We start from the raw sequence: 112716 nt of genomic DNA on the forward strand, positions 1-112716 counted from the left end.
GTAGTCGGTGCGCGAGTCGCCCACGGTGCGCCAGGCCTGGGGCGTGATGCCCTGCGCAGCCAGGAGTTCCACGGCCCGGCTCGCACCCAGATCCTTGCCCAGCCGCACGGATTCGATGTCGGTGGAGATGATGGTCGGGTCGACGCGGAAGTCAACCTGGTCATCCGAATTTGGGACATGGTGGTCAAGGCGCACCACGCCGAGGCCGTGGCGCGCCATGAGGTCCATGGCGTCGGCGTCGAAGAGCTCCTGCTCGGCCCGGTAGTCCGGGTTGGCGACGGCGATGTGCTGCTCCACGGAGACCATGGCCCGCTTGGTTTCGTCGTAGAACATGTGGGCGGAATAGTCCTCCGCGACCAGGCGGCGGACGTCGTCGCCGAACGCCCGGGGAATGGCGAGACCGTGATCGACATGGACCGGGCCGGGGCCTTGCGCGGTGTAGCTGAACCAGACGGCGCCCTTCTCGCAGATGGCGTGGATAACGGTACCGGCGGGCATGCCGGCCGCGATCATCGGTTCCATAACCTGTTCGCGGATGAACGCGTCGGATCGGCCGGTGTTGAAGATCACCGGCACGCCGGCGGCGGCAAGGGCCAGGAGGTCCGCGATGATTCCGGGCTGCACATCGCGGGTGACCGGGCTCGCCACCGGACCGTCGACGTCGAGCAGCAGCGCCAGCGCCGGGGCCGGCGACGGCGGAACGGGGGAATTCTCGGGTGAAGTCATACCGCTATTCTGTCAGCCGCACGGGCGCTATGCGCGAACTGTCGAGGAGATCAACGGCCGGACGCCGGATGTGACAGGCGGCAGGGCAGCGAGTGACAAATGGTTACCGTTTGGCCACAACCTCACGCCGCCCGCGGACTTCGATTCCTTTGGGCGGCCAAGTTCCCTAGGCTGGCAAGGTGATATTCAAAGCTGTGGGCGAGGGACGCCCGTACCCCGACCATGGTTACAACACGCCCAAGGACTGGGCGGCCCTGCCGCCACGACCGGTCCGGCTCGATGAGCTGGTGACCACGAAGCGCACCTTGGACCTTGAGGCCCTGCTGGCCGAGGACTCCACGTTCTTCGGCGACTTGTTTCCGCACGTCGTGGAATACCGCGGCGTTCTCTATCTCGAAGACGGCCTGCACCGGGCTGTCCGCACCGCTTTGCACCAGCGCACCGCGATCCACGCGCGGGTCCTCGTGATAAATGGCTAGGAAGCCGCCGGACGTCAAGGTCCTGCACGGGCACCGCGTCATCAGTGGCTCCGAGCTACGGGCCACCTTCGTGGAGCAGGACGACGGGGACGACAACCCGGTTCGGCTGCGCCGCAGGATTCTGCATGGCGTTGTCCTGGTGCTGCTTGTTGGCATGCTCGTGGCGGCGATCGTGGTGGCCCTCGCCATCATGAACGGCCAGATCAAGCTTCCCGCGGCGGCGGAGCGGAGCAAGGCGGCGGTGTCGGCGTGCCCGGCGGCCACCTACGACTACACGCCGCCCAAGAAGATCACCCTTAATGTCTACAATTCCACGGGCCGGCCCGGCCTGGCGCGCACGGTCGCCGACGCGCTTGCCGCCCGGAAGTTTGCCGTGAGCGCCGTGGGGAACAAAGCGTTGACCTACCGCGGCGCGGTCCTGATAGTCTCCGGCGCCGCAGGCCAGTCGGCCGCCTTCAGCGTCCAGCGCAACGTTCCCGGCTCGAACTACATCCAGGACACCCGCACTGATGCCAGCGTGGATGTCATCCTGACAGACGATTTTAAGGGACTGGCCCGGCCGGAACTTGTGGACCAGACGCCGGGCCGGCTTACCTGCCCCCGCGAGTCCACGCCAACCCCCAAGCCCACGGCGCCCCACACGGGAGGTTAGGCACCGGACGTCCGCCTGGCTGCTGTCGCCCCACCCGGGGGTTAGGCGCCGACGCCGGGACGCCGCCGCTGCCCCGACGCTAGCTGCTGACGCGGACCGGCCTGCCGGCGTCGTCGAACCGGGCGCCGGCCCCCAACTGGATGAACCGTACCGTCCTGGCGAGCCGGGCTTCCGCCTCCGCGTCCTGGCCGGCGCCGTCACCCCGCGCCGCACTCGAGGACAGCGTGCCGTGGATGAGCTGGGCAAGCTGGGCGACGTCCGACTCGGGCAGGTAGCCCTGGGCCATGCCGTCGCGCAGGATTCCCTGCAGGAGGACGCTGAGCTCGCCCACGTGGTCCGCGAGCTTGGCGAACGACGACGGCGAGAGCACCGCGGCCATGGCCGGCCCCGGCGGCAGGTGGCGCCGGCTCAGGTCCTCCACCTGGGCCCGGACGTAAACGGCCAGGCGCTCCACCGGGTTCTCCAGCGAGTCCAGCGATTCACGCAGATCGAGCAGGAACCGCTCCGTCTCGTCCAGGGCATAGGCGATGAGGAGCTCTTCGATGTCCGCGTAGTAGTTGTAGACGGCGGTCCGGCCGATCCTGGCGTGCCGCGCGACGTCGGTCATGGTCAGGCCGGGCAGGCCGTGGGTGAAGAGGAGCTCCCCGAACGCGGTCAGGATGCGGCGCTGGGTCTCGGCACGTTGGGCGGCGTTGCTCGCGGCCGAAATCCTAGGCATACGGACACTTTAGCGCGATCTGTCACCAAATCGTCGGGGGAAGCCCGTGACACGGCCGGCGTCAGCTCCGGCGGCGTCCGGCGGGTTCGGCGCCGCGGGCCGGATACGGGGCGTGAAGAATGAACTTTTCCCGGGACCTCTCACTCATAGATGGTCGGGATGGCCGGCTCGCCGGGCTGGAGACGGTCCACAATCCGGGGCAGCTCCGCCATGGAAGCCGTGTGCCGGTCCCGCGCCCTCGCAACGGCGTCCGGTCCGGTCCAGCCGGCCAGGACTTCGCCGTCCTTCATGAACTGCTGCAGCAGGGGACGCCCGTTTCCGCCGCCCGCGGGCGGGTGGCCCACGCCGAGGACCTCGTGGGTGGCGGTGCCGCGGTCATCCAGGCGGCGCACCGCGAACTTGCGGCCGCCGACGTTGATCTTGTCCTTAGAGGTCTTCGCCACGGCAATGAGCCCACCCGAATCACCGGCCCGGCTCACCAGCTTGTAGACCATGCCGGCCGTCGGCGCCCCGGATCCGGTCACCAGCGATGTGCCGATCCCGTAGGAATCGGCCGGAGCGGACCGGAGGGCCGCGACGGAGAACTCGTCCAGGTCCGAGGTCACGACGATCCTGGTGTGCACATTGCCCAGGCTGTCCAGGAGTTCACGGACCCACCGCGCCTGGGCCACCAGGTCTCCGGAGTCCAGCCGGACCGCCCCGAGCCTGTCCCCGGCGAGGTCGACGGCGGTGCGGACGGCCGCCTCGACGTCGTACGTGTCTACGAGCAGCGTGGTGCCGGGCCCCAGCGAGGCGAGCTGGGCGGCGAAGGCGTCGCGCTCGGAGTCGTGGAGCAGCGTGAAGGAGTGGGCCGCGGTACCGATGGTCCGGAGCCCGTACCGGCGCCCGGCGGCTAGGTTGGACGTGCCGGAGAAGCCGGCGATCACGGCCGCGCGCGCAGCCGCGGCCGCAGCTTCCTCGTGGGTGCGGCGGGATCCCATCTCGATGCAGGGCCTGCCGCCGGCGGCGCTGGTCATCCGGGACGCGGCCGAGGCGATGGCGCTGTCATGGTTGAGCACCGACAGGACATAGGTCTCCAGGACACAGGCCTCGGCAAACGTGGATTCGACAATCAGGACGGGGGAGTGCGGGAAGAACGCTTCACCCTCCGGATAGCCCCAGATGTCGCCGGAGAACCGGAAGGCGGCCAGATGCTCCAGCGTGTCCTCATGGACCACCCCGGTTCCGGCCAGGAAATCGAGGTCCTCCTGGTTGAATCGGAAGTTCGCGATGCCCTCAAGGAGCCGTCCGGTGCCGGCCACGATGCCGTAGCGGCGGCCGGCGGGCAGCCCCCGGGCAAAGGCCTGGAACACGGACCTGCGGTGTGCGGCGCCGGAGTGCAAGGCAGCCTGGAACATCGTTAGCTCGTAGTGGTCGGTAAACAGGGAGGTCCGGGGCCCGTCCGGCCCGGCCGAAGTGTCCATGGTTCACTCTAGGCCGTGGACCGCCGTGACGGCCTCGAGTTCGCCGGAATCGTGCGGGCTCGCCGGAAACTTCCCGCGAACTCGCACGTTTCCGGCGAATTCGACGGCGTCGGGCTCAGGTGGTGCGGCTTAGACGGCGCAGCCGTCGGGGCCGCAGGCGGCGGCATCCGCAGCGTCGTCGGCGCCGACCATGGCCAGCGGATGGCTGTCCTGCCACGCCTGCTCGAGGGCGGCGCTGAAGGTTTCCGCAGGCTGGGCGCCGGAGAGGCCGAACTTCCGGTCGATCACGAAGAAGGGGACGCCGCTGATGCCGAGGGCACGGGCCTCCGCGAAGTCGTTCCGGACGTCGTCGGCGTAGGCGTCCGTGCTGAACAGCTCCGCGAGGTCGCCGGCGTCGAGCCCAAGGTCCTGGCCCAGGGCGGTCAGGTACTCCCGGCTGCCGATGTCCTTGCCGTGCTCAAAGTGGTCGCTGAGCAGGCGCTCCTTCGCTGCGTCCTGCACGCCCCGGGCTGCGGCGAGGTGGATCAGCCGGTGGGCCGTGAAGCTGTTGGCCACCACGACGGCGTCGAAGCGGTAGTTCAGCCCCTCGCCCTTGGCCTGGGCCGCGACGTGCTCGAACATCTGGGACACCTGCTCCGGAGCCATGCCCTTGCGGGTGCTCAGGTAGTCCAGTTCGGTGCCGTCATAGTGCTCCGGGAGCGTGGGGTCCAGCTGGTAGCTGCGCCACTGCACCTCCACCGAATCGCGGTGCGGGAACGCCGCGAGGGCGGTTTCGAAACGGCGTTTGCCGATGTAGCACCAGGGGCAGGCGACGTCGGACCAGATCTCAATCTTCATGCCGGTGACAACCTCCGCCGGGGCCCGCTCATTCCCAGGCGGCCTGTCGGCTTCGTCACGGCGTGACCGGGCGTTCCATGACGAAGTCGTGCTCCACCGTGTCGCCCAGCTGGAAGGACTTGGTGCCGACCTTGCGGAAGCCGGACTTCTCGTAGAACCGGATGGCCCGGGCGTTCTGGCTGTTCACGCCGAGCCACAGTCCGCGGGCGCCGGCACCCGCGGCCGAGGCGATGCTGGCGTGCATCAATTCGGCGGCGGCACCGAGCCCGTGATGGTCCGGATGGACGTAGCATTTGCTGAGTTCGGTGCACGGCAGCTCGGCCAGGACCGCGGCCACCTCCGGGTCCCGGGCGGGGCGGGCCACCAGCAGGCTGTAGCCGCGGAGCTCGCCGTCGGCGTCGATCACCAGCACCGTGACCGCAGGATCTGCCAGATAGGCCCGGAAATGGGCCTCGCTCAGGGAGTTGGCCAGGTGGGCCGCGATGTCCTCCGGCCGGGATTCCGGCGGGCACGCGAGCGGGAAGGTGACGGCTGCAAGCGCCGCCAGCTTCCCGGCGTCGTCCGCGGTTGCTGTCCGGATCTGGTGCGTCATAGCTAAAACCCTAGTCCGAAGCGGAGCCCGGGCATCAATGACGACCGGCCTGGTTTGCCGGGCAGGACTACATATCAGATGGCGTAGCGAAGGATTCCGACGGCCTCCACATTTCCCGGCAGATCGGAGCGGCGCAGGGCCAGGACCCGGGCGCCCGCGCCGAGGGCCCGGCGAGCGATTTCCTCGACCACGTCCTGCCCGGCGTCCCCGTCGAGGGTGAGCGCGCCGTCGTCTCCGACAGCACCGTTGACTTGTGCATCCATGTCCACGGCGAGTGTCGCAATGGCGCCGAAGGCGGCGGCCCGCGCCAGGTCGCTGAGGTCGCTCGTGCCACGGCCGTTGGAACGACGCTCCTCAAACGTCGATTGGAGAGCAACAAGATCGGCCGCGTAGATCCGGTCGAGCACACCACGCGTTGCTTCCGCCAGTTGGGCCGGTGTCAGTTCGTCGGGGTTTCCCTCGATGACTTCGGGCGCGAGGTGTGCATAGCCCGTGAGGTTGCGGTAGATGCTGGTGAGTGGTTCCGTCGCAGCGATCACCAGCGGGAGGGAATGCCCGTTTAGAAGTGGGCGAAGCGCGTGGTCGACGGAACGGGCATATTGGGTCAGCCGCACCTTTCGTCCCTCGTCGCCCTGCAGCCGGCCAGATGGGGAGCGGCCGCCGATCGATTCGAGCCCGACGGCACTCGCTGCATCCCGGGGCATGCCCGGCACCGTGATCTCCTCTGCCGGCCGGTCCGCCGTGACCTCAATGAGCCGCGCCCCGTTCTGTGAGATTGCGAGCACGAGCGCCGCGTTCGGGAAGGTGAGGGCGCGAAGCAGCGGGGTGATGGCGAATCGGTCGGACACGCTCACGTGGTCCTCGAGATCGTTGGGCAAACGGAACTCAAGAATTGATGTCGGGGTCACGAAGATGGCCACGCTTCGCCCCATGTCAAACCAGAATTCCGGGGAACCCAGCAGCTCGTCGAGGAACATTTCCATTGCGGCCACTGCGTCGTTGTTTCCCCCTTGGCGGAGCTGTTCGACGGCGGAACTGAACAAGGACCGGGCTCTGGACTGGTTGTCCTCCGAATGGGCCGGGACGCTGCTCGTCGAAAGATACACGGTGACGCTGTGTGGATCGCGCGCGGCGGCCAGCCGTTCCACGTCGTCCCGGGTCGGCATATCGATGTGCATGGGGGTGCTCCTTTTTGCTATCTCTCCGCTGGGTCCCACGAGGAGGGGATTTTCCTGCACCTGCACCTGCTCGATGCGCAGAGCCGGACCGAGGGTCAGCGATACCGGATCAGCTCAGCATCGGACCCCGCGGAGTCCCGTGTCAACAGTCGGCGGAACTTGCAGTACGGAGGAGTTCGGCGCCGGTAGCCAGTTCGGCCAGCCCCCTAGTGGACCGCAGCGGTGCGGATTGTCCCGGTCACGTGGCACTCCGGGAGTGCGTGCAGGTGGTGGCTGGGGCACATATCTCAGGCCAACACATGGACAGCATTTCTTAGCCGGCGGTCGCCTGGAGATGATGCCTGATGGCCTCGACCACCAGCCGGTGGTCGTCGTCGGAGGACAGCCCGGATGCCGTCACGGCGGCGACGACGCCGGCGTTCCGAACCCGCACGGGGAAGGATCCGCCTGCCAGCGTGTAGTCCGCCGGGGCCAGCCATCCGCCCTGCGTGGGGTCGTAGTCCTTGGACGCGAACTCCTCGGCGAGCAGGGCTGTGCTGCGTTCAAAGCGGAGCGTCGTGGCCGCCTTGCGGCGGATCCATTCCTCTTGGTCGGCGGTGGCTCCGGGCAGGACACAGCGAAAGAGGACCAGGTTGTGCCGCCGTATATCGATGGCTACGGAATGGCCCGCGACGATGGCGCGGTTGGCGATGAGCGAGCCGAGGCGCCAGGCATCGTGGTGATCAAAGCCCGGGAAGACGAGTTCTTCCTCGTGCCGGCGCAGTTCGGCGATCCGCGGTGAGCCGGTCTCAGCCATGGAAAGTCTCGTCCGGTGTGGAGTCGGCGTCGTAGCTGAGACCGATCTGGCGTCGGATTTCGTCCATTGCTGCCATGACGGCTACTGATTCGCGGGGCGGAAGGATGGTGCCGGCGGTTACGCCTTCCCTGACCAGTCGTTCCAGTTCGGCGGCCTGGTACTGCATACCGCGGCTGTTGACAGGCTGCTCATAGCGTTCAACAACGCTGCCATCCATGGCATGAACTGTGAAGGGCGTGGGGTTGTACCAAGTGGATTCGATATCGATCCACCCTTCGGTCCCGATGACCATAGCCCGGTTGGCGCTGGCGGCGTCCAGTTCGCAGTCCACAATGGCCTGCTGACCGCCAACATAGTCAAAGATGGCTGCGGTCTGCCGGTCTACCCCGGTAGCGGTCATGGACGCACTGGCGCGAATGGTCTCCGGCGTGCCTAGGATGTCGAACGCAAAGGAGACCGGGTAGATGCCAAGGTCCAGCAGCGCTCCGCCGCCGAGCGCAGGATCGTTCAGCCGGTGGGCAGGGTCCTTGGGCAGGCTCTGGTTGTGGCTGGCGACCACCTTCCGGACCTCGCCGATGGTGCCTTCCTCGATGACTTCGCGGATGCGGATCATGTGCGGGAGGAATCGCGACCACATGGCTTCCAGCGCCACGAGCCCTTTGGATTCCGCGAGGTCGACAATGTCCTGGGCTTCGCGGGCGTTCATGGTGAACGACTTCTCCACCAGCACATGCTTGCCGGCATTCAAGGCCAACAAGGCATTGGCGCGGTGGAACGGGTGCGGCGTGGCGATGTAGACCACGTCAACCAGCGGGTCTGCCACCAAGTCCTCATAGCTGCCATGCGCGGTTGCCACACCGTACTCTTCAGCGAACGCCTGGCTCGAATCCAGGGTCCGGGAGCCGACGGCCTGGACGGTGAAGCCGTTCTGGATCAGGTCCCGCGTTTGCAGCCCCGCGATGAATCCGGTGCCGAGGATTCCCCAGCGGATGCGGCCGTCGGAGGTGCCGGTGGGTTGATTAGTCACGTGCTTGGTCCTTTGGTGAGTCGGTGGTGGCCAGCGGGTAAGCCACAAACGCAAAGTGCTTGGAATCCGGAGACCAACTATTAACGTTGAGGGTTCCTTGGCCGCCGAATAGGGGCCAGGTGTGAAGCGGTGTGGTCCAGTCGCTGGTGGAGACAAGCACGACGGCGACCGGCAGGTCCGCGGGGTGGCCCTCCGTGCCTGCGGGGAAACGGATGTAGCCGGCCAGTTGGCCATCGGGGGAGAGATGGGGGAACCAGTCGACGGTGCCGCTCTCGAGGAGGCGCTCGAAATCCCTTCCGTCAACCTGCACTCGGGCAAGCTGGGCGTGGCCGGGGAGAGAGCTGAAGGACTCCGTGTTGAGGTAGAGCCACTTTCCGTCGGGAGAGTATTCCGGTCCGTCGCAATGGCGGGGGCCCACATCGACGCCGGCGGTAGCGCCGCCGTCGGACGGTATGGTCCTGAGCCGGCCCGGCTGCGTAAAGTCTCCGGCTTCGATGCCGACGTATGCCAGCTGGGATCCATCCGGGCTGACGCCGTGCAGGAAGTGGAAGGAGCCATCGGCGTCGGTGATCCGCTCCGCCGGACCTCCACTCAAAGCTGCCCGGTAGATGTGGCCGTCGTTCGCCGAGAGGAATATGCCGGTGCCGTCGGGCGCCAGGACGTGGTCGTTGTTGAGTTCGGGAATGCCGGTCAGTGGGACCTGGCTGATGGTCCGGCCGGGCAACTCAAACCGCCACAGCTTCCCGTCCCCGTTCAGAATGAGGGCGGAGCCGTCAAGGGTCCAGTTGGGCGCTTCGAGGAGGAGCTCGTCGGTGCTGTAGACAAGTTCGGATTCGCCTGTGACGGACGCTATCCAGACCTCGCAGCGCTGGCCGGGCTGAAGGGTACGCAGCATGCTCAGAGTTCCTTGATCCGGATGTTCCGCCACCGGCACTGCGCGCCCTTGCCCCAGCGGGCCTCGCCGAACACGGAGTCGTTGTCGTGGACTTCCAAGGCGATGTGCCCGCGCTCTCCGAGAACACCCAGGACATCCGCCGGGTTGTAGTTCGGTGAGTCCAGCGTAGCGGTGTCCAGTTCGGCGATCTTGAGGCCGTTGACCCAGGTGGTGATGACCGGCAGGGCGCCGACGCAGCGGATGCGGAGTTCGTTCCAGTCGTCCCAGCGCCAGACGTTGAGGAAGTCCTCGACGTCGGCGGCGTGCTTCAGGCGGGCACGCTTTTCTTCCGTGACGGGTTCCACCGACGTGGCCGGGTTGTCCGCAATCAAACCCGTGGGTCGCCCGTCAGGGTCCAGGGCCACGTTGACGGCGAAGGGTACGGCGGAGAAGCTTGCCAGCCCGTTGCCGAAGAACCCGCCGATACCGCCGGAGGGACGGTGGTCCACCAAGACCTGGAAGCCTTCCCAGGTATCCGGCCGGCGCCGGATCATTACGCCGGTGTCTGCCGGCCAGTCGGGACGCATTTCCAGCACGAGTTCGAAGTCGCCGAATGCCTGCTCGCTCACCAGGTAGCCGCCGTAACCGCTGCCGGGGGAGTCCTGCTCGCCGACCAGGATGCCGTCTTCCACAAACCACCGGGCCGGGTGCTTTTCGGGTTCCACGGGCGGGGTTAAACCCAGGGCGGCAAAGCGTTCCGAGAGGGCCGGACCGCCCGGATACTCGGTGCCATAGACGCGGGGTACCGATCGCCAGCCAGCCAATGTGGTGCCGTCGAACAGCGGGACAAAACGGTCGCCGCCGTCGGGCGTTTCAATGCCTGACATGAACTTTCCCTTACTGCTTGAAGGCTGCGTCGAAGGAGGTGTTCGAGGCCGGGAAGTCGAACTTCTTGAGCGCGGCGAGGGCCTCGGGGGCGCCGTGGAGCCGGTCCATGCCCGCGTCCTCCCATTCGACGGAGATGGGGCCGTCGTAGCCGATCGCGGTGAGCGCCCGGAAGGATGATTCCCAGGGCACGTCGCCGCGGCCGGCGGAGACGAAGTCCCAGCCGCGGCGCGGGTCGCCCCAGGGCAGGTGCGAGCCCATGACGGTGTTCCGGCCGGTGGGGCGGAGCTTGGTGTCCTTGCAGTCCACGTGGTAGATCCGGTCCTTGAAGTCCCAGATGAACGAGACGGGGTCGATGCCCTGCCACATGAAGTGCGACGGGTCCCAGTTAAGGCCGAACGCCTCGCGGTGCCCGATCGCCTCGAGGGTGCGGACGGTGGTCCAGTAGTCGTAGGCGATCTCGGAGGGGTGGACCTCGTGGGCGAAGCGGACGCCGCATTCGTCGAAGACGTCCAGGATGGGGTTCCAGCGGTCGGCGAAGTCCTGGTAGCCGGCCTCGATGACCTTCTCCGGGACGGGCGGGAACATCGCGACGTACTGCCAGATGGAGGATCCGGTGAACCCGACGACGGTGTCCACGCCGAGGGCTTTGGCGAGCCGGGCGGTGTGTTTCATTTCCTCGGCGGCGCGCTGACGGACGCCCTCAGGCTCGCCGTCGCCCCACACGCGCGCCCCGACGATCGCCTCGTGCCGGAAGTCGATCGGGTCATCGCACACGGCCTGGCCCTTGAGGTGGTTGGAGATGGCCCAGACCTTGAGGTTGTATTTTTCCAGCACTGCGAGCTTGGACTCGACGTAGCCGGGCTCGTCCCAGCGCCAGGCGTCCAGGTGGTCGCCGGAGACAGCGATTTCCAGGCCGTCGTAGCCCCAGCCGGAGGCCAGGCGGGCGACTTCCTCGAAGGGCAGGTCGGCCCACTGGCCGGTGAACAGGGTGTACGGGCGGGGCATGTCAGGATCCTTCGGTATTCGTGTGGGTGGTCCGGGGGGACGGGGTGAGCTGGATGAGTGAGCTTTTGGCCGCGGCGCTTTCTTCCACGGCGGCCAGGATCCGCTGGACGGTCAGTCCGTCCTCGAACGACGGCGAGGGCTGGGTGCCGTTGCCCACCGCGACGAGGAAGTCGCGGATCTCGTGCGTGAACGAATGCTCCCAGCCGATCACGTGCCCCTGCGGCCACCAGGCAGCCATGTAGGGGTGCTCGGGTTCGTTGACCAGGATCCGGCGGAAGCCCTGTTCCCGGACGGGCAGGGTGGTGTCGAGGAAGCCGAGCTCGTTGAGGTCCTCGAGATCGAACAGCAGGGCTCCTTTGTCGCCGTAAATCTCCAGCTTGAGCGAGTTCTTCTGGCCCGTGGCCACCCGGGAAACCTCCACGGAGGCGATGGCCCCGGAGGCGAGGGTGAGCGTGGCCCAGGCGGCGTCGTCGACCGTCACGTCCTCCAGCCCGGCAGCGCCGGGGCGCTGCGGGGTGAAGGTGTGCAGCCGGCCGGAGACCTCGGTGACCTGGTCGCCGAGGAGGAACAGCACCTGGTCGATCGCGTGGGAGGCGATGTCGCCCAGCGCCCCGGACCCGGCGGTTTCCTTGTTCAGCCGCCAGGTCATGGGCGAGTCCGGGTCCACGAGCCAGTCCTGCAGGTAGGCGGCGCGGACGTGCCGGACGGTGCCGAGGCGGCCCTCCGCGATCAGTTCCTTCGCCAGCGCCAGGGCCGGCACCCGGCGGTAGTTGAAGCCGATCATGGACTGCACGCCCTGGGTACGGGCGGAGCGGGCGGCCTCGGCCATGGCTTCTGCCTCGGCCAGGGTGTTCGCCAACGGCTTTTCGACGAGGACGTGCTTGCCCGCGGCCAGCGCCGCGATGGCGATTTCCGCGTGCATCCAGCCCGGCGCGCAGATGTCGACGATCTGGATGTCATCGCGGGCGATCACTTCGCGCCAGTCGGTGGAGGACTCGGCCCAGCCATATTTCGCGGCCGCCTCGGCGACCCCGGCGGGGTCGCGGCCGACCAGGACGCGCCGTTCAAAGGCCGGGACGTCGAAGTAGCCGGCCACGTTCCGCCAGGCATTCGAGTGGGCCTTGCCCATGAACGCGTACCCGATCATGGCCACGCCCAACGGGGACTGGCCGGGGGTGGTTTCGTGGGGGTTCATTGCTGGTTCCTAGAGGGTGGAAGCGGTGGGGTCCCAGTCCTCGGGGAGGGCTGCGGAGGCGGGGGCGGAGCTGTCGACGTCCACGAAGGTTCCCGATTCCACGGACTCGGAGATCGAGACCATGGTGTCCAGGACGTGGTAGGCGAGGTTGCCGGTGGCGCGGTGCGGGACCCCGGCGCGGATGGAGCGTGCCATGTCCAGCACGCCCATGCCGCGGCCCTGGCTGGGGCCGGTGGCGGGGATGACCGTCCATTCCTCGTCGCCGGCGTGCCAGAGCTTGATGTCCCCGTCGAAGTAGTTCGGATCCGGCAGGGAGATGGTGGCCTCGGTGCCGGTGATCTCCAGGAAGCCCATCCGCTGTCGCGGTGACTCGAAGGAAAAGACGCTGTGGGAGGACGCGCCGGACTCGAACTGGGCCATCGCGGAGACGTGGGTGGGGACCTCGACGTCGAACTTCTCGCCGGCCCTGGGCCCGGAGCCGATCACCCGGACTTCCTTGGCCTTGGACCCGGTGGCGGCGACGCGGCGCACGGACCCGAAGGTCTGGACCAGGGCGGTTAGGTAGTAGGGGCCGATGTCGAACAGGGGTCCGGCGCCGTACTGGAACAGGAATGCGGGGTTGGGGTGCCAGGATTCCGGCCCGGGGGTCTGGAACGTGGTCATGGCGGTCAGCGGGGTGCCGATGTCGCCGCGTTCGATCAGGCGCCGCGCGGTCTGCAGCCCGGCCCCCAGGAACGTGTCCGGGGCGGTGCCCAGCCGCAGCCCCGCGGCGTCGGCGGCCTTGAGCAGGCCCAGGCCCGATTCGCGGTCCAGCGAGAACGGCTTCTCCGTCCAGACGTGCTTGCCGGCGTTGACGGCGGCCGTGGCCACCTCCACGTGCGCGGCCGGGATGGTCAGGTTCACGATGATCTCGACGTCGGGGTGGTTCAGGGCGGCGTCCACGCCGCCCCATTCGGGGATGCCGTATTCCTTGGCGCGCGCCTCGGCGGCGTCCTCGAAGAGGTCGGCGATGACATGGACCTTGAGGTCGGGGAAGACGGTCAGGTTGTCCAGGTACTGCTTGCTGATGTTGCCGGCGCCGATGACGGCGACGCCCACCGGGCCGCGCCCCGAGGCCTGGTTTGCGGAGGCCTGGTTTGCTGCGGCGCTCATGCGTTCACGCCCTGTGCGCTGGCGGAACCGCGCTGCAGGAAGCCGAGGCTCTGGGCGATGCCGTCGAAGATGTCGCCGGAGTAGTCGTCGAATTCCACGACGCCGACTTCGAGGGACTGCGCCGCGTTGATGACGTCCCACACGGGAATCTTGCCCTGTCCGGCCGGCTGCTGGGCCTTAGTGTCCGTGGAGACGGGGCCGTCCTTGATGTGGATGAACTTCACCCGCTCGCCGAGGCGCTCAAGCAGGGCCACCGGGTCCTGGCCGCCCACGGCGGCCCAGTAGGTGTCCACTTCCAGGACGAGTTCCGGGTCCAGCAGTCCTGCGAAGTACTCCAGCGCTGTCTGGCCCTCGATGCTGGACTCCAGCTCCCAGGCGTGGTTGTGGTAGCCGACGCGGATCCCGTACCCGGCGCCCTTCTTGGCGGCGGCATTGAGCGTCGCTGCAGTGGCCCGGATGTCCTCGGCGGACTGCCAGTGCTCGGCCGGGAGGTAGGGGTCGATCACGGTGCTGATGCCCAGTTCCTTGGCCGCGGCGAAGATCTCGTCCTGGTCCTGGCTCAGCAGCGGGGCGTGGCCGGACGGGGCGGTCAGGCCGTTTTCCTTCAGGGCCGCGCCCAGCTCGGCGGCCGTGGCGACGAAGTTGTAGGGCTCCACCTGGGTGAAGCCGAGCTCGGCGACCTTCTTGATGGTGCCGGGCAGGTCGTCCTGCAGGGCGTTGCGGAGCGTGTACAGCTGGATTGAGTAGGACATTGCGTTCCTTTGCGGGGAGTCGGTTGTTCTCAAGGAGGTGGGCGGGCCGGCGGTCAGCCGGCCGGCGTCGGGGTTGGGGCGTTAGCGGCCGGCGAGGGATCCGCCGATGCCGCCGACGCTGAAGTATTTGTTCAAGCTGGCGAAGACGATGATGGGCGGGAGCATCATGATCACGGCCAGGGCCATGACCCCGGACCAGTCGGTCTGGTTCTGCTGGAAGAAGGACTGGACGCCCATGGGCAGGGTGAAGATTTCGTTGGAGCGTAGGAACACGATAGCCACGAGGTAGTCGTTCCAGGCAAGCAGGAAGGCGAAGATCGCGGTGGAGAGCACCCCCGGGAGGGAGTTGCGCAGCACCACCTTGGTGAAGCTGCCAAAAACGGAGCAGCCGTCGATCCAGGAGGCTTCTTCCAGGCTGATCGGGATGGAGTCGAAGTAGGCGGCCATCATCCAGGTGGCCACGGTCATGGTGGAGCCGACGTAGATGATGGTCAGGCCCATCAGGTTGTCAACGAGGCCCATGCCGGCGAACAGGATGAACAGCGGCACCACCGAGGTGATGATGGGCAGGGACTGCATGACGAAGAGGAGCAGCGAATAGCCGGAGACTGCTTTGGACCGGCCGCGGGAGAGGACGTAGCCGGCGGGGGCGGCAACGGCCACCGATACCACCACGGTGGAAAGGGTGGTGACGAGGCTGTTCTGCAACCAGGTCGCGGCGAGGGTTTTGGAGAACACGTTGCTGATGTTCTCGAAAGTCAGGCCGGTGGCGGTGCTGTTCGGTCCGGGCGTGAACGCGAGGAGGACGGTCACCACGATCGGGACGAGCATGATCGCGGTGATGGCCAGGATGGCGGTGAACCGCCACCAGCGGCCGCGCAGGCCGGCCTCGGAGAGGGCACGGTTGGGCTTGCCGGTGCCAGCTACTCCGATGGCGGGACCGGATTCGGGGTGGGCGTGGAGGACTGCGCTCATTATTCGACGCTCGACTTTCGGATCTGACGGTACAGGATGACCGAGATGACCACGAGGGTGATGGTCATGAGGAAGGCGATCGCGACGCCGGGTCCGGTCTGGAAGTCCTGGAAGACGGTCCGGTAGGCCAGGACCACCAGGGAGGTGGTGGCGTCCACGGGGCCGCCGCCGGTGAGCAGGTAGATGGTGGGGAAGTCGTTGACGCAGAAGATCGTCATGAGGATCCAGCTGATGTAGGTGGACCGGGCGATCAGCGGCAGGGTGATCTGGCTGAACTGCTGCCAGCGGGTGGCGCCGTCCATGCTGGCCGCTTCGTAGACGGTGGTGTCCACGGAGGCCAGGGCCGCCGAGGTCATCATCATCATGAAGGGGAAGCTGACCCAGACCTTGAAGATGCAGACGGTGATGGCGGCGAGGGTCGGGTCGGCGAGGAAGAGCGGCGTGCCCAGACCCAGGTTCCGGAAGATGCTCGGGATGAGGCTGTCCGGTGTGCCTACCAGCCAGTTCCAGGCGGTGGAGGACACCACGATCGGGACCACCCACGGCAGCAGGAGCAGGACCTTGAAGGTGCCGCCGGCGGGGATTTTGGTGCGCAGCAGCAGGGCCAGGCCAAGGCCCAGGAGCCAGGAGCCGAAGACGCCGACGATCGTGAAGACCAGCGTGAAGCGGGCAGCTTTCCAGAACGCCTCGGAGGCCAGGACCGTGGCGAAGTTATCCAGGCCGACGAACTCGCCGGTGTCCAGGAGGGAGCCGTTGTGCGTGGCCTGGATGCTGGCGTAGACGAGGGGGTAGCCGTTGATCAGGATCACCAGGGCGATGGAGGGCAGCAGCAGCCAGAAGAACGTCTTGCGGGTCTGCGAACTGAGCTTGCTCTTGCGGTTGGCGGGCTTGCCGGGCCCGCCGGGGGCGACGCCCCGGCGGGCCCGGTTCAGGCCGGTCTGGGCTGTGGTCAATGCCATTGCGGTGCCGCTTACTTCTTCAGAACCGATTGCAGCCCGGACTGGAACGTCTGCAGCGCGGACTTCGCATCGGTCTTGCCGGTCAGGATGGTCTGGGTGAACTGATTCAGGGCCTGGCCGCCGTCGAGGACGGCAAGATTGGCATTGAGCTGTGTGCCCTGGGCGGCGAACGTCTTGGCGATCGGCACGTACTCCTTGACGATCTTGACGTTGTTGGGATCGGACGTGAACTCGGGAAGCTCGGTGATGGACTTGAAGACCGGCAGCGCGTTCATGAGCTTCTGCTGCCAGAGCTGCTTAAGCTGGCCCATGTAGGCGACCAGGAAGGCCTCGGACGACGCCTGGGAGGGGGTGTTGGTGTACATCATGATGTTGTTCGGGAAAATCAGGGCGGCTTTGTCTCCGTGCGGGCCGGCGATGGGGCTGGCGACCACAAGGTCGCCGGAGGTGTCACCGACACGCTCGGGAACCCCCAGCGTCAACATGCCGTATGCGGCCTTCTTGTTCTTCCACTGGGCGTTGAGGTTGTCCGAGGTGTAGCTGACCGCGGCGGGGTCGATGATGCCGTTCGAGACCAGTTCCAGCAGGAATTCGACGGCCTCGACGTTGCGGTCGTTCATGACATCGAGCTCACCGGTGGGGGTGAACACGCCGCCGCCGTTGTTGAGCATCATCATGATCATCAGGTGGTTGCCGATGTTGTTGCCGGCGCCGGAGCCCGTGGCAAAGCCGACGGCGCCCATGCTCTTGAACTTCTTGCCGGCCTCAAGCAGGGATGCCCAGTCGGTGGGGACCGCGACGCCAGCCTGGTCGAACAGCGACTTGCGGTACCAGAGCGGACGGATGTCCAACTGCCACGGGACGGCAACATAGCCCTTGTCCGTCTTGAACGGCTCCAGGACGCCGGGCAGGAAATCGTTGAACTGGCCGTTCTTCTTCAGCTCGTCGACGACCTTGTCCGCGTAGGCGATCTGGCCCTGCTGCTCGAACTGGAAGGCCTGGAAGCCGCCGCCGGTGGACACTGCCGGTCCGGTCTTGGAGGCGATGGCCGAGGAGAACGTCTGGTAGAAGTTCGCCCACTGGATGGTCTGGTAGCTGGCCTTGAGGTTGCCCGAGGCGGGCGCGTAGCCCTCTGCGATCTTCTTGGCGGCGTCGTTGTAGGCCGGAGTGGCCCACGGCATGTCCCAGAACTTGATGACGCCGCTGCCGCCTCCGGACTGGGAGGCGGAGCCGCCGCCGCAAGCGGCGAGGAGCGGGGCGCTGGCCGCAGCTGCGGCAAAGCCCAGGAATCCCCGGCGGGAGAATGCGGTGGAGGCTACAGAGGACTTGATCGTCACGATGTTTTCCTTTCATGGCCGGCCTGCAGTGGCGCGGCCGGTCTTCTCGACAGTGAGGTGATGCGGAAGGTCTTGCGGGCTGTGCTGTTAGTGCGGTGAGTCGTGGAGCTGCCCGAGAAGGGCGGTCAGGGCGGCGAACCGTTCCAGGTCGGCTGCCGGCGTTCCGGAGTCGACGGCGGCGCGGAGCCGCCTCCAGCTGTGCCGGTGGGCGGATTCGTAGATGGTGGGAAATGCAGTGGCTCCGGCCGACGTGACGGACCGGATCTCTGCCGGCCAGCCTGCAGAGGAATCGGGGAGGGTGATGTCCGCCCGGCCCGTGAAGGTGAGGACGGAAACGGTGGCCGTCGCCGGGACTGAGGAGCTGGTGATGCCCTGCAGGGCTGCCGGCGCCCCGCCGGGGAGGCTGCCGATCACGGTGTAGCCGTTGGCGTTGCGCTGGATGACGCGCAGGCCGGCCAGTTCCACGCCGCAGGCCAGGACGGCTGCAAGATGCCGCGTGAGCAGTACCTCCGGGTCCGTCCCGGGCCGGCCCCACGCCACGGAGTCCAGCAGCACGGCGTCGGCCAGGGCCTCGGCGACGGCGGTCCGTGCCGCGCCCACGGAATCCTCGAGGACGGGGTTGCCGGCCCAGGCCTGGTCAAGGACCACCGCGGTGCCGGCCTCGGCTGCTGCCGCGGCCAGGGCCGAGGGGTCTTCGGCGACGGGGTCAATGACGACGACGCCCCGGACACCTCTGCTGACCGCGTCGGTAGCGGCGTCGGTCCAGCCGGCAGTGCCGGCGAGTGCGACGACGTCGGGCCGGCTGCCCGCCGGGGCGAACGAGACGGGCAGGGAAGCGACGACGGCGCCGACGGCTCCCGTCTGTTCGGCGACCGGGGCGGCCTGGACCCCGAGTGGCCTGGTCCTGAGCGGCGTTGTCATGCGCGGGCCTCCTCGTAGGCTGCGGCGCCGGCATCGACGCAAGCGGCGGCGGCGTCGGCGATCGCGAGGGCGAATTCCAGATCGTGGATCAGGGTGTCCGGGTCCGGGGCCGCTCCGGTGCCGCGGGCGAGTTCGGCGAGTTTGCGCCACTCGCCCTCGTAGCCGTTGTGCCCGTAGGGGCCGAGGACGGTTGTGCTGCCGGCGGTCCGGATCCTGGCCGTGGCCGATCCCGCCTGGACGTAAGACGGCGTGAAGTCGATGGACAGCGTCGCGTCGTCGCCGATGGCCTCGAAGGTCCATGACGGCTCCCAGGTTCCGTTCATGGCGGCGCGGAGTTCGATCGCCACGGCGCCCGCCCGCAGGGAGATGACATAGCCGAACGGCTGGACGGTCTGGGCGTGCAGGACCTCGACGGCCCGGAAATCCGGGGCAAACCGGCGGACCAGGGGGAGGTCGTGAATGGCCAAGCCCATGATCCCGCCGGTCAGTGTGGCCTTCGCCGCGGCAATGTCAGCGGCGGCATCGTCCGCGGGCGTGCCGGCAGCCGCGGCGGCAGGCGGGGGAGTGCGGCCCACGATCTCGGTGGCAAAGTCCTCGAAGCGGGGGTTGGGCGGCAGGACGATCGAGGACCGGATGGTGTGGACCTGGTCCGGCAGGGTGCCCCAGGCGGATTCGGCGGCCAGCCAGCCGGGATCGAAGGTGTGCATGGCGCCGACGACGATCGGCACCCCGGTTTCGGCTGAGACTGCGGCGATGGCCGCGGCTTCCTCGCCGTTCATGGCGAAGGGCTTTTCGCACAGAACGGCCTTCTTGCCGGCGCGGCAGGCGGCAATCACCTGGGTGGCGTGGAACTGGTGCGGGCTGCAGATTGCGACGATCTCGACGGCGGGGTCGGCCAGCAGCTCTTCCATGCTGCTGCTGAAGCGTGCCCCGACCCGTGCGGCCACGGATTCGGCGACGGCCGGGTCGACGTCCATGATGTGACGGACTTCCAGGATGTCCCGCAGCCTGGCCAGGGACGGCAGGTGGATCGCCTGTGTGACGGGGCCGGCCCCCAGGATCCCCACTCCTAGCGGCGCCGGTGCCGCGTGGTCTTGGCTGGACAAGTTCGTTCAAACCCCTTCGTAGTTCCCGAACCGTCCAGAGCAGTCAGGCTGTCCGGGCCGGTGATCTGGCTCACACCCCAAGCTAGAGATACTTTTGCCGAACGTCAAGCAAAAGTTGAAAACTTCGTTCCAATCTTTTTGGAGCGTGACAGGCAGAAGCAGTTCGTGCTATCACTTACTCATGAGTACGCCCACCGGTACAGAGCCCGCAGCCGCAGAGTCCGGCGGCAGCCTGTCCCGGGCCGGCGACCTCTTCCAGCTCCTGCGCGACGGCAAGGCCCGGACCAGGGCCGAACTCGCCCTGACCACCGGGCTCGCCCGCTCCACCGTCGCCTCCCGCATCGACGCGCTGATGGGCTCCGGGCTCGTTGGCCCCGCCGGGGAGGCAAGCTCCAGCGGCGGCAGGCCGCCGTCCCGCTTTGCGTTCAACCCGGCCGCCCGCGTGGTCCTGGCGGTGGACGTCGGTGCCACGCACGTGATGATCGCCGTCACGGACCTCAACGGGAAAGTGCTGGCGGAGCGCCGGCAGGTGCAAGATGTCGCCGCCGGTCCGGTGGTTGTCCTGGACCGCGTGATCGAGGAAGGGCTGAAGCTGCTGGCCGAGGCCGGCCGCGGCACGGCCGACCTAGCCGGCGCCGGGATCGGCCTCCCCGGACCTGTGGAACACTCCACGGGCATGCCGGTGAAGCCGCCGATCATGCCCGGCTGGGACGGGTTCGACGTCGTCCGCCACGTCCAGCGTTCCCTCCCGGTTCCGGTCCTGGTGGACAACGACGTGAACATCATGGCGCTGGGCGAGCGCACGGCGCACTGGCCTGAAGACGAGAATTTCCTGTTCATCAAGGTGGCCACCGGCATCGGTGCGGGCATCATCAGCAGCGGCCAGCTCCAGCGCGGGGCCAACGGAACGGCCGGCGACCTCGGCCACGTCCGGGTTCCGCGCGGGGACGACGTGCTGTGCCGCTGCGGCAACTACGGGTGCCTGGAAGCCCTGGCGTCCGGGCCCGCCGTCGCCAAGGCGCTGACGGACCAAGGCCTGCCGGCGCGCGACGGCGGCGATGTCCTGCGCCTGGTCGCAGACGGTAACCGGCTGGCCATCCAGGCGCTGCGGCAGGCCGGCAGGGACCTCGGCGACGTCCTCTCCACCGTTGTGAACCTCCTGAACCCGTCGGTGATTGTGATCGGCGGAAGCCTCGGCCAGGCCGGGGAGCACCTCATGGCCGGGGTCCGTGAAGTGGTCTACCGGCGCTCGCTGCCCCTGGCCACGACGCACCTGCGGATCGGCCTGTCCAAGGCCGGAGAGGAGGCGGCCATCCTCGGCGCCAGCCAGATGGTCACCCAGCACGTGCTCTCGCCCGCCGTGATCGAGGCAACCCTGCAGGCCACGGGCTAGGGCGTGCCACCGGAAGCGTCAACTCATGCGGTGTCGGCGGAAGCGGAGTCCAGCGAAGCGTCACATTCCGCGGCTGCCGCACGGGCCCGTGATAGCAATGGGACTGATGAAACCATATTTCTTCCCGGCCGCCGGGCATCGGCCCGCTCCATGAGCGACCTGGCCCGGGCGCCGCGCGGCTGGCTCCTCATGCTCTCGATCGGCCTCATCGCGCTGAACATGCGCGGCCCCCTGGTGGCCGTGGCCCCGGTGGTTGCGCAGATGCAGCACGATCTCGGGTTCACCCCGGTAGAACTGGGGTTCCTGACCGGGATCCCGGTACTGTGCTTCGCCCTGGCCGCCCCGCTGGCGTCCCTGGCCGGCCGCAGGCTGGGGCCCGAGTTCGCCATTACCCTGACCCTGCTCGGCGTGCTCCTCGGCGTCGTGGTCCGCTCGGCGGGCGGCGGATCCCTCGTGATGCTGGGTACCGTGATCCTGGGCGTGTCCATCACGATCGGCAACATCGTGGTTCCGTTGATCATCCGGCGGGACTTCACCCCGGCCCGGCAGGGCGCGGCGATGGGCACCTACACCGCGGCTCTCAACATCGGCTCGTTCCTCACCTCCATGGTGTCCGCGCCGCTGGCCGGGCTGCTGGGCTGGCGGCCCGCGATTGCCGCGAGCGGTCTGTTCGCGGTGGCGGCGGGCGCGGTATGGGTGATCGCCGTCGGCCGCCGGGCCTTCATTCCTGAGGCCATCCCAGCGGCGCACCCCGGCCGCCCGGCCGGCAAGCTCACGTCCCGGTGGATCACGGCGGCTCTGACCCTCGGGTTCGCCGGCCAGGCGTTCTCCTACTACGGGGTCACCGCCTGGCTGCCCAGCCTGCTCGCCGACGAGCTCGGCATGGCGCCGTCGGCCGCCGGCGCCGGGTCCTCGCTCTTCCAGATCCTCGCCATTGTGGGCGGACTGGGCGTCCCGCTGGCGGCCCGCTTCGCCAGCACGACGGCGGTGGGCCTCACCCTGGGACTGCTGTGGCTCACGGTTCCCGTGGGCCTGCTGCTGGCACCGGAGCTGTGGTGGCTGTGGTGTTCCCTCGGCGGGGTGGCCCAGGGCGGCGGGATCACGCTGATCTTTCTCGCCATCATCCGGCTGGCCCGGGACCAGGCTTCGGCGGCCCGGATGTCCGCCATCGTCCAGGGGACCGGGTACTCCTTCGGGGCCGTGGCGCCGACGCTGCTGGGTTACGTCCACGGGGTCTCCGGCGCCTGGACCGGCCCGCTGCTCCTGATCCTCTGCTCCGTGGCTGCGTTCATCCTGGGCACCGCGCTGTCCCTGCGCCGCGTGCCGAAACCGCACTAGACCACTCTCCCGCTCCGGACGCCTCCGCCCCCGCCAGGGTGGTGCGGGAACACAGTTAGGGCCCATGTTTTATTGAAAACATGGGCCCTAACTGTCAGTTCGACGCCTTTGTCGGCTGCAGGGTGTTCCGTTGCTGGGCCGCCACCCGGATTTCGGGCTGCCTGTTGCGAAGGGCGGGCAGCCCAGCTGACGGAATTTTGGGGGCTACGCCGGGATGAGCGTGGCCGTCTCGCTGAGCTCGGCGCCGTCGCGCGCTTCGTGCAGGAAGCGGTCGTAGGCCGGCAGCGTCAGGAAGGCCGGGAACTCGTTGCCGAGCGCGACCTCCTCGAAGATGTCCCGCGCGTCGGCGAATCGGTCCCCTTCGAACCGCTCCAGCTTGGCGAATTCCTCGTCCAGCATGTCCTCCACCCACTCGCGGGTCACCACGTCGCCGTGGTCCGTGATGGCGCGGGAGAAGATCCACTGCCACAGCTGCGATCGGGAGATCTCCGCGGTGGCGGCGTCCTCCATCAGGTTGTGGATGGCCACGGCGCCGTTGCCGCGCAGCCAGGACTCGATGTAGCGGATTCCCACTTCGATGTTGTTCCGGATGCCCTGTTCGGTGATGGTCCCCGTGGTGGAGGCAATGTCGATCAGCGCGCGGTCGTCCGGCGTGACGTCCTCGCGGAGGCGCTCCAGCTGGTTCGGGCGGCCGGCGAGGACGCCGTCGAACACCTCGCGGCAGACCGGCACCAGGTCCGGGTGCGCCACCCACGAGCCGTCAAAGCCGTCGGCGGCCTCCCGGGTCTTGTCGGCGCGGACCTTCTCGATGGCGATTGCGTTGGCCTCGGCATCCTTGCGGTTGGGGACGGCCGCGGCCATCCCGCCGATGGCCATGGCGCCGCGCTTGTGGCAGGCCCGGACCAGCTGTTCGGTGTAGGCGCGCATGAACGGCTGGGTCATGGTGACCTGGCCGCGGTCCGGGAGCACGAAGCGCGGGCCGCGGGTGCGGAAGTTCTTGATCAGGGAGAAGATGTAGTCCCAGCGGCCGGCGTTCAGGCCCGCGGCGTGGTCGCGCAGTTCGTAAAGGATCTCCTCCATCTCGAAGGCCGCGGTGATGGTCTCGATCAGCACAGTGGCGCGGATGGTGCCCTGCGGGATGTCCAGCAGGTCCTGGGCCAGGATGAAGATGTCGTTCCACAGCCGGGCCTCGAGGTGGTTCTCGATCTTGGGCAGGTAGAAGTACGGCCCCTTGCCCTGGGCGATCAGGCGGCGGGCGTTGTGGAAGAAGTACAGTCCGAAGTCCACGATCCCGCCGGCGATCGGCGTGCCGTCGATGAGCATGTGCTTTTCCGGCAGGTGCCAGCCGCGGGGACGGACCACGATCGTGGGCAGCTCCCCGGCCGGGCGCAGCTTGTACTCTTTGCCCTCGGGCGAGGTGAAGTCGATCCTGCGCTCCAGCGCGTCCGTGAGGTTCAGCTGGCCCTGGATCACGTTGCGCCAGGACGGGGTGGAGGAGTCCTCCATGTCCGCGAGCCACACCTTGGCGCCGGAGTTCAGCGCGTTGATGGTCATCTTCTTATCCACCGGCCCGGTGATTTCCACCCTGCGGTCCTCCAGGCCCGGGGCCGGGGGAGCGACGCGCCAGTTCGGATCGTTGCGGACGGACTCGGTCTCACGCAGGAACCGCGGATCCTGGCCCTTGGAGATCTGCTGGCGGCGGTCCTGCCGTGCCTGCAGCAGCTCCTGCCGACGCCCGGCCGTTGCCCGGTGCAGCTTGGCAACAAAAGCAAGTGCGTCCGGCGTCAGGACCTCGCTCTGCCGGCAAATCGGCTGAGCAGTCAACGTGATCCCGTTGATAGTGAAGTTGTCAGTGAAGCTGTTCATGGGAGTTGCTCCTTGAAAGTCCGCCGTTGCCCTATCACTTTTGGTCCCCAAAGACGGCCGATGAGGACCATAAGTGATAGGGCAACGGGCGGGGAAGGCTGGGATTAGTGGAACTGGCCTTCTTCGGTGGATCCCACCAGGGCCAGGGTGGATGCGTTCGGGTTGAGCGCGGTCGCGATGTCGTCGAAGTAGCCGGTGCCGACTTCGCGCTGGTGCTTGGTCGCGGTGTAGCCGCGGGACTCGGAGGCGAATTCCTTCTCCTGCAGCTCGACGTAGGCGCTCATGCCTTCCCGGGCGTAGCCGTGGGCGAGGTCGAACATCGAGTAGTTCAGGGCGTGGAAGCCGGCCAGGGTGATGAACTGGAACGTGAAGCCCATGGCGCCGAGTTCGCGCTGGAACTTCGCGATCGTGGCGTCGTCGAGGTGCTTGCGCCAGTTGAACGACGGCGAGCAGTTGTAGGAGAGCATCTGGTCCGGGAACTCGGCCTTGACGGATTCGGCGAACTTGCGGGCCAGCTCCAGGTCCGGGGTGCCGGTCTCCATCCAGATGAGGTCCGAGTACGGGGCATAGGCCTTGGCGCGGGCGATGCAGGGTTCGATCCCGTTGCGGACCTTGTAGAAGCCCTCGGGGGTGCGGACCGGCTGTCCGCCTTCGCGGAGGATGAATTCCTGGTCGCGCTCGTCGACGTCGGAGGTGATCAGGGTGGCGGCCTCCGCGTCGGTGCGGGCGATGATGACCGACGGCGTGCCGGCCACGTCGGCGGCCAGGCGGGCCGCGTTCAGCGTCCGGACGTGCTGCTGGGTGGGGATCAGGACCTTGCCGCCGAGGTGGCCGCACTTCTTCTCCGAGGCGAGCTGGTCTTCCCAGTGCACGCCCGCGGCGCCGGCCTGGATCATGGACTTCATGAGCTCGTAGGCGTTCAGGGGGCCGCCGAAGCCGGCCTCGGCGTCGGCCACGATCGGGACCATCCAGTCTTCGACCGTCTGAATGCCCTCGGAGAACTCAATCTGGTCCGCGCGGAGCAGGGCGTTGTTGATGCGGCGGACGACGGTGGGCACCGAGTTGGCGGGGTACAGCGACTGGTCCGGGTAGGTGTGGCCGGAGTTGTTGGCGTCCGCGGCGACCTGCCAGCCGGAGAGGTAGATGGCCCGGAGCCCGGCCTTGACCTGCTGCACGGCCTGGTTTCCGGTCAGGGCGCCCAGGGCATTGGTGTACTCGCCGGTGCTGTGCTCTTCGGTGAGCTGCTTCCAGAGCTTTTCGGAACCGCGGCGGGCCAGCGTGTGTTCTTCGGAGACGCGGCCGCGGAGGCGGACGACGTCGGAGGCCTTGTAGTCACGGGTCACACCTTCCCAGCGCGGGTTGGCGGCCCACTCGAGCTCCAGTGCGGCGGCCTGCTGTTCGGGCGTCTGCTGGGTGGGCTCAAATGCTGCAGTCATCTTTGTCTCCTTGGTGGGTCCGGGCCGGCCGGCCTGCGTCACTGCAGATCCTGGCTGGTGGTTCCCGGATATGAATCTTTCCGTGAGAACTACTTTTCTGCACTTTCCAAGGGGTTTCTAGACCAAAGCTATGGAAAGAAATGCACTTCTTCGCATATTCTCAATAAATGCATCCCGCCAGCTGGAACCGCCAAGCTTCGTCCCTGCCCTCGCCCGCCGTGCCCGAGGTGGACGTGATCAGCATGGGCCGCCGCGTCCGCCACCTGCGCAAGGCGGCGGGCCTTACGCTCGACGCCCTGAGCGCCGCCGTCGGGACCGCCCCCAGCCAGCTGAGCCTGATCGAAAACGGCAAGCGCGAACCCAAGCTCGGACTGCTCCAGCAGCTTGCCGCGGCCCTCGGGGTCAGCATCGACGAGCTCCTCGGCGCGGAGCCGCCCAACCGCCGCGCCGCGCTGGAAATCGAGCTGGAACGCTACCAGCGCAGCCCCATTTACGAGTCCCTCAACCTGCCGAAAATCCGCATCAGCTCACGGCTTCCCATGGATGTGCTGGAGTCCATGGTGGGCCTGCAGCACGAGCTTGAGCGCCGGCTCAACGAGCAGGTTGCGACGCCGGAGGAGGCCCGCCGCGCCAACGGGGGCCTCCGGGCCATGATGCGGGAGCGGAACAACTACTTCCCGGAGTACGAGGCCGAGGCGCAGAAGGTCCTGGCCTCGGTGGGCCACACGAGCGGACCTCTCTCCCACCACGTCATCGCGGACATCGCCGGGCACCTCGGGTTCAGCCTCCATCACGTGGGGGACCTGCCGCATTCCACCCGCTCGGTGACGGATCTTAAGAACCGCAGAATTTACCTCACGCAGAACGCCCGCAGCGACCACGACCCCAGATCCGTGCTGCTGCAGGCCCTGGGCCACTACGTGCTGTGCCACCAGACGCCGTCGAACTACCGGGACTTCCTAATGCAGCGCGTGGCCACGAATTACTTCGCCGCCGCCCTCCTGCTGCCCGAGCAGGCCACGGTGGAGTTCCTGCAGCGGGCCAAGCAGGCCAAGGAGATCGCCGTCGAGGACATCCGGGACGCCTTCGCCGTCTCCTACGAGACCGCGGCGCACCGGTTCACCAACCTCGCCACCCAGCACCTGGACATCCGCACGCACTTTCAGAAGACCCACAAGAGCGGCATCATCTACAAGGCCTACGAGAACGACGGCGTCACGTTCCCGCAGGACCACACCGGCGCGATCGAGGGCCAGCCGTCCTGCAAAAACTGGACCTCGCGGGTGGTCTTCGACGTCCCGGACAAGTTCAGCGCCTACAACCAGTACACCGACACCCCGGCCGGGACGTACTGGTGCACGGCCCGGACGGAGCGCTCCGCCAACGGCGAGTTCTCGCTCTCGGTCGGGGTCCCGTATGCGCATGTGAAGTGGTTCCGCGGCCGGGACACCACCGAGCGGTCCAAGTCCACGTGCCCGGACGAAAGCTGCTGCCGCCGCCCGCCGGCGTCACTGACGGCCGAGTGGGCCGGGAACGCCTGGCCCTCGGCCCGGGCCCACTCCCACCTGCTCGCCGCCATGCCGCCGGGCGCCTTCCCCGGCGTGGACGAGACCGAGGTGTACTCGTTCCTGCAGGCCCACTCCGGGAGCTGAGCGGCGCAGGTTCTGTGGCTTGCCGCACGACGCCCCCGCAGTTTTCGTCGGATCTCTCGTGACGCTCACGCACTGTTGCGGGGGACCTGACGACCGTTGCCGGCTCGCTTGCGCGGCCGCCCTGCGGCGAGACATTTCTCGTTGAGCACTCCGTGGTGGAGGACGTCATGCAAAACCCGGTGGCTTTCGTCAGTGCCGGTCCAGCGCCCGGTGTCCTTCAGGAAGTGCATGTATGCAAACAGTGAGGCAGAGAAAAAGGATGCAATATCGGCATCGTGCTCATTGAGCGCGTCCACGAATTCAGCGATAAGACCGGGGTCCATTGCGGTCACTGCGGCGCCGCCAGAGATTTCGGCGTAAATCGGGAAGAACGTGGTCAATTGCTCCAGAACGGGAACAACGTCTGGCAAGATCCCGTGCTCCCGGTGCCAATGCACAAATGCGATCAGGGGACCCTGTTCCTGTTCGCCTGGGTTCGACGCAGCGGGAGCTGGTCCGGGGGCGGGTTTCCCGGTCCCGCGCCCGCTGGGGCTCCGACGTGTCGGCTGACGACGTGATTTCTTGGCCAAAATCAATCCTCACTCTGGGTTGTGGCAAGACGCGGACCATCTACCAAAACGCTATGAGTTGGGAACGCGGGGCCTCAAGGACGGGCAGCCGTATGTGGAAAAACCGGGCCGCACAGGGCCACCTCCCGTACGCCGACACCCGGAAGTCTGGGCCCCCGCCATGCCGGGAAGACTATATTGGCCTGTGTCAGCCCATCGATCTTCGCGGGAGCGTGCACCCATGGCCAAGGAACTTGCCACCCAGCTCATCGAACAACTCCAGGCTGCCGGCGTGCAGCGCATTTACGGGATCGTGGGGGACAGCCTCAACCCGATCGTCGACGCCGTCCGCACGACCGGCGGCTCGCAGCAGGGCGGCATTGACTGGATCCATGTCCGGCACGAAGAAGCCGCCGCCTTCGCCGCGGCGGCGGAAGCCCAGCTGACCGGTCGGCTGGCTGTGTGCGCCGGCTCCTGCGGCCCGGGCAACCTGCACCTGATCAACGGGCTGTACGACGCCAACCGCTCCGGGGCGCCGGTGCTGGCCATCGCCTCGCACATCCCAAGCAAGCAGATCGGCAGCAGTTTCTTCCAGGAAACCCACCCGGACCGGCTCTTCAACGAATGCTCGGTCTACTCCGAGCTGGTCAGTACCGCCGAACAGGCGCCGCGGGTCATGCACAGCGCCATCCAGCACGCCGTGGGGCTCCGGGGCGTCGCCGTCGTGACCCTTCCGGGGGATATCGCCGGCCTCGAAGCGACCGCTCCCACCCCGGCCCCGGCCGCCTTCCGGCCGGCGACGCTGACTCCGGACCCCGCCAGCGTGCAGGAGCTGGCGGACGCCATCAATGCCGCCGGGAAGGTGGCCATCTTTGCCGGGGCCGGCGTCGAGGGCGCGCACGACGAGGTGGTGGCGCTCGCCGAGCTGATCGGGGCGCCAATCGGCCACTCGCTCCGCGGCAAGGACTTCATGCAGTACGACAACCCCTACGACATCGGGATGACCGGGCTGCTGGGCTACGGCGCGGCGGCCGAGGGCATCGAGGATGCGGACCTGCTGATCCTGCTCGGCACCGACTTCCCCTATGACCAGTTCCTCCCGGGCACCCGTACGGCGCAGGTGGACCGGGCCGCCCACAGGCTGGGGCGGCGGACCGACGTCGACGTCGCCGTGCACGGCGAGGTCCTCCCCACGCTCGCTGCCCTCATGCCGCTGCTTACGCCCAAGAAAAGCCGCCGATTCCTGGACGCGATGCTGAAGAAACACGACCGGCTCATGAACAAAGCCGTCGGCGCGTACACCCGGAACGTGGGCAAGAAGCAGCCGATCCACCCGGAATACGCGGCATCGCTGCTCGACCAGATAGCGGCCGATGACGCGATCTTCACCGCGGACACCGGCATGTGCAACGTCTGGACCGCGCGGTACATCAACCCGCTGGGCACCCGCCGGCTGATCGGGTCCTACCTGCACGGCTCCATGGCCAACGCGCTGCCGCACGCGATCGGCGCCCAACTGGCCTACCCGGGCCGGCAGGTGGTTTCGGTCTCCGGCGACGGCGGCCTGTCCATGCTGCTGGGCGAGCTCATCACGGCTGCCGCGCACCGGCTGCCGATCAATGTGGTGGTCTTCAACAACTCCACGCTGGGCATGGTGAAACTTGAAATGCTCGTCGACGGGCTGCCCGACTTCGGCGTGGACGTCCCGGACGCCAACTATGCCGACGTCGCCCGGGCCCTGGGATTCCACGCCGTCCGCGTCACGGACCCGTCCCGCATCGAGGCCGCGTACCGGGAGGCCTTCGCGCACCCCGGGCCGTCCCTCGTGGAGCTCATCACCGACCCCAAGGCGCTGTCCCTCCCGCCGAAGATCAAGGGCGCGCAGGTCCTGGGCTTTGCCACGGCCATGTCCAAGGTGGTCCTCAACCGGGGCGCCGGCGAGGCCGTCAGCATGGCCCGGAGCAACCTGCGCAACATCCCGCGGCGCTGAGGCCCGCTCGGTTCGCCGGTGCCTCCGGAGCCTCGGGATTTCTCGAGTTCGCCGGAGCCTCGCGAGTTCGCCGGAGGCTTCCGGCGAACTGGCGGCTTTCCGGCGAATTGGGCGGTTTGTGGCGGTCAGCCGTTCCGTCCGGCGCCCCCTGCGGCGACTTAGCGCGGTCCGCCCTGCCAGAGCGCGTCGAACGGGGCACCTGAGGCCACCCGGTTCCGGATTCCCGCGGTCACAAACGCCTTGGCCGTGCGGGCCGCAGCCAGCGGCGTCGCGCCCTTGGCGAGCTCGGCCGTCACGGCCGCGGCCAGCGAGCACCCGGCGCCGGACACGGCCACGTCGCCCACCTTCGGGGCGGAGAGAACCTCCAGGGTTTCGCCGTCGTAGTAGACGTCGACGGCGTCCGGGCCCTCCAGCCGCACGCCGCCCTTGGCGAGGACGGCGGCGCCGCTGAGTTCGTGGATGCGGACCGCGGCGGCCTTGAGCGACTCGACGTCGGTGATTTCCAGCCCGGAGAGCGACTCGGCCTCGAAGTGGTTCGGCGTGACGAAAGTGGCCAGCGGCAGGATTCGGGACTTGAGCGCCTGGTCGGTGTCCAGGGCGTGCCCCGGCTCCTGGCCCTTGCAGATCAGCACTGGATCGAGCACCACGTTGGCGAACTGCCCGGCGGCCAGCGCCGCGGCCACGGTCGAGATCGTCGCGGGGCTCCCCAGCATGCCGATCTTGACGGTATCCAGCACGGCCGGTGCGCCGGACGCGGCACCGTAGGCCGCCGTCGTCGCCTCCAACTGGTCGGCGATGACCTGCTGGTCCACCGGGACGAAACGGTGGTTCCAGTTGTCCTTGGGGTCGAACGAAACGATGCAGGTCAGGTTCGCGATCCCGAAGACGCCGAGTTCTTGGAACGTCTTCAGGTCAGCCTGCGCGCCGGCCCCGCCGGTCGCTTCAGAGCCTGCGATGGTCAGGGCGACGGCGGGGGAAGAGGCGGTGCCGGCGGTGGCGGCGGCACCGGGATCGGAAGCAGTCAAGACGGCGGCATCGAATGCGGTAGAAGTCATGGTTCCATCCTGCCATCCCGCTAAAACCGCCCGCATTGTGCTGATGAACAGGCATTTCATGAACAATATGACTGCTGCTCTGGTTCGGCATCCTTTTCACATGGCCGCTCCTTTGGCCCTCGCCGGATCCAGGAAGGTAGTGCCGCCGCGCTGAACGTATCGGCGCCCGGGTCGCCGGAATGCTGCGGGGTCGCCGCACGGTTGCGGCGACCCCGCAGCACAGCGGCGAATTCGCGACTCGGAGCCTACTGGGCGTTGTCCGCGAACCGCAGTTGCAGCAGTGTGGCGGCGATGCCCACTGCGAACGTCCCCGTGAGCACCACATAGCTGGCCGCCGGAAGCGAGTCCACCGGATCGGCCACCACACCGATCAGGAGCGGGACGATCGAATAGGGGAACCACTCCGCCCAGCCGGTCCTGCCGAAGAGATTTCCAAGGGCCAGCATCACGAGCGAGAACGCGATGGGAGCCACTTCGCCTCGGCTCCAGACGGCGATCCAGGAGATCACCGGCGCGAGCAGGAACGAAATCACGGCAGCGAGGAAAACATTCGCGATTCCGGTCCCGGCCAGCGCCGCCGAGAACCCCGGGAGCCCCATCGCCAGCCCGATCCCCAGCGCCTCAATCAGGACTATGACGACGAGCGCCATCCACCACGCCGCCGCGACCGCCAGCTTGGCCAGGGCGAACCAATGACGGGCCACGGGCAGCGCCAGCATGTTCTTGGCAGTGGCATCACGGTACTCCCGGCCGAACAGGTAGGCGACGATGAACGCCAGCAGCAGCATCCCGCCGACGCCAATGATCAGCGTGAGCATGTAGAAGTATTCGGGCCACGTGGCCTCGAGCCCGGCGAGGTTGGCTTTGGTGCCCAGAAGACCCAACTCGGCCGCCCGCCCCGGTTCGCGCACGATCCACATGAACAGAGCGATCCCGAGCGGCATCAGCCCGAGCACGGCCAGGGTGGCCCACGGCGCCTTGGAATGATGGAGCTTCCTGAACTCGGTGGCGAGAACCTGACCAAACATCAGGCATCGCCGGCCGTGGACGACGAGCCACTTACCGGGCGGTCCCCGGTGCGCGCGAGGAAGTAGCGCTCGAGATCCAGCGTGAGCAGCGCCTGCTCGCGCTCCTCCGGCGTGTAGGCCTCAGTTGCGAAGGCGCGCGCCTTCGCGGCGAGTTCATCGCGCGACGACTCCTCGATGAGGCGGCCGTCGTGGACGATGCCGATGCGATCCGCCAGATGGGCGATCTCGGCGAGGATGTGACTCGACATGAAGACAGTGACGCCGCGTTCGTCCGCGAGCGAGCGGAGCAGCTCACGGATCTCGACGATGCCGGCCGGGTCGAGGCCGTTGGCGGGCTCGTCGAGCACCAGCAGTTCGGGGGAGTGCAGCAGCGCGCGGGCGAGTGCGAGGCGCTGCTTGTTGCCGAGTGAGAGTTGCCCGGCCCGCCGGTCCGCGTAGGCATCGAGGCGCAGCAGCCCGATCGAGTCGGCGACCGCGCGCGGCGGCGAACTGGTAAGGCGCCGCTGGATATCCAAGTTCTCGCGCACAGTGAGGTTGGGGTAGGCAGTCGCTGTCTCGACCAGGAAACCGATCTTCGAGAAGACTTTCGTCTCGCCGGGCCGGATGCGCCGGCCGAGCACCGCAATGTCGCCACTACTCGGACGGATCAGGCCGAGCACCATGCGGATCGTGGTCGTCTTACCCGCCCCGTTCCTGCCGAGGAACCCGTAAATCTCGCCTCGGCGGACGTCGAGGTCGAGCGAGTCGACGGCGGTGACATCGCGGTACCGCTTGACGAGGGCGCGAGTGGAAACCGCGGTGTCAGGCATCCGTCTCCTCCATGGCCCCATCCTGCCACCAGGCCGGGAGTGTTGACAGGGGCAGGGCGGGTGCACCGGGGCGGGGGCGTCCCCTGCTGCCTGTGACCAGCCCGCCGGAACGCTGCGGCATCGCCGCAAGGCCACGGCGACCCCGGAACGTCGCGGCGAATTCGCGGGTCGGCGCCGTATCAGGCTCCTGAACGCCCGGTCAGGGCTCGAAGCAGCCGGCTCTTGAACTCCTGCTCCCGGAACAGGTGCTGCCACTCAACGCGGACGAAGCGCCAACCCTCATCCATCAGTGCCTTCTCCCGGCGCCGTTCCTCGAAGATCACCTCGGCCGTGGGTCTGTAGTCGAAGTACTTGGTCCTACCGTCGAACTCGAGGGCGATCTTCTCCTCCTTCCACGCAAAATCCAGCCGGTGGCGTCCGGCGCGGCTTGATACTTCCAACTGCGGCTCAGGAGGCTTGATCCGGAGCCGCAGGATCAGCTCGCGGGCCAGGGTCTCGCCGGGAGATTCGGAGCGTGGATCGGCTGTGGCGAGGACGCGGCGGAACGTCCGGATCCCTCGCCGGCCATCCAGCGCATCGGCCATGGCCTGCAGGACGGCAGCATCGGCACCCAGGCGAAGCCCATGGTCTGTGAGGATCAATGCCTGCCTGTAACCCAGCAGCATGGCGCAGTCGGCAATTGTCCGTTCCAGGGACGTCGTTCGAAGGCCGTTCACGACGTCGATGTCGTGTTCGGCGAACGGACGCGTGTGGCAGCGCACATCCTTGCCGTGACGCTCATTGGACGGGTGCACCTTCTGAAGGAGATGGATGGCGTCGTCCACGTCCCACAGATAGAGGCGGCGGAGGCGCGCCGCGGACGTGTGGCTGTACAGGAAGCTGCCAGTCGACGTCGTCCGCGTTCCGTGGGCGTGGGCGAAAATGAGTTGCCGGCTCCGGGCGTCCGGGGGCTGGGCATTCCAGAGGCTGGCGCGGATGTAGCAGCCGTGCCGGAGCCGGACAAGGCCGCCCGCGTCCAGCAATGCACGGATGGCGCGCGAACCGTAGCCGAGATCGAGGAGTTGTTCGGTCCGCCAGAGGTTGCCCGCCGGCGGCAAGGCCAGCAATCGGTTCTGAATCATGCCTTCAGCTTCAGTCCCCGGGCAAACGGGCGGCAGGCCCCAATATCGCTATGTGGAAAACGCCAGGCAGCCGCACCGACCGGCTTGTGGCCAGATCGCCGGATCACGGCGGCCTCGCCGTAAATTGTCGGCGAGTTCGACGGCGGGAGGCCGGGAGGCCCGACCGACGGCGGCAGGCCCGGGAGGCCCGGACCGACGGCGGGAGGAACTGCCGGTTCAGCCGGAAATGTGGGCCGTCGTGCCGCGGATGACGAGTAAAGGTTCGATCAGCTGGCGCTTGGGTTCGAGGGTGGGGTCCTGGATCCGCGCCAGCAGCGTGTTGGCCACCTCGACGCCGACCACGTCGCTGCGGTTATCCACGGACGTCAGATCCAGGTACCGCGACTTGGCCAGCTGGGAGTTGTCGTAGCCGATCACGGAGATGTCTGCCGGGACGGAAAGGCCGCGGGTCTTGACGGCGGCAAGGGCGCCCAGCGCCATGGCATCGTTGGCGGCGAAGAGGGCGGTCGTGTCCGGGAAGTGTTCCAGAAGCCAGCAGGCGGCAACATAGCCGTCCTCCTCCGAGGTCCCCTGGGATTCGCCGGCGATCCGGACCTCGACTCCGGCCTCCACAACCCGGCTGCGGAAGCCTTCCCTCCGGTGGGCAGCGGCGCCGCCGGAGCCGGATACGTGTCCGATCCGCGTGTGCCCCAACCCCAGCAGGTGCTCCGCCGCCAGCCGGCCCCCGCCGTCGTCGTCGTTAGTAATGAGATCGGCGCCGGCCGGAACGCCGTCCCGCCAGCCGGCGACGACGGCGGGCACCCAAGTCCCGGCCATCATGGACTCGCTCGGCTCGGCGGCGATGACGAGGCCTGCCACGTGCATGGACAACAGCCCGTCGGCGGCTTCCGTGATGCGGTTCTCGCCCGGGCGGGAGTCTGCGAGGGTGACCTGGTAGCCGTGCGGAGAGAGGGCGGATTCCATGCCGCGCAGGAGGTCCACGAACCAGAGGTTCCGGAAGTCGTCAATGACGAGCCCGATGCTTTTCGTCTGGCTGCTGGCGAGCGTGGTCGCCGCGCGGCTCGGGCGGTAGCCCAGCTCTGCCATGGCCGTCCGGACGGCCTCCCGGCGCTTCTGGCTGACCTTCGACGGGTTCTGCAGCACGAGTGAGACCAGCGACGGGGAGACGCCGGCGCTCTTGGCGACGTCGTAGATCGTCGGGCGGCGGGATCGAGAGGTGTTCAGCGTCATATGCAGAGCCTTTCATGTCTCATCCGAGGATAACCGCCCAACCATTGACAGGACATATGCACATGGATACGCTCTTATCAGCGCCAATTTTTGTAGCGCTCCAATTTTCTAACGTCGGGCCGTCGGCCTGGCCGAATTTCAAAGGAGAAATCGATGGCTGACAGTCTAGGAGTTGCCGTAATCGGCGCCGGAATGGCAGGAAAGGCGCACGCGGCCGCATATCGGACGGCGTCCGCGCTGTACAGCCCGGTTCTTCCTCCCATCCGGCTGGTCTCCATCGGCGATGTCAACGCCGAGTTCGGATCCCTCGCGGCGAAGCGTTTTGGTTATGAACGCAATGACACGTCGTGGCGGGCGATCGCCGAGGCCGACGACATCGACGTCGTGAGCGTTGTGATCGCGAACTCCCTGCACCGCGAAGTGGTGGAAGGCCTGCTGGCCGCCGGCAAGCACGTCCTGTGCGAAAAGCCGCTGAGCGACTCCATCGAGGATGCCCGCGCCATGGCAGAGGCCGCCCGTAACGCCAGTTCGATTGCCCGGATCGGGTTCACCTTCCGCCGCACGCCGGGCATCGCCTACATCCGCGACCTCATCCGCTCCGGTGTCCTGGGCAAGGTCCTGCACTTCAGCGGCCGCTACTGGACCGACTACGGTTTCAGCCCCTCGGCCCCCATGAGTTGGCGCTACAAGGGCGGCCCCGGTTCCGGTGCGCTGGCCGACGTCGGAAGCCACCTCACGTACGTCGCCGAGTTCCTCTGCGGCGACATCAAGTCCATCAGCGGAGGACGCCTCAGCACAGTGATCGACAAGCGCCCGCTGCCGCTGGGCGCCGTCATGGGCCACGACCACGCCGCGGTCAGCGACACGTTCGAGCCCGTCGAAAACGATGACTACGCGGTGTTCTCCGCCGAGTTCGGGAACGGCGCCGGAGGCTTCGAGGTCTCCCGCGTCGCGGCCGGGCACGCCAACAGCCTGATCTTTGAGGTCTTTTGTGAGAACGGCGCCGCCCGGTTCGACCAGCGCCGCCCGGCCGAAATCGAACTGTTCCTCAACGACGGGCCGGCCAACGAAAACGGCTACCGCCAGGTCATCCTCGGTCCAGGACACCCCTACATCGCCGGTGGCCTGGCCATGGACGCGCCCAGCGTTGGCTTTGGCCAGAACGACGCCTTCGGCTATCAGGCCCGGGCCTTCCTGGAGGAAGTCGCCGGTCTCAGCGAGGCGGAGTCCCTGCCGCGCTGCGCCACCTTCGACGAGGGCGTGCGCAACATGGAACTGCTCGGTGCCGTCACGGAATCCGCGCTCAACAACGGAAAGAAAATCACGCTATGAAACTCGGTGTCTACAACGCAATCCTGCACGACCGCCCGCTTCCGGAGGCCCTGAAGGTCATCGCGGACCTCGGGCTGACCGGAATCGAAATCAACACCGGCGGATTCCTGCCGGCCGTCCACGTCCCCACCATGGACCAGATCCTGGAGAGCGACGCGGCCCGGGACGACTACCTCGCCATCTTCGAGGGTACGGGCGTCTCGATTGCCGGCCTGAACTGCAACAGCAACCCGCTGCACCCCAAGCGTGAAATCGGCGAAAAGCACGCCGAGGACATCCGCCGCTCCATCCGGCTGGCGCACCGGCTGGGCCAGGACCGGGTGGTCACCATGTCCGGCCTGCCCGGCGGGGAGCCCGGCGCCACGACGGTGAACTGGGTCGTCAACGCCTGGAACTCGGCGGCCCTGGACGTACTGGACTACCAGTGGGGCATCGCGGCGGCCTTCTGGAAGGAAACCGACCGCCTCGCCGCGGACCACGGCGTGAAGGTGGCCCTGGAACTGCACCCGCAGAACATCGTGTTCAACACCGCCGATGTCCGCAAGCTCATCGAGCTGACCGGCGCGACCCATGTCGGCGTCGAACTGGACGCCTCCCACCTGTTCTGGCAGCAGATGGATCCGGTCGCCGTGGTACGCGAACTCGGCCCGCTGGTCTTCCAGGCAGCGGCGAAGGACGTCCGCGTCAACAAGGAGAACGCCGCGCTCTACGGAGTCCTCGACAACAGCTTCCGCCGGCTCTCCCCGGAGGAAAACCGCACCAACCTCGGCGGCGACGAGTGGGCCAACGAATGGCCCAAGGACTCCGCGTGGGACTTCGTGGCCCTGGGCCGCGGTCACGACACCGCTTATTGGACCGAGTTCCTGCGCGCGCTGTATGAGGTGGACCCCAACATGCTCGTCAACATCGAGCACGAGGACATCTCCCTGGGACGGATCGAGGGCCTGCAGGTGGCGGCCAAGGTCCTGCGCGACGCCGACGCGGCGCTCTCGGCGTCGCTGCACCTCACGAACTGACGGCCGGGGAAGCCACGAGGTCTCACGAGGTCGCCGGACTGCTGCGAGATCGCCGAACCCTTCCGGCGATCTGGCACGGTTCCGGCGACCTCGACGGCGGGGGAGGTGCCGGCCCTGCAGGCTTCCGGCGAGGTGGACGGCGAGGCCGGGCCGGGCGGCGCCTGCCACGGCGCCGGGGCGGCCTAGGAGTAGTACTTCCCCAGGGTTTCGGCCTTGAACTCGAAGAAGTTGCCGGCCTCGATGGCGAGCCGGGCGTCGTCGACCATTTTCACCACGAAGCGCTCGTTGTGGATCGAGATCAGCGTGGCCGAGACCATCTCCTTGGCCTTGAACAGGTGGTGGATGTAGGCCCGCGAGTAGTTCAGGCAGGCGTAGCAGTCGCAGTCCTCCTGGAGCGGGCCGAAGTCGCGCTTGTACTTGGCGCCGGAGAGGTTGTACCGGCCGGTGGGGTGGTAGAACGCCGAGTTGCGGGCCACCCGGGTGGGGGAGACGCAGTCGAACGTGTCCGCACCGTTCTCGATTGCGGTGAAGATGTCGTCCGGTTCGGAGATGCCCAGCAGGTGCCGCGGCTTGTTCTCCGGCAGCTCCTCGTTGCACCAGCGCACGATCGTGCCGAGGTTCTCCTTCTCCAGCGCGCCGCCGATGCCGAAGCCGTCAAAGTTCATCGCGCCGAGGTCTCGGCAGGCCTTGCGCCGCAGGTCCTCGTACTGGGCGCCCTGGATAACCCCGAACAGGGCCTGGTAGGGCTTGCCGGCGCGCTGGTCCGTGAGCCGGAAGTGCTCGGTGATGCACCGCTCGGCCCAGCGCCGGGTCCGCTCCAGGGACTCCTCCTGGTAGCCGCGGGAGTTCTGCAGCGTGGTGAGCTCGTCGAAGGCGAACATGATGTCCGCGCCGATCTGGTGCTGGACGTTCATGGAGATCTCGGGGCTGAAACGGTGCCGGTCGCCGTTGAGGTGGCTCTTGAACCAGACGCCTTCCTCGTCGACGTGGGCCAGGCGTTCCTTGCCGGGGGCGACGGCGTCGTCGGGTCCCGAATGGTCCACCGATTTCATGTCGATGACCTTCTTGAACCCCGATCCCAGGCTCATCACCTGGAAGCCGCCGGAGTCTGTGAAGGTGGGCCCCCGCCAGTTCATGAAGGCGCCCAGCCCGCCGGCTTCATCCAAAATGTCAGCGCCCGGTTGCAGGTACAGGTGGTAGGCGTTGGCCAGCACCGCCTGTGCGCCGAGCTCGGCGATGGATTCCGGGAGCACTGATTTGACCGTGGCCTTCGTGCCGACGGCGATGAATGCCGGGGTCTGGATCTCGCCGTGCGGGGTGGCGATGGTGCCGGTCCGGCCCAGGAACTCGCCGCCGTTTTCGGCTACCTGCGCGGACGACGGCGGGCACGCCTCGCTCAGGCGTTTGCCCACGCGGAAGGAGAACTCTGATTGTCGGGCGGGCGCGGCAGGCGCGGCGGGCGAAGGATTGGGGTCAGGATTGGCTGGCACGGTTCAAGTGTGCCAGCTAACGCAGCCGTTGCCTTAGTGGACGGGATCCGATGTGGGGTAGTTCTCAGCCCGCCAGGTGTCCCAGTATTTGCGGATTGCCTCCAGCTGATGGGCACCGAGGTCGTAGGTGGAGACGATCGCCAGGGATCCGCCGTCGGGCCGGAGATCGGCGATGGCGGGCTGGTCCGCCACGATCAGCAGGCCCTCCCCGTGTTCGGCGTAGTTGTGGACCGTCAGGCCCACCTGGTGGTTACTGCGGAACCACACTTTGCCGGAGATTTCCTCGCCGGTGGGAAGCGTGAGCGAATACGGGTCCCCCGGCGCGGGGACATCGCTGAGCCCGAGTTTGTCTATCGCGGAACCGCCAGTGCCCGGCACGGAGAAAAAGAACGTCCGGCGCTTGCCGTGCGGATGCCGTTCCAGGGCGAAGCGCAGCTGGTGGAGGAAGGTCAGCCAGCCCTGGGTGATGTCCTCGTCCCACGCGGCCCACTCGGAATTGTGGTCGACCGCCGCCCGGGTGACGCTGACCTCCGTGCCCCCGGGGACAGGTTTCAAGGTGAAGACGTCGCCGCCGTCGACCACCAGGGAAGTATGGTCCGCGCCTTCGACCACGTTCGGCCCGAAGTAGATTTCGTTGATTTCGGCCTCTTGGTCATCGGCGTTCCAGCCGTGCCATTGGGCGATCCTGGCGGGTTCGCGCAGCATGGTCCAAACTTGCTGCGCGTCGGAATTGATCACAACGCTCAGATTGTTCGTCATGGGGTGAATCTACAACGCCCGGCTCCGAACGGGTAGGGCCGAACGGAAGCCCTGAGCAGCCCCGAGCAGCCCCGCCGCGGCCTCAGGCGCGGACGGATTCGAGTTCGTTGCCGATCCGTCGTTCCAGCTCGGCGGCGCCGATGGTCTCCGAGCCGCCGTGAGCCCGGAGCAACAACAGCGCCTCGAGGCGCAGCCGGCGCCACTCGCGTTCCGCGTCCGCGTTCGCGTTGTCGATCGAGCGGAAGATTTCCTTGTCGTACAGGTTGGGCTCGTTGAGCGAGCGCTGACGCACCTTGGCGTTGATCCTGGCCTTGAACGGGTCCGCTTCCATGGCCTCCGGCGCGCGGAGGAATTTCTCGTAGATCCCGGCGCGCTCGTCCTGGCCAAGCTGGCGGCAAATGTAGCTGGAGAGCGCCAGTGAGGCCTCCACCGAGGCCCAGCGGCCAGGGTTGCCGTCGAACGGCAGGACGTTGAGCAGGTCGGCGACCGCCAGGGCGTTGTCGGCGTCCTTGAGGTTAATGAACAGGTCATGGGCGAGGTCGCTGAGATCCTTCAGGCAGCTCCCGGACTTGGTGTTGATGCCCTTAGCCAGCCGTTCACCGAGCAGGAGCACTCCTGCCGCACCAGGATGGGCCGCCGCCGCGGCCTCCACGACCGACTCGGGCGTGCCGTCGTAGGCGGGGATGAGGGCCAGATCCGCGTCGCTGGGGCCGCTCACCAAGGGCGGCGCCACAGGCTGGGGAGGAACGACGACGCCGGTCGCGGCAATGTCGGGCGTTTGGCCCGGTTCCGCGGACGGACCGGACGACGGCGGCACGGGCGACGGAGGCGCGGCCGCGGAAGCGCCGGCGGCGGAATCGTCTGAGGAAGCACCGCTGCCAGCACCGGCGGTGGAATCGCCGTCGAACGATCCGGGGGCGCGTTGTCCCGCGGAAGCTGCGTCAGCCGTGCCGGCGGACCGGAGCTCTGCAGCATCCGGGGTGTCCGCGCGGGGCCCGGCGTCTGCGGCGATCCGGACCGTCGATCCGGCCGCGATCCGCAGCACACCCCCGCCGCTGAGGGTTGCCAGGACCATAGCCGGCGTGCCGAAATCGTCGGCTTCGAGCTCCACCCGGTGCACCTCGGCGGAGCGGTTTCCGTCGGGCAGGATCAGGTGGTCGCCGGCCCGTAGGGATCCAGCCTGCTGTTCACTGTAGTTGCGGGAGGCTGGGGGGTGGGTCATCGGGAGTCCTTAAAGTTCTCTTGCGGTCCGCCCTACAGTCTACAAAATTGGGTGCGCCAAGTTGGGGACGCAGCGGACGCCCCGAGCGTCCCGGGGCCACGCCGGACCCCAGTGGGTGGGCTAGTTGCCGACTCCTGCGAAGGCCAGAGCCTGCCGGATCAGGGCACCGCGGCCGCCGCTGAATTCCAGCTGCGCGTCCGTGCTCATGACCTCCTGCGGGGTCATCCAGGTCAGCTCCAGGGCGTCCTGCCGCGGGGAGCATTCGCCGGTCACGGGGATGATGTAGGCCAGGGCGACGGCGTGCTGGCGGTCGTCGGTGAATCCGGTATGGGATGGGGACGGAAAGTACTCGGCCACGGTGAACGGCACGGGACTGACCGGCAGCTGCGGGAACGCGAGCGGGCCCAGATCCTTCTCAATGTGGCGGAGCAGCGCGGCACGGATGGTTTCGCGGTACAGGACCCGGCCCGACACCAGGGAACGGACCATGGTGCCGTCCTCGTCGGCCTGCAGCAGGGTGCCGACTTCGTTCACGAACCCCAGGGGGTCCAGCCGGACCGGAACGGCCTCGACGTAGACCATCGGCAGCCTTCCGCGCGCTTCGAACAAGTCGTCGTCGGAGAGCCAGCCAGGATTCGGGTCAGGGGTGCGCACATTCATGGTTAAGTTCTACCCCATCCCCGCCCGTTCCCCGTGCCGTGCCGTGGGGCAGGCGCGCCCGCAGCCAGTCGCCGGCGCGCGCCGCAGCAGCCTCAGCCCTCCGCGGGCGCCGCGGATATCCACAGCGGCGGCCGGGCGGAAACGCCGTTCGCATCCGGGTTGGCCACGTGCAGGGTGGGAACGGCTGCCTCCTCGATCACCGCGGCCTCGTGTCCGGACTCGTTGAGGCGCTCGCACAGGGCGCCGAGGTCGCCGGTGTATTCGAAGCCCAGGCCGGCGCTCCCGGTCCCGGCACCGGCGCCGACCATCAGGATCCCGCCGTTCTTGGCCGTGAACGCTTCCGACTCGACGGTGTCGGGCTCGCCGGTGGCGGTCCCGGTGCCCGTGACCGGGCGGGGTTGGGCGCCGATGTTGCGCAGCGTTTGGGCCGCCCCGACGGCGTCTTCGGCGAACCAGACGCCGACGACGGCGATGCCCGGATCCGCTTCCGGGGACCCTCCCCAGCTGCCGTCGGCCGCACGCGTGGCCGCGTCCGCCAGGAAACTGAAACCGTCGGCGGCGGTGATCCGGCAGGACGCGCCGTGGTCCGCCTCGATGAGTTCCGCGTTGGTGCCCCCGGCCTCGGTGCCGGTGGCGGCGCCGGCCTCCTTGGTGCGGCGGGCGAATTCCTGCAGGTCGCCCACCTCGACGCCGAAGTAGGTGGTGCCGTCCTGATCGGCGCCCTGCTCGACGAAGTGGAGGGCGAGGCGGCCGGAGGCGGCGTCGAACTCCCGCCACGTGGGCTCGTCGACGGTCTTGACCAGGCCCAGGGCGGTGAGCAGCCGCTCCCATTCATCAAGACGGGAGGTGAAGTGGATCGGGCGGACACGCAGCATCGTTACTCCTCGAGTTGTGACGGATTCCGGCTTTCACGGATATCGTCCCACCAAAGCGGCCCGCTAGGCAGTGGGGAGCACAATAGTGCCATGGCTGTTGAACTTGAGGAACTGCTGGTCAAGGATGCCGCCGAGTGGCGCGCCTGGCTGGAGCAGAACCATGCGACGAGTCCGGGCGTGTGGCTGGTGCTGCACAAAAAAGGTGGCTCGGTGACCGAGTTGGACTACGAGGCCGCGCTGCGGGAGGCGCTCTGCTTCGGCTGGATCGACGGGCAGGGCCGGCGGCGGGACGGGGAGAGCTCGTTCCAGCGGATGACCCGGCGCGGACCCAAGAGCGCGTGGTCCGCGCGGAACGTGGAGCGGATTGAACGCCTGGAGTCGGCCGGGCTCATGACCCCGGCCGGACGTTCCGCCGTGCTCAGCGCCAAGTCGGACGGGCGCTGGGAGGCCGCTTACTCGGGGGCAGCCACGGCGGAGGTCCCGGTCGACCTCGCCGCGGCCATCGCGGCAGAGCCCCGCGCGCAGGCGATGTTCGAGGTCCTGACGTCGGTGAACCGCTTCGCCCTGATCTACCGGACGAATGCCGTCAAGCAGGCCGCCACCCGGGAAAAGAAAATCACCGGGTTCGTGGAGATGCTCGCCCGGTTCGAAACTCCGTACCCACAAGCCAAACGGCCCCCGGAGGTGTAGCGGCCGCCCGGATGGCGATCCAGAGAACTCCCAGCCTCCGTCCGGGCGGCAGGGAGTTGGTGCTGGCAGAATAGGGCGATGCTCCTTGTCCAACGTGCACCGCGACCGCCCGCCCGCCCGCCGCTGCAGTCCCAGCGGCGGCTCTTCTTCGCGGCAGCCGGCCTGCTGATCGCGGGGGAAACCATCTTCTGGACCATGCTCGCCGCGGTGCAGTCCAACAGTGGCGCGGCCGCCCTGGACGCGCCCGTGCATGACGGCCTCGTGGCGTCCCGGAACCCGCTGGAAACTGCGTTCCTGACGGCAGTGACCACGGTGACCTCGCCGGTGTCGATGACCGTGATCGGCTGTGTGCTGGCCCTCGTCTGGGCGGTATGGAAACGGGAACTCTGGCGCCCCGCGCTGCTGGTCGGCGCCATGGCGGCAACCTTCGCGGTGTCCACGCTAATCAAGCACGAGGTCGGCCGTGGCAGGCCCGCCGCCATCGACTTCATGCTCGGCCCGGACGACGCCCTGTCCTTTCCCTCCGGCCATACCTTCGGTGCCGGCGTATTCCTGTGCGTGCTGTGCTATCTGTTGCTGGCGGCCCGCGGCACGCGGTCGGTCAAACGCTCGACGTCGGTGCTCGGCTTCGCGGCGGCGGCAGCGGGGACACTGGTGGTCGCCCTGAGCCGCCTGTACCTGGGCTATCACTGGCTGACGGACGTGCTCGCGTCGATGGGCCTGGCGCTGGCTGTCACCGGGGTGGTGATCCTGGCGGACGGGCTGCGTGCCGCCATGGCCGGCCGGGCGGCACCGGTGGCTACCGCGACGGCGGCGGTGACTACGCCGGCGGAGACGGCGTTGCCGGCAGAGGCCCGGCCTGCAGCGGAATACGGGTCAGAGCGAGACGCCCATGGCCTGGGCGATCACCACCGCTGAGGCTGAGGACCACGCCTGCGGGTGGCACGACGCCGGATAGGGCACCGCGACTGACGAGTCTTCCGCCCGCACCCCGGCGAAGACCTCCGGCAGCCGATGCCCGAAGGAGGCTGCCGCTGTGAGCAGCCCATCGGCGAGCACGCGTGCCTCGGCGATGAAACCCTCGGCCAGGAGGCCGCGGATAGCAATGGCGGTGTCGTGGCTCCAGACCGAGCCGCAGTGATAGCTGAAGGGCCAAAAACCGGCAGCGCGGCGCGAAATCGTGTGCACGCCGTAGCCGGAGAATAGCTCCGGGCTCACCAGCCGGTCTGCCACGAGCCTGGCCTCGGCAGGGTCCAGGATGCCCGTGCCCAGCAGGTGTCCCATGTTCGAGCCCGGGACGTCGAGCGGAACCCCATGCCCGTCGAGGGCCATGGCGGGGAACGGGCCGGCGTCGTCCTCGACCCAAAAGCGCTCACGGAACCTGAGCCGTAGGGCCGCGGCGAAGTCCCGGAGCGCCTGGCCGCCGGGCTCCCCGTAGGCATCGAACAGTTCGGCCGTTTCCAGCGCCGCCTGGTAAGCGTAGCCCTGCACCTCGGACAGGGCGATCGGCCCCTCGGCCTGCCGCCCGTCGCGGAACTGCATGGCGTCCCGGGAGTCCTTCCAACCCTGGTTGCTCAGGCCGTGGCCCGTGGCGTCCCGGTAGCTGAGGAATCCGCCGTTTCCCTGCGCGGCGCCGGCGCCCGGGTCTGGGTCCGTTCTGGGTGTCCCGGCGGCGAGCAGCCAGTCAGCGGCGCGTGCCGCGTTGGGCAGCAGCGACCGGACAGCGGCGTCGTCCTGGCCGGCGCGCCAGAGTTCACCGAGCAGGCAAAGCCACAGCGGGGTGGAATCCACGGCCCCGTAGTACACCGGAGGCAGGCGGAGGCCCTGGCTTTCCAGGACGAGCTCCTTGGACCGGAGTTCGTGCAGGATCTTTCCCGGTTCCTCGGCGGCGGCGGGGTCGGTCCGGGTGCCCTGATAGGCGGCCAGGGCCCGCAGCGTGCCCGCGGCCAGCCCGTGGTCCGCCCCGTTATCCAGCGGCAGAAGCAGACGCGCGGCCCACAGCGAGTCCCGGCCGAAGAGCGTGAAATACCAGGGTGCCCCGGCCGCGATGAACGGGGCGTCCGGGAGCTGGCGGGTGGCCAGCCGGAGGCCGCCCACTTCATCGAGGGAGTTGTCCAGGAGCAGGCCCAGTGCCCCGGCGGGCCCGGTCCGCGGCGGCCGGGAGGCGGGCGGACGGGCCGCCACGACGGCGTCGTCATCGTCCGTGAGGATGGCCTGCCATTCGGCTTCGAACGGCCGGCCCCGGCCCAGGCGTCCGCGCCAGGCGAGCCGGCCTTCAGCGGTGACGGCGCCGGGTGCCGCCACCGTCAGGGCCTTGCCGCCCTCCCGCCAGCGCAGCGCCGACTGATCGGCGGAGGAGGGTGCGGATGCGTCGCGGAAGCGGCTGAGCCGGATTTCGGCCATGTCGGTGAAGTCGGCGGCCAGCTCGACGTCGATTTCGACGTCGAGGGAATCCAGTGAGGTGCGCAGCTGCAGGCTGTGCCGCACCACGCCAGGGGTCACGGTCCAGGTCTGCAGGAGCTCGACGGCGGGATCCTCGGTGGGACCCGGGATCCCCCGGACGAGTCCCCGGACGCGCAGGACGCCGCCGGGCTCGGCTTCGACCGTGGCCGGTTCGGGCTCCAGGCCGTTGACCCGAACGAGGGCCCGGCTGAGCATCCGGGTGTCGCCGTGAAGGAGCCCCGTGAATCCGGCCGGGTCGGCCGGATTAGCGGTGCCGGGCGGGGTGGCGGCGCCAGCGAGGCGGCCGTCCGGATCGAGCCACAGCTGCGTGGGGGCGGCTACGGAGCAGTGCTGGCGGTGCAGGCCTGGCTGAACAGTCATCCGCCCACCCTATGCCGGGCACCCGGCGGTCTCAATGCGCCAAGACCCGGTGCCGGCCGTCTGAGAGGTCATGGCGTTGGCCCCCGGCGGCCGAAAGGTCCGCCTGCTGGACGCCGGATGAGTACGCGATCGGGCTTTCATCCATGGCGGGCACTCTTACGATTCGCGTCGTAGGCCCTGGCACGGGAGAGCGCCCCGCCTCGGGTCCAACGAGCGTTCGGGGCGGCGTCATTGAGCGATACCAGGTCGTGTGCTCATCCATTCGGCACGAAGGATTGAAAATACCTCCTTGTCGTATCGATTCCCGTCGTAGACCCAGCTACTGCGAAGAACGCCGTCCGAACGCATACGCAGTCGCTGCGCGACAGCAACACTGCGGTCATTGTCAGTGCGGCACCGCCATTCAACGCGAGACATCCCTCGCTCCATGAAGGCCCACTCCATGAGCAGTTCGACTGACCGGGTGATGAGACCGCCTCCGACAGCATCGGGTTCGAGCCAGCAGCCGATCTCGCAAATGCTCCAGACCGGATCAAACGTGACAAACATGACGCCTCCAACGATCTTGCCGTCGTCCCAGAGGCCATAGATGCGCGCTCCATCATTCGCGGTGGCTGTGGCGTAACGCTGAAGGGTAGCGCGGGCACCGTCGACGGTGTCGGTGACAAAAGTCGGTCCGACCCACGGCCGGATATGCTCTCTTGCCCTGCTCATATGCTCGGCAAACTCGCCGGCATGCCAGGTCTCAAGAGGCTTCAAGACGACCCCGTTTCGCACGACTGTTTCAAACATAGATTCTCCAGAAGGTCTGCCCAGGGTTTGGTTGCACTGGGGGTGGGTAATTTTCACGGACGTGTCCGTCGGCCAGCAACCGCGCGGACAGCGGCAGTGGTTCTCGTGTGCCTGCCCGCGTTCTCAAAGCGTGGCCGTCAACAGGTAGGTGCGGAGATTGGTTTGCTCCCCGGCGTCCCGTGTAACGGGGACCTGGGCTAGTCGGCCGAAGTTTGCTGAGGGCTGTCCGGGCTGGACCACCGCCGACTCGCTCCAGCCGCCGGCCCGGAAAAGTGCTTCCGGGGAATCTGTACAGAAAGGCAGCGGCCGGCCGGCACTCTTGCGCGCGGCCACCAGCGGAGCCATGCCTTCCAAGGCCAACAGGCCGGTGCCAAAGATATCCGCCAGGAAGGTGGATCCTGCGGCGGACAAAGCCGCGGCGTCTCGGACGAGGGACTCGGCATCGGCCTCAGCCAGGTAAAAGAAGAGTCCCTCGGCAACCCAGATCGTTGGTGTGCTTCGGTCAAAACCTGCCTCGAGAAGGCCCGAGGTCCAAGGCCCGGATAGGTCAGCGTGCACGCACCTTCGTTCACATTGGACCGGTGCGGTGCGCAGGATGGCTTCCTTCTCTGTGAACGCCTCTGCGTGGTCGATCTCGAACACGGTGCAGGAGGCCGGGAGCGGCAGCCGGAAGGCCCTGGTATCTAAGCCGGCGCCAAGCAGGACGACCTGCGAGTCCGTGCGGGCGGCGCGGAGGATGCGACCGTCAAAATATCGTGTCCGGACCGGCAGGAACGGATTGTAGTCTGCGGCCTCCAGGGTGGCTTTACCGCTTTCTCCCGCCAGAAGCTCGGCCCACGGATCGTTGAAAAGCCGGTCCGGACGGGCAGTCTCAAGCGCCCTCGCCGCGGCAATCCAACGGCCCGTACCTACAAAGGCTGCCTTCGCCCGCGCGTCATGATGTGGGGTCATTCCTCCACCCTAGTGAACGGGGGCTTGAAGAAAACGGAGGCAACTCATCGTGGTATTTATTCCGTTTTCTGGAGCGACCCCAATGAGGGTCAATGTGCCTGACTCACTCACAAGCATTGAAAGACCGCGACTCAGTAGGCCGCTGGGCATGAACAGCGACCGCGAACGCAATCAAGCGCCGACGGGAAACGTCGCGCTGGTCCGCACGGAGTCGGTCCTTACCGCCGCACAGCGAGCCGGCAGCTTCCTACGGGGACGGCTGCTCATCCACCGGGAAGGCGACGGCCTCGCCCACCACGCGCAGCCGCAGTTCCGTGCCGGGACGGGCGATCGATGCGTTCCAGTGACGGATCGTGATGATTTCCCCGCCGCCGGGGTAGCGGTGGTCCGGAATGGCGCCTGCGGCAAGGACGGGCGGGACGGGAAGCTGGAGCCGTACGGTGGTTTCGGGGCCGAAGTAGTCGGTGTCCACCACGGTGCCGCGGATGGGCCCGTCCTCGGAAATACGGATTTGCTCGGGCCGGAGCATCAGCTGGACCCGGCCCTGGGCCGGCGGGCGGCGCACGGGGATCCCGCCCAGCGAGCACGTGGCCAGGGACCCTTCCATCCAGGCATCCAGGATGACGGCGTCGCCCAGGAACTCGGCGGTGGCCCGGTCCGCCGGGCGGGTGTAGACGACGAACGGGTTGCCGATTTGGGCGAGCTTGCCGCCGCGCATCACGGCCACCTGGTCGGCGAAGGACAGTGCCTCGGCCTGGTCGTGCGTGACCAGGATGGTGGTGACGCCGGCGTCCTTCAGGACCTGGCCGACGGCGCGGCGGGTGGCCACCCGCAGGCCCGCGTCCAGGGCGGAGAACGGTTCGTCCAGCAGCATGAGTTCGGGTTCCCGGGCCAGGGCCCGGGCCAGGGCGACGCGCTGTTGCTGGCCGCCGGAGAGCTGGTGCGGGCGGCGCTTGGCCATGCCCGGGTCCAGGGAGACCATGTCCAGCAGTTCAGCGACGCGTTCCTTGACGCCTCGGCGCCCGCCGGGGAGCTTGGCCGGGTCCAGGCCGAAGGAGATGTTCTGACCGACCGTCAGGTGCGGGAACAAGGCCCCGTCCTGGGCCACATAGCCGACGTGGCGTTTGTGGGCCGGGACCCAGGCGTTCTCGCCCGCCACCTTGGTGCCGTTCAGCGAGATGCTGCCGGTATCGGGGTGTTCGAAGCCCGCAATCAGGCGCAGGAGCGTGGTCTTTCCGGAGCCGGACGGGCCCACGATCGCCGTCGTTCCGCCCCTGGCCACGGAGAGGTTGACGCCCTTGAGCACGGCCTGCGAGCCGAAGTTCTTGGTGACCGCATCGATCTCCAGGTGGCTGTTGGTGCTGGTGGCCACTGAGGCCGCGATCCGCGGTTCGGGGAGACGGGAGCGGGCCTCACGCGACGGGTGGGTATCGGTCACTGTCCGGCTACTTTCTTGGACTGCTGGAAGAGGAGATAGGTCATGGGTGCCGAGATCAGGATCATCAGCAGCGCGTACGGGGCGGCGCCGGCGTAATCGATCTCGCTGCTCTTGCTCCAGAACTCGGTGGCAAGCGTGCTGGTTCCGTTGGGGGAAAGCAGCAGGGTGGCGGTGAGTTCGTTGACGATGCCCAGGAACACCAGGGCCGCGCCGCCGGCCGCGGCGGGGGCCGTCAGGCGCAGCGTCACCCGGAGGAAGGCAAGCAGCGGCGGCTTGCCGAGCGCCTGGGCAGCCTCGTCGAGTTCCTTCGGCGCCTGGGACAGGCCGGAGCGGATGTTGACCAGCGCCCTGGGCAGGAACAGCAGCACGTACGCCGCGATCAGGAGAGCCGAGGTCTGGTACATGCTGGGGGCCATCCGGATGCTTACGGTCACGAAGGCCAGGCCCACCACAATCCCGGGCATGGAGCTGGTGATGTAGTTGGACAGTTCCAGGGACTTGCTGAACCAGCTGGGACGCCGCACGGCCAGGTAGGCCATGGGGAACGCGACGAGGGTGGTGACCACGGCCGCTCCAAGCCCGTACGCAAGGGTCTGCAGGAGGGCCGGCATGAACTCCTCCGCGGCCCAGATTTCCGGGCCGCCGGCGATGATCCAGCGCAGCACGAAGGTCAGCGGCAGTCCGAAGGCCAGCCCGGTGAGCGCGATCAGCGACAGCTGGGCGGGGACCTGATAGGCGTGCAGGGGCAGGCGCAAGGCGCGCGCCTGGGCGCCCGAGCCGATCCGGGCATACCGGGCGCTGCCGCGGCTGCGGACTTCCACGAGCAGCAGGATCAGGCACAGGAAGACCAGGACGCTGGCCAGCATGTTCCCGGCAGTGCCGTTGAAGGTGGACTGGTACTGGACCATGATCGCCGTGGTGAAGGTGTCGAAGCGGATCATCGCGAAGGCGCCGTATTCGGCCAGCAGGTGCAGCGCGACCAGCAGCCCGCCACCGGTCATGGCGACGCGAAGCTGCGGCAGCACCACGCGGAAGAAGGCGCGCCAGGCGCCGAGGCCGAGGGACGCGGCGGACTGCTCGATTGCCGGGTCCAGGCGGCTGAGTGTGGCGGCGGCCGGGATGTACACGAGCGGAAAATAGGACAGCGTGGCGATCAGGACCCCGGACCACAGCCCGCCGAGAGAGGGCACCGCGGAAACCCAGGCATAGCTGTTCACGAAGGCGGGGATGGCCAGCGGGGCTGCGAGCAGGACGGCCCACCATTTGCGGCCCACCAGGGTGGTGCGTTCCACGAGCCACGCGCCGCCGACGCCGAGCACCAGGCACAGCGGCACGGTGACCACGGTCAGCAGCACGGTGTTCAGCAGCAGTTCGCCGACCCGGGGGCGGACGATTAGGGACACGGCGGTGTCCCACCCGGTCGCGGCCGTCATGACGATCACGTAGGCCAGGGGCACCAGGGAAAACAGGGCGATGAGGACCGCCATGATGGACACGACGGAGACGCCCAAAGGCGGGCGGGGGCGCTTGCCCCTGCCCGCCGTCGTCGTGTCGGTCTTCAAATCACCGGATGGACCGGGGACCGCCAGCTTGTTAGTCACTGCGGCTACAGCAGTCCTGCCTGGGTCATCAGCTCGGTGACCTTGGCGGAATTGAGCTTGGCCGGATCCACGGTGGGTGCCTGCAGCTCCGCGAGCGGAACCAGCTTGTCATTGGACGGCACGCCGGAGCCGACGGCGTATTCGAAGGAGGTGCCCTTCTGGAGCACTTCCTGGCCCTTCTTCCCGGTGATGAACTTCAGGAAGGCTTGGGCCGCCGCGGCGTTCTTCGAGGACTTCAGCACGCCGCCGCCGGAGATGGAGACGAAGGCGCCCGGGTCGTGGTTCTTGAAGTAGAACGGCGTGACGTTGTTGGAGTTCTCGCCGGTCTTGGCCTGGTCGCCGTAGTAGTAGTAGTGGTAGATGAGGGCGGAGTCCACTTCGCCGGCGTTGACGGCCTTCATGGCCGTGCTGTTGCCCTTGTAGGCCTTGGAGTTCTCCTTCATGCCCTTGAGCCATTCCTGGGTGGCGGCCTCGCCCTTGAGCTCCAGCAGGGCCGAAACGATCGCCTGGAAGTCGGCGCCCGACGGCGATGCGGCCCACTTGCCCTTCCACTCGGGCTTGGCCAGATCCAGCATGGACTTGGGCAGCTGGTCCGCGCTCAGCTTTTTCTTGTCATAGACCAGCACGGTGGAACGGGCCGCGATGCCGGTCCACTTGTTAGTGGACGGGCGGAATTCGGCGGGCACCTGGTCCACGGTGGCCTTGTCCACATCCGCGAAGAGGCCGGCGTTTTCCACCTGGGCCATTGCGGGGGAGTTCTCGGTGAGGAAGACGTCCGCCGGCGAGGCCTGGCCTTCCTGGACGATCTGGTTGGACATTTCGGTGTCGTCGCCCTGGCGCAGGGTGACCTTGATGCCGGTCTCCGCGGTGAAGGCGTCCACCCACTCCTTGGTCAGGGATTCGTGCTGGGCGTTATAGACCGTGATCTCGCCGGAGGCTGCGCCGCTGCCGGCCTGGGAGGTTGAACCGGAGCCGCAGGCCGCCAGGCCGAGGGCGGCAGTGGCGGCCAGGGCAATGCCCGCCAGTGCGTTGGTGCGGATCTTCATGGGGCTACTTTCTGCAAGGAAGTCGTCGTAGGTGCCCTGACCCCCGTGAGCGGGGAAGTTAGGGCATGCTCACTAACAAAGACTGTAGGTTAGCCAAACCTAAGCAACCAACCTGAGCGGGCGTTAAGTGATCAGGATCACATGAATTACGAAACTATTGCGTGACGTAATTAAGGCGGGATTGAAGAGCGTTACGGGGCGGGCGCCGCAGCGATCGCCGCGGCCGCTTCCAGCACCATCCAGGCCTGAAGCTGCGTGGAGAGCTCGACGGCGGCTCCCTCCGGATAGCTGCGGCGCGCCGGCAGTTCCGTGCGGTCCGAGAAGACCAGGTGGCTGCCCCGGCGGGCGAGCCGGTCCTGCGGCGGGAGGATCCGCCGGCCTTCCCAGAGGGCCTCGGCCGTGTTGTTCACGAGCGTCGCCGCCGTGGTCCGGGTCTCGGCCGGCAGCCGTTCGTCGAGGGCGGCCAGGGCGAGGTAGCGGACCAGGATCCCGGTGAAGAGACCGCCGTCGCCCGTCCCCTCGCAGCGCAACACGGCGGCGGTGCGCCCCAGCAGCGGTGCCGGCTGGGTAAGGGTGTGCGCCACGGCCTCCACCAGCGAGGCCGCCCGCGCCAGGTTCGCCTCGCCGCCGAGCTCCAGCAGGGCGCCGAGGACCGGTCCCTGGTTGTAGGTGTAGATGGTCTCTTCCAACAGAACGTCGCCCGTGCCGGTAATCCGCAGGCCGTCCCGGTACAGGCCCTGGACCGGTTCGTACAGGCGTGCATCCAGCCAGTCGAGCAGCGCCTGCGCCTTGGCCGGGTTCCCTGTCCGTGCGTAGTAGAGGGCCACCGGTGCCGTGGCAGGCGTGTTCTTGAAATCGCGCTTGGTGCTCCAGAACGTGCCGCCGCCGAGGTCGTCCGTGGAGGCGGAGTCGAACTGCAGTGAAAGGCTCTGCAGGACCTTGGCGTTGCGCTCGCGGCCGGCGGTTTTGCGGGTGTCCTCGGCGAGCTTGTCCAACCGGAGCGTGGCCAGGGCCAGCCAGGCCATGTCGTCGTAGTAGTTGTTGACCACGGTGAGGAAGTTCCGCAGCCGGATGCCCGTGACGAGGCGGGAGGCGAGCCGGCCGGCGCTGGGCCGGTTCACGCCGTCGAACTTGGTCCCCGGACGCCCCGGCGACCCCAGTTCCCGGCGGCCGGCGTCCACGAGGCAGTCCAGATAGTGCGCCTGCCACCAGTAGTGCCAGGGCCGGGACAAGTTTTTCAGCCGGCCGGAGGGCCGCAGGATAGCCCCGATGTGGGTCCCCGGCAGGAAGAACAGCCGCTGACCGAAAAGCCTGGTTACCGAGCGGGCAGCTTCGTCCGCACGAAAGGACCAGTTGGGGGCGGCGGAGGCGTCTGCTCGGTTCATGGCTCAAGCCTAATCGCGGGGATGTTCCGATGCCGATCGTGACGGCGGCCGGCAAACGTGCCGGGCAAGCGCGCTCGGGCCCGGTGCGGGCGTCGCGGGGGCGACGGCGGGGTTCTGGTGCGGGCAAAGGTGCGGAATGCCCGGATTCCAGTTAACATTCACTAACTAACGTTCCCTGCGGGGCGCTGCTGCAGCGCCGCCCGCGTCGAGGCTTCACGGCCGGGGTTCAGTTCCACATCAAGGAGGATGTATGGACGTCTTGGGTACTGTCGCGCTGATTACGGGCGGGGCCTCGGGCCTCGGAGCTGCTACGGCCCGGCGGTTGTTCGACGCCGGTGCATCGGTGGTGCTCGTGGACCTGCCGGGGTCCGCCGGAGATGCCTTTGCCGCGGAACTGAACGCGTCCGCCGGCGCGGCCGAGGGCGCCGCCTCTGGCGGGGCTGCGGCCGGAGGCGGCCGCCGCGCCGTCTTTGTCCCCGCCGACGTCACCGACGAGGCGCAGGTGCAGGCCGCCGTCGACGCCGCCTCCGCACTGGGACCGCTGCGGATCCTGGTGAACTGCGCGGGAATCGCCACCCCCGGCAAGGTCCTGGGCCGCGACGGCGTGCTGCCCCTCGATGCCTTCAGCCGCGTCATCCAGGTCAACCTGGTAGGCACCTTCAACGTGATCCGCCTCGCCGCGGCCGCGATGGCCGCCACCGAGCCCGCCAGCACGGAGCTCGGCGGTCCCGAGCGGGGCGTCATCATCAACACCGCCTCCGTGGCCGCGTTTGACGGCCAGATCGGCCAGCCCGCCTACGCCGCCTCCAAGGGGGCCGTGGCCGCGATGACGCTGCCGATCGCCCGCGAACTGGCGCGTTCGCTGATCCGGGTGGTCACCATCGCCCCGGGAATCTTCGAGACCCCCATGATGGCCGGGCTCCCGCAGGAGGCACAGGATTCCCTGGGCCGGCAGGTGCCGCATCCCTCGCGGCTGGGCCGCCCCGCCGAATACGCCAACCTCGCGGCGCACATTGTGGAAAACGCCATGCTCAACGGCGAGACCATCCGCCTCGACGGCGCCATCCGCATGAGCCCGAAATGACCGACGCTCCCTCTGTGGCGGGGCTCCCCGCGGCGGACTTCTTCGACTTCGAAGCCCTGCTCAGTGCACCGGAGCAGGCGAAACTTGCGCAGCTGCGGGAGTTCCTGGCCGCCGAGGTCGCCCCGTACGCCACGGACTGGTGGAACAAGGCCGAGTTCCCCGCCCACATTCTGCCCAAGCTGGCCGCACTGGAGCTCAGCGCGCCCGCCCAGCGCGGCTACAGCCACCTGTTCGCCGGGATCGTCATCGCAGAGATGACCCGGGTGGACACATCGCTCGCGACCTTCTTCCTGGTCCACCACGACCTTTTCGTGGAATCGCTCTACGGCTTCGGCTCCGAGGACCAGAAAGCGCGCCTGCTCGACGACGCGGCCAACCTGCGCACCACCGGGGCCTTCGCCCTCACCGAGCCGGAACACGGCTCGGACGTCGCCGGCGGCATGGAAACCCGGGCCCGGCGGATCCAGGGCGGCGCGGCCGACGGCGGCGATGCCTGGGTGCTCAACGGCGCCAAACGCTGGATCGGCAACGGGACGTTCTGCGACTACCTGCTGGTCTGGGCCAGGGACGAGGCCGACGGCGGAATCCGCGGCTTCATCGTCGACGCCACCTTGCCCGGCGTGCACCGAAGCAGGATCGAGAACAAGATTGCGCTGCGCACGGTGCAGAACGCGGACATCGTCTTCACCGACGTCCGTGTGGCCGAGGCGGACCGCTTCGCCGGCATCAGCAGCTTCGAGGACACCAACGAGCTCCTGCGGGGCTCCCGGATCATGGTGGCCTGGCAGGGCGTGGGGCAGCAGCTTGCGGCGTTCGACGTCGCCCGGCAGTACGCCGTCGAGCGCCAGCAGTTCGGCCGCCCGCTCGCGAAGTTTCAGCTGGTCCAGCAGCAGCTGGTGACCATGCTCGGCAACGCCGTGGCGAGCATGGGCATGATGGTCCGGATCGCGCAGCTGCAGGAGCAGGGCGCCGCCGACATGCCGCAGGTGGCGCTCGCAAAGTCCTATGTCAGCGCCCGGATGCGCGAAACCGTGGCGATGGGCCGGTCCCTGCTGGGCGGCAACGGGATCGTCACGGACTACCGGATGGCTAAGATCTTCTCCGACGCCGAGGCGATCTACACCTACGAGGGCTCCTTCGAGATCAACACGCTGATTGCCGGGCGCGCCGTCACAGGCGTGTCCGCGATCGTCTAGGCGACCGTTAGAAAACCCCTGGCTCCTTCTCGCCGGCCTCGATCCGGTAGTCGAGGCTGTTGTTCTTCACCGGCATGGGGCAGGTGCCGTACGGGGTGAAGGCGCTGGGGTAGTTGATGGCCCGGTTGAAATCCAGGATCACCGTGCGGTTTCCGGCAGCATCGACCCGTGGCCGGGCGGTGGAGACCTTGCGCCACTCGTCGGTACTTTCCCCGTTGGTCTCATCGTGGAACGTCACGGTCAGGGCGCCGAGCTTCTCCTCCTCGGCCTGCAGGCGGAACTCGTGGTCAGAGCCCGGAAGGCGGAAGACGAGCTCGCCGACCGAGCGGTGGACGCCGTCCACGAGCGGGTTGGCCGTGCCGATCGGCACGTCCACGGGCTCGGCAAAGGGCAGGAAGCGGGCCTCGACCACCAGGTCCGGGCGGAAGTCGAAGGTGGGCACGCCGTCGAACCCGGTGAAGACCGGTGACCGGGCGTCCCGGGTGCGGATGGCGTACTTGCCCGCCCGCATGGCGAGCTCCACCACCACCTGGCGGCCGTCGTCGCCGCCGTACTGCACCCACATCAGGGATTCCTCGTCGGCGAGCACGGCGCCGAGAGTCCCGTCCACGGGTTCTCCGGTTTCCACGAGGGTCAGGCCGTCGGATGCCGCCGCGGTGAGGAACGCCGCCGTGCCGTCGGTGGACCAGAGTCCCGGGGCGAGCTCAACGCCCGCCGGCCGGTCCTCCAGCCACTGGAAGGAGGTCAGCGTCAGCCAGCCGTGATCGCTGGCCAGGGCCGTATTGCGGCTGTTCCGGAAACGCTGCCAGCGGGCCAGCTGCGGGTCCGTCACCGAATGAGTTGCGGGGCTCGATCCGGTCCCGGATTCAGGAGCGGTCATGGGCACCTCCAAGGGGTATCAGATCAACTGGCTCGTGGCTGGGACCGTTTTGAGCGCTCAAAACGGTCCCTGCGGCGGGTCAGTTGGGGGCGGGCGGGGTTCCGAGGCTGATGTTCACCAGTTGGGCTGCCGTGGCGCCGGCCGCGGCAGCTGTGTCCGGGTCACCGTCCAGGACCCCGCTGGCCAGGCCGCCGTCGAGCAGCAGGGTCAGGCTGCGGGCGAGCTGATCCGGGTCCGGCGCGCCGGCGCGGGCGGCGAGGTCCCGGATCCAGGCGCGGATCTGCTGTTTGTGGGCCACGGTCCGGTCGTGGACCCGGGTGCCTGCGGCCGACTCGGCGGCGGCGTTGATGAAGGCGCAGCCGCGGTACCCGTCGCGCCGGCAGGCGGTGGTCAGGGCATCGAACAGGCCCACGAGCTGCGCGGCGGGGTCTTCGCCGGCTGCCTCGGCGGCGTCGTGCAGCTGCCCGGACCAGACGCCGTCGACCTTTTCCAGGTACGCCAGGATGAGGTCGTCCTTGGCCGGAAAGTACTTGTAGAAGGTGGCCTTCGCGACGCCGGACTCGGCGATGATGGTGTCGATTCCGGCGGCACGGAAGCCGTGCGCGTAAAAGAGCCGGAAAGCCGTAGCCAGGATCTTCTCCTTGGCGTGCCCGGCAGGGGTGCGGACAGCCGGCGGTGCGGTGGCTGCTGGCAAAGTCATGACACCATCGTACACAGACAAGTCTGTCTATGTCGGGCATGTGGCATTCGGGCCGCGGTCAGGACCCCCGCGCCCCGGCCCGCAGGGGGCACGGGCGCGGGGTCACGCCGGGCGGTTACGGTCGTGCGGCCAGGCCCTGCGCGAGCAGCCGCCAGACCTCCCGCAGCTCGGAGCCGATGGCCGGATCCGCCCATTCCGCGGCATGCAGCGGGTGATGGAACCGTGCGGTCGCGTGCAGGACGGCCAGGCCCGCCGTCGAGGGATCCTCGACGGCGAACTCGCCGGTGCCGACGCCGTCGGCGATGATCTCAGTGAGTTGCGCGGCCAGACGGGCGACGTGGGCATCGACCACTTCCCTCGCCTCGGCGGTCAGCTGGCTGAAGGTGGCAAACAGCTCGGGATCGCTCAGTGCCATGCCCTGTTTGATGGCCGCGAGGCGTTCCAGCCAGCGGAGGAGGCGCTCGGCGGCCGGGCCCTCCGTGTCCCGGGCCGGATCCAGCGGGCCGGCGAGGCGGTCCAGCCAGCGCCGGGCCACCGCGTCCCGGAGCGCCACCTTTGTGGGGAAGTGGCGGTACACGCTGCCGTGGCTGACGCCGAGGGCTTTCGCGACGTCCACCACGGTGGCCTTGGCGGGCCCGAACCGCCGCAGCACGTCCTCGGCGGCGTCGAGGATGCGCTCCTCCGTCAGGACGGCGGCAGGGGTCATCGGCGTTCGCTGTCGAGCATCGCCATCTGGCCGGCGTCGTAGCGCGTGCCTGCGGCGGCCCCGGCAGGGACGGCGGACTCGATCTCCGCAAGGTCCTCAGCGGTGAGAACCACGCCGGCTGCTCCCAGCGATTCGGTGAGCCGCTCGCGGCGGCGGGCGCCCACAAGGGGGACGATGTCCTCGCCCCGGGACAGGACCCAGGCAATGGCGAGCTGCGCGACGGTCGCGCCCTTACGGTCCGCGATACCCCGCAGCCGTTCGACAAGTTCGAGGTTGCGCTGCAGGTTCTCGCCGGAGAAGCGGGGCAGGTAGGCCCGGAAGTCCCGCCGGTTCCCGGTCCCGGCCGCGGGCCAGTGACCGGACACCAGGCCCCGGGACAGCACCCCGTACGCGGTGATGCCGATGCCGAGCTCGCGGGCCGTCGGCAGGATTTCCTCCTCGATGCCCCGGGACACCACGGAGTATTCGATCTGGAGGTCGGAGACCGGATGGACGGCGTTGGCGCGGCGCAGGGTGTCGGCGCCGACCTCGGAGAGGCCGATGTGCCTGATGAGACCCTGCTGCACGAGCTCGGCCAGTGCGCCCATGGTTTCTTCCACCGGGACGGCAGGGTCCAGGCGGGCGGGCCGGTAGATATCGACGTAGTCCGTGCCCAGGCGCCGCAGGCTATAGGCCAGGAAGTTCTTGATGGCGGCGGGCCGCGTATCCACGCCGTTCCAGCCTCCCCGGGCGTCGCGCAGGACGCCGAACTTCACGCTGATCTGGGCGTTCTCGCGCCGGCGGCCCCGGATCGCGTCGCGCAGCAGCATCTCGTTGTGGCCCATGCCGTAGAAGTCGCCGGTGTCCAGCAGGGTCACGCCGGCGTCGAGGGCGGCCTGGATGGTGGCGATACTCTCGGCGTCGTCGGCCGGACCGTAAAGATCGGACATGCCCATCAGGCCGAGGCCGATGGGGGCGGCGCTGGGGCCCGTGGAGCCCAGTGTGCGGGTGGTGCCAAGGGTGGAAGTAGTCATGAAAAGACTGTACGACAATCAGCTGACAGATTTCAAACTTTGTCAGCTGATCGCCCGCCGCGCGGATGGGCGGGGATTCCTGTTGCCGTAGACAGGTCTGTCTGATAGCGTCATGCCAACACGTAGACGAACCTGTCTACTCCGCAGATTTGGAATGAGGACACCATGAAGATTGCAGTATTGGGAACCGGTATGGTGGGGCGCACGATCGCCGGCGCACTGGCGGGTCTGGGGCACGACGTCGTGATCGGCACCCGCGACCCGCAGGCGACGCTGGCCCGGACCGAGCCGGACATGATGGGCGCCGCGCCGTTCGCCCAGTGGCACGCCGCCAACCCCGGAATCAGCCTCGCCCCCTTCGCCGACGCCGCGGCCGGCGTCGAGCTGATCGTCAACGCCACCAACGGCGCCGGCTCCCTGGCCGCTCTCACCGCCGCGGGCACCGAAAACGTCGCCGGCAAGGTCATCATGGACATCTCCAATCCGCTGGACTTCTCCCAGGGCATGCCGCCGTCGCTGAACCCGGTGAACACGGACAGCCTGGGTGAGCAGATCCAGCGGACCTTCCCCGAGGCCCGGGTGGTGAAAACCCTCAACACCATGAATGCCTCCGTCATGGTGGATCCGGCGAGGGTGGCCGGTGGTGACCACACGGTCTTCGTCTCCGGGAACGACGCCGACGCCAAAGCGGCTGTGACCGACCTCCTCAAGGGCTTCGGCCACCGCGACGTGATCGACCTCGGCGACATCACCAGTGCCCGCGGCGCGGAAATGCTCATGCCGATCTGGCTGCGGATCTGGGGCGCGCTGGGCACCGGCGCGTTCAACTTCAAGATCGCGCGGTAGATCCTCCACCCGACGAACTCGCAGGTGGGGCCGTTCTGGCCGCCCACACGGCCCCACCTGCGAACCGGTAGGGAGCCCGGGTCCGGCGCCGGGAGCGGCACCGGAGCGCGCGACACTATCTGAGACGGAATTCCAGCGCGGAGAGCCTGCGGGTAACATCCCATGGGAAGAAGTAATCGGGCTCACAGTATCCAGCGCAGTGTACGAGCCAAGTCGAACCCTCGAAAGATAGTTTCCATGGCTGACACTGCAATGCATTCCGATACCGATCTTGCCGCCGAACTCCGGGCTGATGTCCGCCGCGTCTCCACCCTCCTCGGCGAATCCCTGGTCCGCCAGCACGGGCCCGAGCTCCTGGACCTCGTCGAGCAGGTGCGCCTGCTGACCAAAGAGTCCAAGGAGGCCGCCCGGGGCGGGGCCGACGCCACCGGGCCGTGGAGCTCGTACGACGTCGTCGCCCAGGTCCGCGAACTGCTCGGCTCCCTGCCCCTTGAACAGGCCACGGACCTGGTCCGCGCCTTCGCGTTTTACTTCCACCTGGCGAACGCCGCAGAACAGGTCCACCGGGTCCGCGGGCTGCGCTCCCGGCAGGAAAAGGATGGCTGGCTCGCCAAAGCCGTGGAGGAGATCGCGGACCAGGCCGGCAACTCCGTGCTGCAGGAAGTCGTCAACGAGCTCGACGTCCGTCCCATCTTCACCGCCCACCCCACCGAGGCCTCCCGCCGTTCCGTGCTGGACAAGATCCGCCGCCTCTCGGACATCCTCTCCGAGTCCACGGCGGAAGGCACCTCCGCGCGCCGCCGCCAGGACCGCCACCTGTCCGAAGTGATTGACCAGATGTGGCAGACGGATGAGCTCCGCCAGGTCCGTCCCACCCCCGTGGACGAGGCCCGGAATGCCATCTATTACCTCACCGGCATCCTCAGCGATGCCATGCCGGAAATGCTCTCGGACCTGTCCGAACTGCTTGCCGAGCACGGTGTCACGCTGCCTGCCGAGAAGGCGCCGATCCGCTTCGGCTCCTGGATCGGCGGCGACCGGGACGGCAATCCGAACGTCACCGCCGCCGTCACCCGCGAGATCCTGCAGATCCAGAACCAGCACGCTGTGCGGATCAGCATCGGCCTGATCGACGGACTCATCTCCATCCTCTCCAACTCGACCGCGCTGGCCGGGGCCGACCAGGACCTGCTGGACTCGATCGACGTCGACCTGGGGAACCTGCCGGGCCTGGACCGCCGCGTCCTCGAGCTGAACGCGCAGGAGCCGTACCGGCTCAAACTCACCTGCATCAAGGCCAAGCTCATCAACACCGCCCGCCGGGTCGCGGCCGGGTCCGCGCACGAGCCCGGCCGCGACTACACGGCCACCGCGGACCTCCTGGCCGAGCTAGGCCTGCTGGAACGGTCCCTGCGGAACCACCACGCAGCCCTTGCCGCCGACGGCGCCCTGTCCCGGGTCCGCCGCGCCATCGCCTCCTTCGGCCTGCACCTGGCCACCCTCGACATCCGCGAGCACGCCGACCACCACCATGACGCCGTCGGGCAGCTCATGGACCGGCTCGGCGGCCCCGGCGTCCGGTACGCCGAGCTCAGCCGCGCCGAGCGGCTGGAGGTGCTCGGCTCCGAGCTCGCCTCCCGCCGCCCCCTCTCGGGCCACCCGATCAAGCTCGACGGCGTCGCCGACGGCACCTACGACGTCTTCCGGGAGATCCGGCGCGCCCTGCGCACCTACGGCCCCGACGTGATCGAGACCTACATCATCTCCATGACCCGCGGCGCGGACGACGTCCTGGCCGCGGCCGTGCTGGCCCGCGAGGCCGGCCTGGTCAGCCTCTTCGGCGAGGCGCCCTACGCGAAGATCGGCTTCGCGCCGCTGCTGGAGACCGTGGACGAGCTCCGCGCCTCGGCCGAGATCGTGGACCGGCTGCTTTCCGATGCGTCGTACCGCGAACTGGTGCGGCTGCGCGGCGACGTGCAGGAGATCATGCTCGGATACTCGGACTCCAACAAGGAATCCGGCGTCATGACCAGCCAGTGGGAAATCTACAAGACCCAGCGCAAGCTCCGGGACGTGGCCTTCAAGCACGGCGTCCGGGTGCGCCTCTTCCACGGCCGCGGCGGCTCCGTGGGCCGCGGCGGCGGACCAACCTACGACGCCATCATGGCCCAGCCCAACGGCGTGCTCGAAGGCGAGATCAAGTTCACGGAGCAGGGCGAGGTCATCTCGGACAAGTACTCCCTGCCCGAGCTGGCCCGCGAAAACCTCGAGCTCTCGCTCGCGGCGGTGCTGCAGGGCTCGGCGCTGCACCGCACGCCGCGCACCTCGGAGGATCAGCGCGTACGCTACGGGCACGTCATGGAAACCGTCTCCGACGCCGCCTTCGCCCGCTACCGCATGCTGATCGAGGACCCCGACCTGCCCGCCTACTTCATGGCCTCCACCCCGGTGGAGCAGTTGGGATCCCTGAACATCGGGTCCCGTCCGTCCAAGCGCCCCGATTCCGGCGCCGGACTTGAAGGACTGCGGGCCATCCCGTGGGTGTTCGGCTGGACCCAGTCGCGCCAGATCGTGCCGGGCTGGTTCGGTGTGGGCTCCGGCCTCAAGGCCGCGCGAGAAGCCGGAAACTCGGCCCAGCTCAAGGAGATGATCGAGGGCTGGCACTTCTTCCGGTCCGTGCTCTCCAATGTCGAGATGACCCTGGCCAAGACGGACATGGACATTGCCGGTTACTACGTCTCCACCCTGGTACCGGAGGAACTGCACCACCTGTTCCGCGCCATCCGGGCCGAGTATGAACTCACCGTTGCGGAAATCCAGAACCTCACCGGCGAGCACGTCATCCTCGACGCCCAGCCCACATTGAAGCGCTCCCTGGAGATCCGGGACCAGTACCTGGACCCGATCAGCTACCTGCAGGTGGAACTGCTGCGCCGCGTCCGGGCCGAGGCGGGGGCAAGCATCTCCGGCGCCGAGATCGACGAGCGCCTGCAGCGCGCCATGCTCATCACGGTCAACGGCGTCGCCGCCGGGCTGCGCAACACGGGGTAGCCTCCGGCCCCTGCCCGCCGCGGGATCTGCGGGCGGGCGCCGCGGTGCGGCTAGGGTTGTTCCATGCCGTCGTTCCAGACCAGACTTAAGATCACCGGGCTCAAGCCGGGCACCCCGCCGGAAGCGGTCATGGCCGCCGCCATCGAGGCGCTCGGGACGCGGCACCACGTCGAATCGCACCAGCTTGAGCTCGCCGGCGGCGTCCCGCAGCTGAACCTCCGTTTCCTGGTCGATGCCACCGCCTACCCGGCCGAAAACAAGCAGGCGCTCGAATCGGCAGCCATGATGCGCGACGCCGTCGAACGCGTTGCGCTTACCGGGTCGCTGACGGTGCTGCGCCGCAGCCGCGGCCGCTGGGCTCCCGTCTAGGAAGCCGAGCGTCTAGAAGTCCAGTTCCTCGTCCAGATTGCCCGCGGCGGGATCCACGGGCGAGCGGCTGCCCCGCCGCCGGGTCACGATCACGCCGACGATTGCGCCGATCATCAGCCCGACGCCGACCCCGAGCAGGGAACTTGCCCAGAACGGGAGCCCGGTGGCGGAGCCCATGAAGTACCCCAGCGCCACGGACCAGCTTGCCCAGAGCAGGCCGCCGAGGGCCGCGCAGAGGCTGAATCCGCGCGTCGAGACGTTCGCAATCCCCGCCGCGGCCGTCGTCGCCAGCCGCCCTCCCGGGATAAAGCGGAGGCCGATGATCGCGCCGTAGGTGGAGGACCGGCCTGCCTTCGCGATGGCCGAGTGCACGGCCGCGTGGAACCGCTGGCCCCATTTCCAACGGTCGAGCACGTGGCTCAGCCGCCGTTTGAAGAGCTGGAAGACGAGGATATCGCCAAGCCATGAGGCCGCGGCGGCGAGGAGCACCACGAGGAGGCCGTTGATGCGGCCCTCCGCGGAGAGCGCGCCGCCGGTGATGACGAGCATTTCTGAGGGGACGGGCGGGAAGATGGCGTCGCCGACCACGAAGGGGAAGATCCAGAAATAGATCGCGGCGCCCCAGCTGTCCGCATTTCCCAAGTCCATGGGCACAAGGTACCGCACTTCCAGCCAGTTATCGGGCTTCGCTCAGGTTCAGTCCGCTGCGGTACTCTACCGGGCTCCCCGAGATGGGGTCGACGAACCGGATGGCGCGGGCCAGGAGCTGCAGCGGTTTGGTGTAGTCGTCCGGGGCCTTGTCCAGCAGTTCCGGGTAGAACGCATCGTTGACGATCCCCAGCCCCAGCGAGGCCATGTGCACGCGGAGCTGGTGGGTTTTGCCCGAGTGCGGCTCCAGCCGGTACAGCGCGCGGCGCCCGGGTCCGCCGTCGGGTCGGCTGTTGGGTGCGCCGTCGGGTGCGCCGTCGGGTCGGCTGTCGCTGCGGCCAGGATCCGTTTCGCCGGCCGCGCCCAACATCCGCAGCCGCTCGATCCGGGTTTCCGCGTTGGGTTCGCCGTCGATCACCTCGGCGAGCAGGTAGCTGCGGGACTTGGTCATCCGGTTCCGCACCACTACCGGGAAGTCCACCGCGGGATTGCCCGGGGCGGGCTCCGCGGCCGCGACGCACTCGTATTCCTTTTGAACTTGTCGCTTTTCGAAGAGCACCTGATACTTGCCCCGGGTCTCGGGGTTGGTGGAGAGCAGCAGGATGCCGGCGGTCATACGGTCCAGGCGGTGCATGGGAATCAGGTCCGGCAGTCCGAGTTGGTTCCGGAGCCGGACCAGCGCGGATTCCTGGATGTATGTCCCGCCGGGCGTGGTGGGCAGGAAGTGCGGCTTGTCCACCACCAGCAGGTGATCGTCCTGGTGCAGGATGTTCAGCTCTACCGGGATGCGGGTCTCCGGCGGGAGGGTGCGGTAGTACCAGATGAAGGTGTGGTCCCGCAGCGGAGTGGTCCGGTCGAGGACCACCCCGGCCTCGCCGCGGATCTCGCCGGCGTCGAACCGGTCCTCGATGCCCTGCGGATCGATATGCCCCCAGCGGTGCATCATGTAGTCCATCGCCGTGTCCCAAGGCCCCGCATCCGGCAGGCGCAGGCGGGTTGCATTGACGCCGTCGCGCACGGGGAGGGGGGATTGCATCACGGTTCCATTCTACGTGCCCGGCCCCCGTCCCGACGTGCCTCCGTCCGCTCCGCCCCGCCCCTCACCGCCCATGTCGCCCAGTTCGCGCGCCCTGCCCCTCGCCGCCCATGCCGCCCAGTTCGCGGGAGGCGTGCGAGTTCGCCGTAAGGTCACCGCGAGCTCGCACGTGTCCGGCGAACTCGGGGTCACCCATCGATACCGACGATAAAAAAGTTCTTGACAATTAAAGTTGTCGGTAGACAAGCTGGATGCATGTTGGACATCGAAGTGATCGAGGACCCGGCCGCAGCGGAGGCTTCGCTGGACCCGATCCGTACCCGGATCTTGCGCGAACTGGTCGAGCCCGGCTCAGCAACGCAGCTCGCCGCGAAGGTGGGCCTGCCGCGGCAGAAGGTGAACTACCACCTCAAGACCCTTGAGCGGCATGGGCTCGTCGAGCTCGTCGAGGAGCGGAGGCGCGGCAACGTCACCGAACGCATCCTGCGGGCGACGGCGGCCTCATACCTGATTTCGCCGTCGGCGCTGGCGTCCGTGGCCCCGGACCCGCACCGGTTCTCCGACCGCTTCTCCGCCTTCTGGCTGCTGGCGCTCGCCGGGCGCATGGTCCAGGAGATGGGCCAGCTAATCGCCGGGGCAGCCGCCGCCAGGCAGAAACTCGCCACCTTTGCCATCGACGGCGAGATCACCTTCCGGTCCGCGGCGGACCGGGCGGCCTTCGCCGAGGAGCTCGGCGTCGCGGTGACCCGGCTCGTGGACAAGTACCACGACGGCGACCGCGCGCTTCCGGCAGAATCTGTGGCCGGTTCCCCGGCAGTATCCGCGCCTGCAGGACGCAAGCACCGACTGGTGGTGGCGCTCCACCCGTCACTGAAGGCGCCGGTACCCAAGGCGGCGCACGGAGCCCCGGACAATACAGACACTGCAAGACGGCAGACTACCAACCCACACGCTAAGGAGCAGGACAATGACTGACAAGCGGAATTTCGAGATCGTCTACGACACCGAACTCCCCGGCAGCCCGGAACGGGTATGGGAGGCCGTCACCGAGGGCACCCCGGCCTGGATGTTCCCTACGGACCAATGGCCGGCGGTCCGGACTGTGGACGAATACCCCTCCCACCTGGTGTCCCGGATGGACGGCCCGGACGGCTGGTTCAACCAGCTCGAGCACGTCCTGGAACCCCTCGACGGCGGCCGGGCCCGGCTGCACTATGTCCACAGCGGCATCTTCGCGGACAACTGGGAGGAGCAGTACGACGGCGCCAGCAAGCACACGGCCTTCTATCTGCACACTCTGGGCCAGTACCTGCAGCACTTCGACGGCAAGCCTGTGGTCTTCACGGACGTTCAGGCACCCGCCGCATCCCAAACCCCGGACGGCTTCGACCGGCTCAGGAAAGCCCTCGGCGTGGCAGGCTCGGCCCAGGGGGACGCGGTAGAGCTGGACCTCGACGGCGTCGGGCATCTCACGGCCGAGGTCGACTTCTCCAACGAGAACTTCCTAGGCCTTCGGACGGCGGACACAATGTTCCGCTTCTTCGGGCGGAACGCCTTCGGGGCACCGGTGGGCATGACCGTGCACGACTTCAGCGGCGTCGGCGATGCCGAGACGACGGCGAAGGCCTGGGCCGGGTTCCTGGCGAAGGTCTACTCCTAGGTCTATGCCCGGGCCCGCGACGCGCATGTTGCCTGGCGAGGCGCAGATGCCCTGCCGACACCCGGATACAGGCGTCGGCAGGGCATTTGCGCAGCGCGGGAAGATATGGGCGTCGGCACCTAGGCGATGGCTGCGGCAGGCGGGGCTGACAGGTTACGCCTCAGCTGCGGCGCGGCCTCGAGCCGGTCCTGTGCCGAACGCAATGCCAGCACGGCCGTTTCCAGTTGCTCCGGCGGCAAGGTGAACGGCAGCCGCAGGTACTGCTCGAACGCGCCGCCGACGCCGAACCGCGGCCCGGCGGCGAGTCGGATACCGACGTCGGGAGCCAGCACGGCGAGGGCGGTGCTGATCGGTGCCGGGAGGCGGCACCAGACGGACAGGCCGCCGTCGGGGTATTCCGGTTCCCAGCCCGGCAGGTGCTCATGCAGTAAGTCGAGCAGGGTGCCGCGGTTCCGGCGCAGCGCAGCGAGCCGCTCCGGGAGCGGCTCCGTCAGGGCAGTGACCAGATGCGCCGCCGCGAGCTGTTCCACGACGGGTCCGCCGAGGTCCAGGGTGGTGCGGGCGGCGGCGAAACGCTGGATGAGGGGCTCGCTGGCGCGGATCCAGCCGGTGCGCAGGCCTGCCCAGTGCGACTTACTGAGCGAACCGAGGGAGACCACCGCGGGGCTGAATGCGGCCACGGGAGTGGAGTGTGCGCCGTCGAGATTCAGCTCCCGCAAGGTCTCGTCCACCACCAGCACGGTGCCCGACGCGGCGGCAGCCTTCACGAGGCGGCGCCGCTGGGCGTCGGGCATCAGCCGCCCGGTGGGGTTGTGGAAGTCCGGCACCACATAGGCCATCGCGGGCCGCTGCTGCAGTAGCGCTGATTCCATGGCCTCGAAGTCCCAGCCGCCAGCGCCGTGGTGAGGAACGCCGTGGTTGCCAATTCCGTGGTGACCAGTGCCGTTGCCCGCTGTGCCGGTGCGGCCCGTGCCCGTCGGCCCTGGGGCGGGCATGGCCACGGGGACCGGCCGGCACCCCGCGGCCCGGATCGCGTCCAGGGCGTTCGGGTAGCTGGGATGTTCCACGAGCACCTTGGTGCCCGGCCGGCCGGCCAGGGTGCGGAGCACAATGTTCAGCGCGTGCTGCGCGCCGGAGGTGACAAGGATCTCCCGGGCCGTCGTGGGCACCCCGGCCGCGGTGTACCGGGCGGCGATGGCTTCGCGGAGCGGGCCGACGCCCAGGGCGTCATAGCCGAAGCCCGGCAACAGCGCCGGCAGTTCCGTCAGTGCCGCGGCAAAGGCCCGGTGCACCACTTCGCCGCTGGCCGGGAGGGAGGCGTAGGCCAGGTCCAGGATCCCGTCCGGTACGGCCAGCCCGGGGGCACCGCTCTGCCTTAGTGCACTGTCGCGGCCCCCGGCGTGCCCAGACCCCTGGCTCGGGATGCAGCTGCGGCTCCGGCTGCCCTGACCGCTGCTGAGGAAGCCCTGCTCGCGCAGCAGAGCGTACGCCGCAGTTACCGTCGTGCGGCTGATTCCAAGGCTTGCGGCCAGGGAGCGCTCGCTCGGCAGGGCGACGTCCAGGGCAATGCGCCCGTCGAGGATGAGCAGGCGGACGACGTCGGCCAGCTCGCGGTAGGCGGGGGCGGCACCAACGTTCCACTCGCCCAGCTGGCGGGCCAGTGATCCGGGCGTCAGAGAAATCGGCATGTAGCCAGTATTTCAAACTGGCTATGGATTACAAGGCCAGTTTTCGTGGAGGATGGAGTCCATGTTGACCCGCAGACTCCTCCAGCTCCTGATCGGCCTCGCCATGTACGGCGTTTCGCTCGCAATGTTCATCCGGGCCGGCCTGGGACTGGATCCCTGGGACGTCTTCCACCAGGGACTCGCTGTCAAGACCGGGCTGAGCATCGGCACGGTGGTGGTGATCGTCAGCTTCCTCGTCCTGCTCTTTTGGATTCCGCTCCGGCAGTGGCCCGGCGTCGGCACGCTGTGCAACGCCGTGCTGGTGGGTGTGTTCGCGGACGTCGGACTGGCCCTCATACCGAAGTTCTCTCACCTTGGCGGCCAGATCGGAATGCTCGCGGGGGCCATCGTGCTCAACGGCATCGCCTCTGCCTGCTACATCGGCGCCCGCCTCGGACCCGGGGCCCGGGACGGACTCATGACGGGACTCGCCCGGCGGACGGGCTGGTCGGTGCGGGCCTCCCGCACCGGGATCGAAGTGGTGGTCCTCGGGGCCGGCTGGCTGCTGGGCGGTTCTGTTGGTGTGGGCACGGTGCTGTACGCGCTGGCGATCGGCCCGCTGGTGCAGCTGTTGCTGCCGCGGTTCACCGTGCCGGAAGTGAAGCGGCCAGAGATCCCGGTGGCGGCGGCCGATCCAGCCGTCGCGGCTCCCTGATCGCGGCCTACGCCGGCGCCGTTGCGGGGGCCGGCAGAGGCTGGCAGGCGGGGCAATAGTAGATGTCCCGTTCCTCCGTGAAGGTGCCTGTGCCGGTGTCCTTGCCGAGGACTCCGCGGCGGATGGGGGTGCCGCATTTGAGGCACGGCTGGTGCTCGCGCCGGTAGACCCAGTAGCCGGGACGCCCGGCGGTGCGGCCCACCGGAACGCCGCGCGCGTTCAGCACGGTGGTCCGGCGGCCGGGCCCGAGGTTGGCCGAGAGCAGGACCTGGGCGTCGGTGATCAGGGCGGGGAGATCGGGCACGGCGGAGACGGGCGACGCGGGATGGACGCCCGAAAGAAAGCAGGCCTCACAGCGGTAGATGTTCCCGATTCCCGCCAGCTTGCTCTGGTCCAGCAGGGCGACGCCGATGGGGACGTCCGGGGCGGCGAGCAGGCGGCGCTCGGCCTCCGCGGCATCCCAGTCCGGTCCCAGCAGATCCGGGCCCAGATGCCCCACGATTGAGTCCTCCTGGTCGGTGCGGACCACCTCAAGGATGCCCAGGGAGAACCCGACGGCGTCGGCTGTGGCCGTGCGCAGCACGCAGCGGGCGGTGAACCCGGGCTTCCGCCAGCGTCCACCGGCGGGATAGACCTGCCAGCTGCCCTCCATCTTCAGGTGCGAATGGATGGTCAGCCGGTCCTTCGGCGTCGGGCCCTGGACACGCATCAGCAGGTGTTTGCCGCGCGGCACCACCTCGTCCACGGTCCAGCCCCCGAGCCTCAGGGTGGCAAAACGCGGGACCCGGAAATCGGACGAGACCAGTTCCTTCCCGGCCAACGCGGCATGCAGCTGCGCCGCGGCGCGGAAGACGGAATCACCCTCAGGCACGGATCCTCAACCCCTTCGGAGTGGAGTAGGCCCCGGCCTGGGCAAGGGCGGCGGCCACCGGGGTGTCCAGGATGCCGTGGCCGTTGACCTTCTCCATGATCAGCTTGTCCACCGCGCCCCGGGTCACCACACCCACCAGGGCCGCACCGGCCGCGGCCAGGACGTCGGTATCGTCGCTGAACGCGAGGAGGGTCTTGCCGCCGCGCTCCACATACAACACCAGGGCGCCGTCGACCAGCACCACGAGGGCGCCGGCCTTCCGGCCCGGGCGGTGGCCCGTGCCGGCGTCGACGTTCAACGCCGGCCACGGCAGTGCCGCGCCGTAGGGGTTTGCCGGGTCGGTCGCGGCGAGGGCCAGCGCGACCGGCTCGGGCTTGCCCAGCTGGGCGTCCTCGACGTAGGACCGCAGCCTGTCCACCGTGGCCGGCACGGCGAACTGCGCCGCACCGAGGTGCTCAATGAAGTAGCCGCGGCGGCAACGCCCGGCCTCCTCCAGCCGGGCCAGCACCTTGTACATGAGGCCGAAGCCGCCGAGGATGTTCTCCGCCATGACGGAGCCGCGGGTGACCACGCCGTAGCGGTCCAGGAGGAGTTCCGCCGTGGCCCGGGCGTGGATGGTGGGGTCCAGTTCCGGGGCGGGGAGCGCGGACCAGCGGCCCGCGGCGAGCGGGGGCACCGGCGCAGTGCCGGTCACGGAGCCGTACCGGCCGCCAGTGAGGCCCGGCGAGCCAAGCAGGCCGGTGCCGTGCGCCCGGCCGAGCCGGCTCAGCCGGGGCGCCCTGGCCCGCGGGGCGCGCCCGACCTGCCGGTGCGCGGTGTGGCCGCCGGCGATCAGGGCCCTGACGGGCGCAAAGGTGTCGCCGGTGATCCGGCCCGCCCAGGCGAGATCCCACAGCGCGGCCACCACGTCCTGATCGCTCAGCACCGAATCCATGCCGCCGGCAACCTCGGTCAGCTGCCGGAAGAAGTAGCCGCCGCCGTTGTTCTGCAGGTGCTCCAGGAGCCGCCGCTGCGCGTCGCCGGGTTCGAAGTCGATGGCGGGGTTCAGCGTCAGTTCGGCAGAATCGGCCAGGTGGAGGCTGACCCAGCCGTCGTTGCCGGGCAGCGAGCCGGCGCCGGACCAGAGGACTTCGCCGGCGGCCATGAGCTCGTCCAGCATGGCCGGCTGGTAGTTGGAGACCCTGCTGGCCAGAACCAGAGGCTCCCAGGCGGAGGCGGGAATGGGCACGCCGGAGAGCTGGTCGACGGCCGTGACGATGCCGTCGAGTCCGCGCAGCGCGGACTGCCCGCGGCCGCCGGGCGTTCGCACATTCTGCCAGGCCGGAAGGAACCGGCCGTAGGCGGAGGCGTCCACGGGTTCCACTTCCGCGCGGAGCGCGGCGAGCGAGCGGCGGCGCAGCCTGCGGAGGACCTCGGCATCGCACCATTCGCTCACACTGGCCAGAGGCAGAACGGCGGCCGGTACGGTTGCCGTGCCGTCCGGCGCAACTGCGGGCGGCGAAACGTGCGGACGGAACTCGCCTTCCACCACGCGGCCGTCGGCGGCAAGCCGCTTCAGGGCCGTGCCGACGACGGCGACGCCGAGTCCCAGCCGCGCCGCGGCCTCGGCGGCGGTGAACGGCCCGTGCGTGCGGGCATAGCGCGAGACGAGGTCACCGAGCGGATCCGCGACCGGTTCAATAAAGGCCAGCGGCACGCCCATGGGCAACGGCACGCCGAGGGCATCCCGGAGCCGGGCGGCGTCCTCGACGGCAGCGAAACGTTCGGAACCGCCGATGTTGACCTTGATGGCCCGGTTGGCGCGCAGCAGGGCGGCGAGGTGGGCGGCGGCGTCGGCCTCGGTTGCCGGGGCGACGCCGCCCGCCGCCGTGGGTTCGACGAGCCCGGCTCCGGCGGCCCCAGGCGTCGGAAGAGCCTCGGTTGCCGGGCCAACGCCGGCCGCCGCGGCGGTTTCCGCGGACTCGCTCTGGGCGGCGGCCCCGGCCGGCTCCAACCGGGCGGCGACCTCCTCCGGCGTGAGCGGACCCAGGAGCCGCAGGAGGTCCGCGACGCCCTCCACTCCGCGTACCCGGCGGTCCGGTGCCAGCCGCTGCAGTTCACGCTCGGTGGCGTCGATGACCTTCGCATCGAGCAACTCGCGCAGCTCCACCCGGCCCAGGAGCTCATTAAGCAGAGTGGAATCCAGGGCCAGGGCCGCCGCCCGGCGCTCCGCCAGCGGGGAGTCGCCTTCGTAGAGGAACTGGGCCACGTAGCCAAAGAGCAGGGACTTCGCGAACGGCGAGGGCTGCTGGGTGGTGGTCTGCACGATCCTGAGCTCACGCCGTTCCACCGACGCGGCGATGTCCTTGAGCGCCGGAAGGTCGTAGACATCCTGCAGGCACTCGCGCACCGTCTCCAGGACAATCGGGAACGTCGGGTACTTCCGGGCAACATCGAGCAGCTGCGCCGAGCGCTGCCGCTGCTGCCACAACGGCTGGCGCTTGCCCGGGTTCTGCCGCGGCAGCAGCAGGGCACGGGCTGCGCATTCACGGAACCGGGACGCGAAGAGGGCGCTGCCGCCGACCTCCGCGGTCACGATCTGCTCCAGCTCCTCGGGGTCGAACAGGAACAATTCCGCGCCCGGCGGCTCGTCCTCCATCATGGGGACCCGCAGCACGATGCCGTCGTCGGCGGCCATGGCCGAGCCGTCCATCCCGTAGCGCTGCTGCAGGCGCTGGCCCACGGCCAGGGCCCAGGGTGCGTGCACCGGCATGCCGAAGGGGCTGTGCAGCACCACGCGCCAGTCGCCGAGCTCGTCGTGGAAGCGTTCCACCACCAGCGTCGTGTCGCTGGGGACCACCTCCGTCGCGAGCCGCTGCTCGGCGAGGTACTGGATCAGGTTGTTCGCGGCGTAATCGTCCAGGCCGCTGGCTTTGCAGCGCTCGGTGGCCGGCCCGACGTCGGACGCCGCCAGTTCGCGCATGAAAGCGCCGAGGGCGCGGCCCAGATCCACGGGCCGGCCCAGCGAATCGCCCTTCCAGAACGGGAGCTTGCCCGGCTGGCCGAACGCCGGCGAGACCAGGACGCGGTCGTGCGTGATGTCCTCGATCTTCCAGCTAGTGGCGCCGAGGGCAAAAATATCGCCCACCCGGGATTCATAGACCATTTCCTCGTCGAGTTCGCCCACCCGCCGGCCGCCCTTGGCGGCCGCGGCGGCGGGGCTGGCCGCCCTGCCGCCCGAACCCGCAGCACCCGACCCGCCGGTGCCCTCGACCTCGCTGCCGATGATGTAGACGCCGAACAGCCCGCGGTCCGGGATAGTGCCGCCCGAGGTGACGGCGAGCCGCTGCGCACCGGGGCGCCCCTCGATGGTCCCGGCATTGCGGTCCCAGATGACCCGGGGCCGCAGTTCCGCGAATTCATCCGAGGGGTAGCGTCCGGCCAAGAGGTCCAGCGTGGCCTCGAACGCGGAGCGGGGGAGCGAGGCGAAGGGCGCGGACCGGCGGACGGTGGCGAACCATTCCTCCACGTCGATGGCCCCGAGGGCGGCGGCGGCGACTGTCTGCTGGGCCAGGATGTCCAGCGGGTTGGCCGGCACGCTGAGCCGCTCGATCTTGCCGTCCAGCATCCGTTCCACGGTGATGGCCGTGTGGACGAGGTCTGCCCGGTGCTTCGGAAACAGGACACCCTGGGAGATTTCGCCGACCTGGTGGCCGGCGCGGCCCACCCGCTGCAGCCCGCTGGCGACCGACGGCGGTGACTCGACCTGCACCACGAGGTCCACGGCACCCATGTCGATGCCAAGCTCGAGCGAGGACGTGGCCACGACGCAGCGGAGCCGGCCGGATTTGAGATCGTCCTCGATCAGGGCGCGCTGGTCCTTGGACACGGAGCCGTGGTGCGCGCGGGCCAGCACAGGATCGGCGCCGGCGGTGCTGCCGGCCTGGGCCATCATGTGCGCCGGTGTGGCCGTGGACGTCGGCAGCGCGGCGGCACCGGACGGCGCCGGATTGTGCGGCGTGTCCGGCACCCCCGCCGGTACCGCGGCGGTCACGGCGTTCGGCATGGCGTCAAAGTCCGGCGCCCCGGCGCCGAACTCCGCCCCGGCGCCGAACTCCGTCCAGCCGCCGCCTTCGGCCATGAGCTGGCGTTCGGCGTAGATCTCGTTGAGCCGGGCGGTCAGCCGTTCGGCGAGGCGACGGGAGTTCGCGAACACGATGGTGGACTGGTTGGCCAGCACCAGGTCCACGATCTTCTCCTCCACATGAGGCCAGATGGATGCCTGCGGCTGCAGCCCCGAGGCAGGACCGGAGTCGAAGGCTCCCGCCGCGCCCTGGAGATCGGACATGTCCTCCACCGGAACGGACACCGTCAGGTCCCAGTTCTTCCGGGAGGCAGGGGCCACGATGTCCACCGGCGCCGATCCGGCAAGGAACTGCGCCACCAGCTCCTTCGGCTCCACTGTGGCGGACAGCCCGATCCGCTGGGCGGGTTTCGGCAGTAGCGCGTCAAGGCGTTCCAGCGACACCGCCAGATGCGCACCTCGCTTGGTGCCGGCGACGGCGTGGACCTCGTCGACAATGACCGTGTCCACCTCGCTGAGGGTTTCGCGCGCCTTGGACGTCAGCATCAGGAACAGGGATTCGGGGGTGGTGATGAGGATATCGGGCGGGTGGCTGAGCAGCGAGCGGCGGTCCGCCGCCGTCGTATCCCCGGACCGGACGCCCACCGTAATGAGCGGGGCGGGCAGGTCCAGGCGTTTGGCGGTCTGGGTGATGCCGATCAGCGGCGCGCGGAGGTTGCGTTCGACGTCGACGCCGAGGGCCTTGAGCGGGGAGATGTACAGTACGCGGGTCTTCCGCTTGGGCGTTCTACTCTTTACTGTCGTTTTTGTGGCCGCCCGGCGCCCGCCCTGGGCCGCGGTGTCCACGCCCGGCAGGGGCTCAGGCTCGGCGGGAGCGGAGATGAGCAGCCGGTCCAGTGCCCAGAGGAACGCGGCGAGGGTCTTGCCGGAGCCGGTGGGGGCGACGACCAGGGCGTGCGAGCCGGAGGAGATGGCATTCCAGGCGCCGTTCTGGGCCGGGGTGGGCGCGGAGAATGCGCCCAGGAACCAGTCCCGGGTCGGCCGGCTGAACCGGCCCATGGCGTCGGACGGCTGTGCGCCGCCAGCGAGCTCCTGCCCCTTCATTCCTCCATCATGCCCTACCCCGCCGACACTCCAAGCCGGGCACGATCACGGGCGGCATGAGGGGCGCAACGCCGCTCAGCCTTGCGGGCCCGGGGCTCCCGCGGACCGTGCTGGCAGGCAGGGGCGCAGCCGGGAGCGGCACCCCGGACGGCGCGCTACTTCGGCTGGAAGGCTCCGATGGTCAGGAGGTGGATGCCGGTGTTGCTGCACGCGTCCCGCGGCTGCGCGACGAACAAAGATGCGGTGTCATTGGGCGGGTAGATCCGGAATCCCGCCGCAGATGTCCGGGTGCAGTCGGGATAGTTGGCGGCCTGCGTGTAGCGCAGGGTGGCGACGCCGGCCTTGCCCGGGGCGAGCAAAACATCGACGGCCGGGGTCGAGTCGTCGCGGGTGGCGGCGGCGCCGATCGGTTCGCCGTTGGCTCCGGCGGTGAGGGAGACGCCGGCGTAGCCCTTGAGCAGGCAGGGTTCGGTGCCGGAATTGGTCACGATGAGTTTCATGTAGACGCTGCCCGCCGCGCCGCCGCCGGTGGCGTCCGTGGTCGCGGTCAGGCCCGCGGCCTTGCACGGCGCGGGGCCGGACTGGACCGTCTGGGACGTCTGCGCAGTCGACTTCGTTGCGGCGGCGGAAGCTGTGGAGGTTGCAGGCGAGCTGACTGCGGTGACGGACGGGGCAGGCGGGGACGTGGCCGCCTGGCTCTGCGTCGTCGCGCCGCCCCCGCAGCCGACGAGCAGGAGGGCCGCCGCGGCGGCCGATGTCACAACCAGTGCGTGCTTGATTCGCTGAGACCTCATGGCTCAACAATCATGCCCGCCGTCGGCTTAGTCAACGATGCCACGGCGGCGAAGCCCGATTGATGCCCGGATTGTAATTTCCGGACATCAACCGAGGTCAACCGTGTTGCGGGCTATTCCCGGGGCGCCGCGCTGCCGTGCTTTACGCGCCCCCGGATAAACGCGGCCCCGCCGAGGGCCAGGCCGCCGAGGCCCGCGGCCAGCGCGCCCCAGCTCCGGGCCTGAGCCCCGCCGTCGTCCCCGGCCGCAGTCTGCGCCGCGGCCGGGGAGGAACCGGCACCGGCCGCGCCTGCCGCGTGGGCCGCGCCTGCCGCGTGGGCCGTGTGGCCGTCCGCGCCCGCCACGGCCTCGGTGACGGTCACGGACGGCGCCGGGGACTTCAGGGATTCCTCGTCCTGGCCCTCCTTCGGGATCTGAGACCAGTCCGTCTGACCCTGCTGACAGGTCTGCAGGGTCGGGAAATAGAGGGTCCTGCCGGCAGTATCGGGCAGCTGAACCGAGAGCACCAGGGTGTCCCGGAGCTCCGGGTCCAGTGGCGTTTTGGCCGTATAGACGATCTGGCTGGTCCGCTTGGTAATGGAGGTGCCGTTGGCCAGTTTCGTGGGCTTTGGCAGGTGCTCCACAATCTTCTGCGCCGTCCAGTTCGGGTTCACCGTGGGCTGGGCATCGTTGAGCTCGGCGGGCAGCGTAATGGTCATCTTTGTGGTGCCGGAGGTGGCGCAGCCGTGCGGAATCCCGAAGGTCAGCAGGGCACTGGAGTTCGCGGCGGTCTTGTCCGGGGTGGCCTCGACGTGCGCGGACGCAGCCGGAAGCCCGGCGAGCATGAGGGCCGCCGTTCCACCGGCCACGGCCGTGGCGGATAGGGTACGGCGGAGAACGGAAGCGTGCAGTGTGGTTTTCACAGGAAGGGGTGCCTTTCGGGCGTACGCGCCGCAGCCGGTGCGGCGCGAAAGTTGGGGGCGGACGCGGCGGCTTCTGCCGGGCCTGGGCGGGCAGAGCAAATCGGGCCGGGTCTGGGCTGGACGGCTGGGCACACGGCGGACCAATTCGGCAATGGTTGAGCCAGCAGCAGGTCAGCGCGGCAGATCGGGCCGCCTCAGATCACGGGGTGCGGCCGCGTCCGGAGTAGGTTGTCAGGCAAGCTCGACGGCGGCGGGCGGCCCCCGGCGGCTATCGGGCCGAAGGTTCCGCCAGGGACGCGGGGCGGAGTCCGCAGGCCAGCAGACGGCCGCCGGCGCGGTGACGGCGTCGGGCAACACCGGCGAGGGGAGTTCGACGAGCGGGCGGAGCCAGGCGGCGAGGGCCCACAGGGCGTCCTCGCCCCGGGCCAGGAGCAGGGCACAGGCAAGAGTGGCCAGGGCGTGGCCGGTCAGCATTAACAGGCCCAGCGAGGAGTCCACCTGATGGGAGTGGAGTTGCATCGGCGTTCCGGCGGGGAAGACAGCCGCTCCGTGGTGATGAGAACCGGCAGCCGGCACTCCTGGAACGGTTCCGCCGAACACGGAAAATGCCTCGTGCAGGGCAACTTGGCCGGCGCCCAGCAGGGCGGATGCCGCCGGGAACTTCAGGTGCAGCCGGGTGGCAGCGGTGCAGGCCAGCCCGGTCAGGGCCACGACGGCCGTCAGGATGCCAGCGCCGGGAAGCTGCCCGCCGGACAGGACGTGGGCCCAAGCTGCCAGCGCGACCGCGGCGGTTGCGAACATGGCCGCACGGAGGGAATGGAAAGGAACCCGGGCGTGGTGTGGTCGCACGGATTCCTCCTGGCCGCTCGCTGTTGGCTGTCTCTCAGCAGATTCTACCGGGCACCGCGGACCAAGGCCGCCGGGGATGAGCCGGTACGGAGCGGGGGACAACGCGGGGACAGAGCGGGAGACAACGCGGAGATGAGCCGGGGCCGCACCGGGAATCAGCGGGCCGCCGGGCCGCGCTGCTAGTCGGTCTCGGGGCCGGAGCAGTAGTGGCAGTCCTCCGGGCAGGAGGCAATGCCGGCGGCACTGGTCTTGGTCCCGGCGGCGATGATGGACGCGGCGCTCGGCTCCTGCGTCCCGGTGGCCAGGCGATCAGCTGTCAGCACGGCCGGCTCCTTCGGGGTCTGCCACGCTCAGTTCGAAGCCGTCGGCCACGTGGAACATCTGCCGGCGGCCGCCCTCGGACACTACCCACACGACGGCGCCGTCACCCGTGCGGTTGTCCACGCGGCCTTCGAGCTCCACGCGGCCGCCCCGGCGGAGGTGGACGGCGTCGCCGATCTCGACGTCGTCCCAAAGGGCGGAGCGGCCGGAGGGCCGATTCTTCTGCAAGGTCATGAGGATTCCTGAGGGTCACGGGGCAACTTGATGTGATCCAGCTAACCGTGGAAGGTCTTGCGGGCTCAATGGTCAAGTGAATGAGGCGTCCGCGTCCCCTTGTGCAGAAGTCCAGTCGCGCGCTGCCTTCCGGCTCAGCCGCGCCTCCTCAGCCACGCAAATGTGGGCGGTGGCGGCGCCGGGATGGCACCGCTTCCTGCGACGCCCGCGGCCGCCCGGCGCCGGCGCAGCTCGAGGGCGAGGCTCTCCTGGCCGCGGGCCATCGCCCAGCGGTGATTGGCGGCGAAGACCGGTTTGAGCAGCCAGCTCAGCCGCCTCAGCAAGGGTTTGGCGGTGCTGACGCGCCAGTCGTAGGTGATGACCGTCTCCGGGCCGTCCGGGTCGAAGGTCCAGCGGCCGGTGCCGTTGAGGTCGCCGGCAGCGGTGAGGGCGAAGCCGCGGCTGGTGACCGGCTCCGTGACCGTAAGCGTCCACTGCAGCGTGTAGGGCAGCCAGCCTTTCGTGTGCAGGCGGACGGGGCGGGGGATGCCTGGCGCGGACTCCGGGGCATCGGCCACCGGCTCGACGCTGAGGTAGACGGACGGCCACCAGCGGGGCAGCGCGGTGGCGTCGCCGAGGACGGCCGCGACCTCCTGCGGCGTGCCCGCCACGCGCCATACGGTCCGGAACTCGTAATCAGCGCTGCCCATCCGGACCTCCAGCCTTGCCCTCGCGGATCCAGCAGATGCGCACGACCGTACTCAGGTGCGGGGAAGCGGTCAACGGGGTGCGGCGGGCCCACGTTTGCGGCGCAGGAATTGGTTGACCCGCAGGAAGAATTCCGCGCCGTCGGACGCGGGGCCCTGCGGAAAGGCCCGGGCAGGGCTCTCCAGCGGGGCAAGCCCCTGGTTTACAGCGGCCTTGGACGCCCGCAAGGATGCCTGCGACATCGCACTCCACCGCCCGGTCAGCTCGGCCACTTCTCCGTGAGCGGCTCCGGCGGGCACCACCGTGCTCACCAGACCGATCGTCAGCGCCTCGGCGGCGGTCAGCAGTCTCCCGCCGTACAGCAGATCCTTGGTCCGGGACGGGCCGATCCGCAGGGACATCCGGGTGGCGAAGGTCGGCGGAATGAGCATGCCCAGCCTTGCGATCGGCATGCCGATCTGCGCCGATGCTTCCAGAACCTGAAGATCGCAGGCGAGGGCCAGTTGGCAGCCGGCACCTGTGGCGATGCCTTGCACCAGGGCCACCGTGGGCACGGGAATGGACTCGATGGCCTGCAACGCCCCCTCGATGGCGGAGAAGGCGTCGGAAACATCGGCGCCGGTGGCGTCCTGCCACTCCCGCAGGTCCGACCCCGAGCAGAACGTCCCGCCGGTGCCGCGTATGACGACCGCGCGGACGGAGGGATCGGTCGCCACGTTGCGCGCCGAGATTTCCAGGGCACGCCACTGGGGGGAACTGAGCGCATTGAATCGTTCACCGGTGCCCACCTCCAGGACGGCGACCCGGCCGGCCGCGGCCGTGGGCGGAAGGTCAAGGTCAAGGTCCTGCTCTGCGGCGGCCGTCACTGGACCGCCCCGCTCAGGCGCAGCGACTGGATCCGGTCCGCGTTCAAGCCCAGCCCCGCCAGAACCTCATCCGTGTCCTGGCCCAGCATCGGCGGGGCCGTTCGGACAGACGGGGGAGTCCTCGTCAGCCGGACGGGGCAGCCCACCACTTTCATGGGGCCCGCTGTCGGGTGCACCAGTTCGGACACCATGTCGCGGGCAAGGACCTGCGGATCCCGCAAAGCCTGGTCCACGGTCTGGATCGGTCCCACCGGGACTCCCGCCGCATCCAGAACAGTCACCCATTCGGCGGTGGTGCGGGCCCGCATGATGTCTTCGAGCAGCGGAATCAGCGTTTCCCGCCGGGCAACCCGGGACGGGTTGGTGGCAAAGCGCTCATCCGCGGCCAGATCGCTGCGGCCGACGGCGGCGGCATACTTGCGCCAGAGGCCGTCATTTCCGACGGCGACCATGACGAATCCGTCCGCGGTGGGGAAGGCCTGGTACGGGGCGATGGTCGGGTGGGCCGATCCGTAGCGCTTGGGGATGTCGCCGCTGGCGAAGTACCCGCTCGAGACGTAGGTCAGCCAGGAGACGGAGCCGTCCAGCAGGCTGATGTCCACCCATTGTCCCGCCCCGGTCCGCTGTTTCTCATGAAGGGCCGCGAGGATGCCGATGGTGGCCCACATGCCGGCCACCAGATCGGCGCTGCTGACGCCCACCCGTACCGGGGGTCCGTCGGTCTCGCCGGTGACGCTCATGATGCCACTGCGCGCCTGGGCGATGGCGTCGTACCCGGCCCGGCCGGCCTCGGGGCCTGTCTGCCCGTATCCGCTGATGGAGGCGTAGACAAGCCCGGGGTTTTCACGCGACAGGTCGTCATAGCCGAGTCCCAGGCGCGCGGCTGTTCCCGGCCTGAAGTTCTCGACCACGACGTCGGCCCGGCGGGCAAGCTCCTGGACGATTTTCAGGCCCTCCGGTGATTTGAGATCCACTGCGAGGCTGCGTTTGTTCCGGTTGACGGCGAGGAAATATGCGGCCTCGTCGCCTTGGAAGGGAGGGCCCCACTGCCTGGTGTCGTCACCGGTTCCGGGCTGTTCAATCTTGATGACGTCGGCACCGAGATCGGCAAGGGTCATGGTGGCAAAGGGGCCGGAGAGAATGCGGGTCAGGTCCAGCACCAGCAGGTCTCCCAGCGCCGTGCCGGGACCGGTCGCGGTGTCCAGCCCGGTTGCCCGCTCGGGAGTGTCGCGTCCCGGCGCGCTCCAGCCAGGGGCGGCGTCGTTGACCACCTCCGTGGCGTGGGCGCTCATACCAGGCCTGCTACACGTTCCGGGGCCGGGGCGGCGAGCGGTTTGGCGAGTTTCGGCAGCAGAATCAATGCGAGCATGCTGATGGCGCAGCAGATGATGATGTAAATGGAGATGGATGTTGAGTCGCCGGTGGCCTGCAGCAGGGCGGCCGCGATGAGCGGGGCCGGTCCGCCGGCCACCACGCTTGCCAGCTGGTAGCCCATGCCCGCACCGGTGTAGCGGATATCGGCGTCGAAACTCTCGGCAATGAGGGCAGCCTGCGGGCCGTACTGCACATCGTGGAGCAGCAGGCTGAGGATGATGGCGAGTCCCACCAGCAGCGCGTTGCCGGTGTTGAGCAGGCCGAAGTAGGGGAAGGCGAAGACGGCGGTCAGGACAATGCCTATGCCGTAGACCCGGCGCCGGCCGAACCTGTCCGAAAGGCGGCCGAAGACCGGAATGCTGATCAGGCCCAGTGCAGCGGCAATGAGGGTGTCATCCAGGATTGAGTTGCTGTTGAGCTTGAGCTGTTTGACTGCATACGTGAGCACAAAAGTGATGAAGAGGTAGAACGGCGCCTGCTCCGAGGTGCGGACCAGAGCCGTCAGCAGGACCTGCTTGGGCTGGCGCTTGAAGACCTCGATCAGAGGGTTCTTGACCACCTTGTTGGCTTTGCGGACAGCCTCAAACTCCGGGCTTTCGACAACGCGCAACCGGACGAACAGGCCCACGCCGATCAGCAGGATGCTGAGGATGAACGGAATCCTCCAGCCGTAGGCGGCGAAGCCCTCCGTGCCCGTGATTCCGGATGTGATCCGGACGACGCCGGTGGAGAGGACAAGCCCGATCGGCACGCCCATCTGCGGCCAGCTGGCGGCGAGTCCGCGGCGCTTCTCGTGGCCCCACTCCATGCTCAGCAGGACCGAGCCGCCCCACTCGCCGCCGACGCCGATTCCCTGGATGATACGCAGCAGCACGAGGATGATCGGTGCGGCGATGCCGATGCTCTGATAGGTCGGGAGCAGGCCGATGAGCACGGTACCGAAAGCCATCAGGAACAGCGTCGCCATCAGCGTCGTCTTGCGCCCGATGCGGTCACCGAAATGCCCGAAGATGGCCGCGCCCACAGGCCGGGCCACGAAGCCGACGAACTGGGTGGCGAACGCCGCCAGGACCCCGGCGAACGCGTTCTGGCCGGGAAAGAACAGCTGCGGGAACACCAGCGCCGCCGCCGTGCCATAGAGGAAAAAGTCGTACCACTCGATCGTGGTCCCGACTACGCTTGCGATCGTGGCACGCCGTACGGCCTGCGCACGGGTCACTTCCTGAACTGTCATCATCACTCCATTGTTCTGACGCATGTGGGCGTGGTGCCCAGGTTGGATTTGTTGTTGCCGGCTAGGCTGCGGCGACGGACGCTAGCGGACCGGAAAGAAGCCGTCCGGCCCCGGGAATGGCCGGCTGGTGGCCGAGTGCCCGGAGGATTTCGTAGGTGGTTGCCGTCGCCGCCGTGACCACCGGGATCCCGAGCGCATCTTCCACTTCCTGGACGGCTGCCAGCGAGGGCATCTGGACGCACGCGGACAGGACCAGGGCGTCGATGCCGGTGTGGTTCAGGCGTGCGGCGATGGACGGCAGCCGGGCCGGATCCAGGCGGCCGACCGCCAGGTTGTCCGCCACCTCTAGGCCGATCACGTCCTGCACCTCGATCCCGGCGCCTTCGATGTAGTCGGCGACCATTTTGGTCAGCTCGGGCAGATAGGGGGTGAGCATGGCGACTTTGCGGGCACCCATGGCCTGCAGGGTCCGGACCAGGGCGCCGGCGCTGCTGGTGACGGGAGCGGGATGCCCGTTCGCGGCGGCCGCCGCGGCGATCACCTCCTCGGAGCCCTCATGCGCCCCGGGGCCCTGTGCCATCACGGCCACCAGGCAGGCGTAGGCGATGACGTCGACGTCGGCGTCGGATACGGCCGTGGCGCATTCCCCGGCCTTGGCCACCATGGCCGCCAGTTCTTCAGGGGTCACGCTCTTCAGGGTCGCCCTGGCGGAGTGGAACGTGTAGGAGTGCCCGCTGGCCTCGGATTGCCGGCGGAACATCTCCGGGAGTTCGGTTTCCATTGTCGTGTTGGAGCTGGGAACGATCAGGCCGATCCTTGAGCTGCCCTCACCGTTTCCGGCCGCCCGGTGGGCGCCTTGTGCTTCAGATGCTGTCATTGCCGCTTCCATATCCCTATCCGGATCTTCATCCGTGTGCCCGTGGCTGACATTAGCTAATCCCACATTGTGGTTTGCAAACCCATCCTGCGGGTTTAACCTGAATGTGTCAACGGTGTTGGCCCCGGAGCGGGGCCGGCTGGCTAGGATGGACATTCACGAAGAAAGTCGGTGGCACGTGGCAGGCGGCAGCACGGTGGCGAAGGAAACGGTGGCGAAAGAACAGGGCGCCGGGACAACTCCGATCCTTGTGCTGCGCAAGGTCAGCGAGATCCTCAACTGCTTCTCCATCGAGGCGCCCGAGCCGACCCTTCAGCAGATCGCGCGCACCACCGGACTGCCCGCCAGCACATGCCAGCGGCTGGTCCAGAACATGGTCCGCGAAGGGTTCCTGGACCGCGACGGTGACCGCTACAGGATCGGCCTGCGGATGGTCCAGTGGGCAGCCCCCGGCACCCTGGGCCTCGATGTGGTCAGGCTGGTCCGGCCCGTCCTTCAAGAACTCCGGGACGCCACCGGCGAATCGGCCTGCCTGTACATGCGCGACGGCGCCTTCCGCACGGTGGTGGCCGTGGCGGAGACCCGTCACGTCGTCATGCGCCCCTTCCTGGTCGGTCAGGTCATGCCGATACACGCCGGCGCGCCGGGGAAGATTTTCCTCGCCTTCGATCCCGGCGCCCGGGAAGCCCTGCTCGGTACGGACCTCACCCGGTTCACGCCGTCCACCCCGGTCAGCTGGACGCAGCTGGATGAGCAGGCCGAACTCGCCCGCCAGCAGGGATTCTTTGCTGCCTTCGGTGAGCGCAACAGCGACGTCGGGTCGATCAGCGCGCCCGTGTTCCGGTATGACGGCCAGCTCGCCGCGGTCCTGGGCCTCGGCTTTCCGATCCAGCGCGTCAGCAGCGACGACGTCCCGAGGTTGGGGCCGATCGTCGCCGCCGCGGGCAAAGCGGCTAGCGCCGCTCTGGGATACCGGGCCCCGGACCAGGGCTGACACGCCAACACCCCGGTCCGCAGGCCGGCGTGCAGGCGCCCATTCGTGCCTTCAGGAATCGGACCCCGGGGGTGGAAACTGGGGGGCCGCGCTCCTAGTGGCGTCGCGTGCTCTGCCGGGCCACGAGCTCCGGAGTGAACACCACCTGGCTGTGGACGTGCTCCTCCGCGTTGTCGATTTCGTCAAAAAGGAGCTCGGCGGCGCGCTCGCCGATTAGATGCCTCGGCTGGCTGATTGAGCTCAGTGGAATGCTCGATTGGGACGCGAAGTCAATGTCGTCAAAGCCGACAATCGCGATGTCCTCGGGCACCCGGAGTTCGTTGGCGGCGAACGATTGCAGGAGCCCCAACGCCAGCTGGTCGTTGGCGGCAAATACGGCGTCCGGCCGTTTGGCGGGCTGGAGATTGCTGATGAGATCGCCAATCTGGCGCCCGCGCTCAAATTTCAGATCGGGGGTTTCGAACAATTGAAGGCTGACCCCTGCCCGTGCCGCGGCATCGGCGGCACCCTGATAGCGGTCTTCGACCTGCTGCAGCGTGAACGGGCCGCCGACGAACGCCGGGCGCACCGAGCCGGCGTCCAGGAGGTGGGTGAGGGCCGTCGCGCCACCGGCGACGTCGTCCACCGAGACCGAACAGAACTGATCGTTGCGGGCGAGCCGGTCAACGAGCACCGAGGGGATGCCCCGCGAACGCATGGTTTCGAGCCGTTGAAGCACCTGTCCGAACGGCGTGATCAGGACGCCCTGGACCCGCTGCTGCTCGAACAGGTCCAGATAGGCCAGCTCCCGCCCGCTGTCCTCGGCGCTGTTCGCCAGGATCAGTGAGTGCTTGTGGGCTTCGGCCACGTTCTCGGCCCCGAGGGCCACATCGGTGAAGAAGGGGTTGCGGACATCCAGCACCAGCATCCCGAGGCTCCTGGTGGACCCGGAGCGCAGGGACCGCGCTGATTCATTGCGCACGAATCCCAGCTGGTCGATGGCGGCCAGGACGCGGCTTTTCTTGTCCGGTGACACCTGTTCCGGCCGGTTAAGCACGTTCGACACAGTGCCGACGGAGACGCCCGCCAGGGCGGCGACATCCTTCAGCTTTGCACCCGGCACGTTGGGCATCCTGAGCCTCCCCACTTCTGAATCGAATCAATCCGCTTCATCAATGTTACGTCGTTCACATTGGCCGTCCGGCTGTTTGCTTCTTGACACGCCTCGGAAACACGCTCTAACGTGTGAGGAGGTTCACAAATGAATCGATTCATTACAAAGGAGTAACGGACATGGCCGAAGCACAGGACGCCACAGTTCGGAGCATCCGCAGGGCCGACCCGGCCGAGGTTCCGCTGCTGGAACTGCGGGATATCCACAAGTCCTTCGGAGCGGTCCACGCGCTGCGGGGCGCCAGCCTGAGCCTGTACCGCGGTCAGGTCACCGCCCTGGTCGGAGAAAACGGCGCCGGCAAATCCACCCTGGTCAAGACCCTCGCGGGGCTGCACCAGCAGGACCGCGGCGAGGTTTTGCTCGATGGTGACGCGGTCTCGTTCCGCGATCCGCTCCATGCCCGCGAAGCGGGGATTGCGGTCATCTACCAGGAACCGACCATGTTCCCGGATCTCACCGTCGCCGAGAACATCTTCATGGGCCGGCAGCCGCTGCGCTCCCTGCGCCGAATCGACCGCAAGGCGATGCGCCAGCAGGCGCTGGAGCTTTTTGCGCAGCTGGGGGTCAAAATCGATCCCGACCGGGCCGCCCAAGGCCTCTCGATTGCCGATCAGCAGGTGGTGGAGATCGCCAAGGCCATTTCCCTCGATGCCCGGGTCCTGATCATGGACGAACCGACGGCGGCTCTCAGCGGCGTCGAAGTTGACCGGCTTTTCGCGGTCACCCGCACCCTGCAGGCCCAGGGGGCCGCCGTGCTGTTCATCTCCCACCGCTTCGAGGAGGTCTTCGCCCTGGCGGACTGGATCACCGTGATGCGCGACGGCGCGCACGTCGCCACTGCCCCGGCCGCCGAGCTGACGGTTGACGGCGTGATCCGGCAGATGGTCGGCCGCGACGTCGCGTCCCTGTTCCCGAAACAGGAAACGCAGATCGGGGGCGCCGCCCTCGAGGTGAGGGGACTGAGCCGCAAGGGCGTCTTCTCGGACATTTCCTTCACCGTGAAGGAAGGCGAAATCGTCGGCCTGAGCGGCTTGGTCGGCGCCGGGCGGTCCGAGGTGGCGCGGGCCGTCTTCGGCATCGACAAATACGATTCCGGCGAAGTCCTGGTCCGCAACGAGCCGCTGAAGTCCTTGTCGCCCCGGGCCTCGATGGCCGCCGGGCTCGCGTTCGTGCCGGAAGACCGGCGCAAGCAGGGCCTCGTCATGGAGCTGAACGTCAGCCGCAACCTCACGCTGACGCTCCGGCGGAAACTGAGCCGCTTCGGCCTCCTCACCAACCAGGCCGAGGCCCAGGCCACCACCGAATGGGCTAAGAAACTCCAGATCAAGGCGGGGTCGCCGACGTCCCCGATCTCGACTCTCTCAGGCGGCAACCAGCAGAAGGTCGTCCTGGGCAAGTGGCTGGCCACCGGCCCGAAAATCCTGATCATCGACGAACCCACCCGCGGAATCGACGTCGGCACCAAGGCCGAGGTCCACCGGCTCATTTCCGAGCTCGCGGGCACGGGACTGGCCGTCCTCATGATCTCCTCGGAGTTGCCCGAGATCCTGGGCATGTCGGACCGCGTGCTGGTAATGCACGAGGGACGGATCACCGCAGAACTTAGTCGCAAGGACGCCACGGAGGAATCGGTCATGACGGCCGCCACGGGAGTCGACCCGATAACCAAGGAGACAACAGCGTGACCACCCTAACCCTGCAACGTCAGCCGTCCACGGCATGGCTGGGGACGTTGACCCGATCCCGTGAATTCAGCGTGTTCCTCGCGCTGGTCATCCTGATCGCCGTCACGGTAGCGGCCAACCCCCGGTTCTTGAGCGGCCAAAGCATCAAAGACTTGCTTCTGAACTCCTCGATCCTCGTGATCCTCGCCGTCGGGCAGGCCATCGTGATCGTGACGAAGAATGTGGACCTGTCGGTCGGATCAGTGCTCGGCCTGACGGCCTTCGCGACAGGAAAAATCTTCATCGCGCTGCCCGATCTTCCCGTGATCGCCATGCTGGTTATCGGCGTCGCCATCGGTGCCGTGCTGGGGGCCATCAACGGAGCCCTGATCGCAGTGGCCAAGGTGCCGGCCCTGGTGGTCACCCTGGGCACCTTGTATATCTTCCGCGGCGTTGACTTCGCCTGGGCCCAAGGTCAGCAGATTAACCCCTCTGACCTCCCGGCAGACTTCCTGGCCCTCGGTGCCGGCACCCTGCTCGGATTCCCCTATCTGGCCCTGATCGCCCTCGCGGTGGTGATGGCTTTCGGCCTCTACCTGAAGAACCTGCGCTCCGGACGGGAGTTCTACGCCGTCGGATCTGACGTCCAGGCCGCCCGCCTGTACGGCATCCGGGTCGGGCGGAAGGTCTTCTCCGCCTTCGTGATCTCCGGCGCCCTCGCCGGACTCGGCGGGGTGATCTACGCAGCCAAGTACGGCAACCTGGACGCGACGGCGGGCCAAGGCCTGGAACTGAACGTCGTGGCCGCGGCCGTGGTCGGCGGGGTGGCCATCGCCGGCGGCGTCGGCACCGTCTACGGGGCCGCCCTCGGCGCCATCCTCCTGACCACCATTACCTCTGCCCTCCCGGTCCTGGGCGTCTCGCCGTTCTGGCAGCGGGCCATGATCGGCGTCCTGATCCTGGCCTCGATCGTCCTGGACCGATACCTTGCCCTGCGCACCGAGCGCCGTCTGAGAGGACACGATTCACATGCTGGTTGATACAGCACCGCCGGCAGCAGAAACCCGCCGCGCCCCCCGCTTCGGCTTCCTGCGCAGCTGGGACACCGCCATCATTCTGGCCCTCGTGGCCAGCATCATCGTCGCCTCCCTGACCGTCAGCGGTTTCGCCACGTCCCGCAACGTCGGGTTCCTCCTCATCGACGTGATCCCGGTCCTGCTGCTGGCGCTGCCGATGACGCTGATCATCATCACCGGTGAGATCGACCTCTCCGTCGCCAGCATCGCAGGCTTCGTCAGCTGCGTGTTCGGAGCGCTCTGGAACGCCGGGATGCCCATGGAGACGATTATTCCGTTGTGCCTTGTCCTTGGCGCCGTATCCGGGGCGCTGAACGGTTTCCTCGTCTCCGTGGTGGGCCTTCCGTCGCTGGCCGTGACCATCGGCACCCTGGCGTTGTACCGCGGGCTTGCCTTTGTCGTCCTGGGGGACCAGGCCGTCACCAGCTTCCCTCGGGCCATCACCACGGGCCTGCAGGCAAAGATCGGCACCACGGGCATTCCCGTCTGGATCCTGCCGGTCATTGTCCTGGTCATCGTCTTCGGTGTCGCCCTGCACTTCACCGGCTTCGGCCGCTCCCTCTTCGCCATCGGTTACAGCGTCGACGCCGCCAGGTTCTCAGGAATCGGCGTCGCCCGGACCAAATTCTGGCTGTTCGTCATCTCCGGCACCATCGCGGCGCTGGTCGGCGTGTGGTGGACCCTGCGGTACGGAAGCGCACGCGGTGACAACGCCACGGGCCTGGAACTGTCCGTCATCGCCGCGGTGCTCCTCGGCGGCGTGTCCATCTTTGGCGGCAAAGGCACGCTGCCCGGCGTGATCGCCGGCGTCGGGCTGCTCGCCATCCTGCGCAACGCCCTCCAGCTGGCCAGTGTCCCCGAGGACACCCTGTCCATGCTCACCGGCGGCCTGCTGATCCTGGCCGTCGTCGCGCCCAACGCCATCACCTGGCTCCGATCCCTCTCCCGAAAAGCTCCAACGACCTGACCACCGTCCACACCACAACAACAACGACGTTCAGTTGAAAGGCACCACTATGAAATTCATGTCCACCACCGGGTCCCGCCGCCTCGCGCCGGCCTACATCGCCGCCGCCACGGGACTCGCGCTGGCGCTGAGCGCCTGCGGCGGAACCACCAACACCTCCAGCACCGCCGGCGGCGGAGCCGCCTCCTCCTCCAGCGCCGCGGCGGATCCGAACGCCCCGATCAAGGAAGGCCTGAAAGTGGCCTTCCTGCCTAAGCAGCTGAACAACTCCTACTTCACCGTCACCGACCGCGGCGGCAAGGCTGCGGTCGGTGAGTACAAGGGCGTCTTCTCCGAGGTGGGTCCGTCCGAAGCCAGCGCCTCCAGCCAGGTGAGCTACATCAACACGCTCACGCAGCAGGGCTCCAACGTCATCGCAACCTCGGCCAACGATCCCAAGGCCATCTGTTCGGCACTGGACGAGGCCCGCAGCGCCGGGGCGAAGGTTGTCACCTTCGACTCCGACACCGACCCCTCCTGCCGCGACCTTTACATCAACCAGGCCACCGCGGAAGGCATCGCGTCCACCCAGATCAAGCTCATCTCCGACGCCATCGGTCCCGACGGCGGGGACATCGCCATTCTGTCCGCCACAGCGAACGCCACGAACCAGAACGCGTGGATTGAGCTGATGAAGAAGGAACTCCAGAAGCCCGAGTACGCAAAGCTCAAGCTTGTCGCGACGGCTTACGGCGATGACAACGCCCAGAAGTCCCAGCAGGAAGTCCAGGCACTCCTCCAGGCCCACCCCACACTGAAGGGCATCATCTCGCCCACGACTGTCGGCATTGCCGCTGCGGCCCAGTACCTGTCCGGCTCCGAATACAAGGGCAAGGTGCAGCTGACCGGCCTCGGCTTCCCGAGCCAGCTCAAGGAGTTCCTGAAGAACGGCACCATGAAGTCCTTCGCCCTGTGGGACGTTGAAAAGCTCGGCTACCTCGCCGCCTACGCCGGTGCGGCCCTCGCCTCAGGCCAGATCACCGGTGCCGAAGGCCAGACGTTCAAGGCAGGCACCCTGGGCGAATTCAAGGTCGGCCCCAACGCCACCGTTCTGCTCGGCGAGCCCACCGTCTTTACCGCCGCGAACGTGGACAAGTACAACTTCTAGGCACTCCCGCTCCGGCGCTGGTGTCACGATCAGCGCCGGAGTTTGGCAGGACCAATTCGCAGAATACTTTTGTCTAAATGAATCGATTCAACCAGCTAATGATCCAGAGTCGAGATCAGGAGAATTCCTCATGAGGGTGTGTTTCCGCTCGTCGGTCAAACCCGGCCAGATTCCCGAATACCGGCGCCGTCACGCCGCCGTCTGGCCGGAGATGCTCCGGGAGCTCAAGGCGGCCGGCTGGAACAACTATTCGCTGTTCCTCGCGGACGACGGGCTGCTGGTGGGGTACGTGGAGTGCGACGACTTCGACGCGGCGCGGGCCCGCATGGCCCTGGCTGAGGTGAACGCCCGCTGGCAAGCCGAGATGGCAGCCCTGTTCGAGGGCGACGGGCAGGCACCGGACCAGGGTTTCCGCCAACTCACAGAAATTTTCAATCTCGAGGACCAGTTGTCCGCGGCCAACGCCGCCAGGGACAACAACCAACGGCAGAAGGAACAATCATGAACACCACAGAAACGGCCCTGGGTCGCCTCGGGGAACTCGCCATCGAGGTCCCGTCCTGGGCCTACGGCAACTCCGGCACCCGCTTCAAGGTGTTCGGCACCCCCGGCACCCCTCGCACGGTCCACGAGAAGCTGGCCGACGCCGCGAAGGTCCACGAACTCACCGGCCTGGCACCCACGGTCGCGCTGCACATCCCCTGGGACAAGGTGGATGACTACGCGGCCCTGAAGGAGTACGCGGCCGGCCTGGGCGTGGGCCTGGGCACGGTGAACTCCAATACCTTCCAGGATGACGAGTACAAGTTCGGCTCGCTGACCTCCTCCAACCCGGGGGTCCGCCGCCGCGCCATCGACCACCACCTCGAGTGCCTGGAGATCATGCACGCCACGGGCTCGCGGGACCTGAAGATCTGGCTCGCGGACGGCACCAACTACCCCGGCCAGGACGACATGCGCGGCCGGCAGGACCGCCTTGCCGAATCCCTGCAGGAAATTTACGCCGGCCTGGGCGAGGACCAGCGCCTGGTGCTGGAGTACAAGTTCTTCGAGCCGGCTTTCTATCACACCGACGTCCCGGACTGGGGCACGTCCTACGCCCAGACCCTGGCCTTGGGCGAGAAGGCGTTCGTGTGCCTCGATACCGGCCACCACGCTCCCGGCACCAACATCGAATTCATCGTCATGCAGCTGCTGCGCCTGGGCAAGCTGGGCTCCTTCGACTTCAACTCCCGCTTCTACGCGGACGATGACCTGATCGTCGGCGCGGCCGATCCCTTCCAGCTCTTCCGCATCATGCACGAGGTGATCCGCGGAGGAGGGTTCGGCAAGGATTCCGGTGTCGCCCTGATGCTGGACCAGTGCCACAACCTGGAAGAAAAAATCCCGGGCCAGATCCGCTCCGTGCTCAACGTCCAGGAAATGACGGCCCGCGCCCTGCTCATCGACACGGACGCGCTCGCCGAAGCGCAGCGCAGCGGCGACGTTCTGGCCGCCAACGGCATCTTCAACGATGCCTTCTACACCGATGTCCGCCCCGCCCTGGCGCAGTGGCGTGAAGCCCGCGGCCTCCCCGCGGACCCGATGGCCGCCTTCAAGGCCAGCGGCTACCAGAAGAAGATCAACGAGGACCGCGCAGGCGGCCAGCAAGCCGGATGGGGCGCATAGGCATGAACATGCAGAACACAGACATGCAGAACACAGCTATGACTCAGAACAAGACTGTCGAAGAACTGATTGCCCGCTCCAACCGCCTCGGCGCGGACAAGAGGAACACCAACTTCGCCGGCGGCAACACCTCCGCCAAGGGCACCGAAAAGGACCCCGTGACCGGCGAGGACGTCGAGCTCCTGTGGGTCAAGGGCTCCGGCGGGGACCTGGGAACGCTGAAGGCCGAAGGCCTGGCCGTGCTGCGGCTGGACCGGCTGCAGGCGCTCAAAAACGTGTATCCCGGCGTCGAGCGTGAAGACGAAATGGTGGCCGCGTTCGATTACTGCCTGCACGGAAAGGGCGGTGCCGCGCCGTCGATCGACACCGCGATGCACGGCCTGGTGGGCGCCGCGCACGTGGACCACCTGCACCCGGACTCCGGCATCGCCATTGCCACGGCCGCCGACGGCGAGGCCCTTACCAAGGAGATCTTCGGCGAGAAGGTGGCCTGGGTGCCGTGGCGGCGCCCCGGATTCCAGCTGGGCCTGGACATCGCCGCGATCAAGGACGCCAACCCGCACGCCGTCGGCACCATCCTGGGCGGCCACGGCATCACCGCTTGGGGCGCCACCAGCGAGGAGGCCGAGGCCAACTCGTTGTGGATCATCGAACAGGCCGAGCAGTACATCCAGGACCACGGCAGGACCGAGCCCTTCGGACCGAAGCTGCCCGGCTACTCCGCCCTCCCGGAAACTGAACGCCGCGCCAAGGCCGCCGCACTGGCCCCCGTGATCCGCGGACTCGCTTCGACGGACAAGCCGCAGCTGGGGCACTTCAGCGACGACGCCGCAGTTCTGGAGTTCCTCGAAGCCGCCGAGCACCCGCGACTCGGCGCCCTGGGCACGTCCTGCCCAGACCACTTCCTGCGCACCAAGGTCAAGCCGCTGGTCCTGGACCTGCCCGCCGACGCCTCGATCGAGGACTCCGTGGCCCGTCTCAAGGAACTCCACACCGCCTACCGCGAGGACTACCAGGGTTACTACGACCGGCACGCGACCCCGGACAGCCCCGCGCTGCGCGGCGCCGACCCGGCGATCGTGCTGGTCCCCGGGGTGGGCATGTTCTCCTTCGGGGCGAACAAGCAGACCGCACGGGTGGCGGGGGAGTTCTACCTCAACGCCATCAACGTCATGCGCGGCGCCGAGGCCGTCTCCACCTACGCCCCGATCGAGGAAGCCGAGAAATTCCGGATCGAATACTGGGCCCTGGAAGAAGCCAAGCTGGCCCGCATGCCCAAGCCGAAGTCCCACGCCGGCCGGATCGCCCTGGTGACCGGGGCGGCGTCGGGCATCGGCAAGGCGATCGCCACCCGCTTCGCCGCCGACGGCGCGTGCGTGGTCATCGCGGACCTGAACCTGGACAACGCCCGGGCCGTCGCCGCGGAACTCGGCGGCGCCGACGTCGCTATCGGCGTCCAGGCCGACGTCACCGACGAAACCCAGATCGCCGCGGCCATCCAGGACGCCATCCTGGCCTTCGGCGGACTGGACCTGGTGGTCAACAACGCCGGACTCTCGATCTCCAAGCCGCTGCTGGAAACCACCGAGAAGGACTGGGACCTGCAGCACAACGTCATGGCCAAGGGCTCGTTCCTGGTGGCCAAGGCCGCCGCCCAGGTGATGATCGGCCAGGACATGGGCGGGGACATCATCTACATCTCCTCCAAGAACTCCGTCTTCGCCGGCCCGAACAACATCGCCTACTCCGCCACCAAGGCGGATCAGGCCCACCAGGTCCGGCTCCTCGCCGCGGAACTGGGCGAATACGGCATCCGGGTCAACGGCATCAACCCCGACGGCGTGGTCCGCGGCTCCGGGATCTTCGCCGGCGGCTGGGGCGCCAAGCGCGCCGCCGTCTACGGCGTGCAGGAAGAGGAACTGGGCAAGTACTACGCCCAGCGGACGCTGCTCAAGCGCGAAGTCCTGCCCGAAAACGTGGCCAACGCCGCCGCCGTGCTCACCGGCAGCGAGCTCTCCCACACCACCGGGCTCCACATTCCGGTCGACGCCGGCGTGGCCGCGGCCTTCCTGCGATGAGCCCGGAAACCTCAGCGACGGACGGCAGCGCATTGAAAAGCAGCGTGTTCGCCGGCAGTCTCTTTGCCGCGATCGACATTGGCGCGTCCTCGGGCCGGGTCATCCTGGGCCGGGTCACGGGCAGCCCCGGCGGGAAGAGCGCCGAGCTGGAGACGGTGCACCGCTTCCCCAACGGGGTCAAGGAGTTCGACGGCGGCCTCCGCTGGGACTTCGACGCCTTGTTCGCCGAGGTCCTCACCGGGCTCGCGGCCGCCGCCACGGCGGCCGCGGCCCGCGGTGAGAGTATCGCCAGCATCGGGATCGACACCTGGGCCGTGGACTACGGCCTGGTTAACGACTCCGGCGACCTCATCGCGGCGCCCTTCAGCTACCGCGATGACCGCAGCAGCGCAGCCGTCGCCCGGGTTCACCAGCTTCTGGATCCGGCCCGCCTCTACGCCACCACCGGGCTGCAGTTCCTGCCGTTCAACACGATCTACCAGCTCGCCACCGAGCCCCGCCTGGACGGGCTGCAGGCGCTGCTCATCCCGGACCTCATCGGGTTCCTGCTGACGGGACGGCGCCGCACCGAGGCCACCAACGCCTCCACCACCGGGCTCTTCGACGCCGTCGCGGGGGAGTGGGCCACGGAGTTCCTGACCGCCCTGAACCTGCCCAAAGACCTGTTCCCGCCGCTCATCCAGCCCGGCGAGACACTCGGCACCCTGCTTCCGGAGATCGCGGAACGGACCGGCCTGCCCCAAAGCACCGCCGTAACGGCCGTGGGCTCGCACGACACCGCCTCGGCCGTCGCCGCCGTGCCCGCGGGAGCCGGAAGTGATGAGGAGAAATTCGCCTACATCTCCTCGGGCACCTGGTCGCTGGTCGGCGTCGAGCTGTCCCACCCGGTCCTGACCGAGCCCAGCCGGGCCGCGAACTTCACCAACGAACGCGGCGTCGACGGCACCATCCGCTACCTGCGCAACGTCGGCGGCCTCTGGCTGCTCAGCGAATGCCAGCGCACCTGGGCGGGGGAAGGCTACCGCCCGGGTCTTGATGAACTGCTCGACGCGGCCGCGACCCTGCCCGCCGGCGGGCCGCTCATCAATGCCGACCACCCCTGCTTCATCGCGCCGGACAACATGCCCGAGCGCATCCGCACCGCGGTCCGCAATACCGGGGCGGTCCTGCCGGAGCATCCCGCGCACATCGTGCGCTGCATCCTGGACAGTCTCGCCGCCGGTTACGCCCGGACCATCGCGGACGCCGAACGGCTCGCGGACCTGACGGCCGACGTCGTGCACATCGTCGGCGGCGGATCCCAGAACCGGCTCCTGTGCCAGCTCACCGCCGACGCCACGGGCAAGCCCGTCGTGGCCGGCCCGGTGGAAGCCACGGCCCTGGGCAACGTCCTGGTCCAGGCCCGCGCAGCCGGTGTGCTCGGCGGCGGACTCCGCGAGCTGCGCGCCGTGGTGCGCGCCTCCCAGAACCCGGTCGAGTACGTGCCCTCGCGCCGGGCGGAACACCACATCACCGGAGGTGCCCTGTGAGGATCGCACTGTTTGCCACGTGCATCGTGGACGCCATGTACCCGAACACGGCGCGCGCCACCGTGTCCATCCTGGAACGGCTCGGCCACGAGGTCATCTTCCCTGCCGGTCAGGCGTGCTGCGGGCAGATGCACGTCAACAGCGGCTACTTCAAGGAGGCGCTGCCGGTTGTCGCCAACCATGTGAAGGCGTTCGAAGCGGAGGAGTACGACGCTGCCGTCGCACCGTCCGGCTCCTGCGTCGCCTCCGTGAAGCACCAGCACCCCATGGTCGCCCGCCGCTGCGGGGACGCCGGGCTGGAAGCCCGGGCGGACGCCGTCGGGCACAAAACCTATGAGCTCTCCCAGCTCCTGGTCGATGTCCTGGGCGTCACGGATGCCGCGGCGCAGCTGGGCTCCTACTTTCCGCACCGGATCACCTACCATCCCAGCTGTCACGGGATGCGGCTGCTCCGGCTCGGTGACCGGCAGCTGGACCTGCTGCGCACGGTCCGGGGCATCGAGGTGGCCGAGCTGCCCGAGGCCGAGCAGTGCTGCGGCTTCGGCGGGACATTCTCGATGAAGAACGCGGACGTGTCCTCGGCGATGCTCGCGGATAAGACGGCCAATATCTGCGGCACCGGCGCGGACCTCTGCTCCGGCGGCGACGCGTCCTGCCTGATGCATATCGGCGGCGGCCTGTCCCGGCAGGGCAGCGGCGTCACCACGATGCACTTCGCCGAGATCCTGGCCAGCACCTTCGAGAATCCCGCCGCCGTCACCGGCGACGTCCGCCTCACCACCGGAAGGACCGCACGATGAGCGGCACATTCCTGGGGATGCCGTCCCTGCCCGTCTTCGGCATCGGCAACCTGCACGAACACGAGCCCTTCCCCAAAGCCGCGCACCGCGAACTCGGCAACACGCAGCTGCGGGCAAACCTCGGCCACGCCACCCGCACCATCCGGGACAAGCGGCTGGCCGTCGTGTCCGAACTCCCCGACTGGGAGGAGCTGCGCGAGGCCGGCCGGGCGATCAAGGAATCCGTCATGGCGCGGCTGCCGGAACTGCTCGTTCAGTTCGAGGCAAACTTCACCGCCCGCGGCGGGGTCATCCACTGGGCCCGCGACGCCGGCGAAGCGAACGCGATTGTCGCGTCCCTCATCCGGGGCCAGGGCGCCGACGAGGTGGTCAAGGTCAAGTCCATGGCCACGCAGGAGATCGGACTCAACGAGTACCTCGAGGCGGAGGGGATCGCGGCGTTCGAGACGGACCTCGCCGAGCTGATCGTCCAGCTGGACCACGACAAGCCCAGCCACATCCTGGTCCCGGCCATTCACAAGAACCGCAGCCAGGTCCGGGACATCTTCCTGCGTGAAATGGAGGGCGTGGACCCGGATCTAACGAACGAACCGGCCCGCCTCGCCGCGGCCGCCCGGGCGCACCTGCGCCGCAAGTTCCTCAGCGCCAAGGTGGCCGTGTCCGGCGCGAATTTCGCCCTGGCCGACTCCGGCACCCTCGCCGTCGTCGAATCCGAAGGCAACGGGCGCATGTGCCTGACGCTCCCGGAAACCCTCATCACCGTCATGGGCGTGGAGAAGCTGCTGCCGGCCTGGGAAGACCTGGAAGTCTTCATGCAGCTGCTCCCGCGGTCCTCCACCGGCGAGCGGATGAACCCGTACACGTCGCTGTGGACCGGTGTCACGCCCGACGACGGGCCGCAGAACGTCCACCTCGTCCTGCTGGACAATGGACGCAGCGCCGCCCTGGCCGACGAGATGGGCCGCTCCGCCCTGCACTGCATCCGGTGCAGCGCCTGCATGAACGTCTGCCCCGTGTACGAGCGCACCGGCGGGCACGCCTACGGCTCCACCTACCCGGGACCGATCGGCGCCATCCTGTCGCCGCTGCTGACAGGGATCACGGCGGAGGAGAACAGCTCCCTGCCATACGCCTCGTCCCTGTGCGGGGCGTGCTACGACGCCTGCCCGGTGAAGATCAACATCCCGGACATCCTGGTGCACCTGCGCGGCGAGGACGTGGACAGCAAACGCGGGAAAAACCGCAGGAAAATGGCGTTGCCCAGCCAGATGGACCTCGGCATGAAGGCGGCCTCTTGGGCATTGTCCTCCGGAAAAAACCTCGGCCTGGTGGAGAAGGCGCTGCCCCTGGGCCGGCTTGCCGCCGGCCCGGATAAGAAAATCACCAGACTGCCGGGGATCGCCGCCGGCTGGACTCAGAGCCGGGACATCCCCGCCCCGCCAGGCCAGTCCTTCCGGCAATGGTGGGACAAGGAACACCAGGCCCCGGCTGCACCGGCGGACGCAACCGACTCGGGGCGGGCCGCCACGGCCGAACCCGGCACAGAGGAGAAACCGTGAACGCGCGCGCAGAAATACTCGACCGGATCCGCTCCGCCCTCCGCGATGCCCCGGCGGTGCCCGATGTGCCCCGCGCCTACCGCCGGGCTTCTGAACTGGGTGAGCAGGAGCTCATCGAGCTGCTGACGGACCGGCTCCTGGACTACAAGGCGAACGTCTTCGTCGAGGGCGCTGCCGAAGTGCCGCAGCGCCTCGCCGCGCTGCTCGAGGGCGCCGGCCGCTACGCCGTCCCGCACGGCCTCGCCGCGTCAATGTTCGCGGAGGCGGACGCCCGCGACGGCGGGTCCGGACGCCGCGTCACCGACGCGCCGGGACGGCGACTGAGCGTCGGGGAACTGGACGGGGTGGACGCCGTCGTCACCGGCAGCGCCGTGGCGGTCGCCGAAACCGGCACCATCATCCTCGACGCCGGCCCGGACCAGGGCAGGCGGGTCATCAGCCTCGTCCCCGACCGCCACATCTGCCTCGTCCGGGCAGGCGACATCACCGCGATCCTTCCCGATGCGCTCCGCCGGCTCGACGCCACCCGCCCGCAGACCTGGATCAGCGGCCCCAGCGCCACCAGCGACATCGAACTCGAACGCGTCGAAGGCGTCCACGGCCCCCGGACCCTGGACGTGGTGATCGTTCGCGGGTGAGCGGGGAGCGCGGCCCTGTTTCTCTGGCGATTAAGGGAATCAGGGCCTTTCCCCGTTTTTAGGCCTCCCGGCGCCGCCTGACCAGCCAGATGACCAGGGCCAGGACGACGGCGCCGAGGGCGGCCGGGCCGAAACGGCGTACCAGCACCGGCCATGCGGCCGAGCCCAGATCCAATTCGGCCGCCGGCGCGGAGGGTGTTGCGGGCGCAGCCGCCATCGGAGGCCGGGCTGCCGGTGTTGCCGGGCCTGCGGAGGCGGCTCCCGCAGCACCCTCCGGTTCGGGCGCCCCCAGTCCGCCTGGTTCTATAGCCCCGACTGGCTCAACGGCCCCGGCCGCCCCGTCACCTACCTTGCCGATCACGCACTGGACAAACTGGGCCAGTAATTTGTCCGAGACGTCCTGGATGACGCCCCGGCCGAATTGGGCCGGTTTGCCGGTGACGTTCATGTCGGTGGTCACGTCCACAGCGGTGCCGTCGCCGTCGGGCGCCAGCACCGCCGTCACCGTGGCGCCTGCCGTGCCGTTGCCACGCTTGTCCTTCCCCGCGGCCGATATGACGACGGTGTGCGTGGCCTGGTTGCGTTCAACGAATTCACCGGTGCCGGTGTAGATCATGGCGATCGGCCCGAGCTTGACCTTGACCGTCCCGGTGAACTGATCACCGTTCACGGACGTGAGCGTCGCTCCCGGGAAACAGGGCGCAATGTCTTCCAATTGGTTGAAGGAATGCCACGTGTCCTCCAGCGAACCGGGAACCACGAAATGGTGTTTGAGTTCCACGTCGTCCTCGCCGGATCCGCTAGAGCCCGGCGGCCGCGATGACGGCCCGCCTTGTCAAGACCTCGGCCAGATGGCGCCGGTAGGACGCGTCCCCGTTGAGATCGCTGGCAGGATCGGTCCCCTCGGCCGCGTGCGCACTGGCGGCGGCGATCGCTTCCCGGGTCAACGGGGTGCCCGCCAGGGCCTGCTCGACGGCGGCGGCCCGCAAGGGGGTGCTGCCCATGTTGGTCAGCCCGATCCGGGCCTCGGCGATGGTGCCGTCCTCCACCCGGACCATCGCGGCCACGGCGACGATGGACCATTGCTGGGCCACCCTGGTGAACTTCTCATAGTGCGCACCCCAGCCGGTGTACTTGGGCACGCGGATGTGGGTGAGGATCTCGCCCTCGGCGACGGCGGTGGTGAAGTAGCCCTGGAAGAAGTCCGCTGCTTCCACCCGGCGTTCCCCGCCCGGTCCGGCCAGGATGAAGGTCGCATCGGCTGCCAGTACCGCCGCGGGCAGGTCGCCCGCCGGGTCAGCATGCACCAAAGCGCCTCCGAACGTTCCGCGGTGGCGGACCTGCGGGTCCGCCACCGTCGCCGCGGCCTTGGCCAGCAACGGCAGGTGCGCGGCAACCAACGGGTCGGTGGCCACTTGGTGGTGCGTCGTCATGGCGCCGATCAGCAGGGCATCGCCGTCGTCGCGCACGCCGGACAGCTCGCCGATCCGGCCCAAGTCGACCACCATCGCCGGGTCGGCCAGACGCAGCTTCATCACCGGGATCAGGCTTTGACCCCCGGCCAGCAGCTTCACGTCGTCGCCGGCGTCGGCCAGCACGCTCAGGGCCTCCGCGACCGTAGCGGGCGCGGCGTAGTCGAATGCGCTTGGAATCATTGCACACCTCCGGTCATCTTGGCTTCTTCAAGGGCGGCCCACACGCGCGACGGTGTGCAAGGCATCCTGATGTCCTTCACGCCCAGATGCCGCACCGCGTCCAGCACGCCGTTCACGATGGCGGGCGTCGAAGCGATGGTTCCCGCCTCCCCGACCCCCTTTGCCCCCAGTTGGTTGGTGGTCGAAGGCGTCTCGGTGCGCGCCGTGGTGAAGTGCGGCAGATCCGGCGCGCCGGGCACCAAATAGTCCACAAACGAGCCCGTCACCAGGGTTCCGGCGTCGTCGTGGACGGCCTCCTCGTAGAGGGCCTGCGCGATTCCCTGCGCCAGGCCGCCATGGACCTGGCCCTCCACAATCAGCGGGTTGACCACCACCCCGACGTCGTCCACGCAGACGTATTTGCGGATGGTGACCTGCCCGGTCTCGGTGTCCACCTCCATGGCGGCAAGATGGGTGCCGTGCGGGAAGGAGAAATTCTGCGGGTCGAACGTGGCGTCCGAATCGAGGTTGGGCTCGAACCCGTCCGGCAGGTTGTGCGCGGAGAAGATTGCGAAGGCGATCTCACCGAGCGCCGTCGACTGTTCGGTGCCTTTGACGCGGAACTTGCCGTCCGTGAACTCGATGTCCTCCTCGCTGGCTTCCATCATGTGCGCGGCCACCACCTTGGCCTTTTCGATCACCTTGTCTGCAGCGGCCAGCACGGCCATGCCGCCGACGGTCAGTGACCGGGAGCCGTAGGTGTCCAGGCCCCGCTGGGAGATCTGGGTGTCCCCGTGCAGCACCTCGACATTTTCGAACGGCACGCCCAGCCTGTCGGCCACGAGCTGGCTCCACGCGGTTTCGTGGCCCTGTCCGTGGGCGGAGGAACCGGTGACCACCTCGATGTTTCCGGTGGGCAGCACCCGTACCTGGGCGTGCTCCCAGCCGCCGGCGGCGTAGTTGAGCGCGCCAAGCACGCGGGACGGCGCCAGGCCGCACATCTCGGTGAACGTGGAAATGCCGATGCCAAGCTGGACGGGGTCGTTACTCTCGCGGCGGCGCACTTGCTCGGCCCGGAGCGCGTCGTAGCCAAAGAGCTCCAAGGCCTTCGCCGTGGCCGCCTCGTAGTTGCCGCTGTCGTATTCGAGACCGGCGACAGTGGTGAAGGGGAATTCCTCGTGCTTGATCCAGTTCTTTTCGCGCACCTCCAGCGGATCCATGTCCAGTTCGACGGCGAGTTCGTCCATCAAGCGCTCGATCGCAAAGGTGGCTTCCGGCCGCCCGGCGCCGCGGTAGGCATCGGTCCACGCCTTGTTGGTGAACAGGTTGGTGCATTCGAACCGGTAGGCGGGGAATTTGTAGATGGAGTTGTACATGAAGGCACCGAGGATCGGGATCCCGGAGGTGACCAGGCCCAGATAGGCACCCATGTCCGCCAGCAGATGCACGTCCAGCCCGGTGACGATCCCGTCTTTGGTGGCCGAGAGTTTGAGCTTCTGCACCTGGGCCCGGCCGTGGTGGGCCGCCATCAGGGATTCGCTGCGGGTCTCGGTGTATTTGCACGGTTTGCCGGTGTGCCTGGCGGCCAGCACGGTGATGGCCTCCTCCGGGGTCACCTGCAGTTTTCCGCCAAAGCCGCCGCCCACGTCGGGGGCGATCACGCGCATCTTGCTTTCCGGGATGCCCAGGGTCAGCGCCAGCATGAGCCGAAGAATATGGGGCACCTGCGTGGCCGACCACACAGTGATCTGCTCGCCGGTGGGGTCCACCACTGTCGATCGGGGCTCCATGAAGGACGGGATGAGTCGCTGCTGGTAGAAGGTCCGCTCAATCAGGACCTCCGCGGCCGCCAATGCCTCACTGACCGGTTTCCCGGTGCCGGCCTCGCCCGAGTCAAAGATCCAAGTGGCCGATTTGTTGGTGCCCAGGTCCGGGTGGGCCAGCACCTCATCCTTCACCGCCTCCTCCAGATCCAGGACGACGGGCAGCTCCTCATAACTGACATCGACCAGCTCGGCGGCGTCGCGGGCGGCAGCGGCGCTGCGGGCAATGATGCACGCAACCACCTCGCCGGCAAAGGCCACCGTATCGACGGCAATCGCGGGGTGCGCCGGGGCCTTTTGGTCGGGCGTTATCGGCCAGGCGTTGGGCAGGCTTCCCTGCTGGTCGGCCACGTCCGCTCCGGTGAGCACGGCAACGACGCCGGGCGAAGACTTCGCGGCGGAAGCGTCGACCGAGGTGATCCTCGCGTGGGCGAAGGGACTGCGCACCATCGCCAGATGCAGCATGCCCGGCAGCGTGATGTTGTCGGTGTACCTGGAGCGCCCGGTGATGAGATGGGCATCTTCCTTGCGGGGCCGGGCCCGGCCGACCTCGGCGGTGGTCATGCCACACCTGCAGATTCGCTGGCTCCGCTGTCCGAGGACACTGTGCCCTCCGCGGCCGCCTGGACGGCGGCGACTATGTTCTGGTAGCCGGTGCACCGGCACAGGTTCCCCTCCAGGCCGTCCCGGATTTCCTGCTCGCTCGGGTGCGGGTTTTCGTTCAGCAGGGATGCGGACTGCATGATCATTCCGGGTGTGCAGAAACCGCATTGCAGTGCATGGCATTCGTGGAAGGCCTGCTGGATCGGGGCTAGTTTGCCGTCCCGGGCCAGGCCTTCGATGGTGGTGACGCTGTGGCCGTCGGCCTGGACCGCGAACATGGTGCAGGATTTGACGCTGACGCCGTCCAGATGGACTGTGCAAGCGCCGCAGTTGGTGGTGTCGCAGCCAATCAATGTGCCGGTCTTGCCAAGCCGTTCGCGCAGGTATTGGACCAGCAGCAACCGGGGCTCGACATCGTCGGTATAGCTCACATCATCGACTTCGACGGTGATCGTCTTGGAACTCGCCATTGAGATCTCCTCTCGCCTTGGAGGACGGGCACGGCTGCCCGGCATCCAGTCTTGATGTGACACAGGCTACTCCTAGGAGGGGGCCAGCGCTCTAGGGAGAATTATGTTTGTGCCCCGCATCCTCGTGTTCAGCGTCGGCCACGGGCTCGTGGTGGATCCGGGCGTCCATACTGCTCAACCGTTCGCCGCCGCCACCCCAGTGCAGCGCAATGATTTCGGCGGCGATGGAGACGGCTGTTTCCTCGGGCGTTCGGGATCCCAGGTCCAGGCCGATCGGACTGGAGAGTTTGGCCACTTCGGCTTCGGTCAGGCCCGCCTCGCGCAGCCGTTCCAGGCGGTCATGGTGCGTACGCCGGGACCCCATCGCGCCCACGTACGCTACGTCGTGGCGCAGCGCCAACTCCAGTAGCGGCACGTCGAATTTGGGATCATGGGTGAGCACGCAGATCACCGTGCGCTCGTCCACCAGCCCGGCGCTGATCTGCGCCTGCAGGTAGCGGTGCGGCCATTCCACCACTACCTCGTCCGCCTGCGGGAACCGGGCGGCCGTTGCGAAGACCGCGCGTGCGTCACACACCGTCACCCGGTAGCCCAGAAAGCTGCCTTGTTTGGCGACGGCGGCAGCAAAATCAATCGCGCCGAACACCAGCATCCGCGGCTGCGGGGCGAAACTGAGGGCAAAGACGCGCATACCTTCCCCGCGCCGCTGGCCGTCCGGTCCGTACATGAGTGTGGCGTTGCGCCCGGCGGCCAGCAGGCCCTGGACGTCGTCGCAGACCGCATGGTCGGCACGGTCGCTGCCCAAGGAACCGGCGAACCCGTCCGGGCGGACCACCAGATGGCGGCCCAACCAGGCCGGATCGGGGTGTTCGATCACGGTGACCACGGCCACCGGCCGGCCGGCGCCGACGTCCTCGGCCACTTGCGGCAGTTGCGGGAAGATCTGGGTGGAGACCGGCTCGACAAAGATATCCAGGATCCCGCCGCAGGTCAGGCCGACCTCGAAGGCGGCGTCGTCACTGATGCCGTAGCGCTGGAGCACCGGCCGGCCGGTCTGGACGACCTCGGTGGCCAGTTCGTAGAGCGCGCCTTCGACACAGCCGCCGGAGACCGAGCCAACCGCCCGGCCGTCGGCGTCGACCATCATGGCGGCACCGGCCGGCCGTGGTGCGGACCGGAACGTGCGCACCACCGTACCGAGCCCCACGGTGTGGCCGGCCACTATGGCGGCGACCAGATCGTCCAAGACTTCACGCATTGGCAATCACCTCTAATAATTCCTCGAAACACTGCATAGAGTGCCCCCCTATAAAGTAGTCAACGTGCGGCAGCACCGCCCTGATTCCCCGCTGAAGGGGCTGGTATCCCGCCTTGCCGCGGTGCGGGTTGGACCAAATGATCCGTCTGGCCAAATGGTGAAGCCGCTCGGTCTGGCGTCCCAGCAGTGCCGGGTCGCCCCGCTCCCAGCCGTCGCTGGCAATCACGACGACGGCGCCGCGCACAATCACGCGCTGGCCCCAGCGGTCGTTGAACGCGCGCAGTACTTCTCCAAGCCGTGTTCCGCCGGACCAGTCGGGGACGGCGCGCCCGACGAGAGCCAAGGCGTGGTCGGCGTCTAGCACCCGCAGTGCCCCGGTCACCCGGGTCAACCGCGTGCCCAGCGTGAACACCTCCACCTGGTGCGGGGCGGCCTGCACCACCCGGTGGGCCAAGCGCAGGAGGCTGTCCGCGTAGGGCGCCATCGAGCCCGAAACATCGATCAGCCAGACCAGCCGGCGGGGTTTGCGCGGCGCCTTCGCGCGGCGCAGCGGCCCCGGTTCCCCGCCGCGGCGCAGCTGGTCGCGCAGGGTCCGCACCCGGTCGACGTCGCCGTGCCGGTCCAGGCGTCTGCGCCGGGTCTGCCGGGTGGGCAAGCGCACCGGCAGCTCCTCGAACATTCGGTGCAGCAGGGCGCGTTCGGCGTCATCCAGGACAGCTACGTCGCGGTGCCGCAGCCGCTCCCGGCGGCTGGCGAGAGCCCTAAGCTGGTCCCGGCCACCCTCCGGGCCGCCGCCGTCGTTGTCCAAGGCGGCGGCGCTGACGGAGGACGCGGAGGCCTCCATCCGCTGGGCGGTCGAGCGCTCCGCTGCGAACCAGGCCTCGAACGCCCGTTCATAGGCGGGCAGATCTTCAGGGGCTGCGCACAGGGTGGCCCGGCCGGCCCAGAACACGTCCGAGCGGCGGTCCAGGGCGAGCCTGCCGACGGCGTCGACGAAACTGCGCGCCCGGTCCGCGGTCACTTTGACCCCGGCCGCGCGCACGGCAGCGGCAAAGCCCAACAGGATCTCCTCCGCGCTGTGCTCTGCGCCCTGTCCTGCCGGCATGACTCAGCCGAGCATCCTGGACAGGGCCGCCGAGACCCGCTCGGTGTCTTCGCGGTACTTGCACAGCGCGCCGATGCTGGCCGCGGCCGAGGCCAGGTCCAGCTCGGGCCGGCCGAGCTGATGCAGCGCCCGGGCCCAGTCGAGGGTTTCCGCCACGCCGGGAGGCTTGAGCACGTCGTCTGTGGCCCGGATCTGCTGGACCACGCGAACCACCTGCTCGGCCAGCAGCGGCGGCACTTCGGGCAGCCGGGTGCGCACAATTTCCACCTCTCGGGCCAGCCCCGGGTGGTCGATCCAGTGGTAGAGACACCGGCGTTTGAGCGCGTCGTGCAGGTCACGGGTCCGGTTGGAGGTGAGGACCACAATCGGCGCGATCTCTGCCCTGACGGTGCCGAATTCGGGAATGGAGACCTGGTACGTGGAGAGCACTTCAAGCAGGAACGCTTCGAACTCGTCGTCGGCCCGGTCGATTTCGTCGATCAGCAGCACGGCCGGGCTTTGCTGCAGCGCCTTGAGGATGGGCCGGGCCAGCAGGAACCGTTTGTCGTACAGCGAGTGTTCCAGCTCATCCACGCTGATTCCCGCGCCGCCACCGGCCTCCACGCTGCGCAGATGGAGAATTTGGGCCGTGAAGTCCCAGTCGTACAGCGCCTGCGAGGCATCGATTCCCTCATAGCACTGCAAACGGATCAGCGGCAGCCCGAAGACCTGTGCGAGTGCCTCGGCCAGCGACGTCTTGCCCGTGCCGGGTTCCCCCTCCAGCAGCAGTGGCCGTTCCATGCTCAGGGCGAGGTAGCAGGTGGTGGCCAGGCCCTCATCGGCGAGGTAGCCGGTGGCGGCCAGCTTTTCGGCCAGCGCTGCCGGGGAACTGATCGACGTCTGCGTCATGACACCAGCATAGGGTCATCGATCCTAGGGGGCCCGGCGGTGGCCCCGGCGCTGCTGCGGCCGGGCGTTGGTGGCCGCGTTCGGCCCGATTATCCGCCGATGTATGACATCTCGATCTTGTGTGCCGCGGGGGGCGCGCCGGCTTCGGGTGTGCTTGCGCGACGCAGTTCCGAGTAGCGGTCCGTGCGGCCACCCCAGAGGGCGGCTAATGCCGCGGACAGATCGACGTCGGATGCGCCGCCTCTGAGCATCGCCCTCAGGTCCGTGCCGGCGGTGGCGAACAGGCACGTGAACAGCTTGCCGTCCGCGGAGAGCCTGGCCCGAGTGCAGCCGCGGCAAAAGGCCTGGGTCACGCTGGAAATGACCCCGATTTCACCACTGCCGTCCGCGTAGCGCCAGCGGTCTGACGTCTCACCGGGGTAATTTGGCGGCACCCGCTCTAGCGGGAAGACAGCGTTGATGCGGGCCAGGACCTCGGTGGAGGGCACCACCTCGTCCATTTTCCAGCCGTTGGACGCACCCACGTCCATGTATTCAATAAACCGCAGGATGAGCCCGGATCCTTTGAAGTGGCTCGCCATGTCAAGAATGTCCTGGTCATTCGTCCCGCGCTTGACCACCATGTTGATTTTCACCGGCCGCAGGCCGGCCGCCTGGGCGACCTCCGCCGCGTGCAAAACTTTGGCCACGGTATAGCCGACGTCGTTCATGGCCTGGAAGGTCTCTTCCCGGAGGGAGTCAAGGGACACGGTCACGCGACTCAGCCCGGCGTCTTTGAGGATCTGTGCCTTCTGCGCCAGTACCGAGCCGTTCGTCGTCATAGCCAGATCCGGCGCCAGCCCATCAGTGGTGCGCAACCGCGCCAGCATCCGGACCAAGACCTCAATGTCCTTCCGCAGCAGGGGTTCCCCGCCGGTCAAGCGGATCTTCCGCACCCCATGCGCGACGGCGATGGACGCCAGCCGGGTGATTTCCTCAAATGTCAGCAGCTGGTCCCGGGGCATGAACACGAAATCCCTGCCGAAGATTTCCTTCGGCATGCAGTAGACGCAACGGAGGTTGCACCGGTCCGTGACGGAAATCCGGAGGTCCCGCAGGGGCCGGCGGAAGGTGTCGGTGATGGAATTGGCGTCCATGCATCGCCCTCTCAGCGCGGCAGCGCACACCGCTTATACCACTCTCAGCGTATGTCACACCCCGGGACCCCACAATGGCCGTCCGGGTCGAATACGCTCCCGGCAGCACAGCCTGCGAAGCCCGTAGCCGTATTCCCTTAGAACAGCGGCCAGGGCACCGCCGACATCTCACCGCTCGGAGCCGGAAACCGCCCTGCCAGGCGCAGCCGGGCGCAGCGCGCGGCGAGCGATGCGATTTCTTCGGCGCTGAGCAATTCCGCCAGGTTCCGGCCCAGCCCACCTTGGAGTCCTTCGCTGACACGATCTATGCCGTCGCGTTCCTCGGCGGTCAGAGCGTCTCCCAGCCAGCCCCACAGCACCGTGCGCAGCTTGTGGTCACGGTGAAAGGTGAGCCCATGGTCCACGCCGTGCCGCTGTCCGTCCGTCATGGCAAGAATGTGGTCACCTTTGCGGTCGGCGTTATTGACGACGACGTCGAACACCGCCATGCGTCTGAGCGCTGGCGAGTCTTCGTGGACGAGGGCGACCATCCGTCCGTTCTCATCCCGCCCCTCGAGAACGCGTTTCCAGCCCGTCTCCGGCACCTGGTCCGTCGCGACCAGGGTCACGGCGCTTTGGGCGGGGTCTTGCTCCTGCCAGAGCTGCACCATTCCTTCGCCCAGCGGACCATCGCGCAGCCAGGTGCGCGGCACGACGTCCCAGCCGAAGACCTGCGAGACCAGGTAGGCGGCCACCTCCCGGTGAGCCAGGGTGCCGTGGGGAAAATCCCACAGCGGGCTTTCGCCTGCTATCGGCTTGTAGACGACCGCCACGCCGCCGATGCTGCCCAGAAATGTAGCGTTTGAAGCCGTGGTGATGCGGCCGGTGAGCGTCAGCTCGGCGGTCACCAGGTCCGGCGCTGGCATCAGACCTCGGGAAGGGTGCAGATGTGCCCGTCGGCGTCTATGGGGTAGCCGCAGAGCGGGCACGCGGGGCGCCCGGCCCCCACGATCTCACGGGTGCGCTTGGCGAATGCGCGTGCGGTGCCGACCGGCATTCGCACCAGCAGCATTTCGGGCACTTCAGTGCCGCCCTCATCAAGCGATTCGTCGTCGTCATCAGCATCGGCATCGGTGATGGGGTAGGCCTCTATTACGACCTGGGCCGTGGTCGGGTCCCAACCCAAGCTCATGGCACCGGCGCGAAACTGCTCCTGAACGGCCTCGAGCTGGTCATTGTCGACAAGTTCAATGGGAGTACCCGTGGGAACGCTGAAGGGGTTTCCCTCGACCGTGATGAGCTCGTCGAGAATTTCGTCGATCTTCTCCGCGAGCAGGGCCGACTGCTGCTTCTCCAGGCCAATACTCACGATCTGCGTCCCTGCGCGCACCTGCAGGTAGAACGTGCGGGCCCCCGGAAGGCCAATGGTGCCAACGACGACCCGATCAGGCCAGGCAAACTCGTGAACACGTGTAGGCATGTCAGTATTCTAGGCACATGATGGTCATGGCGCCTTTTGCCCGGCTCCGCCGCCCACCGGCGCATCGCCAGAGTGGATGCCGTTCGACAGCCAGGACAGATCACCCGCGTCGGTGTTGGTCGCGTAGACGCTCGGCCGACTAGCGCCGTAGCGCACGATCGATACGGAGGCGGGGCCCACGTTAATACGCTGGAACAGGTCAAGGTGCATGCCGAGCGCGTCGGCGAGGATTGACTTGATGATGTCACCGTGACTCACCGCCACCCACACGGCCCCTGGCCCGAACTCGGCTTCGAAGGCTGCATCGTGGCGTCGAATCGCTGCCACCGACCGAGCCTGCATCGCGGCCATGGATTCACCGCCGGGAAAGACGACGGCGGACGGTTGCGACTGCACAACCGGCCACAAATCCTCGGTCGCGAGATCACTGAGCGTGCGGCCCTGCCACTGGCCGTAATCGCACTCGGTGAGATCGGGATCGACCGGCGCGTACGGCGTGCCGGCCTGGCGATCGATGATCAGCTGGGCGGTCTGCTGACAACGCTCAAGAGGGCTCGACACCACCCCGACTACAGGCACGGCCGCGAGCCGGTCTCCCGTCAGGGCCGCCTGGTCGCGCCCTATCTGGTCCAGGCTGACGCCGACGGCCCGACCGGCCAGCAGGCCAGTGGCATTGGCTGTGGTGCGGCCGTGCCGCACGAGAATAACTGTCGCCATCCACCTAGCCTAACCACCCGCTCGACGGCGGTGTGAACCGGACCTGGCAGCGCGCCGAACAGGCAGATAAAGCACTGGCGGAACCCTTCAAGCACGCCGGCGCGCTCAAAGCCGCCCGGACGGACCATCTTGGTTCGGAAATCTCCAAGACTGCTGGTCGTGCAAGAATCGCCGCATGGATCAGGATGAGCGGCAGATGAGGCAGCAGTTGATGGTCCACGAGGCTCTGGTGCAGGCGATGGATCGGCGGGACGAGGTCTTCCAGGTGATTGAGGATTCACAGGACGTGGACGAAGCAATCCGTCGGGTGGGTCAGCTGCTGGGCGTGGGAGAGCTGGGCAGCCGAGCAGTCCTGAACCTGCAGGCTAAAACATTCACCCGCGACCAGCGGCAGGCCATCGCTTCGTATGAAGAAGAACTTAGATCAAGGTTGCCCGATGGGCGCTGAACTGGCCGCGTGCGATCCGCTTACCGGTTGATCGTCCTGGCCTCGCACCCCAGCTTTCAGCGCCGTGAAGTGCATCTGGCGTACGAGAAGACCGGATGCGCCTCTCGGCGCTCAACACTGATGCTGGACGGCGGCGATGTGCCGGTGTAGCCTCGGGCCGGACGTCCGGTTGGACTATTGGGGGAATCATGCGCGACCGCCGTAAACGGCTCATCTATCTCGCGGTCAGTGCCGCTATCTACGCTGTCTCTCTGGTCTTCAGGATCAGGCACTCGATCGCCACGGGCGGCAGTCTCAGCGATTCACTGGCGGCCATAGGACTCGGCGTGCTGATCGTCGTCGTGATCACGGGAACCGTCCTGGCGATCTCCAAGTTCACGCAGAACGCCGCTTTGGCCCGGCTGCGGGCAGAACACCCCGGTGCGTTGATCGTCAGGACGCTGTGGAACAGCACCCTTGCGAATCCTTTCCTGCCCGCGGCTCGGAAGCAGAGTTCCGCGCGCGTTACCGGTTACTACGTGGGGCTGGTCATCGATGACCAAGGCATTGGAATTATCCGTATGACCAGGCGCCCGGCGGAGTTCGGGTTCATTTCGTGGGAGCGTGTCCGCTCCGTCCAGATCGGCCAGGCGCCCCTGTCCCTGATCGGCCGCAGGACACGGCCGACGATCATGATCGCGTATGAAGACGATCCGGGACCGTTTCTGACCAGGATCGAGGTTCTCGTGATCGGCAAGGGGGACAGGGCTGCCGCGGCCGGCCTGCCGGGAACGATTCTCAGCCGACGGCCGGCCGGCACGGGCATCCCGGTGCCAAGCACATGGCTGCCGCCGGCGATCCCGTCCGCCCCCATGGAGCCGTCAGGGCATGTCGTCCCCTGACGTGGCTTCACGTGGGAGCGCACCGTGCAAAATATGAACTAAGTCTGCTCAGGCCTCAGTCGGGGGAAAAGTGCCTCGGAATTGCCGCGGTCTATCGCCGCGCGGACGGAGGGGTCCAGGGGATAGTTCTCATACTCCATGTTCAGGAAGTCGATCGCTGGGGAGGGTGCGAACGGGAAGTCAGTTCCGTAGGTGATGCGGCCCGGGTCAGCTACCTCGAGCAGGCTGGGCAGCGCCGCGGGGCTGGCGGATAGGGCGACGTCGTAATAGAACCGCCGCAAGATGGATTGCTTCTTATCTCCCAGCGCCGCCAGGGCGCTGAGGGCCTGGTCGTTATCGTTGAGCATCGTCAGCAGGATCCTGTAGGCGATGTAAGGCACGAAGCCGCCCGCGTGGGCCAGGATGAACCTGATTCCCGGGAACTTGTCCATCGCACCGGACAGGATCAGGCTGATCGCGGTGCGGGTGGTGTCGAGCAGGAAATCTGCGGCAAAGGCGGGTATGCCCGGCACCGCCGGAGCGGGCAGTTCAGCGGGGTGGATGAACACTACGGCCCGGCGGTGGTGCAGGAATTCCAGCAAAGGCGCAAAGCCGGGATCGCCCAGATAGCGGCCGGCGTTGTTGGCCAGTAATACGATCCCGTCTGCGAGCAGGGTGTCCAGGACGTACTGGGCCTCCGCCAGGGCGCCTTGCACGTCCGGCAGCGTGAGCGTCGCGAAGAACCCGAACCGCTCAGGCCGGGCCGCGACCACCTCTGCAGTGTATTCGTTGATCTCCCGCGCCCGCCGCCGTGCCTCCGCAGCGTCCCCGAAGTACACGCCGGGCGTGGACAGGGACAAGATGCCGGTCTGCACGTCGTGTCTGTCCATGAACTTCAACGCTGAGCGCTCGGACCACGACGGCAGCCCGATGCCGCCGGGGCGCATGCCCTTTTCAAGCATCCAGCGCGCATACCCCGGCGGAACGATGTGCTGGTGAGTGTCAATGCGGTACGGCCGGCCCATCCGGATCCTTGTCCACGTGCTCGTTTCGCTGATACGCGGGACCCTCAGCGGATGTGGACAATCTACTCGCAAATCCGGCCCATGAGCAGACCGCCGGACGGTGCCCTGGAATGAGCTGGACCGTCAGTGGGGCTCTTCGAAATCGTGTGTACCTACCGCCGCGGGCGCTGGGAGCCACTTAGCCGCCCTGCTGGTTTTCCGTGGTCAGCGCGCCCGGGGGTCGAGGTGACAGGGGACGGCGGAGTCTGGAGCGGGCAAATGAACGTGCGGTGACTATCTCCGAGATGGACACGGCCTGGTCGCGAAGGTCGGCGGCATAAATGGCAACGAGGGGTGACCGGCACGCTCCGCGGCCGCCATACGAAGAAGGTCCCCGGACCGATGATCGGTCCGGGGTCCTCCCGTGTGGTTCGCGCTGTCGAAGCCGGCTTGAGGCCGGCTGCCGGTTAGCGGTGGTGCTTAAGCAGGGCCAGGTTCGCCCGGGCAGCGGTAACAGCGGCGCGGGCGGTGGCGTCCGCCTTGCCTGCGGCAGCCTGGGCGGCGGCGATGGAGGCCTTGGCCGAGCTGATGGCAGTGGCAAGATCGCCCTGAGCGGCGGTGAGGGCCGCTTGGTCGGTGGTGAGCTTGACGTTAGCTGCATCCAGGGCAGCCTGGGCCTGAACCTGGGCGGCGGAGTCGGCCGTCAGCGTGCCCTGTGCAGCGGTGAGGGCTGCCTGGTCGGTGTTCAGGACAGCCTGGTCAGCGGTGAGCTTGGCGTTGGCTGCGTCCAGCGCAGTCTGAGCAGCAGCCTGGTCCTCCGGGGTGGTGGCGGCGGCGAGCTGGTCCTTCGCGGTGCTGACCGCAGCGTTGTCGGCGTCGACGGCCGTCTGGTCGTTCGTCACGGCAGCCTGCGCGCCGGTCACAGCAGCCTGGTCCGCAGCCACGGTAGCGGATGCAGCATCGAGAGCCGTCTTGGCGGCAGTCTGTGCGGCAGCGACAGCTGCGGTATCGGCAGTGACCAGCGACTGGGCTGCCTCGACCTTCTGGTGGGCGGCACCCACGAGCTTCGCGCCCGCGGCGCGTGCGGCGGCAATCTGCTTGTTGCCCGCTGCC

104 protein-coding genes (2 of these 104 only partly in view) are annotated in these 112716 nt (G+C 68.1%); 32 read left to right on the top strand and 72 right to left on the bottom strand.

All coding sequences use genetic code 11. The features are described 5' to 3' along the window. Nucleotides 1-726 carry the 5' portion of a hypothetical protein gene (locus C8D78_RS12625; RefSeq protein ID WP_120954227.1) on the bottom strand. The gene continues 189 nt to the left of window position 1, outside the view, so only the first 726 of its 915 coding nucleotides appear in the window; the start codon lies at nucleotides 724-726; its stop codon lies beyond the left edge, outside the window. A gap of 179 nt (nucleotides 727-905) precedes the next feature. Between C8D78_RS12625 and C8D78_RS12630 the strand changes: the two genes are divergently transcribed. Beyond that, a complete protein-coding gene (locus C8D78_RS12630) occupies nucleotides 906-1205 on the top strand; it encodes a type II toxin-antitoxin system VapB family antitoxin (RefSeq protein ID WP_120954228.1) in 300 nt (99 codons plus the stop codon). Further along, nucleotides 1198-1857 carry a LytR C-terminal domain-containing protein gene (locus C8D78_RS12635; RefSeq protein ID WP_120954229.1) on the top strand — a complete coding sequence of 220 codons (660 nt, stop codon included), beginning with the start codon at nucleotides 1198-1200 and terminating at the stop codon, nucleotides 1855-1857. Before C8D78_RS12630 ends, C8D78_RS12635 begins: the two co-directional genes overlap by 8 nt. Nucleotides 1858-1936: 79 nt before the next feature. Here C8D78_RS12635 and C8D78_RS12640 read toward each other — a convergent pair whose 3' ends face one another. From C8D78_RS12640 to C8D78_RS12725, 18 genes are all read right to left on the bottom strand, one after another. Further along, a complete protein-coding gene (locus C8D78_RS12640; RefSeq protein WP_120954230.1) occupies nucleotides 1937-2575 on the bottom strand; it encodes a TetR/AcrR family transcriptional regulator in 639 nt (212 codons plus the stop codon). Between the two features lie 140 nt (nucleotides 2576-2715). Next, a complete protein-coding gene (locus C8D78_RS12645) occupies nucleotides 2716-4038 on the bottom strand; it encodes a nicotinate phosphoribosyltransferase (protein ID WP_120954231.1) in 1323 nt (440 codons plus the stop codon). Nucleotides 4039-4167: 129 nt separating this feature from the next. After that, nucleotides 4168-4875, bottom strand: coding sequence for a DsbA family oxidoreductase (locus C8D78_RS12650; protein WP_120954232.1), 708 nt, complete (start codon nucleotides 4873-4875; stop codon nucleotides 4168-4170). Nucleotides 4876-4930: 55 nt separating this feature from the next. Continuing rightward, nucleotides 4931-5467, bottom strand: a complete 537-nt coding sequence (locus tag C8D78_RS12655) for a GNAT family N-acetyltransferase (RefSeq protein WP_120954233.1) — start codon at nucleotides 5465-5467, stop codon at nucleotides 4931-4933. Nucleotides 5468-5541: 74 nt separating this feature from the next. After that, nucleotides 5542-6645: a baeRF11 domain-containing protein gene (locus C8D78_RS12660; protein ID WP_120954234.1), complete on the bottom strand. Its 1104-nt coding sequence runs from the start codon at nucleotides 6643-6645 to the stop codon at nucleotides 5542-5544. Between the two features lie 313 nt (nucleotides 6646-6958). Further along, nucleotides 6959-7441: a heme-degrading domain-containing protein gene (locus tag C8D78_RS12665; RefSeq protein ID WP_120954235.1), complete on the bottom strand. Its 483-nt coding sequence runs from the start codon at nucleotides 7439-7441 to the stop codon at nucleotides 6959-6961. Beyond that, nucleotides 7434-8468, bottom strand: a complete 1035-nt coding sequence (locus C8D78_RS12670; protein WP_120954236.1) for a Gfo/Idh/MocA family protein — start codon at nucleotides 8466-8468, stop codon at nucleotides 7434-7436. Before C8D78_RS12670 ends, C8D78_RS12665 begins: the two co-directional genes overlap by 8 nt. Beyond that, nucleotides 8461-9363 carry a TolB family protein gene (locus tag C8D78_RS12675; protein ID WP_120954237.1) on the bottom strand — a complete coding sequence of 301 codons (903 nt, stop codon included), beginning with the start codon at nucleotides 9361-9363 and terminating at the stop codon, nucleotides 8461-8463. Before C8D78_RS12675 ends, C8D78_RS12670 begins: the two co-directional genes overlap by 8 nt. Before the next feature lie 2 nt (nucleotides 9364-9365). Beyond that, a complete protein-coding gene (locus C8D78_RS12680; RefSeq protein WP_120954238.1) occupies nucleotides 9366-10229 on the bottom strand; it encodes a 3-keto-disaccharide hydrolase in 864 nt (287 codons plus the stop codon). Nucleotides 10230-10239: 10 nt separating this feature from the next. After that, nucleotides 10240-11235, bottom strand: coding sequence for a sugar phosphate isomerase/epimerase family protein (locus C8D78_RS12685; RefSeq protein ID WP_120954239.1), 996 nt, complete (start codon nucleotides 11233-11235; stop codon nucleotides 10240-10242). Between the two features lies 1 nt (nucleotide 11236). Further along, entirely contained in the window at nucleotides 11237-12430 is a 1194-nt protein-coding gene (locus C8D78_RS12690) for a Gfo/Idh/MocA family protein (protein WP_120954240.1), read from the bottom strand. A gap of 9 nt (nucleotides 12431-12439) precedes the next feature. Continuing rightward, a complete protein-coding gene (locus C8D78_RS12695) occupies nucleotides 12440-13582 on the bottom strand; it encodes a Gfo/Idh/MocA family protein (protein ID WP_120954241.1) in 1143 nt (380 codons plus the stop codon). Continuing rightward, nucleotides 13579-14334 carry a sugar phosphate isomerase/epimerase family protein gene (locus C8D78_RS12700; RefSeq protein WP_120954242.1) on the bottom strand — a complete coding sequence of 252 codons (756 nt, stop codon included), beginning with the start codon at nucleotides 14332-14334 and terminating at the stop codon, nucleotides 13579-13581. Before C8D78_RS12700 ends, C8D78_RS12695 begins: the two co-directional genes overlap by 4 nt. Nucleotides 14335-14415: 81 nt before the next feature. Next, nucleotides 14416-15309, bottom strand: coding sequence for a carbohydrate ABC transporter permease (locus tag C8D78_RS12705; RefSeq protein ID WP_120954243.1), 894 nt, complete (start codon nucleotides 15307-15309; stop codon nucleotides 14416-14418). Next, nucleotides 15309-16268 carry a carbohydrate ABC transporter permease gene (locus C8D78_RS12710; protein ID WP_120954244.1) on the bottom strand — a complete coding sequence of 320 codons (960 nt, stop codon included), beginning with the start codon at nucleotides 16266-16268 and terminating at the stop codon, nucleotides 15309-15311. Before C8D78_RS12710 ends, C8D78_RS12705 begins: the two co-directional genes overlap by 1 nt. An 11-nt stretch (nucleotides 16269-16279) precedes the next feature. Further along, the gene (locus C8D78_RS12715; protein ID WP_120954245.1) at nucleotides 16280-17605 is read right to left on the bottom strand and encodes an ABC transporter substrate-binding protein; all 1326 of its coding nucleotides are present in this window, start codon (nucleotides 17603-17605) and stop codon (nucleotides 16280-16282) included. Nucleotides 17606-17692: 87 nt separating this feature from the next. Beyond that, on the bottom strand, nucleotides 17693-18526 hold the full coding sequence (locus tag C8D78_RS12720; protein ID WP_120954246.1) for a hypothetical protein: 834 nt from the start codon (nucleotides 18524-18526) through the stop codon (nucleotides 17693-17695). Further along, nucleotides 18523-19632: a Gfo/Idh/MocA family protein gene (locus tag C8D78_RS12725; protein ID WP_120954247.1), complete on the bottom strand. Its 1110-nt coding sequence runs from the start codon at nucleotides 19630-19632 to the stop codon at nucleotides 18523-18525. Before C8D78_RS12725 ends, C8D78_RS12720 begins: the two co-directional genes overlap by 4 nt. A 181-nt stretch (nucleotides 19633-19813) precedes the next feature. Here C8D78_RS12725 and C8D78_RS12730 point away from each other — a divergent pair, with 181 nt between their 5' ends. After that, nucleotides 19814-21025 (top strand): ROK family transcriptional regulator, encoded by a 1212-nt coding sequence (locus C8D78_RS12730; protein ID WP_120954248.1) that lies wholly within the window; start codon nucleotides 19814-19816, stop codon nucleotides 21023-21025. Nucleotides 21026-21175: 150 nt separating this feature from the next. Then, on the top strand, nucleotides 21176-22363 hold the full coding sequence (locus tag C8D78_RS12735) for an MFS transporter (RefSeq protein ID WP_120954249.1): 1188 nt from the start codon (nucleotides 21176-21178) through the stop codon (nucleotides 22361-22363). Nucleotides 22364-22567: 204 nt separating this feature from the next. Here the strand turns inward: C8D78_RS12735 and aceB are convergent, their stop codons facing one another. Beyond that, nucleotides 22568-24229: a malate synthase A gene (gene aceB / locus C8D78_RS12740; RefSeq protein WP_120954250.1), complete on the bottom strand. Its 1662-nt coding sequence runs from the start codon at nucleotides 24227-24229 to the stop codon at nucleotides 22568-22570. Between the two features lie 104 nt (nucleotides 24230-24333). Further along, a complete protein-coding gene (gene aceA / locus C8D78_RS12745; RefSeq protein ID WP_120954398.1) occupies nucleotides 24334-25665 on the bottom strand; it encodes an isocitrate lyase in 1332 nt (443 codons plus the stop codon). Nucleotides 25666-25832: 167 nt separating this feature from the next. Between aceA and C8D78_RS12750 the strand changes: the two genes are divergently transcribed. After that, entirely contained in the window at nucleotides 25833-27317 is a 1485-nt protein-coding gene (locus C8D78_RS12750) for a helix-turn-helix domain-containing protein (protein ID WP_120954251.1), read from the top strand. A 65-nt stretch (nucleotides 27318-27382) separates the two neighbouring features. On the opposite strand, the gene C8D78_RS12755 is transcribed toward C8D78_RS12750, so the two are convergent. Beyond that, nucleotides 27383-27727, bottom strand: a complete 345-nt coding sequence (locus C8D78_RS12755) for a hypothetical protein (protein WP_147429592.1) — start codon at nucleotides 27725-27727, stop codon at nucleotides 27383-27385. Between the two features lie 379 nt (nucleotides 27728-28106). On the opposite strand from C8D78_RS12755, the gene C8D78_RS12760 reads away from it, so the two are divergent. Next, complete coding sequence (locus C8D78_RS12760; protein WP_120954253.1) at nucleotides 28107-29855, top strand: pyruvate dehydrogenase; 1749 nt, start codon at nucleotides 28107-28109, stop codon at nucleotides 29853-29855. Nucleotides 29856-30013: 158 nt separating this feature from the next. On the opposite strand, the gene C8D78_RS12765 is transcribed toward C8D78_RS12760, so the two are convergent. From C8D78_RS12765 to C8D78_RS12785, 5 genes are all read right to left on the bottom strand, one after another. Next, a complete protein-coding gene (locus tag C8D78_RS12765; protein ID WP_244208387.1) occupies nucleotides 30014-30910 on the bottom strand; it encodes a hydroxymethylpyrimidine/phosphomethylpyrimidine kinase in 897 nt (298 codons plus the stop codon). Between the two features lie 245 nt (nucleotides 30911-31155). Next, nucleotides 31156-31938 (bottom strand): ABC transporter permease, encoded by a 783-nt coding sequence (locus C8D78_RS12770; protein ID WP_120954254.1) that lies wholly within the window; start codon nucleotides 31936-31938, stop codon nucleotides 31156-31158. Next, entirely contained in the window at nucleotides 31938-32747 is an 810-nt protein-coding gene (locus C8D78_RS12775) for an ABC transporter ATP-binding protein (protein ID WP_167467906.1), read from the bottom strand. The genes C8D78_RS12770 and C8D78_RS12775 overlap by 1 nt, the downstream gene beginning before the upstream one ends. A 179-nt stretch (nucleotides 32748-32926) precedes the next feature. Beyond that, on the bottom strand, nucleotides 32927-33868 hold the full coding sequence (locus C8D78_RS12780) for a type IV toxin-antitoxin system AbiEi family antitoxin domain-containing protein (protein ID WP_120954256.1): 942 nt from the start codon (nucleotides 33866-33868) through the stop codon (nucleotides 32927-32929). Between the two features lie 216 nt (nucleotides 33869-34084). Further along, nucleotides 34085-35098, bottom strand: coding sequence for a LacI family DNA-binding transcriptional regulator (locus tag C8D78_RS12785; protein WP_120954257.1), 1014 nt, complete (start codon nucleotides 35096-35098; stop codon nucleotides 34085-34087). Nucleotides 35099-35251: 153 nt separating this feature from the next. On the opposite strand from C8D78_RS12785, the gene C8D78_RS12790 reads away from it, so the two are divergent. Both C8D78_RS12790 and C8D78_RS12795 read left to right on the top strand, forming a co-directional pair. Further along, nucleotides 35252-36430 carry a Gfo/Idh/MocA family protein gene (locus tag C8D78_RS12790; RefSeq protein WP_120954258.1) on the top strand — a complete coding sequence of 393 codons (1179 nt, stop codon included), beginning with the start codon at nucleotides 35252-35254 and terminating at the stop codon, nucleotides 36428-36430. Then, entirely contained in the window at nucleotides 36427-37446 is a 1020-nt protein-coding gene (locus C8D78_RS12795; protein WP_120954259.1) for a sugar phosphate isomerase/epimerase family protein, read from the top strand. The genes C8D78_RS12790 and C8D78_RS12795 overlap by 4 nt, the downstream gene beginning before the upstream one ends. Nucleotides 37447-37628: 182 nt before the next feature. Here C8D78_RS12795 and tgt read toward each other — a convergent pair whose 3' ends face one another. From tgt to C8D78_RS12820, 5 genes are all read right to left on the bottom strand, one after another. After that, complete coding sequence (gene tgt / locus C8D78_RS12800) at nucleotides 37629-38936, bottom strand: tRNA guanosine(34) transglycosylase Tgt (RefSeq protein WP_120954260.1); 1308 nt, start codon at nucleotides 38934-38936, stop codon at nucleotides 37629-37631. Nucleotides 38937-38969: 33 nt separating this feature from the next. Next, nucleotides 38970-39695 (bottom strand): SRPBCC family protein, encoded by a 726-nt coding sequence (locus C8D78_RS12805; protein ID WP_120954261.1) that lies wholly within the window; start codon nucleotides 39693-39695, stop codon nucleotides 38970-38972. 82 nt (nucleotides 39696-39777) lie between these two features. Then, nucleotides 39778-40917, bottom strand: a complete 1140-nt coding sequence (locus C8D78_RS12810) for a DUF6707 family protein (protein WP_120954262.1) — start codon at nucleotides 40915-40917, stop codon at nucleotides 39778-39780. Between the two features lie 120 nt (nucleotides 40918-41037). Next, nucleotides 41038-41577, bottom strand: coding sequence for an NUDIX hydrolase family protein (locus C8D78_RS12815; protein WP_120954263.1), 540 nt, complete (start codon nucleotides 41575-41577; stop codon nucleotides 41038-41040). 92 nt (nucleotides 41578-41669) lie between these two features. Further along, complete coding sequence (locus C8D78_RS12820; RefSeq protein WP_120954264.1) at nucleotides 41670-42452, bottom strand: VOC family protein; 783 nt, start codon at nucleotides 42450-42452, stop codon at nucleotides 41670-41672. A 90-nt stretch (nucleotides 42453-42542) separates the two neighbouring features. Between C8D78_RS12820 and C8D78_RS12825 the strand changes: the two genes are divergently transcribed. Together C8D78_RS12825 and C8D78_RS12830 are read left to right on the top strand one after the other, a co-directional pair. Further along, complete coding sequence (locus C8D78_RS12825; protein ID WP_120954265.1) at nucleotides 42543-43142, top strand: YdeI/OmpD-associated family protein; 600 nt, start codon at nucleotides 42543-42545, stop codon at nucleotides 43140-43142. 78 nt (nucleotides 43143-43220) lie between these two features. Next, the gene (locus C8D78_RS12830) at nucleotides 43221-44060 is read left to right on the top strand and encodes a phosphatase PAP2 family protein (protein WP_120954266.1); all 840 of its coding nucleotides are present in this window, start codon (nucleotides 43221-43223) and stop codon (nucleotides 44058-44060) included. Here C8D78_RS12830 and C8D78_RS12835 read toward each other — a convergent pair. From C8D78_RS12835 to C8D78_RS12865, 7 genes are all read right to left on the bottom strand, one after another. Beyond that, nucleotides 44019-45965 carry a glycogen debranching N-terminal domain-containing protein gene (locus C8D78_RS12835; RefSeq protein WP_120954267.1) on the bottom strand — a complete coding sequence of 649 codons (1947 nt, stop codon included), beginning with the start codon at nucleotides 45963-45965 and terminating at the stop codon, nucleotides 44019-44021. The two genes, C8D78_RS12830 and C8D78_RS12835, sit on opposite strands and share 42 nt — an antisense overlap. A gap of 228 nt (nucleotides 45966-46193) precedes the next feature. Next, nucleotides 46194-46757, bottom strand: coding sequence for a GNAT family N-acetyltransferase (locus C8D78_RS12840; protein WP_120954268.1), 564 nt, complete (start codon nucleotides 46755-46757; stop codon nucleotides 46194-46196). 123 nt (nucleotides 46758-46880) lie between these two features. After that, nucleotides 46881-47708: a class I SAM-dependent methyltransferase gene (locus C8D78_RS12845; RefSeq protein ID WP_120954269.1), complete on the bottom strand. Its 828-nt coding sequence runs from the start codon at nucleotides 47706-47708 to the stop codon at nucleotides 46881-46883. Nucleotides 47709-47955: 247 nt separating this feature from the next. After that, nucleotides 47956-49092 carry an ABC transporter ATP-binding protein gene (locus tag C8D78_RS12850; protein WP_208641955.1) on the bottom strand — a complete coding sequence of 379 codons (1137 nt, stop codon included), beginning with the start codon at nucleotides 49090-49092 and terminating at the stop codon, nucleotides 47956-47958. A gap of 50 nt (nucleotides 49093-49142) precedes the next feature. Then, on the bottom strand, nucleotides 49143-50642 hold the full coding sequence (locus C8D78_RS12855; protein WP_120954401.1) for an ABC transporter permease: 1500 nt from the start codon (nucleotides 50640-50642) through the stop codon (nucleotides 49143-49145). Between the two features lie 110 nt (nucleotides 50643-50752). Beyond that, complete coding sequence (locus tag C8D78_RS12860) at nucleotides 50753-51793, bottom strand: iron ABC transporter substrate-binding protein (protein ID WP_120954270.1); 1041 nt, start codon at nucleotides 51791-51793, stop codon at nucleotides 50753-50755. 191 nt (nucleotides 51794-51984) lie between these two features. Next, complete coding sequence (locus C8D78_RS12865) at nucleotides 51985-53178, bottom strand: glycoside hydrolase family 76 protein (protein ID WP_120954271.1); 1194 nt, start codon at nucleotides 53176-53178, stop codon at nucleotides 51985-51987. A 250-nt stretch (nucleotides 53179-53428) separates the two neighbouring features. Between C8D78_RS12865 and C8D78_RS12870 the strand changes: the two genes are divergently transcribed. Both C8D78_RS12870 and C8D78_RS12875 read left to right on the top strand, forming a co-directional pair. Further along, nucleotides 53429-54262 carry an SDR family NAD(P)-dependent oxidoreductase gene (locus tag C8D78_RS12870; RefSeq protein ID WP_120954272.1) on the top strand — a complete coding sequence of 278 codons (834 nt, stop codon included), beginning with the start codon at nucleotides 53429-53431 and terminating at the stop codon, nucleotides 54260-54262. Then, the gene (locus tag C8D78_RS12875) at nucleotides 54259-55458 is read left to right on the top strand and encodes an acyl-CoA dehydrogenase family protein (protein ID WP_120954273.1); all 1200 of its coding nucleotides are present in this window, start codon (nucleotides 54259-54261) and stop codon (nucleotides 55456-55458) included. The genes C8D78_RS12870 and C8D78_RS12875 overlap by 4 nt, the downstream gene beginning before the upstream one ends. A 7-nt stretch (nucleotides 55459-55465) precedes the next feature. On the opposite strand, the gene C8D78_RS12880 is transcribed toward C8D78_RS12875, so the two are convergent. The 4 genes from C8D78_RS12880 to C8D78_RS12895 form a co-directional block, all read right to left on the bottom strand. Then, nucleotides 55466-56338, bottom strand: a complete 873-nt coding sequence (locus tag C8D78_RS12880; protein ID WP_120954274.1) for a DUF1684 domain-containing protein — start codon at nucleotides 56336-56338, stop codon at nucleotides 55466-55468. 79 nt (nucleotides 56339-56417) lie between these two features. Next, nucleotides 56418-57038: a TetR/AcrR family transcriptional regulator gene (locus C8D78_RS12885; protein ID WP_120954402.1), complete on the bottom strand. Its 621-nt coding sequence runs from the start codon at nucleotides 57036-57038 to the stop codon at nucleotides 56418-56420. A gap of 115 nt (nucleotides 57039-57153) precedes the next feature. Further along, the gene (locus C8D78_RS12890; protein ID WP_120954275.1) at nucleotides 57154-57744 is read right to left on the bottom strand and encodes a TetR/AcrR family transcriptional regulator; all 591 of its coding nucleotides are present in this window, start codon (nucleotides 57742-57744) and stop codon (nucleotides 57154-57156) included. Beyond that, nucleotides 57741-58757 carry an aldo/keto reductase gene (locus C8D78_RS12895; RefSeq protein WP_120954276.1) on the bottom strand — a complete coding sequence of 339 codons (1017 nt, stop codon included), beginning with the start codon at nucleotides 58755-58757 and terminating at the stop codon, nucleotides 57741-57743. The genes C8D78_RS12890 and C8D78_RS12895 overlap by 4 nt, the downstream gene beginning before the upstream one ends. 165 nt (nucleotides 58758-58922) lie before the next feature. Here C8D78_RS12895 and C8D78_RS12900 point away from each other — a divergent pair, with 165 nt between their 5' ends. From C8D78_RS12900 to C8D78_RS12910, 3 genes are all read left to right on the top strand, one after another. After that, on the top strand, nucleotides 58923-59603 hold the full coding sequence (locus C8D78_RS12900; protein ID WP_120954277.1) for an NADPH-dependent F420 reductase: 681 nt from the start codon (nucleotides 58923-58925) through the stop codon (nucleotides 59601-59603). Between the two features lie 237 nt (nucleotides 59604-59840). Next, nucleotides 59841-62654, top strand: a complete 2814-nt coding sequence (gene ppc / locus C8D78_RS12905; protein ID WP_120954278.1) for a phosphoenolpyruvate carboxylase — start codon at nucleotides 59841-59843, stop codon at nucleotides 62652-62654. 63 nt (nucleotides 62655-62717) lie between these two features. Next, a complete protein-coding gene (locus tag C8D78_RS12910; RefSeq protein WP_120954279.1) occupies nucleotides 62718-63023 on the top strand; it encodes a hypothetical protein in 306 nt (101 codons plus the stop codon). Nucleotides 63024-63035: 12 nt separating this feature from the next. Here the strand turns inward: C8D78_RS12910 and C8D78_RS12915 are convergent, their stop codons facing one another. Both C8D78_RS12915 and C8D78_RS12920 read right to left on the bottom strand, forming a co-directional pair. After that, on the bottom strand, nucleotides 63036-63671 hold the full coding sequence (locus C8D78_RS12915; RefSeq protein WP_120954280.1) for a DedA family protein: 636 nt from the start codon (nucleotides 63669-63671) through the stop codon (nucleotides 63036-63038). Between the two features lie 28 nt (nucleotides 63672-63699). Further along, nucleotides 63700-64707, bottom strand: a complete 1008-nt coding sequence (locus tag C8D78_RS12920) for an RluA family pseudouridine synthase (RefSeq protein ID WP_120954281.1) — start codon at nucleotides 64705-64707, stop codon at nucleotides 63700-63702. Between the two features lie 255 nt (nucleotides 64708-64962). Here C8D78_RS12920 and C8D78_RS12925 point away from each other — a divergent pair, with 255 nt between their 5' ends. After that, nucleotides 64963-65682, top strand: coding sequence for an ArsR/SmtB family transcription factor (locus C8D78_RS12925; RefSeq protein ID WP_120954282.1), 720 nt, complete (start codon nucleotides 64963-64965; stop codon nucleotides 65680-65682). After that, entirely contained in the window at nucleotides 65675-66367 is a 693-nt protein-coding gene (locus C8D78_RS12930; RefSeq protein WP_120954283.1) for an SRPBCC domain-containing protein, read from the top strand. The genes C8D78_RS12925 and C8D78_RS12930 overlap by 8 nt, the downstream gene beginning before the upstream one ends. 119 nt (nucleotides 66368-66486) lie before the next feature. Here the strand turns inward: C8D78_RS12930 and yczR are convergent, their stop codons facing one another. Beyond that, on the bottom strand, nucleotides 66487-68055 hold the full coding sequence (yczR, locus tag C8D78_RS12935) for a MocR-like transcription factor YczR (protein WP_120954284.1): 1569 nt from the start codon (nucleotides 68053-68055) through the stop codon (nucleotides 66487-66489). A 61-nt stretch (nucleotides 68056-68116) separates the two neighbouring features. Between yczR and yczE the strand changes: the two genes are divergently transcribed. Then, on the top strand, nucleotides 68117-68749 hold the full coding sequence (yczE, locus tag C8D78_RS12940) for a membrane protein YczE (protein WP_120954403.1): 633 nt from the start codon (nucleotides 68117-68119) through the stop codon (nucleotides 68747-68749). 7 nt (nucleotides 68750-68756) lie between these two features. Here yczE and C8D78_RS12945 read toward each other — a convergent pair whose 3' ends face one another. The 12 genes from C8D78_RS12945 to C8D78_RS12995 form a co-directional block, all read right to left on the bottom strand. Beyond that, a complete protein-coding gene (locus tag C8D78_RS12945) occupies nucleotides 68757-69620 on the bottom strand; it encodes a DNA-formamidopyrimidine glycosylase family protein (protein WP_120954285.1) in 864 nt (287 codons plus the stop codon). Next, nucleotides 69613-74787 carry an Lhr family helicase gene (locus tag C8D78_RS12950; RefSeq protein WP_120954286.1) on the bottom strand — a complete coding sequence of 1725 codons (5175 nt, stop codon included), beginning with the start codon at nucleotides 74785-74787 and terminating at the stop codon, nucleotides 69613-69615. The genes C8D78_RS12945 and C8D78_RS12950 overlap by 8 nt, the downstream gene beginning before the upstream one ends. A gap of 155 nt (nucleotides 74788-74942) precedes the next feature. Next, entirely contained in the window at nucleotides 74943-75581 is a 639-nt protein-coding gene (locus tag C8D78_RS12955; protein WP_120954287.1) for a DUF4232 domain-containing protein, read from the bottom strand. Nucleotides 75582-75694: 113 nt separating this feature from the next. Beyond that, on the bottom strand, nucleotides 75695-76405 hold the full coding sequence (locus C8D78_RS12960) for a YcnI family copper-binding membrane protein (RefSeq protein WP_120954404.1): 711 nt from the start codon (nucleotides 76403-76405) through the stop codon (nucleotides 75695-75697). Between the two features lie 309 nt (nucleotides 76406-76714). Beyond that, a complete protein-coding gene (locus C8D78_RS12965) occupies nucleotides 76715-77332 on the bottom strand; it encodes a hypothetical protein (protein ID WP_120954288.1) in 618 nt (205 codons plus the stop codon). 179 nt (nucleotides 77333-77511) lie between these two features. Next, a complete protein-coding gene (locus tag C8D78_RS19705; protein ID WP_167467907.1) occupies nucleotides 77512-77655 on the bottom strand; it encodes a hypothetical protein in 144 nt (47 codons plus the stop codon). After that, nucleotides 77642-77887 carry a hypothetical protein gene (locus C8D78_RS12970; protein ID WP_120954289.1) on the bottom strand — a complete coding sequence of 82 codons (246 nt, stop codon included), beginning with the start codon at nucleotides 77885-77887 and terminating at the stop codon, nucleotides 77642-77644. Before C8D78_RS12970 ends, C8D78_RS19705 begins: the two co-directional genes overlap by 14 nt. Nucleotides 77888-78021: 134 nt before the next feature. Continuing rightward, complete coding sequence (locus C8D78_RS12975) at nucleotides 78022-78576, bottom strand: SRPBCC family protein (RefSeq protein ID WP_120954290.1); 555 nt, start codon at nucleotides 78574-78576, stop codon at nucleotides 78022-78024. A 69-nt stretch (nucleotides 78577-78645) separates the two neighbouring features. Then, nucleotides 78646-79440: an enoyl-CoA hydratase/isomerase family protein gene (locus tag C8D78_RS12980; protein WP_120954291.1), complete on the bottom strand. Its 795-nt coding sequence runs from the start codon at nucleotides 79438-79440 to the stop codon at nucleotides 78646-78648. Next, nucleotides 79437-80732, bottom strand: a complete 1296-nt coding sequence (locus C8D78_RS12985) for a CaiB/BaiF CoA transferase family protein (RefSeq protein WP_120954292.1) — start codon at nucleotides 80730-80732, stop codon at nucleotides 79437-79439. The genes C8D78_RS12980 and C8D78_RS12985 overlap by 4 nt, the downstream gene beginning before the upstream one ends. Next, nucleotides 80729-82051 (bottom strand): MFS transporter, encoded by a 1323-nt coding sequence (locus C8D78_RS12990; RefSeq protein ID WP_120954293.1) that lies wholly within the window; start codon nucleotides 82049-82051, stop codon nucleotides 80729-80731. The genes C8D78_RS12985 and C8D78_RS12990 overlap by 4 nt, the downstream gene beginning before the upstream one ends. Nucleotides 82052-82109: 58 nt before the next feature. After that, nucleotides 82110-82925 carry a maleate cis-trans isomerase family protein gene (locus tag C8D78_RS12995; protein ID WP_120954294.1) on the bottom strand — a complete coding sequence of 272 codons (816 nt, stop codon included), beginning with the start codon at nucleotides 82923-82925 and terminating at the stop codon, nucleotides 82110-82112. Between the two features lie 178 nt (nucleotides 82926-83103). On the opposite strand from C8D78_RS12995, the gene C8D78_RS13000 reads away from it, so the two are divergent. Further along, nucleotides 83104-83919 (top strand): IclR family transcriptional regulator, encoded by an 816-nt coding sequence (locus tag C8D78_RS13000; RefSeq protein WP_244208389.1) that lies wholly within the window; start codon nucleotides 83104-83106, stop codon nucleotides 83917-83919. Nucleotides 83920-84013: 94 nt separating this feature from the next. Here C8D78_RS13000 and C8D78_RS13005 read toward each other — a convergent pair whose 3' ends face one another. Further along, complete coding sequence (locus C8D78_RS13005) at nucleotides 84014-85021, bottom strand: LacI family DNA-binding transcriptional regulator (RefSeq protein WP_244208390.1); 1008 nt, start codon at nucleotides 85019-85021, stop codon at nucleotides 84014-84016. A gap of 170 nt (nucleotides 85022-85191) precedes the next feature. Between C8D78_RS13005 and C8D78_RS13010 the strand changes: the two genes are divergently transcribed. From C8D78_RS13010 to C8D78_RS13060, 11 genes are all read left to right on the top strand, one after another. Then, the gene (locus C8D78_RS13010; RefSeq protein WP_120954296.1) at nucleotides 85192-86757 is read left to right on the top strand and encodes a sugar ABC transporter ATP-binding protein; all 1566 of its coding nucleotides are present in this window, start codon (nucleotides 85192-85194) and stop codon (nucleotides 86755-86757) included. Then, entirely contained in the window at nucleotides 86754-87776 is a 1023-nt protein-coding gene (locus C8D78_RS13015; RefSeq protein WP_120954297.1) for an ABC transporter permease, read from the top strand. Before C8D78_RS13010 ends, C8D78_RS13015 begins: the two co-directional genes overlap by 4 nt. After that, nucleotides 87766-88779 (top strand): ABC transporter permease, encoded by a 1014-nt coding sequence (locus tag C8D78_RS13020; protein ID WP_120954298.1) that lies wholly within the window; start codon nucleotides 87766-87768, stop codon nucleotides 88777-88779. Before C8D78_RS13015 ends, C8D78_RS13020 begins: the two co-directional genes overlap by 11 nt. 58 nt (nucleotides 88780-88837) lie before the next feature. Continuing rightward, nucleotides 88838-89926 carry a rhamnose ABC transporter substrate-binding protein gene (gene rhaS, locus C8D78_RS13025; RefSeq protein ID WP_425266702.1) on the top strand — a complete coding sequence of 363 codons (1089 nt, stop codon included), beginning with the start codon at nucleotides 88838-88840 and terminating at the stop codon, nucleotides 89924-89926. Nucleotides 89927-90056: 130 nt separating this feature from the next. Next, the gene (locus tag C8D78_RS13030) at nucleotides 90057-90431 is read left to right on the top strand and encodes an L-rhamnose mutarotase (protein WP_120954300.1); all 375 of its coding nucleotides are present in this window, start codon (nucleotides 90057-90059) and stop codon (nucleotides 90429-90431) included. Further along, nucleotides 90428-91594: an L-rhamnose isomerase gene (rhaI, locus tag C8D78_RS13035; RefSeq protein ID WP_120954301.1), complete on the top strand. Its 1167-nt coding sequence runs from the start codon at nucleotides 90428-90430 to the stop codon at nucleotides 91592-91594. Before C8D78_RS13030 ends, rhaI begins: the two co-directional genes overlap by 4 nt. A gap of 38 nt (nucleotides 91595-91632) precedes the next feature. Continuing rightward, a complete protein-coding gene (locus C8D78_RS13040; protein WP_120954406.1) occupies nucleotides 91633-93672 on the top strand; it encodes a bifunctional aldolase/short-chain dehydrogenase in 2040 nt (679 codons plus the stop codon). Further along, nucleotides 93669-95201 (top strand): rhamnulokinase, encoded by a 1533-nt coding sequence (locus tag C8D78_RS13045; protein WP_120954302.1) that lies wholly within the window; start codon nucleotides 93669-93671, stop codon nucleotides 95199-95201. The genes C8D78_RS13040 and C8D78_RS13045 overlap by 4 nt, the downstream gene beginning before the upstream one ends. Beyond that, nucleotides 95198-96001 (top strand): (Fe-S)-binding protein, encoded by an 804-nt coding sequence (locus C8D78_RS13050; protein WP_120954303.1) that lies wholly within the window; start codon nucleotides 95198-95200, stop codon nucleotides 95999-96001. Before C8D78_RS13045 ends, C8D78_RS13050 begins: the two co-directional genes overlap by 4 nt. Beyond that, a complete protein-coding gene (locus tag C8D78_RS13055; protein ID WP_120954304.1) occupies nucleotides 95998-97560 on the top strand; it encodes a LutB/LldF family L-lactate oxidation iron-sulfur protein in 1563 nt (520 codons plus the stop codon). Before C8D78_RS13050 ends, C8D78_RS13055 begins: the two co-directional genes overlap by 4 nt. Beyond that, nucleotides 97557-98198 carry a LutC/YkgG family protein gene (locus C8D78_RS13060; RefSeq protein ID WP_208641950.1) on the top strand — a complete coding sequence of 214 codons (642 nt, stop codon included), beginning with the start codon at nucleotides 97557-97559 and terminating at the stop codon, nucleotides 98196-98198. Before C8D78_RS13055 ends, C8D78_RS13060 begins: the two co-directional genes overlap by 4 nt. A gap of 58 nt (nucleotides 98199-98256) precedes the next feature. Here C8D78_RS13060 and C8D78_RS13065 read toward each other — a convergent pair whose 3' ends face one another. From C8D78_RS13065 to C8D78_RS13115, 11 genes are all read right to left on the bottom strand, one after another. Further along, a complete protein-coding gene (locus C8D78_RS13065; RefSeq protein ID WP_120954306.1) occupies nucleotides 98257-98979 on the bottom strand; it encodes an SRPBCC family protein in 723 nt (240 codons plus the stop codon). Nucleotides 98980-98998: 19 nt separating this feature from the next. Then, nucleotides 98999-99853 (bottom strand): FAD binding domain-containing protein, encoded by an 855-nt coding sequence (locus tag C8D78_RS13070; protein WP_120954307.1) that lies wholly within the window; start codon nucleotides 99851-99853, stop codon nucleotides 98999-99001. Next, nucleotides 99850-102219 (bottom strand): xanthine dehydrogenase family protein molybdopterin-binding subunit, encoded by a 2370-nt coding sequence (locus C8D78_RS13075; RefSeq protein ID WP_120954308.1) that lies wholly within the window; start codon nucleotides 102217-102219, stop codon nucleotides 99850-99852. The genes C8D78_RS13070 and C8D78_RS13075 overlap by 4 nt, the downstream gene beginning before the upstream one ends. After that, the gene (locus C8D78_RS13080) at nucleotides 102216-102728 is read right to left on the bottom strand and encodes a (2Fe-2S)-binding protein (protein WP_120954309.1); all 513 of its coding nucleotides are present in this window, start codon (nucleotides 102726-102728) and stop codon (nucleotides 102216-102218) included. Before C8D78_RS13080 ends, C8D78_RS13075 begins: the two co-directional genes overlap by 4 nt. A 91-nt stretch (nucleotides 102729-102819) precedes the next feature. Next, entirely contained in the window at nucleotides 102820-103986 is a 1167-nt protein-coding gene (locus C8D78_RS13085; protein WP_120954310.1) for an XdhC family protein, read from the bottom strand. Next, nucleotides 103979-105091: a vWA domain-containing protein gene (locus C8D78_RS13090; protein ID WP_120954311.1), complete on the bottom strand. Its 1113-nt coding sequence runs from the start codon at nucleotides 105089-105091 to the stop codon at nucleotides 103979-103981. The genes C8D78_RS13085 and C8D78_RS13090 overlap by 8 nt, the downstream gene beginning before the upstream one ends. Nucleotides 105092-105094: 3 nt before the next feature. Next, nucleotides 105095-105979 carry an AAA family ATPase gene (locus tag C8D78_RS13095; RefSeq protein WP_120954312.1) on the bottom strand — a complete coding sequence of 295 codons (885 nt, stop codon included), beginning with the start codon at nucleotides 105977-105979 and terminating at the stop codon, nucleotides 105095-105097. Between the two features lie 89 nt (nucleotides 105980-106068). After that, entirely contained in the window at nucleotides 106069-107115 is a 1047-nt protein-coding gene (moaA, locus tag C8D78_RS13100) for a GTP 3',8-cyclase MoaA (RefSeq protein WP_120954313.1), read from the bottom strand. A 137-nt stretch (nucleotides 107116-107252) separates the two neighbouring features. Further along, nucleotides 107253-108020: an SCO1664 family protein gene (locus C8D78_RS13105; protein WP_120954314.1), complete on the bottom strand. Its 768-nt coding sequence runs from the start codon at nucleotides 108018-108020 to the stop codon at nucleotides 107253-107255. Continuing rightward, on the bottom strand, nucleotides 108020-108574 hold the full coding sequence (locus tag C8D78_RS13110; RefSeq protein ID WP_120954315.1) for a DUF3090 domain-containing protein: 555 nt from the start codon (nucleotides 108572-108574) through the stop codon (nucleotides 108020-108022). The genes C8D78_RS13105 and C8D78_RS13110 overlap by 1 nt, the downstream gene beginning before the upstream one ends. A 24-nt stretch (nucleotides 108575-108598) precedes the next feature. After that, the gene (locus C8D78_RS13115) at nucleotides 108599-109291 is read right to left on the bottom strand and encodes a histidine phosphatase family protein (RefSeq protein ID WP_120954316.1); all 693 of its coding nucleotides are present in this window, start codon (nucleotides 109289-109291) and stop codon (nucleotides 108599-108601) included. 175 nt (nucleotides 109292-109466) lie between these two features. Here C8D78_RS13115 and C8D78_RS13120 point away from each other — a divergent pair, with 175 nt between their 5' ends. After that, nucleotides 109467-109739, top strand: a complete 273-nt coding sequence (locus tag C8D78_RS13120) for a DNA gyrase subunit A (protein WP_120954317.1) — start codon at nucleotides 109467-109469, stop codon at nucleotides 109737-109739. A 188-nt stretch (nucleotides 109740-109927) separates the two neighbouring features. Beyond that, on the top strand, nucleotides 109928-110620 hold the full coding sequence (locus C8D78_RS13125; protein ID WP_120954318.1) for a hypothetical protein: 693 nt from the start codon (nucleotides 109928-109930) through the stop codon (nucleotides 110618-110620). A gap of 38 nt (nucleotides 110621-110658) precedes the next feature. On the opposite strand, the gene C8D78_RS13130 is transcribed toward C8D78_RS13125, so the two are convergent. Both C8D78_RS13130 and C8D78_RS13135 read right to left on the bottom strand, forming a co-directional pair. Continuing rightward, entirely contained in the window at nucleotides 110659-111624 is a 966-nt protein-coding gene (locus C8D78_RS13130; RefSeq protein ID WP_120954319.1) for an amidohydrolase family protein, read from the bottom strand. Between the two features lie 446 nt (nucleotides 111625-112070). Further along, a protein-coding gene (locus C8D78_RS13135; protein WP_120954320.1) for a hypothetical protein crosses the window boundary here: on the bottom strand, nucleotides 112071-112716 show its 3' portion. It continues 212 nt past the right edge of the window; the window shows 646 of its 858 coding nt (coding positions 213-858); the start codon falls outside the window, past its right edge — the gene reads right to left on this strand; its stop codon occupies nucleotides 112071-112073.

Source organism: Arthrobacter oryzae (genome assembly GCF_003634095.1).
GTDB lineage: Bacteria > Actinomycetota > Actinomycetes > Actinomycetales > Micrococcaceae > Arthrobacter > Arthrobacter oryzae.

Bases quoted from the DNA above. Each gene is read 5' to 3' on its own strand.
- C8D78_RS12635 (WP_120954229.1), top strand. From the start codon at position 1,198: ATGGCTAGGAAGCCGCCGGACGTCAAGGTCCTGCACGGGCACCGCGTC.
- C8D78_RS12640 (WP_120954230.1), bottom strand. From the start codon at position 2,575: ATGCCTAGGATTTCGGCCGCGAGCAACGCCGCCCAACGTGCCGAGACC.
- C8D78_RS12645 (WP_120954231.1), bottom strand. From the start codon at position 4,038: ATGGACACTTCGGCCGGGCCGGACGGGCCCCGGACCTCCCTGTTTACC.
- C8D78_RS12650 (WP_120954232.1), bottom strand. From the start codon at position 4,875: ATGAAGATTGAGATCTGGTCCGACGTCGCCTGCCCCTGGTGCTACATC.
- C8D78_RS12655 (WP_120954233.1), bottom strand. From the start codon at position 5,467: ATGACGCACCAGATCCGGACAGCAACCGCGGACGACGCCGGGAAGCTG.
- C8D78_RS12660 (WP_120954234.1), bottom strand. From the start codon at position 6,645: ATGCACATCGATATGCCGACCCGGGACGACGTGGAACGGCTGGCCGCC.
- C8D78_RS12665 (WP_120954235.1), bottom strand. From the start codon at position 7,441: ATGGCTGAGACCGGCTCACCGCGGATCGCCGAACTGCGCCGGCACGAG.
- C8D78_RS12675 (WP_120954237.1), bottom strand. From the start codon at position 9,363: ATGCTGCGTACCCTTCAGCCCGGCCAGCGCTGCGAGGTCTGGATAGCG.
- C8D78_RS12680 (WP_120954238.1), bottom strand. From the start codon at position 10,229: ATGTCAGGCATTGAAACGCCCGACGGCGGCGACCGTTTTGTCCCGCTG.
- C8D78_RS12685 (WP_120954239.1), bottom strand. From the start codon at position 11,235: ATGCCCCGCCCGTACACCCTGTTCACCGGCCAGTGGGCCGACCTGCCC.
- C8D78_RS12690 (WP_120954240.1), bottom strand. From the start codon at position 12,430: ATGAACCCCCACGAAACCACCCCCGGCCAGTCCCCGTTGGGCGTGGCC.
- C8D78_RS12695 (WP_120954241.1), bottom strand. From the start codon at position 13,582: ATGAGCGCCGCAGCAAACCAGGCCTCCGCAAACCAGGCCTCGGGGCGC.
- C8D78_RS12700 (WP_120954242.1), bottom strand. From the start codon at position 14,334: ATGTCCTACTCAATCCAGCTGTACACGCTCCGCAACGCCCTGCAGGAC.
- C8D78_RS12705 (WP_120954243.1), bottom strand. From the start codon at position 15,309: ATGAGCGCAGTCCTCCACGCCCACCCCGAATCCGGTCCCGCCATCGGA.
- C8D78_RS12710 (WP_120954244.1), bottom strand. From the start codon at position 16,268: ATGGCATTGACCACAGCCCAGACCGGCCTGAACCGGGCCCGCCGGGGC.
- C8D78_RS12720 (WP_120954246.1), bottom strand. From the start codon at position 18,526: ATGACAACGCCGCTCAGGACCAGGCCACTCGGGGTCCAGGCCGCCCCG.
- C8D78_RS12730 (WP_120954248.1), top strand. From the start codon at position 19,814: ATGAGTACGCCCACCGGTACAGAGCCCGCAGCCGCAGAGTCCGGCGGC.
- C8D78_RS12735 (WP_120954249.1), top strand. From the start codon at position 21,176: ATGAGCGACCTGGCCCGGGCGCCGCGCGGCTGGCTCCTCATGCTCTCG.
- aceB (WP_120954250.1), bottom strand. From the start codon at position 24,229: ATGAACAGCTTCACTGACAACTTCACTATCAACGGGATCACGTTGACT.
- aceA (WP_120954398.1), bottom strand. From the start codon at position 25,665: ATGACTGCAGCATTTGAGCCCACCCAGCAGACGCCCGAACAGCAGGCC.
- C8D78_RS12750 (WP_120954251.1), top strand. From the start codon at position 25,833: ATGCATCCCGCCAGCTGGAACCGCCAAGCTTCGTCCCTGCCCTCGCCC.
- C8D78_RS12760 (WP_120954253.1), top strand. From the start codon at position 28,107: ATGGCCAAGGAACTTGCCACCCAGCTCATCGAACAACTCCAGGCTGCC.
- C8D78_RS12765 (WP_244208387.1), bottom strand. From the start codon at position 30,910: ATGACTTCTACCGCATTCGATGCCGCCGTCTTGACTGCTTCCGATCCC.
- C8D78_RS12770 (WP_120954254.1), bottom strand. From the start codon at position 31,938: ATGTTTGGTCAGGTTCTCGCCACCGAGTTCAGGAAGCTCCATCATTCC.
- C8D78_RS12775 (WP_167467906.1), bottom strand. From the start codon at position 32,747: ATGCCTGACACCGCGGTTTCCACTCGCGCCCTCGTCAAGCGGTACCGC.
- C8D78_RS12780 (WP_120954256.1), bottom strand. From the start codon at position 33,868: ATGATTCAGAACCGATTGCTGGCCTTGCCGCCGGCGGGCAACCTCTGG.
- C8D78_RS12785 (WP_120954257.1), bottom strand. From the start codon at position 35,098: ATGACGCTGAACACCTCTCGATCCCGCCGCCCGACGATCTACGACGTC.
- C8D78_RS12790 (WP_120954258.1), top strand. From the start codon at position 35,252: ATGGCTGACAGTCTAGGAGTTGCCGTAATCGGCGCCGGAATGGCAGGA.
- C8D78_RS12795 (WP_120954259.1), top strand. From the start codon at position 36,427: ATGAAACTCGGTGTCTACAACGCAATCCTGCACGACCGCCCGCTTCCG.
- C8D78_RS12805 (WP_120954261.1), bottom strand. From the start codon at position 39,695: ATGACGAACAATCTGAGCGTTGTGATCAATTCCGACGCGCAGCAAGTT.
- C8D78_RS12810 (WP_120954262.1), bottom strand. From the start codon at position 40,917: ATGACCCACCCCCCAGCCTCCCGCAACTACAGTGAACAGCAGGCTGGA.
- C8D78_RS12815 (WP_120954263.1), bottom strand. From the start codon at position 41,577: ATGAATGTGCGCACCCCTGACCCGAATCCTGGCTGGCTCTCCGACGAC.
- C8D78_RS12820 (WP_120954264.1), bottom strand. From the start codon at position 42,452: ATGCTGCGTGTCCGCCCGATCCACTTCACCTCCCGTCTTGATGAATGG.
- C8D78_RS12825 (WP_120954265.1), top strand. From the start codon at position 42,543: ATGGCTGTTGAACTTGAGGAACTGCTGGTCAAGGATGCCGCCGAGTGG.
- C8D78_RS12830 (WP_120954266.1), top strand. From the start codon at position 43,221: ATGCTCCTTGTCCAACGTGCACCGCGACCGCCCGCCCGCCCGCCGCTG.
- C8D78_RS12835 (WP_120954267.1), bottom strand. From the start codon at position 45,965: ATGACTGTTCAGCCAGGCCTGCACCGCCAGCACTGCTCCGTAGCCGCC.
- C8D78_RS12840 (WP_120954268.1), bottom strand. From the start codon at position 46,757: ATGTTTGAAACAGTCGTGCGAAACGGGGTCGTCTTGAAGCCTCTTGAG.
- C8D78_RS12845 (WP_120954269.1), bottom strand. From the start codon at position 47,708: ATGACCCCACATCATGACGCGCGGGCGAAGGCAGCCTTTGTAGGTACG.
- C8D78_RS12860 (WP_120954270.1), bottom strand. From the start codon at position 51,793: ATGAAGATCCGCACCAACGCACTGGCGGGCATTGCCCTGGCCGCCACT.
- C8D78_RS12865 (WP_120954271.1), bottom strand. From the start codon at position 53,178: ATGAACCGAGCAGACGCCTCCGCCGCCCCCAACTGGTCCTTTCGTGCG.
- C8D78_RS12870 (WP_120954272.1), top strand. From the start codon at position 53,429: ATGGACGTCTTGGGTACTGTCGCGCTGATTACGGGCGGGGCCTCGGGC.
- C8D78_RS12875 (WP_120954273.1), top strand. From the start codon at position 54,259: ATGACCGACGCTCCCTCTGTGGCGGGGCTCCCCGCGGCGGACTTCTTC.
- C8D78_RS12880 (WP_120954274.1), bottom strand. From the start codon at position 56,338: ATGACCGCTCCTGAATCCGGGACCGGATCGAGCCCCGCAACTCATTCG.
- C8D78_RS12885 (WP_120954402.1), bottom strand. From the start codon at position 57,038: ATGACTTTGCCAGCAGCCACCGCACCGCCGGCTGTCCGCACCCCTGCC.
- C8D78_RS12890 (WP_120954275.1), bottom strand. From the start codon at position 57,744: ATGACCCCTGCCGCCGTCCTGACGGAGGAGCGCATCCTCGACGCCGCC.
- C8D78_RS12895 (WP_120954276.1), bottom strand. From the start codon at position 58,757: ATGACTACTTCCACCCTTGGCACCACCCGCACACTGGGCTCCACGGGC.
- C8D78_RS12900 (WP_120954277.1), top strand. From the start codon at position 58,923: ATGAAGATTGCAGTATTGGGAACCGGTATGGTGGGGCGCACGATCGCC.
- ppc (WP_120954278.1), top strand. From the start codon at position 59,841: ATGGCTGACACTGCAATGCATTCCGATACCGATCTTGCCGCCGAACTC.
- C8D78_RS12910 (WP_120954279.1), top strand. From the start codon at position 62,718: ATGCCGTCGTTCCAGACCAGACTTAAGATCACCGGGCTCAAGCCGGGC.
- C8D78_RS12915 (WP_120954280.1), bottom strand. From the start codon at position 63,671: ATGGACTTGGGAAATGCGGACAGCTGGGGCGCCGCGATCTATTTCTGG.
- C8D78_RS12920 (WP_120954281.1), bottom strand. From the start codon at position 64,707: ATGCAATCCCCCCTCCCCGTGCGCGACGGCGTCAATGCAACCCGCCTG.
- C8D78_RS12925 (WP_120954282.1), top strand. From the start codon at position 64,963: ATGTTGGACATCGAAGTGATCGAGGACCCGGCCGCAGCGGAGGCTTCG.
- C8D78_RS12930 (WP_120954283.1), top strand. From the start codon at position 65,675: ATGACTGACAAGCGGAATTTCGAGATCGTCTACGACACCGAACTCCCC.
- yczR (WP_120954284.1), bottom strand. From the start codon at position 68,055: ATGCCGATTTCTCTGACGCCCGGATCACTGGCCCGCCAGCTGGGCGAG.
- yczE (WP_120954403.1), top strand. From the start codon at position 68,117: ATGTTGACCCGCAGACTCCTCCAGCTCCTGATCGGCCTCGCCATGTAC.
- C8D78_RS12950 (WP_120954286.1), bottom strand. From the start codon at position 74,787: ATGAAGGGGCAGGAGCTCGCTGGCGGCGCACAGCCGTCCGACGCCATG.
- C8D78_RS12955 (WP_120954287.1), bottom strand. From the start codon at position 75,581: ATGAGGTCTCAGCGAATCAAGCACGCACTGGTTGTGACATCGGCCGCC.
- C8D78_RS12960 (WP_120954404.1), bottom strand. From the start codon at position 76,405: ATGCTCGCCGGGCTTCCGGCTGCGTCCGCGCACGTCGAGGCCACCCCG.
- C8D78_RS12970 (WP_120954289.1), bottom strand. From the start codon at position 77,887: ATGACCTTGCAGAAGAATCGGCCCTCCGGCCGCTCCGCCCTTTGGGAC.
- C8D78_RS12975 (WP_120954290.1), bottom strand. From the start codon at position 78,576: ATGGGCAGCGCTGATTACGAGTTCCGGACCGTATGGCGCGTGGCGGGC.
- C8D78_RS12985 (WP_120954292.1), bottom strand. From the start codon at position 80,732: ATGAGCGCCCACGCCACGGAGGTGGTCAACGACGCCGCCCCTGGCTGG.
- C8D78_RS12990 (WP_120954293.1), bottom strand. From the start codon at position 82,051: ATGATGACAGTTCAGGAAGTGACCCGTGCGCAGGCCGTACGGCGTGCC.
- C8D78_RS12995 (WP_120954294.1), bottom strand. From the start codon at position 82,925: ATGACAGCATCTGAAGCACAAGGCGCCCACCGGGCGGCCGGAAACGGT.
- C8D78_RS13010 (WP_120954296.1), top strand. From the start codon at position 85,192: ATGGCCGAAGCACAGGACGCCACAGTTCGGAGCATCCGCAGGGCCGAC.
- C8D78_RS13020 (WP_120954298.1), top strand. From the start codon at position 87,766: ATGCTGGTTGATACAGCACCGCCGGCAGCAGAAACCCGCCGCGCCCCC.
- rhaS (WP_425266702.1), top strand. From the start codon at position 88,838: ATGTCCACCACCGGGTCCCGCCGCCTCGCGCCGGCCTACATCGCCGCC.
- C8D78_RS13030 (WP_120954300.1), top strand. From the start codon at position 90,057: ATGAGGGTGTGTTTCCGCTCGTCGGTCAAACCCGGCCAGATTCCCGAA.
- rhaI (WP_120954301.1), top strand. From the start codon at position 90,428: ATGAACACCACAGAAACGGCCCTGGGTCGCCTCGGGGAACTCGCCATC.
- C8D78_RS13040 (WP_120954406.1), top strand. From the start codon at position 91,633: ATGACTCAGAACAAGACTGTCGAAGAACTGATTGCCCGCTCCAACCGC.
- C8D78_RS13045 (WP_120954302.1), top strand. From the start codon at position 93,669: ATGAGCCCGGAAACCTCAGCGACGGACGGCAGCGCATTGAAAAGCAGC.
- C8D78_RS13055 (WP_120954304.1), top strand. From the start codon at position 95,998: ATGAGCGGCACATTCCTGGGGATGCCGTCCCTGCCCGTCTTCGGCATC.
- C8D78_RS13070 (WP_120954307.1), bottom strand. From the start codon at position 99,853: ATGATTCCAAGCGCATTCGACTACGCCGCGCCCGCTACGGTCGCGGAG.
- C8D78_RS13075 (WP_120954308.1), bottom strand. From the start codon at position 102,219: ATGACCACCGCCGAGGTCGGCCGGGCCCGGCCCCGCAAGGAAGATGCC.
- C8D78_RS13080 (WP_120954309.1), bottom strand. From the start codon at position 102,728: ATGGCGAGTTCCAAGACGATCACCGTCGAAGTCGATGATGTGAGCTAT.
- C8D78_RS13085 (WP_120954310.1), bottom strand. From the start codon at position 103,986: ATGCGTGAAGTCTTGGACGATCTGGTCGCCGCCATAGTGGCCGGCCAC.
- C8D78_RS13090 (WP_120954311.1), bottom strand. From the start codon at position 105,091: ATGCCGGCAGGACAGGGCGCAGAGCACAGCGCGGAGGAGATCCTGTTG.
- C8D78_RS13095 (WP_120954312.1), bottom strand. From the start codon at position 105,979: ATGACGCAGACGTCGATCAGTTCCCCGGCAGCGCTGGCCGAAAAGCTG.
- moaA (WP_120954313.1), bottom strand. From the start codon at position 107,115: ATGGACGCCAATTCCATCACCGACACCTTCCGCCGGCCCCTGCGGGAC.
- C8D78_RS13105 (WP_120954314.1), bottom strand. From the start codon at position 108,020: ATGCCAGCGCCGGACCTGGTGACCGCCGAGCTGACGCTCACCGGCCGC.
- C8D78_RS13110 (WP_120954315.1), bottom strand. From the start codon at position 108,574: ATGCCTACACGTGTTCACGAGTTTGCCTGGCCTGATCGGGTCGTCGTT.
- C8D78_RS13115 (WP_120954316.1), bottom strand. From the start codon at position 109,291: ATGGCGACAGTTATTCTCGTGCGGCACGGCCGCACCACAGCCAATGCC.
- C8D78_RS13120 (WP_120954317.1), top strand. From the start codon at position 109,467: ATGGATCAGGATGAGCGGCAGATGAGGCAGCAGTTGATGGTCCACGAG.
- C8D78_RS13125 (WP_120954318.1), top strand. From the start codon at position 109,928: ATGCGCGACCGCCGTAAACGGCTCATCTATCTCGCGGTCAGTGCCGCT.
- C8D78_RS13130 (WP_120954319.1), bottom strand. From the start codon at position 111,624: ATGGGCCGGCCGTACCGCATTGACACTCACCAGCACATCGTTCCGCCG.